The sequence below is a fragment of the Mycobacterium sp. EPa45 genome (genome assembly GCF_001021385.1).
In the GTDB taxonomy this organism is placed as follows: domain Bacteria; phylum Actinomycetota; class Actinomycetes; order Mycobacteriales; family Mycobacteriaceae; genus Mycobacterium.
In genome coordinates, this window is sequence record NZ_CP011773.1 from 228,223 (window position 1) to 341,643 (window position 113,421).

116 protein-coding genes (2 of these 116 cut by a window edge) are annotated in these 113,421 nt (G+C 67.1%); 67 read left to right on the forward strand and 49 right to left on the reverse strand.

The features are described from left to right. The 7 genes from AB431_RS01110 to AB431_RS01140 form a co-directional block, all read right to left on the reverse strand. Positions 1-168: the beginning of a glycosyltransferase family 39 protein gene (locus AB431_RS01110; protein ID WP_047328390.1), read on the reverse strand. The gene continues 1,746 nt to the left of window position 1, outside the view; 168 of the gene's 1,914 nt are visible here — the first part of the coding sequence; its start codon is at positions 166-168; its stop codon lies off the left edge, out of view. A gap of 50 nt (positions 169-218) precedes the next feature. Beyond that, complete coding sequence (gene upp, locus AB431_RS01115) at positions 219-848, reverse strand: uracil phosphoribosyltransferase (RefSeq protein WP_047328391.1); 630 nt, start codon at positions 846-848, stop codon at positions 219-221. Further along, complete coding sequence (locus AB431_RS01120) at positions 848-2,065, reverse strand: URC4/urg3 family protein (protein WP_047328392.1); 1,218 nt, start codon at positions 2,063-2,065, stop codon at positions 848-850. Before AB431_RS01120 ends, upp begins: the two co-directional genes overlap by 1 nt. Next, positions 2,065-3,318, reverse strand: a complete 1,254-nt coding sequence (locus AB431_RS01125) for a GTP cyclohydrolase II (RefSeq protein ID WP_047328393.1) — start codon at positions 3,316-3,318, stop codon at positions 2,065-2,067. The genes AB431_RS01120 and AB431_RS01125 overlap by 1 nt, the downstream gene beginning before the upstream one ends. A 62-nt stretch (positions 3,319-3,380) precedes the next feature. After that, positions 3,381-4,034, reverse strand: coding sequence for a TIGR03085 family metal-binding protein (locus AB431_RS01130; protein ID WP_047328394.1), 654 nt, complete (start codon positions 4,032-4,034; stop codon positions 3,381-3,383). After that, positions 4,021-4,884, reverse strand: coding sequence for an SAM-dependent methyltransferase (locus AB431_RS01135; protein ID WP_082135506.1), 864 nt, complete (start codon positions 4,882-4,884; stop codon positions 4,021-4,023). The genes AB431_RS01130 and AB431_RS01135 overlap by 14 nt, the downstream gene beginning before the upstream one ends. Beyond that, a complete protein-coding gene (locus tag AB431_RS01140; RefSeq protein WP_047328396.1) occupies positions 4,881-5,912 on the reverse strand; it encodes a zinc-binding dehydrogenase in 1,032 nt (343 codons plus the stop codon). The genes AB431_RS01135 and AB431_RS01140 overlap by 4 nt, the downstream gene beginning before the upstream one ends. A 76-nt stretch (positions 5,913-5,988) precedes the next feature. On the opposite strand from AB431_RS01140, the gene AB431_RS01145 reads away from it, so the two are divergent. Beyond that, positions 5,989-6,444 (forward strand): PPOX class F420-dependent oxidoreductase, encoded by a 456-nt coding sequence (locus AB431_RS01145; protein WP_047328397.1) that lies wholly within the window; start codon positions 5,989-5,991, stop codon positions 6,442-6,444. Here AB431_RS01145 and AB431_RS01150 read toward each other — a convergent pair. Genes AB431_RS01150 through AB431_RS01160 form a run of 3 tightly spaced genes read right to left on the reverse strand, consistent with a single transcriptional unit; the run spans position 6,392 to position 8,710 of the window. Continuing rightward, the gene (locus AB431_RS01150; RefSeq protein ID WP_047328398.1) at positions 6,392-7,315 is read right to left on the reverse strand and encodes a sucrase ferredoxin; all 924 of its coding nucleotides are present in this window, start codon (positions 7,313-7,315) and stop codon (positions 6,392-6,394) included. The two genes, AB431_RS01145 and AB431_RS01150, sit on opposite strands and share 53 nt — an antisense overlap. After that, a complete protein-coding gene (locus AB431_RS01155) occupies positions 7,312-8,517 on the reverse strand; it encodes a cupin domain-containing protein (RefSeq protein ID WP_047328399.1) in 1,206 nt (401 codons plus the stop codon). Before AB431_RS01155 ends, AB431_RS01150 begins: the two co-directional genes overlap by 4 nt. A gap of 7 nt (positions 8,518-8,524) precedes the next feature. Continuing rightward, on the reverse strand, positions 8,525-8,710 hold the full coding sequence (locus AB431_RS01160) for a hypothetical protein (protein ID WP_047328400.1): 186 nt from the start codon (positions 8,708-8,710) through the stop codon (positions 8,525-8,527). A 99-nt stretch (positions 8,711-8,809) separates the two neighbouring features. Between AB431_RS01160 and AB431_RS01165 the strand changes: the two genes are divergently transcribed. Together AB431_RS01165 and AB431_RS01170 are read left to right on the forward strand one after the other, a co-directional pair. Further along, positions 8,810-9,328: a hypothetical protein gene (locus AB431_RS01165; protein ID WP_047328401.1), complete on the forward strand. Its 519-nt coding sequence runs from the start codon at positions 8,810-8,812 to the stop codon at positions 9,326-9,328. Between the two features lie 52 nt (positions 9,329-9,380). Then, positions 9,381-10,559 carry a zinc-dependent alcohol dehydrogenase gene (locus AB431_RS01170; RefSeq protein WP_047328402.1) on the forward strand — a complete coding sequence of 393 codons (1,179 nt, stop codon included), beginning with the start codon at positions 9,381-9,383 and terminating at the stop codon, positions 10,557-10,559. A 22-nt stretch (positions 10,560-10,581) separates the two neighbouring features. Here AB431_RS01170 and AB431_RS01175 read toward each other — a convergent pair whose 3' ends face one another. The 6 genes from AB431_RS01175 to AB431_RS01200 all read right to left on the reverse strand — a co-directional run bounded on the left by AB431_RS01175 (position 10,582) and on the right by AB431_RS01200 (position 16,549). Further along, positions 10,582-11,475 (reverse strand): MerR family transcriptional regulator, encoded by an 894-nt coding sequence (locus AB431_RS01175; RefSeq protein WP_047328403.1) that lies wholly within the window; start codon positions 11,473-11,475, stop codon positions 10,582-10,584. A gap of 5 nt (positions 11,476-11,480) precedes the next feature. Next, entirely contained in the window at positions 11,481-13,004 is a 1,524-nt protein-coding gene (locus AB431_RS01180) for an NAD(P)/FAD-dependent oxidoreductase (protein WP_047328404.1), read from the reverse strand. A 1-nt stretch (position 13,005) separates the two neighbouring features. Next, complete coding sequence (locus AB431_RS01185; RefSeq protein WP_047328405.1) at positions 13,006-13,935, reverse strand: hypothetical protein; 930 nt, start codon at positions 13,933-13,935, stop codon at positions 13,006-13,008. Between the two features lie 12 nt (positions 13,936-13,947). Then, on the reverse strand, positions 13,948-14,784 hold the full coding sequence (locus AB431_RS01190; RefSeq protein WP_047328406.1) for an SDR family NAD(P)-dependent oxidoreductase: 837 nt from the start codon (positions 14,782-14,784) through the stop codon (positions 13,948-13,950). Then, entirely contained in the window at positions 14,784-15,782 is a 999-nt protein-coding gene (locus tag AB431_RS01195; protein ID WP_082135507.1) for an alpha/beta hydrolase, read from the reverse strand. The genes AB431_RS01190 and AB431_RS01195 overlap by 1 nt, the downstream gene beginning before the upstream one ends. A 149-nt stretch (positions 15,783-15,931) precedes the next feature. Then, positions 15,932-16,549 carry a TetR/AcrR family transcriptional regulator gene (locus tag AB431_RS01200; protein WP_082135508.1) on the reverse strand — a complete coding sequence of 206 codons (618 nt, stop codon included), beginning with the start codon at positions 16,547-16,549 and terminating at the stop codon, positions 15,932-15,934. Between the two features lie 110 nt (positions 16,550-16,659). Between AB431_RS01200 and AB431_RS01205 the strand changes: the two genes are divergently transcribed. Beyond that, positions 16,660-17,988 carry a cytochrome P450 gene (locus AB431_RS01205; protein ID WP_047328407.1) on the forward strand — a complete coding sequence of 443 codons (1,329 nt, stop codon included), beginning with the start codon at positions 16,660-16,662 and terminating at the stop codon, positions 17,986-17,988. Positions 17,989-18,066: 78 nt separating this feature from the next. On the opposite strand, the gene msrA is transcribed toward AB431_RS01205, so the two are convergent. Together msrA and msrB are read right to left on the reverse strand one after the other, a co-directional pair. Further along, positions 18,067-18,576 (reverse strand): peptide-methionine (S)-S-oxide reductase MsrA, encoded by a 510-nt coding sequence (gene msrA / locus AB431_RS01210; RefSeq protein WP_047328408.1) that lies wholly within the window; start codon positions 18,574-18,576, stop codon positions 18,067-18,069. Further along, positions 18,573-19,034, reverse strand: coding sequence for a peptide-methionine (R)-S-oxide reductase MsrB (gene msrB / locus AB431_RS01215; protein ID WP_047328409.1), 462 nt, complete (start codon positions 19,032-19,034; stop codon positions 18,573-18,575). Before msrB ends, msrA begins: the two co-directional genes overlap by 4 nt. Before the next feature lie 203 nt (positions 19,035-19,237). Between msrB and AB431_RS01220 the strand changes: the two genes are divergently transcribed. From AB431_RS01220 to AB431_RS01270, 11 genes are all read left to right on the forward strand, one after another. Further along, positions 19,238-20,212, forward strand: coding sequence for a GGDEF domain-containing protein (locus AB431_RS01220; RefSeq protein WP_047332952.1), 975 nt, complete (start codon positions 19,238-19,240; stop codon positions 20,210-20,212). A gap of 56 nt (positions 20,213-20,268) precedes the next feature. Beyond that, on the forward strand, positions 20,269-20,769 hold the full coding sequence (locus tag AB431_RS01225) for a nuclear transport factor 2 family protein (RefSeq protein WP_047328410.1): 501 nt from the start codon (positions 20,269-20,271) through the stop codon (positions 20,767-20,769). After that, entirely contained in the window at positions 20,766-21,782 is a 1,017-nt protein-coding gene (locus AB431_RS01230; protein ID WP_047328411.1) for an NAD-dependent epimerase/dehydratase family protein, read from the forward strand. The genes AB431_RS01225 and AB431_RS01230 overlap by 4 nt, the downstream gene beginning before the upstream one ends. Before the next feature lie 42 nt (positions 21,783-21,824). After that, positions 21,825-22,181: a cupredoxin domain-containing protein gene (locus AB431_RS29740; protein WP_047328412.1), complete on the forward strand. Its 357-nt coding sequence runs from the start codon at positions 21,825-21,827 to the stop codon at positions 22,179-22,181. Between the two features lie 61 nt (positions 22,182-22,242). Continuing rightward, complete coding sequence (locus AB431_RS01240; protein ID WP_047332953.1) at positions 22,243-23,016, forward strand: class I SAM-dependent methyltransferase; 774 nt, start codon at positions 22,243-22,245, stop codon at positions 23,014-23,016. 9 nt (positions 23,017-23,025) lie between these two features. After that, positions 23,026-24,396, forward strand: a complete 1,371-nt coding sequence (locus tag AB431_RS01245) for an FAD-binding oxidoreductase (RefSeq protein ID WP_047328413.1) — start codon at positions 23,026-23,028, stop codon at positions 24,394-24,396. A 402-nt stretch (positions 24,397-24,798) separates the two neighbouring features. Next, positions 24,799-25,455, forward strand: coding sequence for a methyltransferase domain-containing protein (locus AB431_RS01250; protein WP_200902683.1), 657 nt, complete (start codon positions 24,799-24,801; stop codon positions 25,453-25,455). A 290-nt stretch (positions 25,456-25,745) separates the two neighbouring features. Continuing rightward, the gene (locus AB431_RS01255) at positions 25,746-26,561 is read left to right on the forward strand and encodes a glycosyltransferase (RefSeq protein WP_082135509.1); all 816 of its coding nucleotides are present in this window, start codon (positions 25,746-25,748) and stop codon (positions 26,559-26,561) included. 93 nt (positions 26,562-26,654) lie between these two features. Further along, the gene (locus tag AB431_RS01260) at positions 26,655-27,032 is read left to right on the forward strand and encodes a DUF427 domain-containing protein (protein WP_047328415.1); all 378 of its coding nucleotides are present in this window, start codon (positions 26,655-26,657) and stop codon (positions 27,030-27,032) included. 4 nt (positions 27,033-27,036) lie between these two features. Continuing rightward, positions 27,037-27,960, forward strand: coding sequence for a DNA-3-methyladenine glycosylase (locus AB431_RS01265; protein WP_047328416.1), 924 nt, complete (start codon positions 27,037-27,039; stop codon positions 27,958-27,960). An 80-nt stretch (positions 27,961-28,040) separates the two neighbouring features. Beyond that, a complete protein-coding gene (locus AB431_RS01270) occupies positions 28,041-28,601 on the forward strand; it encodes a Dps family protein (protein WP_047328417.1) in 561 nt (186 codons plus the stop codon). Here AB431_RS01270 and aqpZ read toward each other — a convergent pair. Both aqpZ and AB431_RS01280 read right to left on the reverse strand, forming a co-directional pair. Further along, positions 28,598-29,362, reverse strand: coding sequence for an aquaporin Z (gene aqpZ, locus AB431_RS01275; protein WP_047332955.1), 765 nt, complete (start codon positions 29,360-29,362; stop codon positions 28,598-28,600). The genes AB431_RS01270 and aqpZ overlap by 4 nt on opposite strands. A 113-nt stretch (positions 29,363-29,475) precedes the next feature. Further along, positions 29,476-30,924: a chloride channel protein gene (locus AB431_RS01280; protein ID WP_047328418.1), complete on the reverse strand. Its 1,449-nt coding sequence runs from the start codon at positions 30,922-30,924 to the stop codon at positions 29,476-29,478. A 183-nt stretch (positions 30,925-31,107) separates the two neighbouring features. On the opposite strand from AB431_RS01280, the gene AB431_RS01285 reads away from it, so the two are divergent. The 3 genes from AB431_RS01285 to AB431_RS01295 are packed head-to-tail and all read left to right on the forward strand — an operon-like array spanning position 31,108 to position 34,610. Beyond that, complete coding sequence (locus tag AB431_RS01285) at positions 31,108-31,986, forward strand: sulfite exporter TauE/SafE family protein (protein ID WP_047328419.1); 879 nt, start codon at positions 31,108-31,110, stop codon at positions 31,984-31,986. 24 nt (positions 31,987-32,010) lie between these two features. Next, on the forward strand, positions 32,011-33,390 hold the full coding sequence (locus AB431_RS01290; protein WP_047328420.1) for a rhodanese-like domain-containing protein: 1,380 nt from the start codon (positions 32,011-32,013) through the stop codon (positions 33,388-33,390). Between the two features lie 17 nt (positions 33,391-33,407). After that, complete coding sequence (locus AB431_RS01295) at positions 33,408-34,610, forward strand: FAD/NAD(P)-binding oxidoreductase (RefSeq protein ID WP_047328421.1); 1,203 nt, start codon at positions 33,408-33,410, stop codon at positions 34,608-34,610. A gap of 10 nt (positions 34,611-34,620) precedes the next feature. Here AB431_RS01295 and AB431_RS01300 read toward each other — a convergent pair whose 3' ends face one another. From AB431_RS01300 to AB431_RS01315, 4 genes are all read right to left on the reverse strand, one after another. Further along, positions 34,621-34,878 (reverse strand): HPr family phosphocarrier protein, encoded by a 258-nt coding sequence (locus tag AB431_RS01300; RefSeq protein WP_047328422.1) that lies wholly within the window; start codon positions 34,876-34,878, stop codon positions 34,621-34,623. 61 nt (positions 34,879-34,939) lie between these two features. Then, a complete protein-coding gene (locus AB431_RS01305) occupies positions 34,940-36,958 on the reverse strand; it encodes a fructose-specific PTS transporter subunit EIIC (RefSeq protein WP_047328423.1) in 2,019 nt (672 codons plus the stop codon). A 17-nt stretch (positions 36,959-36,975) separates the two neighbouring features. Then, positions 36,976-37,953 carry a 1-phosphofructokinase gene (pfkB, locus tag AB431_RS01310; protein ID WP_047328424.1) on the reverse strand — a complete coding sequence of 326 codons (978 nt, stop codon included), beginning with the start codon at positions 37,951-37,953 and terminating at the stop codon, positions 36,976-36,978. Next, positions 37,950-38,729: a DeoR/GlpR family DNA-binding transcription regulator gene (locus AB431_RS01315; protein WP_047328425.1), complete on the reverse strand. Its 780-nt coding sequence runs from the start codon at positions 38,727-38,729 to the stop codon at positions 37,950-37,952. The genes pfkB and AB431_RS01315 overlap by 4 nt, the downstream gene beginning before the upstream one ends. A 102-nt stretch (positions 38,730-38,831) precedes the next feature. Between AB431_RS01315 and ptsP the strand changes: the two genes are divergently transcribed. Next, the gene (gene ptsP / locus AB431_RS01320; protein WP_144418153.1) at positions 38,832-40,529 is read left to right on the forward strand and encodes a phosphoenolpyruvate--protein phosphotransferase; all 1,698 of its coding nucleotides are present in this window, start codon (positions 38,832-38,834) and stop codon (positions 40,527-40,529) included. Between the two features lie 35 nt (positions 40,530-40,564). After that, positions 40,565-41,536, forward strand: a complete 972-nt coding sequence (locus tag AB431_RS01325) for a pirin family protein (RefSeq protein WP_047328427.1) — start codon at positions 40,565-40,567, stop codon at positions 41,534-41,536. 83 nt (positions 41,537-41,619) lie between these two features. Here the strand turns inward: AB431_RS01325 and AB431_RS01330 are convergent, their stop codons facing one another. Together AB431_RS01330 and AB431_RS01335 are read right to left on the reverse strand one after the other, a co-directional pair. Further along, a complete protein-coding gene (locus tag AB431_RS01330; protein ID WP_047328428.1) occupies positions 41,620-43,776 on the reverse strand; it encodes an FUSC family protein in 2,157 nt (718 codons plus the stop codon). Beyond that, the gene (locus AB431_RS01335) at positions 43,773-44,333 is read right to left on the reverse strand and encodes a TetR/AcrR family transcriptional regulator (RefSeq protein WP_047328429.1); all 561 of its coding nucleotides are present in this window, start codon (positions 44,331-44,333) and stop codon (positions 43,773-43,775) included. The genes AB431_RS01330 and AB431_RS01335 overlap by 4 nt, the downstream gene beginning before the upstream one ends. 136 nt (positions 44,334-44,469) lie before the next feature. Between AB431_RS01335 and AB431_RS01340 the strand changes: the two genes are divergently transcribed. The 5 genes from AB431_RS01340 (at position 44,470) to AB431_RS01360 (ending at position 49,571) form a co-directional block, all read left to right on the forward strand. Continuing rightward, complete coding sequence (locus AB431_RS01340) at positions 44,470-45,870, forward strand: aldehyde dehydrogenase family protein (protein ID WP_047328430.1); 1,401 nt, start codon at positions 44,470-44,472, stop codon at positions 45,868-45,870. Positions 45,871-46,178: 308 nt separating this feature from the next. Further along, a complete protein-coding gene (locus AB431_RS01345) occupies positions 46,179-46,814 on the forward strand; it encodes a TetR/AcrR family transcriptional regulator (RefSeq protein ID WP_047328431.1) in 636 nt (211 codons plus the stop codon). Positions 46,815-46,966: 152 nt separating this feature from the next. Beyond that, entirely contained in the window at positions 46,967-47,902 is a 936-nt protein-coding gene (locus AB431_RS01350; RefSeq protein ID WP_047328432.1) for a class I SAM-dependent methyltransferase, read from the forward strand. A gap of 80 nt (positions 47,903-47,982) precedes the next feature. Further along, entirely contained in the window at positions 47,983-48,846 is an 864-nt protein-coding gene (locus tag AB431_RS01355) for an SDR family oxidoreductase (RefSeq protein ID WP_047328433.1), read from the forward strand. A gap of 2 nt (positions 48,847-48,848) precedes the next feature. Beyond that, complete coding sequence (locus tag AB431_RS01360) at positions 48,849-49,571, forward strand: haloacid dehalogenase type II (RefSeq protein WP_047328434.1); 723 nt, start codon at positions 48,849-48,851, stop codon at positions 49,569-49,571. A 1-nt stretch (position 49,572) separates the two neighbouring features. Here AB431_RS01360 and pntB read toward each other — a convergent pair whose 3' ends face one another. Both pntB and AB431_RS01370 read right to left on the reverse strand, forming a co-directional pair. Next, complete coding sequence (gene pntB / locus AB431_RS01365) at positions 49,573-50,994, reverse strand: Re/Si-specific NAD(P)(+) transhydrogenase subunit beta (RefSeq protein WP_047328435.1); 1,422 nt, start codon at positions 50,992-50,994, stop codon at positions 49,573-49,575. A gap of 1 nt (position 50,995) precedes the next feature. After that, on the reverse strand, positions 50,996-52,528 hold the full coding sequence (locus AB431_RS01370; protein WP_047328436.1) for a Re/Si-specific NAD(P)(+) transhydrogenase subunit alpha: 1,533 nt from the start codon (positions 52,526-52,528) through the stop codon (positions 50,996-50,998). Between the two features lie 356 nt (positions 52,529-52,884). Here AB431_RS01370 and AB431_RS01375 point away from each other — a divergent pair, with 356 nt between their 5' ends. Beyond that, the gene (locus AB431_RS01375; RefSeq protein WP_047328437.1) at positions 52,885-53,370 is read left to right on the forward strand and encodes a DUF456 domain-containing protein; all 486 of its coding nucleotides are present in this window, start codon (positions 52,885-52,887) and stop codon (positions 53,368-53,370) included. Here AB431_RS01375 and AB431_RS01380 read toward each other — a convergent pair. The 3 genes from AB431_RS01380 to AB431_RS30700 form a co-directional block, all read right to left on the reverse strand. Continuing rightward, the gene (locus AB431_RS01380) at positions 53,359-54,153 is read right to left on the reverse strand and encodes a tyrosine-protein phosphatase (RefSeq protein WP_047328438.1); all 795 of its coding nucleotides are present in this window, start codon (positions 54,151-54,153) and stop codon (positions 53,359-53,361) included. The two genes, AB431_RS01375 and AB431_RS01380, sit on opposite strands and share 12 nt — an antisense overlap. Continuing rightward, complete coding sequence (locus AB431_RS01385; RefSeq protein WP_144418410.1) at positions 54,150-55,367, reverse strand: acyl-CoA dehydrogenase family protein; 1,218 nt, start codon at positions 55,365-55,367, stop codon at positions 54,150-54,152. The genes AB431_RS01380 and AB431_RS01385 overlap by 4 nt, the downstream gene beginning before the upstream one ends. Before the next feature lie 182 nt (positions 55,368-55,549). Further along, entirely contained in the window at positions 55,550-55,714 is a 165-nt protein-coding gene (locus AB431_RS30700) for a hypothetical protein (RefSeq protein WP_158423496.1), read from the reverse strand. Between the two features lie 148 nt (positions 55,715-55,862). On the opposite strand from AB431_RS30700, the gene AB431_RS01390 reads away from it, so the two are divergent. Next, the gene (locus AB431_RS01390) at positions 55,863-56,507 is read left to right on the forward strand and encodes a response regulator transcription factor (protein WP_047328439.1); all 645 of its coding nucleotides are present in this window, start codon (positions 55,863-55,865) and stop codon (positions 56,505-56,507) included. Continuing rightward, the gene (locus AB431_RS01395) at positions 56,500-57,702 is read left to right on the forward strand and encodes a sensor histidine kinase (protein WP_082135510.1); all 1,203 of its coding nucleotides are present in this window, start codon (positions 56,500-56,502) and stop codon (positions 57,700-57,702) included. The genes AB431_RS01390 and AB431_RS01395 overlap by 8 nt, the downstream gene beginning before the upstream one ends. A gap of 44 nt (positions 57,703-57,746) precedes the next feature. On the opposite strand, the gene AB431_RS01400 is transcribed toward AB431_RS01395, so the two are convergent. From AB431_RS01400 to AB431_RS30270, 3 genes are read right to left on the reverse strand one after another with little or no spacing between them, the layout of a single operon-like run. Then, on the reverse strand, positions 57,747-58,214 hold the full coding sequence (locus AB431_RS01400) for a thioesterase family protein (protein WP_235435798.1): 468 nt from the start codon (positions 58,212-58,214) through the stop codon (positions 57,747-57,749). Next, entirely contained in the window at positions 58,211-59,359 is a 1,149-nt protein-coding gene (locus AB431_RS01405) for a low temperature requirement protein A (RefSeq protein ID WP_162489406.1), read from the reverse strand. The genes AB431_RS01400 and AB431_RS01405 overlap by 4 nt, the downstream gene beginning before the upstream one ends. A gap of 19 nt (positions 59,360-59,378) precedes the next feature. Continuing rightward, on the reverse strand, positions 59,379-59,489 hold the full coding sequence (locus tag AB431_RS30270) for a hypothetical protein (protein ID WP_005142555.1): 111 nt from the start codon (positions 59,487-59,489) through the stop codon (positions 59,379-59,381). Positions 59,490-59,622: 133 nt separating this feature from the next. On the opposite strand from AB431_RS30270, the gene AB431_RS01410 reads away from it, so the two are divergent. Together AB431_RS01410 and AB431_RS01415 are read left to right on the forward strand one after the other, a co-directional pair. Next, entirely contained in the window at positions 59,623-60,273 is a 651-nt protein-coding gene (locus tag AB431_RS01410) for a TetR/AcrR family transcriptional regulator (protein ID WP_047328441.1), read from the forward strand. A 19-nt stretch (positions 60,274-60,292) separates the two neighbouring features. Then, positions 60,293-60,736 carry an SRPBCC family protein gene (locus AB431_RS01415; RefSeq protein ID WP_047328442.1) on the forward strand — a complete coding sequence of 148 codons (444 nt, stop codon included), beginning with the start codon at positions 60,293-60,295 and terminating at the stop codon, positions 60,734-60,736. 75 nt (positions 60,737-60,811) lie between these two features. On the opposite strand, the gene AB431_RS01420 is transcribed toward AB431_RS01415, so the two are convergent. Further along, positions 60,812-61,513, reverse strand: coding sequence for a GntR family transcriptional regulator (locus AB431_RS01420; protein WP_047328443.1), 702 nt, complete (start codon positions 61,511-61,513; stop codon positions 60,812-60,814). A gap of 169 nt (positions 61,514-61,682) precedes the next feature. On the opposite strand from AB431_RS01420, the gene fadD5 reads away from it, so the two are divergent. From fadD5 to AB431_RS01500, 16 genes are all read left to right on the forward strand, one after another. Beyond that, positions 61,683-63,308, forward strand: a complete 1,626-nt coding sequence (gene fadD5, locus AB431_RS01425; RefSeq protein WP_047328444.1) for a fatty-acid--CoA ligase FadD5 — start codon at positions 61,683-61,685, stop codon at positions 63,306-63,308. Between the two features lie 230 nt (positions 63,309-63,538). Continuing rightward, positions 63,539-64,339: an ABC transporter permease gene (locus AB431_RS01430; protein ID WP_047332959.1), complete on the forward strand. Its 801-nt coding sequence runs from the start codon at positions 63,539-63,541 to the stop codon at positions 64,337-64,339. A 1-nt stretch (position 64,340) separates the two neighbouring features. Next, the gene (locus AB431_RS01435) at positions 64,341-65,210 is read left to right on the forward strand and encodes an ABC transporter permease (protein ID WP_047328445.1); all 870 of its coding nucleotides are present in this window, start codon (positions 64,341-64,343) and stop codon (positions 65,208-65,210) included. A 3-nt stretch (positions 65,211-65,213) separates the two neighbouring features. Next, positions 65,214-66,425, forward strand: coding sequence for an MCE family protein (locus AB431_RS01440; RefSeq protein WP_047328446.1), 1,212 nt, complete (start codon positions 65,214-65,216; stop codon positions 66,423-66,425). Beyond that, positions 66,422-67,462: a virulence factor Mce family protein gene (locus tag AB431_RS01445; RefSeq protein WP_047328447.1), complete on the forward strand. Its 1,041-nt coding sequence runs from the start codon at positions 66,422-66,424 to the stop codon at positions 67,460-67,462. Before AB431_RS01440 ends, AB431_RS01445 begins: the two co-directional genes overlap by 4 nt. Further along, on the forward strand, positions 67,459-69,012 hold the full coding sequence (locus tag AB431_RS01450; protein WP_047328448.1) for a virulence factor Mce family protein: 1,554 nt from the start codon (positions 67,459-67,461) through the stop codon (positions 69,010-69,012). Before AB431_RS01445 ends, AB431_RS01450 begins: the two co-directional genes overlap by 4 nt. Positions 69,013-69,015: 3 nt before the next feature. After that, positions 69,016-70,656 carry a virulence factor Mce family protein gene (locus AB431_RS01455; RefSeq protein ID WP_047328449.1) on the forward strand — a complete coding sequence of 547 codons (1,641 nt, stop codon included), beginning with the start codon at positions 69,016-69,018 and terminating at the stop codon, positions 70,654-70,656. Between the two features lie 8 nt (positions 70,657-70,664). Further along, positions 70,665-71,807 carry a virulence factor Mce family protein gene (locus AB431_RS01460; protein WP_255353557.1) on the forward strand — a complete coding sequence of 381 codons (1,143 nt, stop codon included), beginning with the start codon at positions 70,665-70,667 and terminating at the stop codon, positions 71,805-71,807. 14 nt (positions 71,808-71,821) lie between these two features. After that, on the forward strand, positions 71,822-73,372 hold the full coding sequence (locus AB431_RS01465) for a virulence factor Mce family protein (protein WP_047328450.1): 1,551 nt from the start codon (positions 71,822-71,824) through the stop codon (positions 73,370-73,372). Further along, on the forward strand, positions 73,342-74,028 hold the full coding sequence (locus AB431_RS01470) for a hypothetical protein (protein WP_047328451.1): 687 nt from the start codon (positions 73,342-73,344) through the stop codon (positions 74,026-74,028). The genes AB431_RS01465 and AB431_RS01470 overlap by 31 nt, the downstream gene beginning before the upstream one ends. Then, positions 74,025-75,020: an RDD family protein gene (locus AB431_RS01475; protein ID WP_052960146.1), complete on the forward strand. Its 996-nt coding sequence runs from the start codon at positions 74,025-74,027 to the stop codon at positions 75,018-75,020. Before AB431_RS01470 ends, AB431_RS01475 begins: the two co-directional genes overlap by 4 nt. Further along, positions 75,017-75,574: a mammalian cell entry protein gene (locus AB431_RS01480; RefSeq protein WP_047332962.1), complete on the forward strand. Its 558-nt coding sequence runs from the start codon at positions 75,017-75,019 to the stop codon at positions 75,572-75,574. Before AB431_RS01475 ends, AB431_RS01480 begins: the two co-directional genes overlap by 4 nt. Beyond that, a complete protein-coding gene (locus AB431_RS01485) occupies positions 75,541-76,197 on the forward strand; it encodes a hypothetical protein (RefSeq protein ID WP_047328452.1) in 657 nt (218 codons plus the stop codon). The genes AB431_RS01480 and AB431_RS01485 overlap by 34 nt, the downstream gene beginning before the upstream one ends. Before the next feature lie 21 nt (positions 76,198-76,218). Continuing rightward, a complete protein-coding gene (locus AB431_RS01490) occupies positions 76,219-76,923 on the forward strand; it encodes a YoaK family protein (RefSeq protein ID WP_047328453.1) in 705 nt (234 codons plus the stop codon). Positions 76,924-76,933: 10 nt separating this feature from the next. Next, on the forward strand, positions 76,934-77,758 hold the full coding sequence (locus AB431_RS01495; RefSeq protein WP_047328454.1) for an SDR family oxidoreductase: 825 nt from the start codon (positions 76,934-76,936) through the stop codon (positions 77,756-77,758). A gap of 9 nt (positions 77,759-77,767) precedes the next feature. Then, a complete protein-coding gene (locus AB431_RS01500) occupies positions 77,768-78,535 on the forward strand; it encodes a fructosamine kinase family protein (RefSeq protein ID WP_047328455.1) in 768 nt (255 codons plus the stop codon). On the opposite strand, the gene AB431_RS01505 is transcribed toward AB431_RS01500, so the two are convergent. After that, the gene (locus AB431_RS01505; RefSeq protein ID WP_235435980.1) at positions 78,528-79,562 is read right to left on the reverse strand and encodes a phosphodiester glycosidase family protein; all 1,035 of its coding nucleotides are present in this window, start codon (positions 79,560-79,562) and stop codon (positions 78,528-78,530) included. The genes AB431_RS01500 and AB431_RS01505 overlap by 8 nt on opposite strands. 278 nt (positions 79,563-79,840) lie before the next feature. On the opposite strand from AB431_RS01505, the gene AB431_RS01510 reads away from it, so the two are divergent. Next, positions 79,841-80,119 (forward strand): GlsB/YeaQ/YmgE family stress response membrane protein, encoded by a 279-nt coding sequence (locus AB431_RS01510; RefSeq protein ID WP_047328457.1) that lies wholly within the window; start codon positions 79,841-79,843, stop codon positions 80,117-80,119. 5 nt (positions 80,120-80,124) lie between these two features. Here AB431_RS01510 and AB431_RS01515 read toward each other — a convergent pair whose 3' ends face one another. Together AB431_RS01515 and AB431_RS01520 are read right to left on the reverse strand one after the other, a co-directional pair. Further along, a complete protein-coding gene (locus AB431_RS01515; protein ID WP_082135512.1) occupies positions 80,125-81,408 on the reverse strand; it encodes a sorbosone dehydrogenase family protein in 1,284 nt (427 codons plus the stop codon). Next, positions 81,389-82,144, reverse strand: coding sequence for a pirin-like bicupin family protein (locus AB431_RS01520; RefSeq protein WP_047328458.1), 756 nt, complete (start codon positions 82,142-82,144; stop codon positions 81,389-81,391). The genes AB431_RS01515 and AB431_RS01520 overlap by 20 nt, the downstream gene beginning before the upstream one ends. 59 nt (positions 82,145-82,203) lie before the next feature. On the opposite strand from AB431_RS01520, the gene AB431_RS01525 reads away from it, so the two are divergent. After that, positions 82,204-82,683, forward strand: a complete 480-nt coding sequence (locus AB431_RS01525) for a MarR family winged helix-turn-helix transcriptional regulator (RefSeq protein WP_047328459.1) — start codon at positions 82,204-82,206, stop codon at positions 82,681-82,683. Positions 82,684-82,809: 126 nt separating this feature from the next. Here the strand turns inward: AB431_RS01525 and AB431_RS01530 are convergent, their stop codons facing one another. Then, entirely contained in the window at positions 82,810-83,208 is a 399-nt protein-coding gene (locus AB431_RS01530) for a heme-binding protein (RefSeq protein ID WP_047332964.1), read from the reverse strand. 485 nt (positions 83,209-83,693) lie between these two features. On the opposite strand from AB431_RS01530, the gene AB431_RS01535 reads away from it, so the two are divergent. The 3 genes from AB431_RS01535 to AB431_RS01545 are packed head-to-tail and all read left to right on the forward strand — an operon-like array spanning position 83,694 to position 86,086. Beyond that, the gene (locus tag AB431_RS01535; RefSeq protein ID WP_047328460.1) at positions 83,694-84,656 is read left to right on the forward strand and encodes a hypothetical protein; all 963 of its coding nucleotides are present in this window, start codon (positions 83,694-83,696) and stop codon (positions 84,654-84,656) included. Between the two features lie 37 nt (positions 84,657-84,693). Further along, positions 84,694-85,647, forward strand: coding sequence for an L-lactate dehydrogenase (locus AB431_RS01540; RefSeq protein WP_144418155.1), 954 nt, complete (start codon positions 84,694-84,696; stop codon positions 85,645-85,647). A 16-nt stretch (positions 85,648-85,663) separates the two neighbouring features. Next, positions 85,664-86,086: a nitroreductase family deazaflavin-dependent oxidoreductase gene (locus AB431_RS01545; protein ID WP_047328462.1), complete on the forward strand. Its 423-nt coding sequence runs from the start codon at positions 85,664-85,666 to the stop codon at positions 86,084-86,086. Here AB431_RS01545 and AB431_RS01550 read toward each other — a convergent pair. Then, positions 86,083-87,084, reverse strand: a complete 1,002-nt coding sequence (locus tag AB431_RS01550; RefSeq protein WP_235435981.1) for a sigma-70 family RNA polymerase sigma factor — start codon at positions 87,082-87,084, stop codon at positions 86,083-86,085. The two genes, AB431_RS01545 and AB431_RS01550, sit on opposite strands and share 4 nt — an antisense overlap. 83 nt (positions 87,085-87,167) lie before the next feature. Between AB431_RS01550 and AB431_RS01555 the strand changes: the two genes are divergently transcribed. Genes AB431_RS01555 through AB431_RS01575 form a run of 5 tightly spaced genes read left to right on the forward strand, consistent with a single transcriptional unit; the run spans position 87,168 to position 90,996 of the window. Continuing rightward, a complete protein-coding gene (locus AB431_RS01555) occupies positions 87,168-88,007 on the forward strand; it encodes an alpha/beta hydrolase (RefSeq protein WP_047328464.1) in 840 nt (279 codons plus the stop codon). A gap of 1 nt (position 88,008) precedes the next feature. Further along, the gene (locus tag AB431_RS01560; RefSeq protein WP_047328465.1) at positions 88,009-89,049 is read left to right on the forward strand and encodes a hypothetical protein; all 1,041 of its coding nucleotides are present in this window, start codon (positions 88,009-88,011) and stop codon (positions 89,047-89,049) included. A gap of 48 nt (positions 89,050-89,097) precedes the next feature. After that, on the forward strand, positions 89,098-89,847 hold the full coding sequence (locus AB431_RS01565) for a DUF2786 domain-containing protein (protein ID WP_047328466.1): 750 nt from the start codon (positions 89,098-89,100) through the stop codon (positions 89,845-89,847). Beyond that, positions 89,844-90,341: a TIGR04338 family metallohydrolase gene (locus tag AB431_RS01570; protein WP_047328467.1), complete on the forward strand. Its 498-nt coding sequence runs from the start codon at positions 89,844-89,846 to the stop codon at positions 90,339-90,341. The genes AB431_RS01565 and AB431_RS01570 overlap by 4 nt, the downstream gene beginning before the upstream one ends. Positions 90,342-90,381: 40 nt before the next feature. Beyond that, positions 90,382-90,996 (forward strand): pyridoxamine 5'-phosphate oxidase family protein, encoded by a 615-nt coding sequence (locus AB431_RS01575; RefSeq protein WP_047328468.1) that lies wholly within the window; start codon positions 90,382-90,384, stop codon positions 90,994-90,996. On the opposite strand, the gene AB431_RS01580 is transcribed toward AB431_RS01575, so the two are convergent. Further along, positions 90,993-93,212 carry a molybdopterin oxidoreductase family protein gene (locus AB431_RS01580; protein WP_047328469.1) on the reverse strand — a complete coding sequence of 740 codons (2,220 nt, stop codon included), beginning with the start codon at positions 93,210-93,212 and terminating at the stop codon, positions 90,993-90,995. The two genes, AB431_RS01575 and AB431_RS01580, sit on opposite strands and share 4 nt — an antisense overlap. Before the next feature lie 66 nt (positions 93,213-93,278). Further along, on the reverse strand, positions 93,279-94,025 hold the full coding sequence (locus tag AB431_RS01585; protein ID WP_047332965.1) for an IclR family transcriptional regulator: 747 nt from the start codon (positions 94,023-94,025) through the stop codon (positions 93,279-93,281). A 104-nt stretch (positions 94,026-94,129) separates the two neighbouring features. Between AB431_RS01585 and AB431_RS01590 the strand changes: the two genes are divergently transcribed. From AB431_RS01590 to AB431_RS01600, 3 genes are all read left to right on the forward strand, one after another. After that, positions 94,130-95,470, forward strand: coding sequence for an FAD-binding oxidoreductase (locus tag AB431_RS01590; protein WP_047328470.1), 1,341 nt, complete (start codon positions 94,130-94,132; stop codon positions 95,468-95,470). Further along, positions 95,471-96,253, forward strand: coding sequence for a DAPG hydrolase family protein (locus AB431_RS01595; RefSeq protein WP_047328471.1), 783 nt, complete (start codon positions 95,471-95,473; stop codon positions 96,251-96,253). A gap of 113 nt (positions 96,254-96,366) precedes the next feature. Then, complete coding sequence (locus AB431_RS01600; protein ID WP_158423497.1) at positions 96,367-97,815, forward strand: PE-PPE domain-containing protein; 1,449 nt, start codon at positions 96,367-96,369, stop codon at positions 97,813-97,815. 18 nt (positions 97,816-97,833) lie between these two features. Here the strand turns inward: AB431_RS01600 and ilvD are convergent, their stop codons facing one another. Then, on the reverse strand, positions 97,834-99,531 hold the full coding sequence (gene ilvD, locus AB431_RS01605; protein WP_047328473.1) for a dihydroxy-acid dehydratase: 1,698 nt from the start codon (positions 99,529-99,531) through the stop codon (positions 97,834-97,836). Between the two features lie 80 nt (positions 99,532-99,611). Between ilvD and AB431_RS01610 the strand changes: the two genes are divergently transcribed. The 5 genes from AB431_RS01610 (at position 99,612) to AB431_RS01630 (ending at position 104,471) form a co-directional block, all read left to right on the forward strand. Further along, complete coding sequence (locus AB431_RS01610) at positions 99,612-100,205, forward strand: DUF305 domain-containing protein (RefSeq protein ID WP_047328474.1); 594 nt, start codon at positions 99,612-99,614, stop codon at positions 100,203-100,205. Continuing rightward, entirely contained in the window at positions 100,206-100,496 is a 291-nt protein-coding gene (locus AB431_RS01615) for a metal-sensitive transcriptional regulator (protein ID WP_047328475.1), read from the forward strand. It abuts the gene before it with no gap. Between the two features lie 73 nt (positions 100,497-100,569). Next, complete coding sequence (locus tag AB431_RS01620) at positions 100,570-101,778, forward strand: MFS transporter (RefSeq protein WP_052960147.1); 1,209 nt, start codon at positions 100,570-100,572, stop codon at positions 101,776-101,778. 145 nt (positions 101,779-101,923) lie between these two features. Next, positions 101,924-102,955, forward strand: coding sequence for an Ig-like domain-containing protein (locus AB431_RS01625; protein WP_047332966.1), 1,032 nt, complete (start codon positions 101,924-101,926; stop codon positions 102,953-102,955). A 61-nt stretch (positions 102,956-103,016) separates the two neighbouring features. Next, positions 103,017-104,471 (forward strand): alpha/beta hydrolase family protein, encoded by a 1,455-nt coding sequence (locus AB431_RS01630; protein ID WP_200902685.1) that lies wholly within the window; start codon positions 103,017-103,019, stop codon positions 104,469-104,471. A gap of 53 nt (positions 104,472-104,524) precedes the next feature. Here AB431_RS01630 and AB431_RS01635 read toward each other — a convergent pair whose 3' ends face one another. After that, positions 104,525-105,763, reverse strand: coding sequence for an MFS transporter (locus AB431_RS01635; protein ID WP_047332968.1), 1,239 nt, complete (start codon positions 105,761-105,763; stop codon positions 104,525-104,527). Positions 105,764-105,876: 113 nt separating this feature from the next. Here AB431_RS01635 and AB431_RS01640 point away from each other — a divergent pair, with 113 nt between their 5' ends. After that, positions 105,877-106,209, forward strand: coding sequence for a helix-turn-helix transcriptional regulator (locus AB431_RS01640; RefSeq protein ID WP_255353558.1), 333 nt, complete (start codon positions 105,877-105,879; stop codon positions 106,207-106,209). Between the two features lies 1 nt (position 106,210). On the opposite strand, the gene AB431_RS01645 is transcribed toward AB431_RS01640, so the two are convergent. Together AB431_RS01645 and AB431_RS01650 are read right to left on the reverse strand one after the other, a co-directional pair. Further along, on the reverse strand, positions 106,211-106,726 hold the full coding sequence (locus tag AB431_RS01645) for a nitroreductase family protein (protein WP_047328477.1): 516 nt from the start codon (positions 106,724-106,726) through the stop codon (positions 106,211-106,213). Positions 106,727-106,732: 6 nt separating this feature from the next. Beyond that, a complete protein-coding gene (locus tag AB431_RS01650) occupies positions 106,733-108,709 on the reverse strand; it encodes a M13 family metallopeptidase (RefSeq protein WP_047328478.1) in 1,977 nt (658 codons plus the stop codon). Positions 108,710-108,775: 66 nt separating this feature from the next. Here AB431_RS01650 and AB431_RS01655 point away from each other — a divergent pair, with 66 nt between their 5' ends. Both AB431_RS01655 and AB431_RS01660 read left to right on the forward strand, forming a co-directional pair. Further along, the gene (locus AB431_RS01655) at positions 108,776-109,366 is read left to right on the forward strand and encodes a hypothetical protein (RefSeq protein WP_047328479.1); all 591 of its coding nucleotides are present in this window, start codon (positions 108,776-108,778) and stop codon (positions 109,364-109,366) included. Then, positions 109,363-110,052, forward strand: coding sequence for a hypothetical protein (locus AB431_RS01660; RefSeq protein WP_047328480.1), 690 nt, complete (start codon positions 109,363-109,365; stop codon positions 110,050-110,052). The genes AB431_RS01655 and AB431_RS01660 overlap by 4 nt, the downstream gene beginning before the upstream one ends. Here AB431_RS01660 and AB431_RS01665 read toward each other — a convergent pair. The 3 genes in view from AB431_RS01665 to AB431_RS01675 are tightly spaced (at most 4 nt apart) and all read right to left on the reverse strand, a layout consistent with a single transcriptional unit that may run on beyond the window. Then, entirely contained in the window at positions 110,039-110,461 is a 423-nt protein-coding gene (locus tag AB431_RS01665; RefSeq protein WP_047328481.1) for a CoA-binding protein, read from the reverse strand. The genes AB431_RS01660 and AB431_RS01665 overlap by 14 nt on opposite strands. A 4-nt stretch (positions 110,462-110,465) precedes the next feature. Then, a complete protein-coding gene (locus AB431_RS01670) occupies positions 110,466-110,960 on the reverse strand; it encodes a hypothetical protein (protein ID WP_047328482.1) in 495 nt (164 codons plus the stop codon). Then, on the reverse strand, positions 110,957-113,421 hold the 3' portion of the coding sequence (locus tag AB431_RS01675) for an efflux RND transporter permease subunit (protein ID WP_047328483.1). Its footprint extends 472 nt past the window's final position; the window shows 2,465 of its 2,937 coding nt (coding positions 473-2,937); the start codon falls outside the window, past its right edge; its stop codon occupies positions 110,957-110,959. Before AB431_RS01675 ends, AB431_RS01670 begins: the two co-directional genes overlap by 4 nt.

Genomic DNA, 113,421 nt, shown 5'->3' on the forward strand with positions numbered 1-113,421 from the left:
GTTGCCCATCCCGTTGACGGTGATGTTCCACAGGTACATGACCGCCGTCGCGGCAAGCAGCACCATCAGGCCGAGCCGCTCCCATCGCGAGGGCCGCACCGGTGACCGGGCGACCTCGGCGGAATCCTCCGGCGCCGCGGCCGGAAACGTCGTCGTCACACCAGCCATTGACCCATTCGGGCCTGACCGTTGGCTGAAAGCGCGCTGTGCGGTGAGAACTACTTGGTGCCGAACAACCGATCACCGGCGTCGCCGAGACCGGGCACGATGTATCCCTGCTCGTCGAGCCCGCGGTCAACCGCAGCGGTGAAGATCGGCACCTCCGGATGGGCGTCGTGCAGGACCGAGATCCCTTCCGGGCACGTGAGCAGGCAGACGAATTTGATGGACCGGGGCCGGAATTCCTTGAGCCGGTCCACTGCAGCCACCGCCGAGTTGCCGGTGGCGAGCATCGGGTCGACGACGACCACCTCGCGCTCGTGGAGGTCACCCGGCACCTTGAAGTAATACTCCACGGCGACAAGCGTTTTGGGGTCTCGATATAGCCCGACGTGTCCGATGCGGGCGCCCGGCACGACGGTCAGCATCCCGTCGAGGATGCCGGTGCCGGCACGCAGGATCGAGACGAACACCAGCTTCTTGCCGTCGATGACGGCGCCGGTCGTCGTCTCCATCGGCGTTTCCACCGCGACTTCGTGGGTCGGGGTGTCCCGCAGCACCTCGTAGGCCAGCAGGGTGGCGATCTCATTGGCCAGCCGGCGAAACGTGTTGGTGGAGGTTTCCTTGCGTCGCATCAGCGTCAATTTGTGCTGCACCAGAGGGTGGTCGATGACGTGGACGTCGCGCATCAGAACACCGTGCCATCACTGGTTATGGACAGCGGCGGCAACCCGCCGCGCAGCTGCTGGGCAAGTGCCCTGCCAGCCGCCCAGGTGCCGCCCTCCAGCACGCGTGCCAGCGGCAGCTGATCTGCGTCGACGCCAAGCCGCTCGCGGACCCCGGTAGCCAGCTCATCCAGGAGGGCCACGGTCAACGCGCGCCACTCGACTACCAATTCGTCGGCGACGGTGAAACTTCGGTCTGCGTGTGTGTTGTCGCGCAGGCGCAGCACCCCGGTGTCGAGCAGCAGTCCGCCGTTGCGGTACTCCGGTAATCCGGTCAGCTCGTCGAGGTCGGTTACCGTGACGCCGGCCCAACCGAACGGCTCGAGCAACGAATAGGTGAGCCACTGGGACAGCTTGTGAAACGGCATCCAGCCTGCGGTCAGGCCGGGGCCGTCCAGCGCGGAATGCCGCCAGCAATCACCGAGCGGCTGATTGTCGATCACATTGCTGCCCAGCCAGATTGGTGCGAACGAGGCCAGCACCGCGGACAGGATGTCGTGTGCGCGCACCGACTGTCCAGGCGTCGCGTCGAGCAACCCGCCAGGACGGCCGCCAGCTCCGAACAGTTCGGGAGACGCGGCGGTGACCGCGCCCAACCGGTGCAGCAGCGCGACGCGGCCGTCGAGCCCGACGAGGGGGTTGGCGTCGTCGACCTGAAATGCCTCGGCCAGCTGGTATGCCGTCAGAGCGGTGAGCCCGGTGGCGTCGGCGCGCAGCGGGTCGTCGGGATCGGAGGAGAACAGCCCGGCGGTAAACGCGTGAAAGCTGGCCACTCCCAGACCTTCTGAACGACCCAGCCGAAGGCCGGTCTGCGGCTCGACGTAGGACCACGCGGACCCGGCACCGGCGTCGAGCAGCACGCTCACCACGGTGAGATCGACCATCGCCCGGGGGTCGGCGTCGCGCAGCAGTTCGGCCTTCCGGTTGACTCCGCCGGCCTCGAAGTGGCGCCAGCGGCTGTGAAACGGGATCTGCAGATCCGGATAATTGTGACGGGTGACGTCGGCCACGACCGTGGCAGCCGCGTCCAGTGCGTCGTCGTGCACGGTGAACCACCGGGAGCCGCCGTCGCGGGCGCGTGTGGTCAACATCCCGGCCCGATCCCGGATGGCGCGCGTGCTGCGTAACGCCGCGGCAGCACCTGCCGGGTTGTCCACGTCGACTTCGGTGGCCGATCCCATCAGCGGTCCAGCTCGCGGCCCTTGGCCTTCTTCAGTTCCTCGGCGTCGGGCACCGGACCCGGGGTGAAGTAACCGGCGGCCATCTTGGCGTCGATCTCCACCCTGGCGTCGGGCGGGATCAACTCGTCGGGAATGTTGACCCGTTCGCCCACCTCGATTCCGGAGCCGACGATGGCGTCGTATTTCATGTTGCTCATCGACACCAACCGGTGGATCTTCCGAATGCCCAGCCAGTGCAGCACGTCGGGCATCAACTCTTGGAACCGCATATCTTGAACGCCCGCAACACATTCGGTGCGGGCGAAGTATGCCTCTGCGGTGTCGCCGCCCTGCTGGCGCTTGCGGGCGTTGTAGACCAGGAACTTGGTGACCTCGCCCAGCGCGCGGCCTTCCTTGCGGGAGTACGCGACCAGCCCGACCCCGCCGCGCTGGGCACCGAGGATGCACTCCTCGATCGCGTGCGTGAGATAGGGCCGGCAGGTGCAGATGTCCGAACCGAACACATCGGATCCATTGCACTCGTCGTGCACGCGGGCGGTGAGCTGGACCGCCTGGTCGGCGAGATCACGCGGGCTGCCGAAGATGTAGAGGGTCTGCCCACCGATGGGCGGGAGGAACACCTCAAGATCGCCGCGGGTGACCAGTTCGGGATACATGCCGCCGGTCTCTTCGAACAGCACCCGGCGCAGGTGTGCCTCACTGCAGCCGAAGCGTTCTGCGACGCCCGGCAGAAACCAGACCGGCTCGATCGCGACCTTGGTCACCAACGCCGCCCCGCCGGGCAGCAGGACCCGGCCGTCGGGAACCAGCCGGCCCTTGTCGATCGCGTCGGCGATCTCCGGCAGGATCACGTGCGCCTTCGTCACTGCGATGGTCGGGCGGATGTCCTGGCCGGCGGCCAGTTCGGCGGCGAACGCGTCGGCGACCATCGCGCCCCACGGGTCCAAGCTGACGATCGCCTCGGGTCGACTCCACTGCGGATACGGACCGATGCTGTCGGTGGGGGCGGTGTTGGTCAGGTCGGCCCGGTGTTCGCGGGACAGCGCGCCGGCGGCCACCGCGAGCGCGCGATACACGCTGTAGGAACCGCTGTGGGTTCCAACCACATTGCGGTGGCTGCGGGTGCTGGTGGTGCCGATCAGCGGACCGCGTTCACCGGCGGTGGGGGCGCCCCATCTGATCGGCAGCGCGTCATCGGCCCCGCGGTGGGATGTCAGCCGGATGTGGCCGGGACCTCTTGGTGCGGAGGACATGTGTGCTCCTTATCGGAAGCTCGCCAGCTTAGTCACTTCGCGCCGTGTGCGCCGCCTGGCGGTTACATCCCGAACCGGGTGCTCTGCACGGTCCTGACGGCGTGTGGTGAGCCGAGGATGCCGACCCGCGCCGCGGCTTGGCGCCCGAACAGGTACAGCAGCAGTTCACCTGGGGAACCACTGAGCTCGGCAGCCACCTCCCCGGCGCGGACCGTGATCCGCTGAGGGCTCCCGGCCCAGCCAATGTCCAGCCCCGTCCCGCGCAGCCGGCGGGACAAGAAGCGGCTGCCGCGCGCGACGTTGCGCCACAGCGCGTGCTCCATGTCCGCGGGCAGGTCCGCACGCGGCGCCAAACCGTTGGCGCGCCGGACGTCCTCGTGGTGGACGAAGAACTCGTTGAGGCTGGGGAAGTCACGCACCCAACGCAGCCGGAAGAAGCCGAAGGGTGGACCGGCTCGCAGACGGGCGAGCAGCGCCGGGAATTCGTGGCGGCCCATCAGCGCGATCGTGCGCCGTTCGGCGAATCGTGCGGGCGGCCCCGGAAGCACCAGACACGGCGCGGCAAGGGCATCCCGCTCGCGCAGCAGCAGGTGGGCGGCGAGTTTTCTGGTGGTCCATCCGTCCAGAAGAGTCGGCGCGTCCGGCCCGACGCGTTCGAAGAGATCGCACAACGCCGCGCGTTCCCGGGCGTCGAAGGGTGGATCAGCGTTCGGCATAGACGGCTCTTTCGATTTCCGATACCGCATCGTCGCGCCCCGCCGGGCGCAGGTAGCGCTCCGCATACTCCGACGGTCCGGCCTGATCGGCCTCGCGCCAGCCGTACTCGGCAAGAAACGGTGCGACTTCGGCCGGGTCGAGCCCAAAGCGCCACAGCGCGTACTCGACCACGAATTGCTGACGAGCCCGCTCGGCCCCGTACATCCGCCGGCCCGTCAGGAAGTCCTCTCGGAGGAACGTGAACGCCAGGCCGCTGCCCGGCGCCGCTTGCGCGAGGTAGTCGAACATGCGGCGCGCAGCCGCCTCCGTCAGGTACTGGGTGACCGCCTCCCAGATGTAGAACGTTCGCTGGTCGGCACCGAACCCGTTGCGCCGCAGACTCTCTGCGAGGTCATCGGTCTCGAAGTCGACCGGCAGGAGCGTGACCCCGGCCGGCACGCCACCCAACGTTCGGTTCAACGCGGCGAGCTTGCCCGCGGTATTGCGGGGTAAGTCGACCTCACACACCGGAACTGCGGCCAGCTCCGGCAGTCGATACGCCCGGGTGTCGTAACCGGCGCCGAGAATGACCACGGTATCAACACCTTTGGCGATCGCGGCGCGCAGCTGGTCGTCGATGTAGCGCTTGCGGCACAGGAAGCTTGCCCAACCGCCGGCGATCCGCCGATCGGTCGCCGCCCTCAACGCACGGCGCACCGGCGACCAGCGCGTGGCCGCCGCGATGAATCGCGTCGGAGCCGGCAACACCTTGGCCGCCAGCGGGTCGTGAACCAGGGGCGTCGCCTCGTACTGATCGGCCGCCACGACGACCATCGGGCCAAGCGCGGTCGCAGCCGCAGAGGCGCTCAAGGCTGTACGAGCACCCGGATCGGATCGCCCTCGGCGTGGTCGAGAATGCGGATGCCGTCGGCGATGTACTCGAGCGGGATGATCTGGCTGATCGAGCGCGACAGATCCAGCCGGCCCCGGGAGACCAGCTGCGCCAGCGTCTCGATGTCCTTGTTGTGATAGCCGAGGTGGCCGAGCACCTGCCGTCGCGTCAGACCGAACATCGACGTGGGTCCGACCGTTGGCGACTCGGCGCTCATGCCGACCCCGACCAGCCGGCCACCGCTGGTCAGTGAGTTCAGGGCCTGCTCGAAGGTGACCTTGAGCCCGACGGCGTCGAAGGCGACGTCGAGTCCGCGCCCGCCGGTGATCTCGGCCAGCTTGTCGGCGAAATCCGGGTCGCGCGAATCGAATGCGTAGTCGGCGCCGAGCTCGAGTGCCCGGTCGCGGACCGCTGCGTTGATGTCGACCGCGATGATCGGTACGGCCCCGACCAGCCGGGCGAGTTGGACGATGTGGGTTCCGACGCCGCCGACGCCCCATACCCCGACCGATTCGCCGATCACCACCTTGCCGGTGTTCACCACCGCGCCGAACGGGGTGGACACCGCGTCGGCAAGGATCGCGGCCTGCTCCAGCGGCACATTGTCCGGAACGCGGGTCAGGCCCGCGGCCTGCGCGACGGTGTACTCCGCCCACGCGCCGTCGTAGGCGAACGCCATGAGCTGCATCCGCAGGCAGGTGGCCATGTCACCGCGGCGGCAGTTCGCGCACTGCCCGCACGGCCGCCCCGCGGCGACCACCACCCGGTCACCCTCGGACCATCCGGTCACTCCGGGGCCCAGCTTGGCGATCGTGCCGGAGGCTTCGTGGCCCTGGATCACCACGGGACGCTGCGCGGGGAAGGTGCCGTTGATCAGGCTGAGGTCGGAATGGCAGATGCCGCAGAACGCCACCTTGACCAGGACTTCGCCCTCGCCCGGCTCGGGGATCGGGACATCTTCGAGCACAACGGTTTTGGTGTCGGCGTAGAAGCGTTCCGCGCGCATGGTGCCCAATTTCTCCTCCTCAGGTCAGTCACAAACGTACGCCGCGGGTCCGCGGCGCAGGCCTAGAGTGGGCAATATGTCTCCCAAGTTCGCCACCGCCGACTCCGTCGACCTCGACCGGCTGTTGGAGTTCGTCCGTCCCCGGCACCGCATGGTGCTGACCACCTTCCGCGCCGATGGCTCCCTGCAGAGTTCTCCCGTAACCGGCGGAGTCGATGAGCAGGGCCGGCTGGTGATCGCCAGCTATCCGCAGCGGGCCAAGGCGGTGAACGTCCGCCGGACCGGGCGCGCCAGCGTGGTGGTGCTCTCCGACGAGTTCAATGACGCCTACGTCCAGGTCGACGGGCCAGCCGAAGTGATCGACCTGCCCGAGGCCGTCGAGCCGCTGGTTGACTACTTCCGCGCGGTGGCCGGCGAGCACTCCGACTGGGCCGAGTATCGGGAGGCGATGGTGAAGCAGGGCAAGTGCCTGATCCGGGTCACTCCGCAGCGCTGGGGTCCGGTGGCGACGGGCGGCTTCCCGCCGTCGTGAGCGACGCCAGCGTGTAAACCCGCACCCGGCCCGGCACTTTGGCGTGGCATTGCGACAGCAGCGGCTCGGAGAGCTCCTCGTTCAGTACGACCTCGACGGGCTCTGGATCGGCGCCCAGCACCACGCGGGTGATGCCATCGCCCGACTCGACGCTCAGCGGCGGGAACGCATCGATGCGGTCGTCGCCGGTGGCTTCGCGGGCGAAATGCTGCGCGGCCTGGACGGCGTGGGGCAGTGACGTGCGGCCGCGCAGGAATCGGTCGTCCAGCCGGCCATCCAGGGCGCGCGCCACGAGCGCGGCCGCATCGGTGCCGTCCACCCGTCCGTAGCACAAGCCGACAGGCAGTACGAGCATCGTCGCCGCGAACCGGTCACCGCCCAGATGTGAACACTCCCAGGCGAATTCGGGGTAGGCGGCCGATATCTCGGCCGCGGCCGAGCGACCCCGCACCGCGCAACACATGTCGTGACGGCCGTGTGCGCAGACCGCTACCAGCGGATCCGACAAGGCGGCACCGTCGGAGCCGTCCAGCGCGAGGTCGAGGTACCCGCGCGGGCCGTCGACCTCGCCGGCGTACAACGCCTCACTGCCGACGGCGCACTGCGCGACGAACCAGCGCCACCGCGGGGTGGCCGCACGGCGGCCGTGCTTGCGGATCGCCGCAATCCGCATCCCCGCCGCCTCGGCACGCCGCACGACGGCCAGCCCGAGCTTCGGATCGATGGATGCCGGCGACTCCAGAAACGCCGAAGACCCCCAACCGCCGGACAATTCGAGCAGCAGCCACGATGTGCCTGCCGACGCCGTGCCGTACATCGGGTCGTTGCGGGCCAGCGACTGGTCGCTGCAGCCGTCGCCGGATCTGCTCATCGCAGCTGCACGGGGACGACGACCGCTTCCCTGAGCAGCCGCCGGATCAGCACTGCGCCGTCGGCAGCGTCGAGGCCGGGCAGGGCGGCCGACCGCAGCACGTCACCGCGGTGCAGTGCGTGCACGGCCTCGGCGCAGGATGCGGGGAAGGTGATGGTCCGGTCGGGTAGCCGCAGCACCACCCGGTCTGCAGTCCGTTCCAGGGTGCTCACGAGCCCGTGCCGCCAGCGCACCTCGATCTCAGCCTCCTCGGCGGCGAGGGTGGCCAGCGGGCGGACCGCGACAGGCCGGGTCTGCGAGGCATAGCGTTTGGACAATCGCGTAGCCGCCCCGGAGCCCAGTGTTGCGGCGTTGTCGCGCAAGGCCGCCACGACCTCGGCCATCACCTTGTTCACCGTCGCCACGGCCTCGTCCTGGTCTGTCGGCGTGCGGCCCATCGGGAGGGATTGGCGAAAGGCCTCGATGCTCGACAACTCGTCGAGCACCGCGCGGGCGACGTCCAGACCGGTGGTCGCCGAGACTCCGACAGTCAGATGAATCGACGTCGTATCGAGAGCCTCGGCGGCGTGCAGCCAGCCCCGCGGCAGATAAAGCGCGTCACCTGCAGTCAGCACGGTGTCGATCACCGGCGCGCCGCGCACCCGGTCGGCGATCGCCGCCCGGTGCTCGGTCCACGGCTGAGACGGCAGGGGATGGTGATGCACCGGCTCGTGCACCACCCAGCGCTTCTGCCCGGACACCTGCAGAACGAAGACGTCGTGCACGTCGTAGTGCGGCTCGAAACCGCGGTTGCCCGGTGGCGTGATGTAGGCATTGGCCTGCACCGGGTGTCCGATGTCGTCGACGGCATGGCGGACGAACTCGATCAGTGGGGGCCACAGGCGGTGTAGCCCCTGCAGAACAACCGTTGCGCCCGAGCTCAATTCGGCGAGCACCTTCGCCGAGTCGACCTGATCGGTGATCTCGGCGCCGAATCCGGCCGGCCCCAGATAGCAGTCCTTGGCCAGGATCTCGCCGTCGCGGGCCAGCCTGACGAAGGGTGCGCGAACGCCGCGCTCGGCGATCAGCTCGTCGACTGCCCCGGGAGACAGCAGGTCGCTGAAGTCCCGGGGCAGGTCGACGGACTTGCTGAGTAGCGGCTTACGGCCCCAGTACTCGTCGGCGAACGTCTGTGCGTCGACCGCACTGCAGCGGCTCAGCATGAAGAGGTCAGGCGGTTCCGTCGGCTCCGCCGTCGTGGCCTTCGGGGTTGGCGCCGCCGTCAGCGGTGCCTTCGCCGGCACCATCCGCGGTTCCGTCGGCACCGCCGTCGTGGCCTTCGGGGTTGGAGCCGCCGTCAGCGGTGCCTTCACCGCCGGGGGTGGAGGTGGTCATGTCGTCATCGTCGAGCGCCATGTCGATCCTTTCTCACACGCGCACAAGCGCGGCACACTGTGCAGGGATTGGTTGATTGGGAGTTACCGCACCGACCGAGAACGAAACAGGGCAGAGCAGATGGATGTGTCCGGCTGGCCGCGCCAGCGCGACGGCGTGAGCTGCGGGCCGAGTGTCGCGGTGATGGCGGGCGCACTGCTCGATGCCGACTACGGCGCCGCTTTGCGGGCCGAGCAGCCGCAATCGTGGTTCGACGCTGAACAGGCTCGGGTGCACCGCGCGGTCAACGTGGTGTGGCCGCATGCCCTGGGCACCACCCCCGCCGGAGTGGCACGGGCGATGACCGCGCACAGCGCCGCCCGGGGGGTGCGCTACCGGTGGCGGCCGGCGCGGTGCGGGGACCGATTGGCCGACGTCTGCGACGCGGTGGGCGCGGGGTGGCCGGTAGCGATGCTGATCGGTGCGGGGCTGCCGCGGCATTGGGTGCTGCTGGTCGACATCGACGGCGCCACCCTGCGCTGCTACGAGCCGTCATCCGGGGCGCTGCTGGACGTCGCGATCGGCGACGTCCGGCACGGCCGGTTGACGCGCCTGGGATTTCCGCGCGCGTTCGCGTTCGTGACGCCGCACTGTGTTTGAAGAGGTGGCGAGCGGGCATGCGGGCGTTGACCCCAATTGCGAGGAGAATCCCATGCGCGCAGTGACCTGGCAGGGCCGCCGAAACGTCGCGGTCGACACCGTTCCCGACCCTCAGATCAAGGAGCCGACCGACGCGATCATCCGCGTCACGAGCACCAACATCTGCGGATCCGATCTGCACCTGTATGAAGTTCTCGGTGCTTTCATGTCGCCGGGTGACATCCTCGGCCACGAAGCGATGGGCGTCGTCGAAGAGGTTGGCGATCAGGTCGGTGAGCTCAAAGTCGGTGACCGCGTGGTGATTCCGTTCAACATCTCCTGCGGGCACTGCTTCATGTGTGGTCAGGGTCTGCAAAGTCAGTGCGAGACAACGCAGAACCGCGATCAGGGCACCGGCGCCGCCCTGTTCGGCTATTCCAAGCTTTACGGCGAGGTGGCGGGCGGGCAGGCTGAATACCTGCGCGTGCCGCAGGCCAACTACACCCATATCAAGGTGCCTGTCGGCGGCCCGGACGATCGGTATGTGTACCTGTCCGACGTGTTGCCGACCGCCTGGCAGGGTCTGGAGTACGCCGACGTGCCCGACGGCGGCACGCTGGTGGTGCTCGGCCTCGGCCCCATCGGGTCGATGGCCTGCCGGATCGCGGCGCACCGAAATCGGCACCGGGTCATCGGCGTCGATCTGGTGGCCGATCGGTTGGAGCGGGCACGGCCCTACTGCGACCAGGTGATCGACCTTCGCGACGGAGATGTGGTGGAGCGGGTGCAAGACCTCACCGAGGGGCGCGGCGCCGACTCCGTGATCGACGCGGTGGGGATGGAGGCGCACGGTTCGCCTGTCGCCGAATTCGCCCAGACCGCAGCGGGATACCTGCCGTCACCGGTGGGCCGGGCGGTCATGCGCAACGCCGGTGTCGACCGGTTGGCCGCACTGCATACCGCGATCGCCGTGGTGCGCCGCGGCGGGACCATCTCGTTGTCGGGTGTCTACGGCGGCGCGGCGGATCCGATGAACCTGATGGTGATGTTCGACAAGCAGATTCAGCTGCGCATGGGGCAGGCCAACGTGAAGCGGTGGATTCCGGACATCATGCCGCTGCTCACCGATGACGACCCACTCGGAGTGGACACGTTCGCCACTCATCGGCTGCCGTTGTCGGACGCGCCGAAGGCCTACGAGTCTTTCCAGAAGAAAGCAGACGGCATGGTGAAAGTGGTTCTAAAACCGTAGGTTTGGGGGCCCGGCTGGACGGCTATTCGCCGGCGGCTTCGGCACCGCGCGCGATGAGATCGCCGAGCAGTTGCGCCACAGCCGATTCCACCGCCGCCTCAACCGACGCCGCCAGCGTCGAGCTGACTGCGGTCAGCGCCTGGGTGCGGAAGCGCACCAGGGTGGTGATCAGGGCGGTCACCTCGACGTCATCGGGTACCGCCGCACCGGGGTTCACCTTCTCCAGAACCTCCTCGACACCGGCCTGAACCAGGATGGTGCTGATTTGGTCGAGCAGCGGTGACACCTGCTCGTGGATGTCGATGAGCTTGTCCAGCCGTACCCCGAAATCCCGGATGTCGGTGAGCACGTCGACGAGGGTGGGCCGCACCACCGTGGCTGTCTCCGCGTCGTCGATGCGGATGATGCCCAGCGCGACCAGCCGCTCGAACGCGGCGTCGTCGTCGATCAGCTTCCGCGCCTGCGCCAGCCCCATCCGCCGAGGCTTCTCGGTGGCCCAGCTGCCCGCGATCGCCGATTCGAGCCCGAGCATGTCGCCCAGGTCCTTGCCCTGTTCCCAGGCCGACAGCATTTCGTTGACATGCGAGATGTTGTAGCCCCGGTCAAGCATCGAGGTGATCAGCCGCAGCCGGGTCAGGTGGGTGTCGTTGAACAGCGCGATGCGCCCGACACGCAGCGGCGGGTGCAGCAGACCGCGGTCGCGGTACACGCGGATGTTGCGGGTGGTCGTGCCGGCCAACTGGGCCAGTTCGTCGATCCGGTACTCGCCGGAGGCCGCGGAACCGTGCGGCTTGACCGCGGCGTCGAACAACTGCGACACCGCCGCCTCGACGACGTCCCGGGAACCACGGCGGATCCTGCGCAGAATCCCCGGAATCGGCCCGGTCGGCTGGCGAGGCGGCTTGGTGTCGGACATCCGGGTCAGCCCGTGGGGACCCGGCGCAGTTCGCGCTCGGATGCGGCTCCGAGCGCGCACCTGTCGTAGTCCTCGATCCGGAACCGGCGCATCTGTCGAAGATACTGCGTGGCGAAGCCCGGGAACATCGAGGCGTTGAAACCGTCGGGGGTCAGGTACCAGCTCTGGCAGCCCGTCATCCATGTCGTCTTCGTCAGCCGCTGCTGGAGCCGCTCGTTGTAGCGCCGCTGGACCTCCGGGCGCACGTCGAGAATCCGCAGGTCTTGATTCAGGATGGTCGTGATGCCCGCGACGGCGTAGTCGATCTGGCCCTCGGCATAGACCAGCAGGGAATTGTGGCCGGGGCCGGAGTTGGGCCCGGTCATGAAGAACATGTTCGGGAAGCCATGTGCGCTGGCGCTCTTGTACGCCTGCGCGTGCCCGGACCATTCGTGCTGCAGTGTGCGACCGCCCAGGCCCGTCACCGGAAACGGCGGCCCGGTCAGGTGGACGTCGTACCCGGTGGCGAAGACGATGGCGTCGAGGTGGTGTTCGATACCGTCGCTGGTGCGGATCCCGGCGGGGCTGATCGTCGCGATCGGCCAGTCGATCAGCTTGCAGTTGTCCCGCTGCAATGCGGGGTAGTAGTCGCTGGAGATGAGTAGCCTCTTGCAGCCGGGGGTGAAGCGCGGGGTCAGCTGTCGGCGCAGCCACGGGTCGGATACCGAGGCGCGCAGGTGCAGCCGACCCAGTTTGGCCACCAGACCGGATAGCGGGGTGTCCCACACCAGTGCGGTGGCGCTGGCCTCGTGACCCCAGAACAGCGCCTGGCGCAGGAGTTCCTGTGTGGCAGGCACTTTCGAGAACACAGTGCGGGCCAACGGGTGCAGCTCAACGTCGTAGCGGGGCAGTACCCACCCCGGCGTGCGCTGGAACACCTTGACGAAGGCCGCGGTCTTGACCAGTTCGGGGACGATCTGCACGGCGCTCGCACCGGTGCCGATGACGGCGACTCGTTTACCGGCGAAGTCGTAGTCGTGATCCCAGGCTGCGCTGTGGATCTTGGGGCCGTGGAAGGTGTCGATGCCCCGGATCTGCGGCCAGGTGTGGTCAGCCAGCGGCCCGGCGGCCAGCACCACGGTGCGGGCCTGGAACCGCTCACGGTTGTCGGTATCCGCGGTCCACACGCCGGTGCCTTCGTCGAAGCTGAGCCCGGTGACCTCGGTGCCGAACCGGATGGACGGCCGAAGGCCGTGCCGGTCGGTGAACTCCTCGATGTGGGCGCAGATCTCCGCGCCGGACGGGTAGGCGCGCGACCAGTCCGGATTCTTGACGAAGGAGAAGGAGTACAGCAGCGACGGGATGTCGCAGGCGACTCCCGGGTAGGTGTTGTCGCGCCAGGTACCACCGACCCGGTCGCTGCGTTCGACGATGACGACGTCGTCGACGCCGGCCTCGCGCAGTTTGATCGCCGCACCCAAGCCGCTGAAACCGGCACCGACGATGAGGGTGTCGTGCACGCGGGTGCGCGTGAGCGTCTGCGTGGCCATCTCAGGCCGCCGGCTCGTGGGTCAGTTCCTTGAACCAGGAGGGGATGGGCCGCAGCAGCGCCCTGGGGTAGTAGTCGGACGCCTTGACCAGTGGATTGGCTATCCAGTGGTAGGGATGTCGGGGGTTGACGACCGCCCGTCCGTGGAACTTGAGCAGCTGGTAGGTGGGCACGCGCCAGGTCTTCGAGCCCCGCTCGCCCAGGGTCTGGAACCGCTTCATGGCGTTGTAGAGCTTCTCGGGTTGCAGCCCCATTCCGACGATGTTGTTGCGCATGCGGTTGAGCAGCGGCACGTACATGATCATGCCGATGATGAGGGCGGGGGAAGCCACGTTGCCGGCGAACTGGACGAGCAGGTGGCGCAGATCGCTGTGGCCGATCATGTCGAGCACCGCGAAATCGACTGCGATGTGCCGGGACTCGTCGTTGTTGATCTTTTCGAACACCTGATGGCAGACCGGGTCGTGAACCTCCTCGAGGAGGAACTTGAGCAGCGCGCCGTCGAGGGCCACCTCGAGCATCGGGATCACGGTGCCGAGGATGGACAGCGACATGTCGTCGGCGTAGGTGTCGAGCCAGTCGATGGAGAGGCGGATGTTGACGTTGGGCTCGGGCATCTCGCCGTCGTCGAGCATGCCCCAGCGCTTCATCAGGGCCAGTTCGGCATTGGCGTGACGCTGCTCCTCGGCGTGGAAGTAGCGGTAGATCTCGGCGATCGTCGGGGTGGGCGCCTTCGTGGCCAGGGCGGCGAAACCGCGGGCGCCGATGTTTTCGATCCAGCACAGGTCGGCCATGAAGGCCTTGAGCTTGGGCCGCATCTCGTCGGTGATCGTCTCGGCACCCGGGGCGTCCCAGTCGATATCGGCCAGTGCCCACTGCCGGTCCTTGATTTTGGCGAGCATGGCGTCCATGTCCATGGTGCTGTTGGCCATCAGTCTCTCCTTCTAGGTGGTGACGCGGGTGACGAGGCCGGCGGCGCGGGTGTACACCGTCGGGGTGAATCGTTTGATGCCCCAGCCGATTCGGGCTTCGGGCTGCGGCATGCAATACAGGCCACCCCGGTCCATGGTGTCCAGGCACATGCGGGCCACGCGGTCGGCAGAGAAACCGGTCCACCGCATGAGGCGTTCGGCGAGCTGGGTGGACTGCGCGGAGATGGCGCCGGATTCGGCGCCGGCGCTGACGATGTTGGTCTTGACGAAGGTGGGGCACAGCGCGGTGACGGTGATGCCGGTGCCGGCGAGTTCGGCGGCGAGGGTCTCCGACAGGGACAGCGTCCCGGCCTTGCTGACGTTGTAGGCGGCCATGCCGGGCGCGGCACCGAAGGCGGCCGCGGAGGCGACGTTGATGATCCCGGCGGGCCGTGCGGCGGCCCGCAGGATCGGGGTGAAGACGTGGCAGCCGTGGATGGGTCCCCATAGGTTGATGCCGAGTACCCGCTGCCAGTCGGCGAGGTCGGTGTCGCCGATGCCGGCGCCGCCCGCGCCGACCCCGGCGTTGTTGATCACCAGTGTCGGTGCGCCGCCAAAGAATTCCCGGCTGTGCTCGGCGAGACGGTGGACGTCGTCGATGTCGGTGACGTCGCACCGCACGGCGGCGGCGCCGATGTCGTCGGCGGTGACCCGGGCGGCGGCGAGGTCGATGTCGCTGCACATCACGCGGCCACCGCGGCGGACCAGTTCGCGCGCGAAGGCGGCGCCGATGCCGCTGCCCGCGCCGGTGATCACGGCGTCCGCCGACCGGCTGCGACGGTGGCCGAGGACGGGGAGGGAAAGGGTCATCAGCCGACCTGTCCGACGCGGGAATCATTGTCGCGCAGAGCCTTGGCGATGAACGCGGTGATCTGCGCCATGGCGGGCGCGGCCTCCGGGGTGAGCCGCGGCAGTGCCTGGAAGACGTGCACCTGGTCGGGCCAGATCTGCAGGTGGGAACTGCCGCCGGCAGCGCGCAGGTCCTCGTCGAGGGCCAAGGCGTCGGCGGCGAGCATCTCAGCGCCGCCCGCCTGGATCAGGGTGTGGGGCAGCGGCCGCCCGCCGGCGACGTCAAGCCGCAGCCGGGGATGACCCGGTTCGATTCCGGCGCAGTACAACTGAATCAGCCGTGCCGCGTCGCGGCTGCGGATGGCCGGGTCGGCGCGGACGGCCTCCTGGGATCGGGCCAGGCTGAACGTCAGGTCGAGCAGGGGGGACAGCAGGACGACGCCGGCGGGATGGTCGACCTCGGGTTGCAGGAGCATGTCCACCGTCAGGTGCCCGCCCGCGGAATCCCCGGCGACCACCACGTTCTCGGGCGCGAAGCCGCCGCTGGTGGTGAGCCAGTCCCAGCCGCGGTGGACGTCCTCGGCGGCGGCGGGGAACCGGTGGCGGGGGGCGAGCCGATAGTCGACCGTGAAGACCGGCAGCCCGGTCGAGGCCGACAGCCAGGCGGCGAGCCGACGGTGCGTGCGGGGGGAGCACAGCGCATATCCGCTGCCGTGCACGTAGTAGACGGCCTGCGAGGCGCTGCGCCGGGAGACGCCGCGGCCCCATACCCACTCACCGACGACACGGCCGCCGCCGTGCGCGGTGTCGACCCCGATGGTGGTGGAGCCGGCGAGCGACGGGCCGAAGGTGTCCATGACCCGGGCAATGATCTGGCGGGCGGTCCACAGCCCCCAGGTCTGCTCGGGCGGGAGCACGCTGCCGATCTGGCGCAGGGTCAGGCTGGACAGGGTGGCGGCCCCGCGGGACCGCCACGATCCGCGGTCGGGGAGGCCACCGGCCGTCTCATCGATGAGCACCCTTCGGATGCAATCGCAAATGATGACATTTGTCAATGTCACTATTCTGCGATGTCACAGTAGATGCCTGCATCCACCGGCAGCCGCTGTCGGAGCGCCGAAGGCCTAGGAGACCGCCGAAAAGTAGGACGGCGCGATCAAAGTGGTTGTCAAACCACGGGTTTGGGGCCCAGAAGGGCCAGTGACACCGCGAGCGCGGGCTCGATGATGTCGGTGGCGGGCTCGCCGTCCTCCATGGTCTGTGCGGTCAGCTCACGCAGGCCACCGACCAGGATGACGGCTGCCGCATGCGAGATCGGCGGCAGGCCGGCGGCGCGGAACCCGTCGTTGCCGGACAGGTCGACGATCATGGTGGCGAGCCGGGCGAATCCGCGGCGCAGGGTGGGCCGGGCGTACTCGCCCAGCGCCGGCAGTTCCCGGATCCAGCTCAACGTGATCGCCCGCCGCTCGTCGATGTGGTGGACATAGGTGACGACGGCTTGGCGAATCTGCTCATGCCAGGGCGCCTGCGGGTCGACGGCAGCGCTGATCGTCTCGACGAGTTCGTCGTTGTTGGCGGTGAGCAGTTCGGCGAAGCAGTCTTCTTTGGTGGAGAACTGGCTGTAAAAGGTGCGCTTGGAGGTCCGGGCATGCCGGACGATGTCGGCAACGGTGGAGTCGCGGTAGCCGCGTTCCTCGATCGACGCTGCCAGCCCGTCGAGCAGCCGGCGCCGGAAGTCGTCGCTGCGACCGACGTCGGGCACTTGGGGAACGGCCGCGGTGGTCACCTGACCTCCTTTCGCGCACTGCTCTTGTCAGGTCTGGTACCGAAGGGTACCGTACCCCATAAGCCGGTGGTACAACGCGGTACCACGACAGTTTTGGGAGGGTCTCGCCAATGAGTCAAGCGCCTACCGTCCAACCGTCGGTCCGTGCCGATCCGAAACTGCCGCCGTCGCCTGCACTACCGAACGCGTTGGTCAGCCTGGCATTCATGGTGGCCCGCCGGCCCACGACCGACTGGCTGACCCGGCGCTACGGACGGTGCCTGACGGTGCGGGTACCGGTGTTCGGCAACACCGTCGTCGTGTCGGATCCCGCCCTGACCAAGCAGATCTTCACCACCAGCCCCGACATCCTCTACAACATCCAGCCCAACCTGAGCAGGCTACTGGGACCTGGATCGGTGTTCGCGCTCGACGGCGTCGAGCATCGGGTGCGGCGCAAGCTGCTGACCCCGCCGTTCCACGGCAAGAGCATCCGCGCCTACGAGCAGATCGTGGTTGAGGAGACGTTGCGGGAGATCGAATCCTGGCCGCAGGGAACCGAATTCGAAACCCTCGAACCGATGATGCACATCACCCTCAACATCATCCTGCGGGCGATTTTCGGCGCCGGCGGCTTCGAGCTGCAGCGCCTGCGCGAGCTCATCCCCAAGTGGGTGACACTCGGCTCGCGGCTGGCCGTGCTGCCGTCGCCGAAGCGGGCACTGCCCTGGACACCGTGGGGACGGCTCGTCGAATACCGCAGGCAGTACGAGAGCCTGGTCGATACGTTGATCAGCCGCGCGCAGAACGATCCTCACTTCGAGGACCGCACCGATGTTCTGTCGCTGTTCCTGCGCAGCACCTACGAAGACGGCTCGAGGATGACGCGCGGCGAGATCGGCGATGAGTTGCTGACCCTGCTTGCCGCCGGACACGAGACCACCGCCTCCACGCTCGCCTGGGCGTTCGAGCGGATCTCCCGGCACCCCGAGGTGCTGAGCCGGCTGGTGGCCGAGGCCGAAACCGACGACAACGCCTACCGGCAGGCCACCATCCTGGAGGTCCAGCGCAACCGGACGGTGATCGACTTCTCTGGCCGCCACGTCGCGGTGCCGACCTATGAACTCGGTGATTGGCGTGTGCCGCAAGGCTATTCGGTGATGGTCAGCCTCTGTCAGCTGCACGAGAACCCGGAGATGTTCCCCGCCCCCGAGCGCTTCGACCCGCAGCGGTTTCTCGACACCAAGCTCAACACGTTCGCCTGGGTCCCGTTCGGCGGCGGCACCCGGCGCTGCATCGGCGCGGCGTTCGCGAATATGGAGATGGACCTGGTTCTGCGGACAGTGTTGCGGCACTTCACGATTGCGACCACCAGTGCGCCCGGAGAGAAGTGGCACTCCCGCGGTGTGGCGTTCACCCCGAAGAAGGGTGGGCGGGTCGTGGTGCACCGGCGGTCGTGACGCCGGCGCGCTGAGTGTGCGGCCTCATACGCCGATCACGGCGTGTTGGGTACGAAACCGCACACTCGAGCGCGGGGGTTAGACCTCCGCCCGCTTGGGCAGCTTCCAGCCCGGGCGCGGGAAGTGGCAGGTGTAGCCGTTCGGGTAATGCAGCAGGTAGTCCTGATGCTCGGGCTCGGCATCCCAGAAGTCGCCGGCCGGCGTCACTTCGGTGACGACCTTACCCGGCCACAGCCCGGAGGCGTCGACGTCGGCGATGGTGTCCAGGGCGACCTGCTTCTGCTCGTCGTCGAGATAGAAGATCGCCGAGCGGTAGCTGGTCCCGACGTCGTTGCCCTGCCGGTTCTTCGTGCTCGGATCGTGGATCTGGAAGAAGAACTCCAGCAACGCGCGGTAGTCGGTCTGCGCGGGGTCGTACTCGATCTCGATCGCCTCGGCATGGCCGGGATGATTGCGGTAGGTGGGGTGATCGTTCTGGCCGCCGGTGTAGCCGACCCGGGTGGATACCACGCCGGGCTGCTTGCGGATCAGATCCTGCATGCCCCAGAAACACCCGCCGGCCAGGATCGCCCTCTTGGTGTCGGTCACGCGTCCTCCTTGGAAGTCTCGAACAACTTGGTGTACTCGCCGTAGCCCTGCGCCTCGAGGTCGTCGAGTCCGATGAACCTCAGCGAAGCGGAGTTGATGCAGTAGCGCAACCCTCCCTCGGCACGGGGACCGTCTTTGAAGACGTGCCCCAGATGGCTGTCGCCACCCGCCGAGCGGACCTCGGTGCGGACCATCAGATGACTGAAGTCCCGTTTGGTCACCACGTTGGACTTCTCGATCGGCTTGGTGAAGCTGGGCCACCCGGAGCCGCTGTCGAACTTGTCGACCGAGGCGAACAACGGCTCGCCCGAGACGACGTCGACGTAGATACCCGGCTCGTGGTTGTCCCAGTACTCGCCGGTGAAAGGCCGCTCGGTTCCGTTCTCCTGGGTTACCCGGTATTGCTCCGGGGACAGTGCGGAAACCGCGGCGGGATTGCGGTGATAGTCGTGCGACATATCTGGATCAACCCCACCTGTCGTTCAGATAGTTCCCGTGTCACAGTTCGGTCAGAACCGACGCGCGCTGCAGCCGGCGAGGCTCGGTGTCACAATTGGCCAGCCGGGCAACGATGCCGGGCTTAACCAGGAAAGTTCGACGTCATGCGTCTTCGCCAGATCTGCAGTCCGGTGCACATCAGAGGCGGGATCGCGTGTATCGGGTGAAGCTGCTCGCCTACACCGGCAGCGACTTCCATGGCATGCAACAGATCCGGTTGCTGCGTATCTTTCTGGGCCTCACCACGTTCCTCTACACCTACGGCGTGGTGTTCACCGTCTGGCCGCTGCGCACGGACCTGACCTATGCGAATCCGGCGGGCGGCATCCTGGCGATCGTTCTCGGTGTCGCAGCGCTGATCTGGCTGGTCGTGAAGCCGGACAAGCCAGGGCCCGCGACGCTGGCGGCCATGTTCGCGACGCCGCTGGTGATGGGCTTCCATATCGCTATCAGCGCCGAGTTCGCCTGCCTGATCGCGCCGATGTTCCTGGCGATGTACCTGCGGGCGTTCTATCCACCCCGACGTGCTCTGGTGCTTGTCGGCCTGGTCACGGCGGCCGTGGTGATCGCACTGGCCGTCGCCCCTTTGCGCCCGCTGTTCATCGACTACTTGATCGCCGTCGTCGCGATTCTCGGGGCGAGCGAGTCCTTCGGCCTCGTGATGCGAGCACTGGTCACCAGTGCATGCACCGACCCGCTGACAGGTCTCCTGAACCGAGCCGGTTGGGAGATCGCCACGCGAGATCTGCTGGCGCGCTGGCGATCACCGAAGTCGACGATCTCAGTGGTCGTCATGGACCTGGATGGCTTCAAACAGCTCAACGACACCAAGGGTCATCTGGCCGGCGACCAACACCTGACCAGTCACGCCCGCCGCTGGCGGGATCTGGTGCCGGCCGATGCAGTACTGGCCCGGCTCGGCGGCGACGAGTTCGCCGCGTGTATCCCCGACCGCGCATCGGGCCACACGCCGACCGTCGACCGGTTTGTCGCCGACGTCGCGCAGCACACCTCCGACACGAGCGTCGGGGTGGCGTCGCAGCCCGGTGACACCGCCGATATCGCCGCGCTCTATGCACACGCCGACGCCGGGCTGTACGCCGCCAAGAGCAGGAACCGACGCAAGACCGACCTCTGAGGCGCAATCGGGACCGATCCCGACATCCGTACTAGAACTTGTTCTAGTTTGGTGCGGTGGCGCGATTCTCCCGTGAAGAACTCATCGAAGCATTCGCTGTCTTCGAGAACACCGTCGCCGAGGCGGCCCGCACCCAGGATTGGGACGCCTGGGTGAGTCACTACACCCCCGACGTCGACTACATCGAGCACGCGATGGGCACGATGAAGGGCCGCGACGAAGTGCGGGCCTGGATCACCAAAACCATGAGCACCTTCCCCGGCAGCTACATGACCGAATTCCCCTCGCTGTGGACGGTGTACGACGAAGACACCGGCCGGGTCATCTGCGAGCTGGACAACCCGATGCGCGATCCGGGAGACGGCACGATCATCAGCGCCACCAACATCTCGATCGTCACCTATGCCGGCGACGGATTGTGGTCGCGCCAGGAGGACATCTACAACCCGCTGAAGTTCCTCCAGGCGAGCATGAGGTGGTGCAAGAAAGCCGAGAAGCTGGGCACCCTGGACGAGGAAGCGGCCGCGTGGATGCGTGCCAACGGGGGCATGAAGTGAGCCCCAAACTCGTGATCGGGGCCAACGGGTTTCTCGGTTCGCACGTCACCCGCCAGCTGGTCGCCGACGGGCATCAGGTTCGGGTCATGGTGCGCCCGAACGCCTCGACCATCTCCATCGACGACCTCGACGTGCAGCGCTTCATCGGCGACATCTGGGACAACGATGTGCTGCGCGAGGCGATGACCGGCGTCGACGACGTCTACTACTGCGTCGTCGACACCCGCGGCTGGCTGAGCGATCCCGCCCCGCTGTTCCACACCAACGTCGAGGGCACCCGCAACGTCCTCGATGTGGCCAGAACCGCTGGCCTGCACCGCTTCATCTTCACCAGCAGCTATGTCACCGTCGGGCGCCGCCGCGGCCGGACGGTCAGCGAAGCCGACATCATCAACGACCGCGGGCTCACCCCGTATGTCCGCTCCCGGGTACAGGCCGAGGAACTGGTGCTGCGCTACGCCCGCGAGCACGGCCTGCCCGCAATCGCGATGTGCGTGTCGACCACCTACGGCAGCGGCGACTGGGGCCGGACCCCGCACGGCGCCATCATCGCGGGAGCGGCGTTCGGCAAGCTGCCGTTCGTCATGGGCGGTATCGAATTGGAAGCCGTCGGGGTCGACGACGCCGCACGGGCGATGATCCTGGCCGGCGAGCGCGGCCGGGTCGGCGAGCGCTACCTGATCTCGGAAAAAATGATCAGCAACGCCGAAGTGGCCCGTATCGCCGCCCTGGAGGCCAACATGCCACCACCGGCGAAGACGATCCCGCTGCCGGTCGCGTACGCGCTGGCCGCGCTGGGCACCGCCAAGGCCCGGTTGCAGAAGACCGACGAGAAGTTGTCGCTGGGCTCGCTGCGGCTGATGCGCGCCGAGGGACCGCTGGATTGCACGAAGGCCGTTCAAGAACTGGGCTGGCAGCCGCGCCCGGTGGAAGAGTCCATCCGCGAGGCCGCACGTTTCTGGGTGGGACTACGGGAGGCCAAGCGGCAAGCGAAGGCCGGCCGACCGGATTGAACGGTCGCTGAACCGGTTTGACGGTCAATACGTGTCCCGCGTATGACGCCACGTATCTTCGCCCTGTCCGCCGCTGTCGTGATCGCTGCCGTCTTGCTGGTGGCGGCGTGCTCGGCGGGAACCAAAGCCGCACCGTCGTCCCCGCCTGCGACCGGTTCGACGATCAGCATCACCGACATGAAGTTCACCTCGCCGGCGGCGGTGACGCCCGGAGCCAAGGTCACCGTCACCAATTCCGACGGGGTCGAGCACACCGTCACCGCCGATTCAGGCAACGCGTTCAACGTCGAGGTCGACGAGAAGGGCACGGCCACCTTCACCGCGCCGAGTCAGCCGGGAACCTATGCCTACCACTGCAACTACCACCCGACGATGCACGGACAACTCATTGTTCAGTGAATCGGTCTAGCCTCATCTGGTGCCGAAAATCGACGTCGATCTGCATGGCCCGCCGCAGACGATGCTGGCAACGCTGTATGCCAAAGCCCTTGACGCGCAGCGGGAAAGGCCGATCCTCGGGGATGCCTGGGCCAGGGACGCCGTCGCTCGCCTCGACTACGACTGGGCCAAGACGACCATCACCGACCGGAAGTCACCGTCGGTCACCACCCGTTCGCTGCACTTCGACAACTGGGCCCGTCAGTTCCTGGCTCGCCACGATCGCGCCGTCGTCGTGCATCTCGGCGCCGGTCTGGACAGCCGGGTGTACCGGCTCCACCCGGGTCCGGGGATCGAGTGGTACGACGTCGACCATCCCTCGATCATGGCGTTGCGCGAACAGCTCTACCCACCGCGGCAGCACTACCACCGCGTCGCTGCCTCCGTCACCGAACCCGGTTGGCTCGACCGGATTCCGGCTGACCGTCCGGTGCTCGCCCTGGGCGAGGGGCTGACGATGTACCTGACCGAGGCCGACGGCACCGCTCTGCTGCGCCGTATCGTCGGCCATTTCCCATCTGGCGAGCTGCAATTCGATGCTTTCAGCCGGTTCGGAATCCGCAGTCAGTGGATCAACAGCGTGGTCCGGCGCTCGGGCTCGACACTGCATTGGGGTATCGACGGTCCCGGCGACATCATCGCGGCGGCGCCCGGGGTTCGCCTGCTGGCCTGGCTGTCGCCGTTCGAGGCGGACAGCTTCCGCGAGGTGCCGCGCGAGTACCGGATCATGGCCACGGTCATGGGTGCGGTGCCTGCGCTGAAAATGATGGCGCAGTACCACCGGTACGCGTTCTAGATTCTTGGCATGGCCACGATCAGCGGCGCTGTGTCGCACTGGTACACCGAGCTCCCCCAGCCGCGTCCCGCGCTGCCCGGTGACCGCGACGCCGACGTCTGCATCGTCGGCGCGGGCTACACCGGCTTGTGGACCGCTTACTACCTGAAGCAGGCCGACCCGTCGCTGCGGATCGTGATGCTGGAGGCACGGTTCGCCGGGTTCGGTGCGTCCGGACGCAACGGCGGCTGGCTGTCCGGGCTGGCTCCCGGCCACCGCGGGTTGCTGGCCAGGAAGTACGGCCGCGCGCCCGTGGTCGCCTGGCAGCAGACCCTCAACGCCGCCGTCGACGAGGTGATCGCGGTGGCCTCGCGCGAGGATATCGATGCCGACATCGTCAAGGGTGGCAACCTCGAGGTCGCCCGCAACGCGGCACAGGCCCGTCGACTGCGCGCCGAGACCGACGAAGACCGGGAGTGGGGCACCGACGGCATCGAGACGCTGACGGCCGCCGAGGTCGCTGACCGGATCCGGGTGGACGGCGCGATACTCGGTTCGTTCAACCCGCATTGCGCGCGGATCCAGCCGGCGAAGCTGGCCCGCGGCCTGGCCGATGTCGTGGAACGCCTTGGCGTCACCATCTACGAACAGACCCCCGTGACGACCATCAGTCCCGGCCGGGCCCAGACCCGGCGCGGTGTGGTGCGCGCGCCGATCGTTCTGCGCGCCACCGAGGGCTTCACCGCACGGATGCGCGGGCTGCGGCGACGTTGGCTGCCGATGAACAGTGCGATGATCGCCACCGCGCCGATGTCCGACGACATCTGGGCTCAGATCGGCTGGGCCGGCCGGGAAACACTGGGCGATCTGGCGCACGGGTTCTTCTACGCTCAGCGCACCGCCGACAATCGCGTCGCGATCGGCGGTCGGGCGGTCCCGTACCGTTACGCCTCCCGCATCGACCACGACGGTTCGGTCGGAGCCGACACCATCGCCTACCTGACCCGGGTGCTGAACGCCGCGCTGCCGCAGACCCGCGGGGTGCCGATCGCCCACGGCTGGTGCGGAGTGCTGGGCGTTCCCCGCGACTGGTCGGCCGGTGTCAGCCTGGATCCCGTCACCGGGCTCGGCGAGGCGGGCGGCTACGTCGGACACGGTGTGACAGCGACGAACCTGGCCGGCCGTACGCTGACCGACCTGGTGCTCAAGCGGTCGACCCCGTTGACCGACCTGCCGTGGGTCGGCCACCGCTCGGCCACCTGGGAGCCCGAGCCACTGCGCTGGCTGGGTGTTCGTGGCATGTACACGGCCTACAAGCTGGCCGACCGGCACGAGGCCGGCGGACGGTCTTCGACGTCGCCGATCGCTGTGATTGCGGATGCGATCGCTCGGCGGCCGTAGCGAGGGAATCAACCGACTCGGTCAGGTGTCAGGCGTGCTTAGGCAGGCCTGCCGCTGCTGCCCAGTGGGCTGGCGATCGAAATCTGTGCTCGACATCTAGGCAACCACAGTCCGAGCGCGTGGACTGTGGTTGATCGAAATTGATTCGCGCGCCGCCGTCCGGATCGATGCGAATCCCATGCTGAAGAAAGCGTGTCCGTTGCGCGGCGTGTACCTGCGCCTGCTCTGGGACGCACTGAATTGATCCTGGGGTAGACACTGCCGAGATCGCATGTCAAGGTGTATTGACATCTATCTGTTTAGTACGCAACACACAGGGGAAATAGAGTGCACCGCTCAGCTATGAGAAATTGTCAGCGGTTTTTTGAAACTTACGGAGAACCCCTCGCAACTAATGGTGACGTGACTGTTATAGACATCGGATCACAAGATGTCAACGGGTCACTCCGTGAAGTGACGCCTGCAAATTTCAAATATATTGGTGTTGACATGGTCGCGGGTAAGGGGGTCGATATTGTTCTTGACGATCCATACACGCTGTCGTTGGAATCCGAGAGCGCCGATGCAATAATCTGCAGTTCATGCTTCGAACACTCTGAGATGTTCTGGTTGCTTTTCCTCGAGATAATGAGGGTCCTCAAGCCCACCGGGCTCTTTTATTTGAACGCGCCGTCAAACGGTGCTTTCCATAGGTATCCCGTTGACTGCTGGCGGTTCTACCCTGATAGCGGTAATGCGCTAGTAGCCTGGGGTCGCCGGAACGGCATCAACCCGGTCCTGCTTGAATCGTATATAAGTGGACGGGATAGGGACGGCTTCAACGACTTCGTCGCAGTCTTCCTAAAAGATGAGGGACATGCTGATCTCTATCCAAGCAGAGTGACCTCGACATTCGCCGATTTTGACAACGGCATTTCACACGGTAGCCCATACATATCTAATTTCGGGGAACATCCCAAGAATACTATGGGGCGGCTTATTAGTTTGGCCAACGCCGAGCTGGCGCGAAGAGGTTTGAGGGTCGGTCGGCGGGGGTCGGCCAATGATATTCGGGTATAGCACCTCCCGGAAACGAGCAAATTTACAGTTTGACATCCATCTCAAGCTTCGCGAAACCAATCAAGTTCCACGGTACGGCAATTCGCACGTCACGCCCTCTGCGCAGCAACTCACGACCGACAACAGCCGACGGCGAGATATCGTCACGGCCAACATACTTGCTAGTGCAAATTTCATCGCGGATTGCTCGTCTCTCTGACTGAATCGCCGAGGACGGTACGCAACAACCGGATCGGCTGTAAAATGTTTCGTCAAGGGGAGCAGTCGAGACGATCTGGGGGATCGAGTCGATGGTCAAGAAAAAGTGCTTGGTGACGATTCCTGCGTACGGACGCAACGAGCTCACGCACGCAGTACTGGGCGACGTCATGGCCGAGTCCGATCTCGTGGATCTGTTGATCATCGATAACGGCGGCCACTACGAGGCGGTAGCTGGCGAGTGGGTGAAGCGTCCGGGCCGAAACCTCGGTTGGGCCGGCGCGTCGAACCTGGGATTTCGTACCGCGTTCCATCGCAACTACGAATATGCGCTCACGTTGAACAACGACACGCGCCTGTCGCCGGGCTTCTTCGCTGGTTTGCTCGACACCAGGTTGCCCAAAGACCTAGGACTTGTCGCACCCGTATATAACGACTGGTGGGCGACTCAAGCCTCGACCTACGCAGGCGCGGTCAGCGACTACGAACCACTGGACTACTACCGACGGGTTCCGATGGTCGACGGCACGGCCATGATGATATCGGCGAATGCCTGGGAGACCGTCGGCGGTCTCGACGAGCGCACGTTTGGCCGCTTCGCCTGGGGGTCGGACATCGACTTGTCGATGCGTGTCGCCGCCGCGGGTTTCGGGATCTATGCGACGGAGCGCTCATTTCTCCACCATGAAGGCATGGTCAGCGCAGCCGAGTCAGTTGGCAGGAGGCGTTACTTTTTCAGGGCCCATCGCGACTGTGAGAGGGCTTTACGTCGTCTCTACGGCCGAGCGGCGATGCGCGCACTCAGGAAGTCGCTGCCGGAGCGGACACCGCTCGCGACTCCCGAACCATCAGTCAAGCCCGGCTTTTCGCCGACCCATTCGGATAGTCCGGGTTTGCGCGCCCGATAGGGCTCGGCACCGCTTCGACCGCCCGGCGGCCGTCGCGGGGGAATCATGGGTGCCGGACGGCGTTGCACCGACTACCCCATGAGGAGGACACCGATGAGTACACGTGAGATCAGAGAGCCCACCGCCGCCCACCCGATCACGATCACGCCGACTGGTGGCCGGGTGCAGGTGCGGGTCAACGGCGAACTTGTCGCCGACACCCAATCTGCCCTCGGCCTTGCCGAATCCACCTACCCGATAGTCCAGTACATCCCGCTCGGCGACGTCGATCCAGCTGTGCTGACCTGCACCGACACCCGGACGTACTGCCCATACAAGGGGGAGGCGAGCTACTACAGCGTCACCGCCGGAGGTGCCACGGTCGAGGACGCGATCTGGACTTACGAGCAGCCGTATCCGGCGGTCGCCGCGATCGCCGGGCATGTGGCGTTCTATCCGAACAAAGCCGACATCAGCGTCGTGCCAGACTGATCGGGTGGCCCCGGAAGCGGCGCGGGAACGCACCCTGACCTTCCCCGGTCCTGCCAGCCCGGGGCTGACACTGGCGCCGCAGCGTCGTGGGCCCGGTGACCCGTGCTACCAACTCGATGCCGACCGCGCGATCTGGCGCACGAGTTTGCAACGCACCGGGCCCGTGACCGCCCGGATCTTCTCCGCCGCCCCCGACGCGGTCAGGTGTCAGGCGTGGGGTGACGGCGCCGAAGAGTTCGTCGAGGCGCTGCCCGCGTTGCTGGGCGTTGATGACGAGCCCGGCAGCTACCGTCCGCAGCACCCGGTCATCGAGGCGGCCGCCACACGCGTCCCGCACCTGCGCCTGGGCCGCACCGCGCGGGTGCTCGAGGCATTGATTCCCGCAGTGATCGAACAGCGGGTTCCCGGCGCCGATGCATTTCGCGCGTGGCGGCTGTTGGTCACCAAGTTCGGCACGCCGGCGCCCGGCCCGGCTCCCGCGCGGATGCGGGTGCCGCCGCCGGCCGACGTCTGGCGGCGCATCCCGTCGTGGGAGTTCCACCGCGCCAACGTCGACCCAGGTCGCGCCCGCACGATCGTCGGGTGTGCGCAGCGCGCGGATGCACTCGAACGGCTGTCCGGCCGGCCCGCGGCCGCGGCGCGGGACGCGCTCACCACACTTCCCGGCGTGGGGGTTTGGACCGCCGCCGAAACCGCCCAGCGGGCGTTCGGCGACACCGATGCGTTGTCGATCGGGGACTACCACATCTCCAAGATGATCGGCTGGACCCTGATCGGCCGTCCCATCGACGACGCCGGCATGGTCGAGCTGCTGGAGCCGGAGCGCCCGTATCGCTACCGCGCGGTGCGGCTGTTGGAGGCCAGCCGGCTGGCGTACAAACCGCGCTTCGGCGCCCGACTGCCGGTGCAGCAGATCAGCAATTTGTGACGCCGCTCTTACATGCGGTTACCACCGGGGCACCCCGGGTATGTGGCGAACGAAACCGAGAAGCGGAAAGGAAGCGCGCCATGAGTTCCAAGGGATCCACGTTCACTATCCCCGGATTGACCGAAGCCAAGGCTCGCAAGGTGACCGATCTCCTGCAGAAGCAGTTGAGCACCTACAACGACCTGCACTTGACCCTGAAGCATGTGCACTGGAATGTTGTGGGGCCCAACTTCATCGGCGTGCACGAGATGATCGACCCGCAGGTCGAGCTCGTTCGCGGGTACGCCGACGAGGTCGCCGAGCGGATCGCCACTCTCGGTGCGTCGCCGCAGGGCACCCCGGGTGCGATCCTCAAGGACCGTACCTGGGATGACTACTCCGTCGGCCGCGACACCGTCCAGGCCCACCTCGCCGCAGTCGATTTGGTGTACGACGGCGTCATCGAAGATCTGCGCAACACCATCGAAGCCACCGAGGAACTGGACCCAGTGACCCAGGACATCCTCATCGGCCACGCCGCCGAGCTGGAGAAGTTCCAGTGGTTCGTGCGTGCCCACCTCGAAAATGCCGGCGGCACTTTGTCACACGAGGGCAAGTCGACGGAAAAGGGTGCCGCCAAGGCGGCCAAGGAGAAGAGCTAAGCCTTCGACTCCAGCGCATCGTCGCGGACCGGACGGTCCGCCAGCTCTTCGGCGCCGCCGAACAGCCGTGGGTAGAGAGCACCCGCCACGGCCGCGCCGGCAAGCGGCGCCAGCCAGAACACCCACAGCTGGACAGGTGCGCCGTCGCCGTTGAAGAATGCGACACCCATCGAACGGGCCGGGTTCACCGACGTATTCGAGATCGGGATCGAGATCAGGTGGATCAGCGTCAGCATCAAACCGATTGCCAAGCCCGCGAAGCCCTTTGGTGCGCGGTCGTCGGTGGCGCCCAAGATCACCAGCAAGAACAGGAAGGTCAGAAGCGCCTCGGCGATGACCACCGCCGCCAGTGAGTAATGGAACGGTGAATGCTCACCGAAACCGTTGGCGGCCATGTGACCGGTCGGGGTGAACCCGTCTCTGCCTTTGGCTATCCAGTAGATCGCCGCACCGGCAGCCAGCCCGCCGACGACCTGCACCACCCAGTACGCCGGTAGTGCCTTCCATTCGACGCGCCGCGCGATGGCCGCACCGAAGGTGACCGCCGGGTTGAAGTGGCCACCCGAGATCGTGCCGAACGCATAGACGCCGGCGAGCACCGTGAGGCCGAAAGCCAATGCAACGCCGAGGAATCCGATACCGACGGAACTGTCCTCAGCAGGGTTGGCAGCGAATACCGCCGCGCCGCAACCGCCAAACACCAGCAGGAATGTGCCGATGAACTCTGCGGCCAGTCGGTGCGCCATCGTTGGAGCTCTCACTGGGTAACCCTTCTCGTCGGTCGGGTCGATCTCCGCTGATGATCGCAGCACGGTACCCACGAAAGCACCGAACTTTGCTGAATCGTGTTGAGACGGTGACCTGGAGGCGGGTGCTACTTCCCGGGTTCGTCCGCATCGTCGTCGACCGCCAGGATTTCCGGGGCCGAGACGGTAACCCGTTCAGCGGCAGCCGTTTCCCGGTTGAGCCGCTGGGCCTGATAGATCGACACCGGCGTGCGGATGATGATCAGGTATGCGAGGCCGACCGCGACCATCGCACCGGGTATCACCGCGAACGACCCGGTCATCTCGGCGACCATGAGCATCACCGCCAACGGGGCGTGTGCGACGCTGCCGAAGCAGGCCATCATCCCGGCGATCACGAAAACGGCCGGGCCATCGGGCAATGCCGGTGCGCCGACCAGATCAGCCAGCCGCCATAGTGCGGCGCCGGTGAATCCGCCGATCACGATGCCGGGCCCGAAAATGCCGCCGGATCCACCACTTCCGATCGACAGCGAGGTCGCGACGATCTTCGCGACCGGCAGCACGAGGATGATCCACAACGGGATCGTCAGCAGCCCGTCACGCGTGGTTGCGAGCTGCACCCAGCCATAACCGCTGGCGAGGATCTGGGGGATCACCAGCGCCAGCAGACCGACCAGGAGGCCGCCGATTGCGGGTTTGATGATCGTGTTGCCCGGCAGTCTATGGGTCAGCGCAACCGCTCCGTAGAAGACCCGCGCGTAGAGGTATCCGACTGCGGCCGAGACGATTCCGATCAGTGCGAACCAGCCCAGCTCGGCTGGGTCGAATTGGTAGTCGCGGGCGACGAAGCCGAACATCGGCTCGAAGCCGAGGATGGAGCCGTAGATCGCGTAGGCGGTGCCCGAGGTGACGAAACCGGGGATCAAGGCCTTGTAGTCGAAGTCTTCGCGGTAGACGATCGAGGCGGCCAGCACCGCGCCACCGAGCGGCGCGCCGAAGATCGCGCCGATGCCCGATCCGATCCCGAGCGAGACGGCGACGCGGCCGTCGTCATCGGACAGGTCGAACATCCGGGTGAGCAGCGATCCGAACCCCGCCGAGATCTGGGCCGTCGGTCCCTCGCGTCCGGCCGAGCCGCCGGAGCCGATGGTCAGCGCACTCGACACCAGCTTCACCAGCACCGCGCGAATACGAATCGACCGGGGATCGGTGTGCACGGCCTCGATCGCGCTGTCGGTGCCGTGACCCTCGGCTTCCGGGGCCAGCTTGGCAACCAGGATCGCCGAGACGAGGGCGCCGCCGAACACGATGAGGGGAATGGCCCAGGGGCGGATGAACCCCGGAGACCCGGTGCCGCCACCGTCGGCGAACGCCTCGGGCGGGTGATAGCCGCCGAGGTACCCGAGCAGCACTCGACCCGTGTAGTCCAGAGCCAGATAGAAGACGACCGCGCCGAGGCCGGCGATGATGCCGATGGCCACGCCGAGGATCAGCCACTTACGCAGATAACCGGAGTCGCGTAGGAACTCACCCAGCCGTCCGCCCGCCTTGCTGCCACCTGGCGCCTCGGCCATGCCCGGGATGCTAGCAGCGCCGACGGGTCGGCCGACACCCCCCAGCCGTGCCACGAATCCCCGCCCGTGAGGACCAATGGCCTCTTCTTTGTGACGTCCGGAACACATCATTGCGGATACCCCACTGGGTATCTATCGTAGTGAGTGGGTATACCCCATGGGGTATTAAGCACAGGAGGAGCCATGGCTGCGTTGGCGATCGCGCTGGCCGTCATCGTCGGTATCGCCCTGGGCCTGCTCGGGGGCGGCGGATCGATCCTCACGGTCCCGTTGCTGGCCTATGTGGCCGGGCTCGACCCGAAGCATGCCATCGCCACCTCACTGCTCGTGGTGGGCGTGACCAGCGCCGTCGGCGCCGTCTCCCACGCCCGGGCGGGACGGGTGCAATGGCGGACCGCCGCGCTATTCGGCGGCACGTCCATGGTCGGGGCCTACACCGGCGGTCAGATGACCCGGTTCATTCCGGGCCAGCTGCTCCTCGTCGTCTTCGCGGTCATCATGGTGGCCACCGCGATCGCGATGTTGCGGGGACGCAGGTCGGCCTCCGCCGAGTGCGCGTCACGTGGAGTCGCGATACTGACCAAGACGGCCGCTGTCGGGCTGGTGCTGGGCCTGGTGACGGGCACTGTCGGCGCCGGTGGCGGATTCCTGGTGGTGCCTGCCCTGGTGTTGATGGCCGGATTGCCGATGTCGGCAGCGGTGGGCACCTCGCTCGCGGTCATCGCGATGAACTCGTTCGCGGGGCTGGCCGGCTACCTGTCGGTGGTCGACATCGACTGGGTCTTCGCCGGCTTGGTCACGGGTGCGGCCGTCGTCGGTGCGCTGATCGGGTCGCGGTTCGCTGCGAAGGTCGACCCGGAAGTCCTCCGCAAGGCGTTCGGGTGGTTCGTCCTGATCATGGCGTCGGTGGTGCTCGGCGAGGAGGTGCATCCCGTGGCCGGATACCTGGGCGCCGCTCTGACCGCTCTGGCCGCGCTCATGACATTCGCATGCAGCCACGTTCCGGCATGTCCGTTACGCGGGCTGAGGAGTCGGCCGCCGGTGGCGGCGGGCGCCGTCTGAGCTCAACGAGAAAGGAAACCGACAATGAAATTCACCCAGTACTACTTGGACTGCCTGTCACATGCGTCGTACCTGATCGGCGACGAGACCACGGGTCGCGCGGTTGTCGTCGACCCACAGCGCGACGTCTCCGAATACCTGGCGGACGCAGCATCATTGGGCATGACGATCGAATTGGTCATCGAAACCCACTTCCACGCCGACTTCCTCTCCGGGCACCTGGAGTTGGCACACGCCACCGGCGCCAGAATCGTGTACTCGTCAGTGGCCCAGCCGGAATTCGATTTCATGGCGGTCGACGACGGCGAGCGGTTCTCGCTCGGTGACGTCCAGCTGGAATTTCGGCACACCCCGGGTCACACCCCGGAATCGATGAGCATCGTCATCTACGAACACGCCGCAGACACCGTGCCCTACGCCGTCCTCACCGGTGACACCCTGTTCATCGGCGATGTCGGTCGTCCCGACCTGCTCGCCTCGATCGGCTTCACCCGCGAGGAACTCGCCGACAAGCTGTACGACTCGCTGCACGACAAGTTGATGCCACTGCCCGATGCGACCCGCATCTATCCGGCGCACGGAGCGGGATCGGCTTGCGGCAAGAACCTTTCGACCGATCTCTGGTCGACCATGGGCGAGCAGCGGATGACCAACTACGCGTTGCGAGCCCCGGACAAGGCGACATTCATGGAGCTCGTCACCGCGGGCCAGCCGCCCGCACCCGGCTACTTCGTCTACGACGCAATCCTCAATCGCAAGGACCGCGAATTGCTGGACGAGACGAAGATGCCGCCTGCGATGACGTATGCGCAGGTGCGCGAGGCGATGGCACACGGCGCAATGTTGGTCGACGGCCGCACGCCGGAGGAGTTCGCCCAGGGTCACCTGCGCGGCTCCGTCAACATCGGCCTGGCGGGGCGGTACGCCGAATTCGCCGGGTCGGTGGTCAAGCCAGACGCCGAGATCGTCCTGATGACCGAGCCGGGTCTAGAGCTGGAAGGCAAGAACCGTTTGGCCCGAATCGGTTTCGATCGCGTACTCGGATACCTGGCCGAGCCGTATGAGGCGATGTTCACGCATCCGGACGATGTCGGCGTTGCGTCTCGTCTGACTGCCAACGCACTGGGCCAGCGGATGGCCGATGTTCCCGAGCTGCAACTGGTCGACGTGCGCAACCCGGGTGAAGTCGCGGCCGGAACGATTCCCGGTGCCGTCAACATTCCGGTCGGTCAGTTGCCCGACCGCGTCGCAGAGCTCGACCCACGCAAGCCGACCGTCGTGTACTGCGCGGGAGGCTACCGCTCGTCGGTGGCCGCCAGCCTGTTGCGTCAGCACGGCTTTGCCGACGTCAGCGATGTCCTTGGCGGTTACCGCGCCTGGGACGAAGCCGTCCAGAACGCCTGAACCGATACGGAGAGATCATGACCATCACAGCCAAGCACCAGATCCTGATCGTGGGCGGTGGGACCGCGGGCATCACGGTTGCCGCCCGATTGCTTCGCAAGGGTTACACCGACGTGGCCGTCATCGAGCCGTCGGATCGGCACTATTACCAGCCGCTGTGGACCCTCGTCGGCGGTGGGCAGGCCAAGGCGCCGGCCACCGCGCGGTCCGAGGCCTCGGTGATGCCGAGCATGGCGACCTGGATTCGCAACGCCGCCAGTGTATTCGATCCCGATGCCAATACGGTGACGTGTAGCGACGGTGCGACTTACGAATACGACGTGTTGGTGGTGTGCCCGGGCATCCAGTTGGATTGGAACCGCACGGACGGACTCGCCGAAGCGGTCGGCCACAACGGTGTCTCATCGAACTACCGGTTCGACTTGGCTCCGCGCACCTGGGACTTCATCCGCAACACCCGCTCGGGATCGGCGGTCTTCATGATGCCCGCCGGCCCGATCAAATGTGCTGGGGCACCGCAGAAGATCGCCTACCTCGCCAGCGACTACTGGCGCAAACAGGGTGTGCTGGACAAGATCGATGTGCATCTCGTGATTCCGACACCGCGTGCCTTCGGCATCCCGGCCATCGCCGACAATCTCGACAAGGTGATCGCCGACTACGGCATTACGCTCCATACGATGTCGGAGATCACTGCGGTGGACGGCGATTCGAAGAAGGTCACGGTCACCGCCCTCGGCGACGGGGGGACCGACGGCACCCTGGCTTACGATGTGCTGCACGCGGTACCACGACAGTCGGCGCCCGACTGGATCAAGGTCAGCCCACTGTCGACCGGGGACGACAACGGCTACGTGGACCTGGACAAGTTCACCATGCAGCACGTGCGCTACCCGAACGTCTTCGGCCTGGGCGACGCCGGGTCGACGCCGAATTCCAAGACCGGCGCGGCGATTCGCAAACAGGCCCCGGTGGTCGTCGACAACATCGACGCCTATCTGGCAGGCAGGCCACTGGCGGCCAGGTACGGCGGTTACTCGTCGTGCCCGATCGTCACCTCGTCGCACGACATGTTGCTCGCCGAGTTCGATTACGACTTGAAGCTGGATCCGTCGTTTCCGATCCTGGATCCCACCAAGCCGCACCGGCCGTACTGGTACATGAAGAAGTACGGGCTGCCGTGGCTGTACTGGAACCTGATGCTGAAGGGTCTCGTCTAGCGACGAGACCTCAGGCGTCGAGGTCTTGCTGGACCAGCTCGGCGATCGCCTTGCACGCGGCCTCGTCCTCGGAGGCGACGGTGACCTGCGCGCCGTTGCCCGCGCCCAGCGTCATGATCATCAGTGCGGAACCGGCGTCCACCGGCTCGCCGCCGTCCACTGCCAACGTCACCGGAACACCGGCGTTGACAACGGCTTCGGAGATGATCGCGGCGGGGCGGGCGTGCAGTCCGATCGCCGAACCGACGATGACGGTCTTGGTATGCATGGGACTCCTTCTAGTAGTGCCGAACTCGACGTTCTGCAGATCTTTACTCGACGTTTTGCGGTCAGACGTTGGTTTGGGCGGCGGGCACCTCGGAAGCCGGTGCGTCGGCCGTCTTGCGGATGAACTGCTTGGCGGCGACCACCGCGAACCCGCCGACCGCGGTCCCCGCGGCCAGGGCCACCAGGAACCACACCAGGTTGCCGATCGCGAAGAACACGAAGATGCCGCCGTGTGGCGCCTTGAGGGTGACGTCGAAGGCCATGATCAACGCACCGGTGACCGCACCGCCGGCCATCATCGACGGGATGACCCGCAGCGGGTCGGCGGCCGCGAACGGGATGGCTCCCTCGGAGATGAACGAGGCCCCCAACAGCCATGCGGCCCTGCCGTTCTCGCGCTCGGGCTCGCTGAACAACCCCGGCCGGATGGTGGTGGCCAGGGCCATCGCCAACGGCGGCACCATACCGGCGGCCATCACCGCGGCCATGATGCGCAGCGAGGCGGGGTCAGCGACATTGAGTCCGGCGGTGGCGAAGGCGTAAGCCGCCTTGTTGACCGGGCCGCCGAGGTCGAAGCACATCATCAATCCGAGGATCACTCCGAGCAGGATGACCGACGCACCGGTGAGCCCGTTGAGCCAGTTGGTCAGCCCCGAGGTGATGGCCGCGAGCGGCCGGCCCAGCAGGAGGAACATCAACAGGCCGACGACCAGCGACGCGAACAACGGAATGATCACCACCGGCATCAGGCCACGGGCCCATTGAGGGACGTTCACCTTGCTGATCCACAGTGCGGCGAAGCCCGCGATCAGGCCGCCGACGATACCGCCGATGAACCCGCCGCCGACAAACACCGCGACGGCGCCTGCGGTGAATCCCGGTGCGATACCGGGCCGGTCGGCGATCGCGAACGAGATGTAACCGGCCAGGGCCGGGACCAGGAAGCTGAATGCCAGGCCGCCGAGGGTGAACAGGACTGCGCCGAGATACTGGGTGAAGCCTCCGCTCGGCAGGTTGGTCAGCGAGTTGGTGGTCGCGATCAGGTTGCCCAAGGACTTCGTCGCGCCGTCCGGGGTGTTTGCGATGTCGTAGCCCGCGAACAAGAAGCCAAGGGCGATCAGCAGACCACCGGCAGCCACGAACGGGATCATGTAGCTGACGCCGGTCAGCAGGATCTGCCGAATGCGGGTACCCCAGCCGACGCCGCCGGCCGGTGCACCGCCGTCGGCGGCCGCCGCGACGCCCTCGACGCGCGCGGACCTCGGATTGTCGGCGGCGGCAACGGCTTCGGCGATCATGGTGTCCGGTTCGTTGATGGCCCGCTTGACGCCGGAGGCGATCACGGGCTTGCCGGCGAACCGCTGCCGGTCCTTGACGCCGACGTCGGTGGCGAAGATGACGGCGTCGGCGCCGGTGATCGTCTCGGCGCTCACGGGAGTGCTGCCCGAGGAGCCCTGGGTCTCCACCGTCAGGTTCACCCCGGCGCGCTCGGCGGCCAGTTTCAGCGCGTCGGCGGCCATGTAGGTGTGGGCGATGCCGGTGGGGCATGCGGTGATCGCAACGATCGACTTCGCCTGCGCAGGAGCCGGTTCAGCAGCCGCCGCGGCCGCGGGCTTGGCGCCCTCGGGGTTGACCACGCCGTCGACCAGGGCAACCACGTCATCGGCAGAGGCGGCCTCACGCAGCGACTGCACGAAGTCCGGGCGCACCAGCGCACGCGCCAGGCCGGACAGCAGCTTCATATGCTCGGCACCGGCACCGTCCGGGGCGGCGATCAGGAACACCAGATCCGCCGGACCGTCGGGCGCACCGAAGTCGACCTTCGGTGAGAGCCGGGCGAATCCGATGGACGGTGCGGACACCGCGGCCGAACGGCAGTGCGGGATCGCAATACCGCCGGGAAGCCCAGTGGCCGATTGGGCTTCGCGCGCCATGGCCGCGGTTTGTAGCCCCGCAGCGTCGCTGACCCGACCGCTGTCGGCCAGCCGGGACGCGAGGCGACCGATCACCGACTCCTTGTCGTTGCCGGCATCGACGTCGAGCAGTACCAGATCGGTGCTGATGATCGTGGAGTTCGTCATGGTGGCCTTCCGGGTGTCTAGGGGCGCGCGGGGTGGGGCGATATCGAGGTGACCGCCACGTCGTCGAGGTCGATCTGGGCCGGCGAGGGAAGCGCCGAACCGGGCAGTGCGGCAGCGGCGCTGCCGTAGGCGACGGCCATCTGCAGTCGTTGTGGCGCCTCGGCGCCACCGACGTCGGCGCGTACGTAGCCCGCGAGGGAGGAGTCACCGGCACCGACGGTGCTCCTGGGCTTGATCGGGGGCGGGGTGGCCAGCCAGCTGCCGGTGTCGTTGACTAGCAGTGCGCCCGCGGCACCCAGCGTGGCAAGTACGGTCTTGGCGCCGCGGTCGATGAGATGTTGCGCGGCGGCCACAACCGGGTCCGGATCACCTTGAGTCAGAGCATCTTCCAGCGCCTGGGCATCGACACCGGCCAGACTGGCCAGCTCTTCGGCGTTCGGTTTGATCACGTCGGGCGCGGCGGTCGCGAAGCCGGCGGCCAGTGCCGCCAGGGGAGCGTCGGAGGTGTCCACGGCGACTTTGCAATCGTACGACTGCAACTGGGCGACCACGTGGGCGTACCAGTTGTCCGGAATGCCGGGCGGCAGCGATCCGGACATCACCACCCAGCGCGCTGTGCCGGCCCGATCCAGGATGGCCTGGGTGAGCGCCGCCAGTGTGACCTCATCGATCACCGCGCCGGGCTCGTTGATTTTCGTTGTGGTGCCGTCGTTTTCAGTGATCGCAAGGTTGGTGCGCACCGCCCCCTCGCTGGGTACTGCATAGAACGGCACACCGCAGGACTGCAGCGCGGTGACGATCGGATCGTGCGGGGCGGCGGGCAGCACCGCGACGGTGTCCAACCCGGCCAGGCTCAGAGCTCGCGCGACGTTCACTCCCTTACCGCCGGGTTCGGTCGTCACCGACTGCACGCGGTGCACGGCGCCGCGGACCAATGCGGTCGGCAATGTCACGGTTCGGTCGATGCTCGGGTTGGGCGTGACGGTGACGATCATGTATCCCCTCCTGCCAGAACGACTTCGACACCCTGGTCGGTCAGCGCGGCTTGGTCGGCGGCACTGATCTCGGGATCGGTGATCAGCGCGTCGACACTGTCGATCGGGGCGAAGCTGACGAACTCCTCACGTCCGACCTTCGACGAATCGGCCAGCACGACGACGTAGTTGGCGCAACGGACCATCGCGCGTTTGACGGCGGCCTCGTCACCATCCGGGGTGGACAGCCCGTGGCGCACGGTGATGCCATTCGTGCCGATGAACGCGATGTCGACGCGCAGCGTGTCCAGGGCGCGCAGTACCGGTTCGCCGACGGCGGCCTGGGTCAGGCCGCGGACCCGTCCACCCAGCAGCTGCAGGGTCACCGACGGCATTGCGGCCAGTCGCGCGGCGATCGGCACGGCGTTGGTGACCACCACGAGCTCGCGATCGGTCGGCAGCATGGCCGCGACCCGGGCGGTGGTGGTGCCGGCGTCGAACAGCACGGTGGCGCCGGACAACGGGACGAAGTCCGTCGCGGCCCGGGCGATCGCCTCTTTGTGGTCGGCGCGGGTGGTCTCCCGCTCGTCGACGCCGGGCTCGACCACGTGCAGTGCCCGAACCGGGACGGCCCCGCCGTGCACCCGTCGCACCACACCGGCCCGGTCCAGCGCCGCCAGATCCCGCCGCACAGTTTCCGTCGTCACGTCATAGGCCGCAGCGAGCTCGGCGACCGAGGCCCGCCCCTGAGACAGCACGCGGTTGGCAATCGCCTGCTGACGTTCTTCCGGGTACACGGTTCTCCGTTTGTGTGGGTTCTGGCTGCAATCACTGTTGATATGTGTTGTTTTACTCCCGAACGTGTTGACTTGTCAATGGATTGTTGTAACGTAGTTCACATGCCCGCCTCTTCCACACCTACCTCACTCGGTGCCGGACAGGTCCTCACCGGGGTTCCGGTTGTCCCCGGAGTCCGCTACGCGCCGGTCATCCGTCCCGGTCGCCTACCAGCGATCGAGGATCTCGACCCCGGGGGTCAGCTCGGCGAAGCGCAGCGCGATTCCGAGGCTTCCCGGTTCGCCGCAGCCGCGGCGGCCGTCGCGAACCGGTTGCGCGATCGCGCTGCCAGCGCGACCGGAGCTGCCTCCGAGGTGCTGGCGGCGACCGCAATGCTGGCGCAGGACCGCGCCTGGCTGGGGGCCGCGGAGAAACGCATCAAGGAAGGCACCCCGGCGGTGCGTGCCACCGCCGAGGCCGTGGCCCAGTTCGTCGACCTGTTCACCAAGATGGGCGGGTTGATGGCCGAACGCGTCACCGACCTGCGCGACATCCGCGACCGGGTGGTCGCCGAGCTGAGCGGCCTGGCCGAACCCGGGGTGCCGGTGCCGGACCAGCCCGCCATCCTCTGCGCCGAAGACCTCGCGCCCGCCGACACCGCGGGCCTGGACCCCACACTCGTTGTCGGACTTGCCACTACGCTGGGCGGGCCCACCAGCCACACCGCGATCATCGCCCGGCAGCTCGGCATCCCCTGCGTGGTCGCCGTGCACGGGCTCGACGAGCTGTCGGCGGGCACGAAGGTGTTGATCGACGGGACCCGCGGCACGGTCGTGGTCTCGCCCGATCCGGCCGAGGCCACCGCCGCCGTCGAGGCCGCCGAGGCGGCCGCCGCCGCGATGGCCGGCTGGGTCGGTCCCGGCGCCACCGCCGACGGCCACCTGGTGTCGATCCTGGCCAACGTTCAGGACGGTTCGGCCGCGCGCGCCGCACGCGAAACCCCGGCCGAGGGCGTCGGGCTGTTCCGCACCGAACTGTGCTTCCTCAACCGCGACACCGAGCCGACCGTCGAGGAGCAGGCCGCGATCTACGGCGAGGTGCTCGATGCGTTCTCCGGACGCAAGGTCGTGATCCGCACTCTGGACGCCGGATCCGACAAACCGCTGAAGTTCGTCGGCCATCCCGATGAGGCCAACCCGGCGCTGGGCGTGCGGGGCATCCGCATCGAGGCCATCCAACCCGAGATCCTGGATCGCCAGCTCGACGCGATCGCACTCGCCGCCGAGCAGACCGGTAGCGCGCCGTGGGTGATGGCGCCGATGATCGCCACCCCCGACGAGGCCAGGCGGTTCGCCGACCGGGCCCGCGAACGCGGCCTGGTCCCCGGCGTGATGATCGAGGTACCTGCCGCCGCGCTGCTGGCCGACCACATTCTCGACCACGTCGAGTTCCTGTCCATCGGCACCAATGACCTGGCGCAGTACACGATGGCCGCCGACCGGATGTCGGCCGAGCTGGCGACGCTGACCGACCCGTGGCAGCCGGGTGTGCTGGCGCTGGTCGCCCAGACCGCGCGCGCCGGAGCCGGCCGTGGCAAGCCGGTCGGGGTCTGCGGCGAGGCCGCCGCCGATCCGCTGCTGGCCTGCGTGCTGGCCGGACTCGGTATCACGTCGCTGTCCGCGGCTGCGGCGGCGGTGACGGGTGTCGGCGCCAAACTCGCCTCGGTCACCCTGCAGCAGTGCCGCGACGCTGCGGACGCGGTACTGACCACGGCGAGTGCGGCCAACGCCCGCGCCGCGGCGTTGGAGATCCTCGGCTGAGGAATTAATCGGACTGCGGTCCGGTTGTATCGGGCATGCCAGCAGTCACCGCAGACACGTTGTCCCTGCCGCGCGTCGGCGCGGCCGCACCGTCCGACACCGAACGGCCCGTGCGGGCCATCACCACCGGGCCGCGCGGATATGATGGCGAGGGTTTTCCGGTCGTGCGCGCATTCGCCGGAGTCAGTGCCGCCGACCTCGACCCGTTCATTCACATGGACCAGATGGGCGAAGTCGAGTACTCACCCGGCGAGCCCAAAGGCACCGACTGGCACCCGCACCGCGGCTTCGAGACCGTCACCTACATGATCGACGGCCGCTTCGCCCACCAGGATTCCCACGGCGGCGGTGGCTTGATCGCCGACGGCGCAACCCAGTGGATGACGGCGGGCGCCGGCATCCTGCACATCGAGACACCCCCGGCCGAGCTCGTGGACAGCGGCGGGGTGTTCCACGGAATTCAGCTGTGGGTCAACCTGCCGCGCGCGGACAAGTTCGCCGAGCCGCGTTACCAGTCGATCGAAGGCCAGGCCGTCCGCCTGCTGTCGTCCGCGGACGGCGGGGCGCTCGTCCGCGTCATCGCCGGCGAGGTCGGCGGCTGGGCCGGACCTGGGATGACGCACACTCCGATCACATTGGCCCACACCACTATCGAGGTCGGCGCGCAACTCAACCTGCCGTGGCCCCGGGACTACAACGCACTGGTTTATGTGCTCTCCGGGCGCGGCACGGTCGGTCCGGTCGGGCACCCCATCCACCAGGGGCAGCTCGCGGTGCTGGGGCCCGGCGACCGGATCACCGTCGCAGCGGCAGCGTCCCAGGATTCGAACCGGCCGGCTATGGAGGTTCTGTTGTTGGGCGGTAAGCCGATTCGCGAGCCGGTGTTTCACTACGGACCGTTCGTGATGAACTCCAAGTCGGAGGTCATCCAGGCGCTCGAGGACTTCAATGCCGGCCGATTCGGCACTGTCCCGCCGGGCGCACTGATGCCCCACCGAGCCGGCTAGGCGGTTCGCCATCGAGTCAGACCTCAGAGCGAGGATTCGCCCACAGCGTCGCTCTGACGTCTGAATCCCCTCTGGTGCGCAGATCAGCCGCGGGCCGGCTCGGCGGCCACCGCAGGCGGATAGGTCAACTCGAGTTCGCCGAGGTTGGCGGCGGTGGTCACCAGCGGCAACGCCGCCGACACGGCGAGTTCGTCGTCGCCGGCCTCGGCCCGCAGCGCGGGCACCAGGTCGTCGCTGATCGGAACCGTCAAAGTTGTTGTGCCGCCGGCAGAGCCGTCGAAGCGGGAACAGATCGCCGCGGCGTGCGCCTCGAGCACCGCCCGCGCCCGCGGGTAGACCGCGAGCGGCGGCGGCACGATGTCCGCGATCAGGTCGGCGGCCGCACGCAGCCGAACCGCGCGGCTGGATGACCGCACCACCGGCGCGCGAGAATCCGTCGGACCACCGTTCTCCGAAAGGTATTGGCGCACGGCGTCATCCAGCGTCCGTGACACGGTCAGCGCGTCGTGACTGAGCGCGTTCACCTGGTTCTCGGCCTGTTCGAAGGCGCCGCGGGTGACCCGGAGGACGGCCGCCCACAGATAGCGGGCACCCACTTCGCGGGCGGCGTCGATCGCGTGCTGCACGGCGGTCTTGACCCCGCGCGGCCACAGCAGCAGCGACACCACGACGCCCACCGACGCGCCGACGACGACATCCTCGATCCGGATCAGGCCGACGGCCCAGCCGCTCGGGACGATCAGGTTGAACACGATCAGCACCATCATCGTGAATGCGGCCTGGGTGGCGGTGAACGAACCGATCTCGGGCACGTACGCCGAACCGAACGCGACCACCGGCAACAGCACCCACAACACGATCGGGTCGACGCCGAGCAATTCGATGACGACGGCACCGATGAGAAAACCGATCACAGTGCCGATGACGGCCCGCACCACGGTCGTGCCGGTGGTCAGCGCGCTGCTGCGCAGCACCGATAGGGCGCCGAGCACCACCCAGAACCCGTGCTGCACCGGAAAGACGAACGTGACGAGCACGGCCAACGCCAGGCCGAGGCCGGTGCGCAGGCTGTTGCGGGCGGTGACCGAGCGGGTCGCCAGGTGCCCACTGGTCAGCGCGGTGACGGCCTCGGTCTCGGAGTACACCCGGTCGGCGATGCCGGTCTCCGGCAGCCGCCGGCCCAACACCCGCGCCCAGACCGGCCGCGCATCGGCGGCCGCGGCGCTGGAGATCAGCCGACCGGTCACGCCGGTCGCAGCGCCGACGGTGCGCCGGTTGAGCAAGGTGCGGCCCAGGGCGACGGCGGCCTCGTCATCGGTCTCCGCGAGGATGTCGACGATGTCCTGGCGGTAGGTGCCGATCGCGATGGTCCGCAGGTCGGTCAGCGCGGCGGTGAGCAGCGCGCGCTCGTCGGCCCGGGCACCCGGCCGGTTGATCAGCAGGACCTGGGCGCAGTCGCGCAGCACCCGCACCACCGGCTCGCCGATCGGCCCGAGCAGCTCGCCCGTGTCGCCGCCGACCCTGTCGCACAGCCATTGCAGGTCGTCGACGACCCGTACCAGCGCACGGCTGCCCGCGGTGAGGGCGACCGGGCGATAGGCCGCGCCGAGGAAGTTCGACCGCAGCGCGTCCATCGCCGCGGTGACACCGTCGGCCGACGCGGTGCCCTCGATCCGGTCGGCCAGCACCGCGCACACCGCAGCGGCATGCCTGCGCAGTTCACCGTGGTGTCGCGGCGGGAACAGGAACAGCGCGGCCGGGACGCAGATCGCCAGCGCGATCAACCAGCCCAGGAGCCGCTCACCGAGCGGACCCACCGGTGTGCACACCGGCAACACGAACGTCAGCAAGGTCGCGCGCTGACCAGCAGCGATGATCTCGCTGAGCACCCCGGAGAACGTGACCGCCACCCCGATGACGAACGTCAGCGCGACCGCCAGCCACGGGATCGGTGCGGCCAGCGTGCCGATGGTGATCAGCACCGCGCCATTGAAGCCCAGCCCGCCGTAGGCCAGCGCCCGGGCGTTCATGTTGCCGGGGAAGTCCACGACGATCAGCAGCGCGATCGACCCGAAGATCGTGAACAGCGGAGTCTGGGATCCGCCGCCGACGGCGAAGCTGACCGCCGCTGCGATCGGGATGACGATCGCGGCCCGCGCTGCCCGTCGCGCGCCGTCGTTCTCGGGGTCCCGTGTCCGGATCCGATCGGCCGCCCGCCGCCACAGGGCAGCCGGCGTCACTGGGGCACGCTGGCGAAACTGCCCGAATCCAGTGCGTCGAGCATGTAACGGGCGATCCAGTTGAACATGCCTGGTTCGCGGGGCAGGGTGGCCTGCTCGTAGCCGACGAAGACGTACACCGCCCAGGCGGCATACACATCGGCCTGGCGTTCGTCGTTGACGATTTCCAGGGCCGAGTCGTAGAGGATCTTGTAGCGCGCGCGGTCGACCTCGGTCTGCACGGCCAGCACGTGCGGGTCGACGGAACTCCACGACCGGATGGCGGCCTCGGCGCCGTGCGGCAGCGACAACCCGACCTCGATGATCGCCTCGATGCGGCGGCGGGGATCGGAAACCTCGCGGATCGCACCGATCAACCGCACGGTCCGGTCCTGCACCCAGTAGGACACCAGGTCCCGGGTGTACGCCGGCCAGCTGGCGAAATAGTGATAGAAGGACCCGGTCGTGACGCCCAGACGGTTACACACCTCGGCCAGTTTGAGCCCGCCGTAACCGACGTCTGCGAGTACTTCGAGACCAGTCTCGAAGTACGCCTCCCGGTTGGCAACGGTTGCCATGGGTCAAACGATAGTGCGCGGGGCCCGGCTAGATGGCGATGACGTGCGGGATCGTGACCAAGTTGCTAGACCGGGCGGTGTATGCGGGCCGTTCTTGGGGCAAGCTGGAAACACGCGATCGAATCGAGGAGTTGGCATGACCGTCCAGATCACAAGTGACCACGCCACCGAGGGCGGCGCCGCCGGCGTGCTGGCTGACGTGCGCCGCGTCTTCAACAGCGGCCGTACCCGCTCGCTGGCGTGGCGGTCCGATCAGCTGCGCGCCGTGGAGCGGCTGTGCGACGAACGTGAGCCCGAAATCGCCGAGGCGCTGGCTCGCGACCTGGGCCGCTCGTCGTTCGAGGCGTGGCTTGGCGACATCGGCTCGACCAAGGCGGAGGCCACGTTCGCGCGCAAGCATCTGAAGAAGTGGGTGAAGCCGCAGAAGTTCGGGCTTCCCCTCGCCCAGCAGCCCGGCAAGGCGTGGGTGCAGTTCGACCCGCTCGGCGTGATCCTGGTGATCGGGCCGTGGAACTATCCCTTCTATCTGTGCATGGCGCCGCTGGTGGCCGCGATCGCCGCCGGTGACGGCGTGGTGATCAAGCCCTCCGAGCTGGCGCCGGCCACCTCGGCGCTGATTGCACGGCTGGTTCCGGAGTACCTCGATTCCGAGGCGATCCGAGTGGTCGAGGGAGATGCGGCGGTCACCCAGGACTTACTGGCACAAGGCTTCGACCACGCGCTGTTCACCGGTGGCACCGAGATCGGTCGCAAGATCATGGCGGCCGCCGCGCCGACCCTGACGCCGGTGACCCTGGAGTTGGGCGGCAAGAGCCCGGTGGTCGTGCTCGCCGACGCCGACCTGGATGTGGCGGCGCGCCGGATCGCCTGGATCAAGATGCTGAACTCGGGTCAGACCTGCATCGCCCCCGACTATGTCCTGGCCGACCGCACGATCGCTGCCACATTGGCCGACAAGATCGTCGCGACGATCGCCCAGTTCCGCGCCGAGGAGAAGGACCCGTCGCTGCGCATCGTCAACGAGCGGCAGTTCGACCGGCTGGCCTCGCTGATCAGCGCGACCGGGGGCACCGTCGTGACCGGCGGCAAGACCGACCGCGCGGCGCTGCGGATCGAGCCCACCGTGATCGTCGATCCGCCCGCCGACGACCCGGTGATGTCGGACGAGATCTTCGGGCCGATCCTGCCGATCATCTCGGTGGATTCACCGGAGGCGGCCGTCGCGTTCGTCAACGCCCGGCCGAAGCCGCTGGCGCTGTACGTGTTCACAGCCTCGCGCTCGGCGGCGCGGGAGCTCGTCGACCGGATGCCGTCGGGAGGTGCCGTCATCAACCACGTGGCGGTGCATTGCCTGGTTCCGCAACTGCCGTTCGGCGGAGTGGGCGCCAGCGGTATGGGTGCGTACCACGGCAAGTGGGGCTTCGAGGCCCTGAGTCACCGGCGCGCCGTGCTCGCCAAACCTACGAAATTTGACCTCAAACTCATGTACCCCCCGTATACTGATCGTGCGATCAGGCTAATGCGCAGGGTCTTCTGATGCGCTAAAAACGGCGCTAGCAAAGTCGGTGAGAATACTCAGCAATCATCGGGCCGCGAACATCCGCACAGCCGTGCAGATTTAGCGAATATCCGTGTCAATTGCTCAGCCGAGAAATTTGTCGCAACTGTCACTCTCCGATAACCGAATCGGAAACCGCATGTCAAGCGCGGATCTGAAGCCGGATCGCCGTTCTGGCAACGGATTCCGAAGGTGGAGCAAAATATGAACACATTTCCAATTTTGTAGACCTGAGCAAATGTCGTTCGCCGTCAAAAATATGGGGAAAGTTGTGGCACAATTTGACTGTGCCGCATACAGCGAGTCGGGGCCCGGGTCGCCCCCCAGCAGCTAAGGCAGCGGAAACGCGCGAGCGCATCATGCGCGCTGCCCGTGAGGTGTTCAGCGAATTGGGGTATGACGCTGCCACCTTCCAGGCAATCGCCATCCGTGCCGACTTGACCCGACCTGCGATCAATCACTACTTCGCCAGCAAACGGCTGCTCTATCAAGAGGTCGTCGACCAGACGAACGCCTCGGTGATCGAGTCCGCCGTGCATCAGTCGCAGCGTGAGAGCACGTTGGCCGGGCGGATCCGCGTCTTCATCGAAGCGGCCGTCCATGCTCAGGGCCAGGACCGCTCGGTTGCGGCCTTCCTGGTTACCTCGGTGCTGGAGTCCGAGCGACATCCGGAACTCGCCGAGTCGAACCACGACTCGCGGGAGTTCACTCGCGGTTACGTGAAGGCAGCCATCAAGGATGCCGTCGAATCGGGCGAGGTCCGGCCGGACGTCGACATCGAGGCGGCTGCCGAGATGCTGATGGCCGTCATGTGGGGGCTCGGCTTCTACGCGGGATTCGTCGGCGATCAGGATCGTTTGCAGGCCATCACCGACCAGTTCCTGCAGCTGCTCGACGGTCAGGCCTGGCGCGCCGTCCACTGAACCGGTGACGTATGCCACAGTCGCATAGCTTGGCTAAGTTTCTCGGTAGCATCGTTGCATAAGCCTGGCTGAACCGGGTTGATATCCGGCCCCGTCGGGGGCTGTGCCCAGGGATCAGCCGTGACGCGACGCCGAATGGGAATACCGCAGCCATGAGCACTGTGCGCACTGATGACGACACCTGGGACATCGCGACAAGCGTGGGATCGACCGCCGTACTGGTGGCCGCCGCGCGAGCCAGCGAGACCGACCGCCCCGAGCCCCTGATTCGCGATCCGTACGCGCGGATCTTGGTCGAGGGTGCCGGAACCGGGATGTGGGAGCACTTCCTCGACGACTCGATGGCCGACAAGCTGGCCGCGGCCGAGTCCGAGGCCGCCGCGATGTTCAGCCACATGCTGAACTACCAGGCGGTCCGCACGCACTTCTTTGACGCCTACTTCGCCGACGTGGTCGCCGCCGGAATCCGCCAGGTCGTGATCCTGGCGTCGGGTCTGGATTCGCGCGCCTACCGCCTGGACTGGCCGGCCGGTACCCGGGTTTTCGAGATCGACCAGCCGCTGGTGCTCGAGTACAAGGCCAACAAGCTGGCCGAGCACGATGTCCGGCCGGTGGCCGAGCGCCACGAGGTTCCCGTCGACCTGCGCCAGGACTGGCCTGCGGCGCTCAAGGAGCATGGCTTCGACCCGTCGCAGCCGACCGCGTGGCTGGCCGAGGGACTACTGATGTACCTGCCCGGCGACGCTCAGGACCGACTGTTCGAAATGGTCACCGAATTGAGCGCACCCGGCAGCCGGGTCTCGGCCGAAACCATGGGACACCACTCCGAGGAACGCCGCGAAGAGATGCGGGAACGTTTCGACAAGTTCGCCGACCAACTGGGCATCGAGCGGACCATCGACATGCAGAACCTGACGTACAACGACCCCGGTCGCGCCGACGTCGCCGACTGGCTGAACGCGCACGGTTGGCTGGCGACCGGACAGCACGCTGTCGACGAGATGCGCCGACTCGGCCGCTGGATCGATATCCCGATGGCCGACGATCCGGATGCGTTCGCGACCTTCGTCGTCGCACAGAAGGCCTGACGCCAACCCGGCTGCCCGCAGCTCCGAGGGCCCACGTATACAAGAGTTACGTTCCGTCCGTCGGTTGAAAGGGAAGGCTCATGCCCGGAGTTGTTGATCGAGTCGTCGTCGTCACCGGAGCCGGTGGCGGTCTGGGTCGCGAATACGCGCTGACGCTGGCCCGCGAAGGCGCCAGCGTCGTGGTGAACGACCTCGGTGGTGCCCGCGACGGCACCGGCGCCGGACACAACATGGCCGACCAGGTGGTCCAGGAGATCAAGGACGCCGGCGGCCGTGCGGTGGCCAACTACGATTCCGTCGCCGAGCCCGAGGGCGCCGAGAACATCATCAAGACCGCGCTCGACGAGTTCGGCAAGATCGACGGCGTGGTCAGCAACGCGGGCATCCTGCGGGACGGCACCTTCCACAAGATGACGTTCGAGAACTGGGATTCCGTGCTCAAGGTCCACCTGTACGGCGGCTACAACGTCATCCGCGCCGCGTGGCCGCACTTTCGCGAGCAGAGCTTCGGGCGCGTCGTGGTCGCCACCTCCACCAGCGGGCTGTTCGGCAACTTCGGCCAGGCCAACTACGGTGCCGCCAAGCTAGGCCTCGTCGGCCTGATCAACACGCTGGCCCAGGAAGGCGCCAAGTACAACATCAAGACCAACGCCGTCGCGCCGATCGCCGCCACTCGGATGACGGAGGACATCCTGCCGCCGGAGGTGTTCAAGAAGCTCACCCCTGAGTATGTCGCTCCGGTGGTCACCTACCTGTGCACCGAAGAGGTGCCGGACTCGGCGTCGGTGTTCATCGTCGGCGGCGGCAAGGTGCAGCGCGCCGCGCTGTTCCAGAACGAGGGCGTCACCTTCGACCACGTGCCCAGCGTCGACGACGTCGCCGCGCAGTGGTCGACGATCGATGACCTCTCGGCCGCCGAGCACGCCAGCTTCAAGCTCGGCTGAACATGACCGCGTCGTGGGCCAGCACGCAAGGGATCCGCGTGCTGGCCTTCGACGTGTTCGGCACCGTCGTGGACTGGCGGACGAGCATCATCGGCGAACTCGAGCACTTCGGGAAACAGCAAGGTGTGCAACGGGATTGGTCCACGTTTGCCGACAACTGGCGGGCCGGCTATGTGCCTGCGATGGATCTGGTCCGCCGGGGCGATCTGCCGTGGACCCGGCTGGACGATCTGCACCGCAGGATCCTCGACGAATTGCTCAGCGACGCCGGCGTCGAGGCGCCTGACGACGACGTCGATCACCTCAACCGCGCGTGGCATCGGCTGGATCCCTGGCCGGACGCGGTGGCCGGGCTGCACCGGCTCAAGGAGCGCTTCGTCATCACCACGCTGTCCAACGGCAACCTCTCACTACTGACCAACATGGCCAAACGGGCGGGGCTGCCGTGGGATTGCGTACTGTCGGCCGAGCTCTTCGGCCACTACAAGCCCGATCGCGAGGCCTACCTCGGCTGCGCACAGATCCTGGACACCGCGCCTGAGGAGGTCATGTTGGTCGCGGCACACCCCAGCGATCTGCGGGCCGCCCGCGATGCCGGGCTGCGGACCGGCTATGTCGACCGGCCGCTGGAATGGGGACAACCGGGACGCTATCGGGTGCCGTTCACGCCCGACGAATTCGACGTCGCCGCAACGGACTTCCTGGAGCTGGCCGAGAAGCTCTAGGTCACAGCGCGGCGTTGATGTCGTCGACCCGGTCGCGCGCATCGCCGAACAGCATCTGGGTGTTCTCGCGGAAGAACAGTGGATTCTGCACGCCGGCGTAACCGGAGGCCATGGACCGCTTGAACACGATGACGTGCTCGGCATTCCATACCGTCAGCACCGGCATGCCGGCGATCGGGCTGCTCGGATCTTCCGACGCCGCCGGGTTCACCGTGTCGTTGGCGCCGATCACCAGCACCACCGAGGTGCTCTCGAAATCGTCGTTGATCTCGTCCATTTCGAGCACGATGTCGTAGGGCACCTTGGCCTCTGCCAGCAGCACGTTCATGTGGCCGGGCAGGCGGCCCGCGACGGGGTGGATACCGAAGCGCACAGTGACACCACGCTCGCGCAGCTTGCGGGTCAGCTCGGCCACGCCGTACTGGGCCTGGGCCACGGCCATCCCGTAACCGGGAGTGATGATCACCGAACTGGCCGACGACAAGAGTTCGGCGGCTCCCTCGGCGTTGATCTCGCGGTGTTCGCCGTAGTCCTTGTCCTCGGCCGGTCCTGCTTCGATGCCGAAGCCCCCAGCTATGACCGAGATGAACGAGCGGTTCATGGCTTTGCACATGATGTAGGACAGGTAGGCACCCGAAGATCCGACCAGGGCGCCGGTGACGATCAACAGATCGTTGGACAGTAGGAAGCCCGAAGCTGCTGCAGCCCAACCGGAATAGCTGTTGAGCATCGACACCACGACGGGCATGTCGCCACCGCCGATCGAGGCGACCAGGTGCCAGCCCAGCAGCAGCGCCAACACCGTGACGACGATGAGCAGCCACAATTGGGGTTCGATGACGAACCAGACGGTGAACACAACGAACAACACCAAAGCACCGACATTGAGCAAGTTCTTGCCGGGCAACATCAGTGGTGCGGATTTGATGCGCGCCGACAGTTTCAGGTTGGCGACGATCGATCCGGTGAAGGTCACGGCGCCGATGAACACGCCGATGAAGACTTCGGCGGAGTGGATGCCGAGCATGCCCTCGTTGTTGAGCACTGCGGCCTCGGCGCCGGCCAGATCGTGTTCGACGTGCAGGTAGCCGTTCCAGCCGACCAACACCGCAGCCAGGCCGACGAAGCTGTGCAGCAGGGCAATCAGCTCGGGCATACCGGTCATCTCGACGACGCGGGCACGCCACAACCCGATCGCGGCACCGATGGCCATGGCCCCGACCAGCAGGCCCAGACCGATCGGCTCGATATGGCGGGCCAGGGCCAGCGCGATGGTGGCGACCAGGGCTACGACCATGCCGGCCATACCGAATGTGTTTCCGGCCCGCGATGTTTCGTGCTTGGACAGCCCGGCCAGCGCCAGGATGAACAGCAGGGCCGCGACGACGTAGGCCGCGGTGGCGGCCGTTTCCAATGTGAACAACTCAGCTCCTCGAGAACATCGCGAGCATGCGACGCGTCACCGCGAAGCCACCGAAGATGTTGATACTGGCAAGCAGGATGGCGACGGCGGCCAATGTCGTGACGATGACGTCACCGTGGCCGATTTGGAGCAGCGCACCGACGACGATGATGCCCGAGATGGCGTTGGTCACCGACATCAACGGGGTGTGCAGGGCGTGGTGGACGTGGCCGATGACGTAGTAGCCGATCACGATCGCGAGCGCGAAGACCGTCAGGTGCACCTGCAGTGCGGCCGGGGACAACGCGATGAGTCCGAACAGCACGGCGGCGGCGCCGAAGGTGATGCCGAGTCGGCGGCCCATCGTCATCGGTTGTTTGGTCTGCTGCACTGCCGGGGCGGCCGTCGCAGACGGCGTCGGTACCGCCGAGACCTGTACCGGTGGTGGTGGCCACGTCGTCTCGCCGTCGCGGACCACGGTGACCGACCGCTGCACGACGTCGTCGAAATCGAGTACGAGCGTGCCGTCTTTTTCCGGGGTCAGCAGTTTGAGGAGGTTGACCAGGTTGGTGCCGTAGAGCTGCGATGCCTGGGTGGGCAGCCGGCCGGCCAGATCGGTGTAGCCGATGATGGTCACACCGTTGTCGGTGAGGACGGCCTGGTCTTTGACGGTGCCCTCGACGTTGCCACCGTTGGCCGCGGCCATATCGACGATGACACTGCCCGATTTCATCGAGGCGACCATATCGGCGGTGATGATGCGCGGCGCGGGCCGTCCGGGAATCAGTGCCGTCGTGATGATGATGTCGACGTCTTCGGACTGCTCGGCGTACAGCTGCGCCTCGCGGGCCTTGTAATCGTCACCCATCTCCTTGGCGTAACCGGTAGCCGATACCTCCGCCTCCGGCGATTCGATCGAAAGGTACTCACCACCAAGGGATTTGACCTGATCGGCGACCTCGGGGCGCGGGTCGGTGGCGCGCACGATGGCGCCGAGGCTGCCCGCGGCGCCGATCGCCGCCAGCCCGGCCACACCCGCGCCGACCACCAACACCTTGGCCGGTGGGACCTTGCCCGCCGCCGTCACCTGGCCGGTGAAGAACCGGCCGAACTTATGTGCTGCCTCGACGACCGCGCGGTATCCGGCGATGTTGGCCATTGACGACAGGACGTCCAGAGACTGGGCTCGCGAGATCCGCGGGACCGCGTCCATGGCCAGCACCGTGATGGGCCGCGTGGACAGTTCCTCGACGAGTTCGGGTTTGAGGGCCGGGGAGATCAGGCTGATCAGGGTTGCCCCGTCGCGCAGTGCGGCTATCTCGGCACTGGTGGGTGCATTGACCTTGAGGACGATATCGGTGGCCAGCGCCTCCGCTGTGGTTCCGATACCCGCACCGGCCTCGACGAATGCCTCGTCGGAGAAGCTCGCCGCGACACCCGCACCAGATTCGACGAGTACGTCATAGCCGAGTTTGATGAGCTGTCCGACGGTCTGGGGAGTGGCGGCGACACGCGTCTCCCCCGGTAGAGACTCGCGTGGAATCCCGATGAGCATCGATGCGATCCGATCTGGTTGGTCCGGCGCAGGCCGGGTCGAAGATGCCAGTGTATGGAATGGCAGGATTCACCTGCGAACGCCGTACCCGAGCGCGGTTGGCGGTGGCCAGAGATCCCGAATCGGGAATGCGCAGGATCGAACATCGGATAAAGGACACCTGTCCAATTTGGCCCACGCCTGGTATTCCGACATGGGTACTCGCGGAAATAGTGGATGACCTGCATGTATCTGCCATGGCCGCGAGCGGATCGGGCAGCGTTTCCTCGCGTCGTGAGGGGCAATCGGCGATTACCCGTTCCAGCGCAGGACAGGTGTCCAGTTAAATCACGGGCGGTGGCCCTAGGCTCGGGCTGGTGAGCATCGGCGGCATCGTCCTCGTCGGGTTGGTCATCGCGATTGGGCTGGTCGGCGTGATCGTGCCGTTGTTACCGGGCACCCTGCTGGTCTTCGCCGCCATCGCGGTGTGGGCCGTCGTCGAACACAGCCTGGTGTCCTGGGTCGTGCTCGGGGTGGTCACCGCGGTGCTCGGGGCGAGCTTGCTGATCAAGTACCTGTGGCCGGCCCGGCGGATGCGCGCGGGTGAGGTCGGCACATGGACGCTGGCCGCGGGTGGGGTGCTCGGTGTCATCGGCTTCTTCGTAGTGCCGGTGATCGGGCTGCTGCTCGGCTTCGTGCTCGGTGTGTACCTCGCCGAGCTGGCGGCCCGGCACGACCAGCGGCGCGCCTGGGCGGCGACGGTTCTCGCACTGAAGGCCGCCGCGCTGTCAGTCGGCGTGGAGTTGGCCGGCGGCCTGACCGCCACCGTGGTGTGGGTGGCGGGCCTGCTGCTAACCCAGTAGCTCTTTGCGCGTGCGGGCGACGTCCTCCTCGGACACCCCGGCGGTGCGCAGGAATCCGTCGAGGTCACCGTAGTTCTCGGCGATCACACGGTGCGCGGTGGCCAAGTAGCCCTCCCGCACGCCGAGCACGCCGTTGGTCAGGCGCGCCTCGGCGAACGTGGCGATCTCCGGTGTCTCGCCGGCCCGGCTGACGATCGACTCCATGATCCGCTCCCGCAGCGACTCGACTGCGTCGTTGCTGCGCAGAAAGTCGGTGAGCACCTCGTCGCGCGGCACCCCGATGGACTCCAACACGACCGCGACGGTGAAGCCGGTGCGGTCCTTGCCCGCGAAGCAGTGGGTGATGACCGGGCGGCCTGCACTCAGCAACGAAAAAACCTGCCGCACAGCGCGTTGCGCACCGGCCAGCACGGGGAACTTCTCGTACTCGCCGGTCATGAAACGCTCGGCGGCGTCTTCGACGTCCTCGTCGTCGACCTTCTCGGTCATCATCTTCTGCCAGCTGGTCTCGTGCGGTGCGTCGGCCGTCGTGTTCGACAGGTCCGGGAACGGGAGCAGGTGGATGGCGACGCCGTCGGGCACCGCTCCCTGGCCGCGACGCTCGAGCTCCTGCGGCGACCGTAGGTCGGCGACGTCGGTGATGCCCAGGCGGCGGAAGGCATCCCGGCCGTCGTCGTCGAGCCGGCTGAGCTCACTGGACCGGAAGAACTTCCCCGGGCGGATCCCTGTGGTGTCGGCGACGTCGCGGAAGTTCCATGCCCCCGACAGGTGAGTGTGGCTCACGCGCCGGTCACCGCCGTCGCGAAAGCGCTCTGCTCCGCACCGATTTCGGCCCGGGCGATGCTGCGCATGTGAACCTCATCGGGTCCGTCGAAGATTCGCATGGCCCGCTGCCAGCCGTACATGCGCGCCAGCGGGAAGTCGTCGCTGACCCCGCCACCGCCGTGCACCTGGATGGCGCGGTCGATGACGTTGCACGCCATCTGCGGCGCGACGGCCTTGATCTGGGCGACCAGGTTGCGGGCCTCTTTGTTACCGTGCTGGTCGATCGTCCACGCGGCCTTCTGACAGAGCAGGCGAGCCTGATCGATCTCGTTGCGGGACAACGCAATCTGCTGCTGCACCACACCCTGCTCGGCCAGCGGCTTGCCGAACGCGATGCGGGTGCGGGCACGGTGGGTCATCAGCGCCAACGCCCGCTCGGCCACCCCGATCGCGCGCATGCAGTGATGGATACGGCCCGGCCCCAGCCGGGCCTGGGCGATCGCGAACCCCATGCCCTCCTCGGCCAGCAGGTTCGACGCAGGCACCCGCACGTTGTCGTAGATCACCTCGGCATGGCCGTGCTGGTCCTGCCAGCCGAACACCGACGTCGACCGCAGGATCTTCACTCCCGGAGTGTCGGTGGGCACCAGGATCATCGACTGCTGCTGATGCGAGGCGGCGTCGGGGTTGGTGCGCCCCATCACGATCAGGATCTTGCAGCGCGGGTCGTTGGCGCCCGACGTCCACCACTTGCGCCCGTTGATGATGTAGTCGTTGCCGTCGCGGACGATCGCGGTCTGGATGTTGCGGGCGTCGCTGGATGCGACCGCGGGCTCCGTCATCGAGAAGGCGCTGCGGATCTCGCCCGCCAGCAGCGGTTCCAGCCACTGCTTGCGCTGTTCCTCGGTGGCGAACAGGTGCAAGGTCTCCATGTTGCCGGTGTCGGGTGCCGCGCAGTTGATCGCCTCGGGAGCGATCTCGGTGCTCCAGCCGGTCAGCTCGGCCAGCGGCGCGTATTCCAGGTTGGTCAGCCCCGACTCGGCCGGCAGGAACAGGTTCCACAGCCCCTGCTTGCGGGCCAGCACCTTCAGGTCCTCGACCACCGGCGGCACGGTGAAGTCGCCGGGGCCGGCGGCCTCGCGGTACTCGTCGTAGGACTTCTCGGCCGGGAAGACATGTTCGACCATGAACTCGGTGAGGCGTTTGTGGTAGTCAGCACCCTTGGCAGACATGGCGAAATCCATGACCGCCACGATATGACACCCGTCTAAACACCGACGAGGCCCTCCCTTATGACCATAGGGAGGGCCTCGTAGGCATGTGGAGTAAGAGGGTCAGCGGTCAATAAGCCTCCGGGGGTAGATGGACGGTTGAGGGTGAGCGGTCATGTGATCTCCTCGGGTCGGGTGGTCGGCTAGAGGCTGATCGGAATCAGGCTGGCGGGGGAGGCCGACAGGCTCAGGGCCATCGTGTCGGTCGCGGCGGGGGTGTCGACGATCAAGGTGCCGGCCAGGACGCCGACCGCGAGCGTGGGGCCCGCCAGGGCGGTGGTGAAGCGGCGAGTGAATGTGCGGTCCATGTCCGTCTCCTTGCTTCTGCGGCCGATTTCTTTCGGCGATGAATCGACTATCGCGCGCACACCGTGACCTGTCTGTCCGCTGATAGGACCCCGCAGGGGATGAAGTGTTTGTCCCCCGATCGGCGGACCCCTGTGGAAAGCTCCTGGCATGCCCGATAACCGAAAGGTGCGCGTCGTCGTCGGCGACGACCACCCGCTGTTCCGCGACGGTCTGGTTCGGGCCCTGTCCGGCAGCGGTGAGGTCGAGGTGGTCGCCGAAGCCGAGGACGGTTCGTCGGCGCTGGCGGCGATCAAGGAGCACGCCCCCGACGTCGCGTTGCTGGACTACCGGATGCCCGGGATGGACGGCGCCGAGGTGGCCGCCGCCGTGCGTCGCGACGAGTTGTCGACCCGGGTGCTGCTGGTCTCCGCGCATGACGACGCCGAGATCGTCTATCACGCACTGCAGCAGGGCGCGGCCGGCTATCTGCCGAAGGACTCCAGCCGGTCCGAGATCGTCAACGCGGTGCTGGACTGCGCTAAAGGCCGTGACGTGTTGGCGCCCCGATTGGCATCCGGGCTGGCCGTCGAAATCCGCCGTCGCGCAGAACCTTCCGGCCCGGCGCTGAGTTCACGGGAACGCGAGGTGCTCGGCATGATCGCGGGCGGACGCAGCATCCCGGCGATCGCCGAGGCGCTCTTCCTGGCGCCGTCGACGGTCAAGACCCACGTGCAGCGGCTGTACGAGAAGCTGGGTGTCGGCGACCGGGCCGCAGCGGTCGCCGAGGCGATGCGGCGGGGACTGCTTGAGTAACCTGCCGGCCCCGCTGAGCCGCGCGGCCGATTTCCTGGGCACCGAGCCGGTCCGCGTCGCGGCCGTCCTGCGGCTGCCGCTGATCGTTCTGATCGGGCTACTGGTGTGGATCGAGGGCGTCGACCATTGGCTGCCGGAGGTCTACTGGTCGGTGCTGATCGTCTATACGGCCACCGCCGCGATCTGGCTGACGGTCGTGCTACGCAGGCCGCTGCGGTGGTGGTTCGGCTGGGCGTCGACCGCCATCGACGTGGTGGCTGTGCTGGCCATGTGTGTGGCTTCCGGCGGCGCGACGAGCTGGCTGCTGCCGATCTTCTTCCTGATCCCGATCACCGTCGCCTTCCTGGACCGCCCGGAGATCACCGCGCTGATCGGCGCCAGCACGGCGGTCGGCTACCTGATCGCCTGGATCGTCTACTCCAAGCGTGACGACACCATGGGCCTGCCCAACGTCGTCTACGTCCAGGTGGGCTGCCTGGCCTGGCTGGCACTGGCCACCACCGCGCTGTGCCTGGTGCTGGCCCGCCGGCGTGCCCGGGTGCGGGCACTGCTCGAGGTGCGGCGCCGGCTGGTCTCGGAGTCGATGCAGGCCGACGAGCGCCACAATCGGCAGCTGTCCGAACAACTGCACGACGGACCGCTGCAGAACCTGCTGGCCGCCCGTCTGGATCTGGAGGACCTGCGCGACCAACCCTCCGCGGAGGGATTCGAGCGGGTCGACGCCGCCCTGCAGGACGCCGTCACCATGTTGCGCAGTGCCGTCTCGACGCTGCATCCCCAGGTGCTGGCTCAGGTCGGCCTCGGCGCGGCACTGCGAGAGCTGGTCGGCCAGTACGAGCGGCGCTGGAACGTCACCATCGACTGTGCGGTCGCCGAAGTCGGCAAGCCGGCCTCACAAGCCCTGCTCTACCGCGCCGCGCGCGAGCTGTTGGCCAACGCGCACAAGCACTCTCGGGCCACCCGGCTTCGCGTCGAGCTCGACGATCCGGATGGTGTGTTGGTCCTGCGAGTGATCGACAACGGGGTGGGCTTTGATCCCGCTGTGCTCAACGAGAAGGTGGCCGAGGGCCACATCGGGCTGTCCTCACTGGTGGTCGGTGTGGAAGCGATGGGCGGGTCGGTGCGGCTGATCGGCACGGACGGCGGCGGCACCACCGCTGTCGTGACGGTTCCAGAAAGCGCTGATTCCACGTAGTGGAGGGGCGTCGAGGGGCTCAAAGCGCTTCAGCGCCAGGCTCTTTAATCCGGCGACTTCAGCCGCACGGTCTCCAGCGCCGCCAGCGCGTCGTCGGGAATCGGTACCGGACCGTCGTCGCCGAGGAGCACCAGCACGGTGTCGCAGACGCCGACACAGGTGTTCTCGACGAACAGCCCGGTCGATGCCACGAACGAGGTGCGCCCGATCCGGCCGACCCCGGCGCCGGTCGCGATGGTCCCCGGCCAGTGCACCTCGGCGAGGAAGTGCACGGCGTTCTGCGAGGTGACCAGGCGCAGCCGGCGGGTGGTCACGTCGTAGATGTCGGGAAACAGGCTGCGGTTCATGGTTGCCCGCGCGTTCTCGTGCAGCGCTTCGAGTGCCAGGTTGTTGAGGTGGGCGTTGGAGTCCATATCGCCGTAGCGCGCTCCGATGGCGTCGATGACGGGGTAGGTGTCCAGCTTCAGCCGCATCTCGTGCGGACGCGCCGCCGTCGTTGTCCAGTCGCTCACAAGGCGGGAAGCTTATCGGCCGCGTGCCGCCAGCTGACGAGCGCCGCCGCGGCGACCATGATCACGGCCGCGCCGAGCGTCGGCTCGGGCAGCAGTGCAGCACCCACCATCGCCACGGTGAGGACCACCACGCCGACGCTCTGGGTGACGTCGCGGCGCCCCGCGTCGAGCACCAGCCAGGTCGCCAGGAGGAATACCGCCAGCGGAACGGTCAGCGTCAGGCCGGCCGCCGTGTGCGGCAGGTGGCCTTCGCCGAGATGCTCGGCGACGACGACCTCGAGGCCGGCCGAGAACGCGGCGGCCGAGGCGAAGATGAAGTAGTGCAGGTAGCCCCAGAAGAATGAGCGTCGCACCGTCGTCGTCTGATGGTGCTGCGGGCGATCGAAATAGATCCACCACATCGACGCCACAATCGCCAATGAGCAGGCGGCTACCGCTATCAGGCCCAGTCGGGCGTCGTCGTTCGACAACCCGCCGATGATCGAATTGGCCGCTGCCAGAATCGATTCCCCGAGAACGATCAGGGTGAACAAGCCGTACCGCTCGGCGATGTGATGGTGGTGGTAGGCCGTCGCCCGGTGTCGCTCGGCGATCGGCGAGACGGACAGGTCCACGACCGCCAGTGCCGGGAACAACCACACCGGGCCGTCGAGGAAGTACCAGGACACCCACAGCACCTGCACGACGACGATGCCGACCGCGTATCGCACGCTCGTGCCGCGATACTCGTGATCGCTGACCGCCGCGCGGATCCACTGGGCGGCGGTGGCCACCCGCATGATCACGTAACCCGCGACGATGGCCCCGAAGTCGTTAGCCAGCATCGCGCTCTGCGCCCCGGCGGCGATCACCAGGGCCCCGGCCATCTGGACGAACGCGGTCAGCCGGTAGAGCCAGTCGTCGGTGTCGTATGCGCTGGCGAACCAGGTGAAGTTGATCCAGGCGTTGAAGATCGCGAAGAACACCATCGCGTAGGACGCCAACCCGGCGGCGAAATGCTGCTCCTCCCAGAGGTGGTGCAGCGCACCGGAAGTCTGGGAGACGGCGACCACGAAAACAAGGTCGAAGAGAAGCTCCAGGGAGCTTGCCGCGCGGTGCGGTTCATCGGGGTCGCGGGCGAGCATCGCCCGCAGGCCGGCCGGCAAAGGGGTGGTTCAGGCGGGGTTAAACCGGCGGGTAGGCGGGCGGTGGGTACACGCCGCGCAGCGCCCAGGGCAGCCAGCTGAAGAAGTACTCGACCTCGTCGCTCGCGTCGTAGTCCGGATTCGGATCCATCCCTCGCACCTCCCAGCGTCACCCCGACAAACCCGGAGTCTAGTCCGCGGGCCCCTGCCGCGACACCGGTCATTAAACTATCCAACTAGTTGATTGAGAGCCGACGCTGTCGGCGTACACAAGCGAGGACATCATGCCAGCCGAGAACGGGATGACCCGGCGCGAAGAGCTGCTGGCCGTCGCCACGAAGCTCTTCGCCGCGCGGGGCTATCACGGCACCAGGATGGATGACGTCGCTGATGTCGTCGGTCTGAACAAGGCCACGGTCTATCACTACTACGCCAGCAAGTCGCTGATCCTGTTCGACATCTATCGCCGGGCGGCGGAGAACACCCTGGAGGCCGTGCACGACGACCCGTCCTGGACCGCCCGCGAGGCGCTCTACCAGTACACCGTCCGGCTGCTGACGAACATCGCCGAGAACCCCGAGGGCGCGGCGGTGTACTTCCAGGAGGCGCCCTACATCACCGAGTGGTTCACCGACGAGCAGGTCGCCGAGGTCCGGGAGAAGGAAACCCAGGTCTACGAGCACGTGCACGGACTGATCGGCCGGGGCATCGCCAGCGGCGAGTTCTTCGAGTGCGACACCCACGTGGTGGCCCTGGGCTACATCGGTATGACGCTGGGCGCCTACCGCTGGCTGCGCCCGGACGGTCGGCGCACCGCCAAGGAGATCGCCGCCGAGTTCAGTACCGCGTTGCTACGTGGCCTGATTCGCGAAGACAGCGTGCGGGTGGAGTCCCCGCTGGGACCGGAGACGAGCACCGAGAAGGCCAACGTCTGACCATCGTTAGACTCGGCCGATGCCGCTCGTCAGTAAGACCGTCGAGGTCAACGCCGATGCCGACACGATCCTGCGGATAGTCGCCGACTTCGAGGCCTATCCGGATTGGAATCCCGAGGCCAAGGCCGTCTATGTGCTGGCGCGCTATGACGACGGCCGGCCCAGTCAGCTGCGGCTCGACATGGAGATCCAGGGACAGTCGGGCACCTTCATCCAGGCGGTGTACTACCCCGGCGAGGGCCAGATCCAGACCGTGCTGCAGCAGGGCGAGGTGTTCACCAAACAGGACCAGCTGTTCTCGGTGGTCGCGATGGGGCCCTCGAGCCTGCTGACGGTGGACCTGGACGTCGAGGTGTCACTGCCGGTGCCGGCCGTGATGGTCAAGAAGCTGATCAATGACGTGCTCGAGCACCTGGCCAACAATCTGAAGGCCCGCGCCGAGCAGCTCAGCGCCACCAGCTGACGGGATTTCCTCCGCGAGCAGACACAAACTCGCACGAATTTGGTGGAAATTGCGGGAGTTTGTGTCTGCTCGCGGTCAACGCGCGTGGCGCCACATACCGTTGCGCTCCAGCTGGTCCATCAGCCGGTCCACGCCGTCGCTGAACTCCGCGGCGGACAGCTCGATGAGAGTGGGCTTGTCGCGCCGTCGCAGCGCCTCGATCAGCCGGCGATGGGTGTCGACCGCTGCTTCGCCCCAGGACGGGTCGGTGACGTAGATCTGCGGCGGCATGTATCGCGCGGCGTGAAGTAGGAACCACGCCAGCTTGATCCGGCCCGCGCCGCGATTGAGCAGCCGGTGAAAGGCGAACTCGGCAGCACCGACGGTGGCCGGATCGCCCTCGGACACCGCCGCCGCCAACGCGTCGTTGGCGCGTTCGAGCTCATCGATCTGCTCGTCGGTCAGGCGATCGGCTGCGCTGCTCACGAGCTCCCTGGCGATGGTGGCCTGCAGCCAGTAGATGTCGGCGACGTCCTGACGGCTCAGGGGCTGCACCACGTAGCCGCGCCGCGGCTCGAGAGCCACCATGCCCTCGCCGCGCAGGGTCAGCAGAGCCTCCCGCACCGGGGTTATGCTGACCCCGAGCCGGGCGGCCGTCTCATCGAGCCGGATGAACGTCCCGGGCCTCAATACCCCGGTCATGATCGCTTCGCGAAGGTGCCCCGCGACCTCGTCAGACAGCTGGGCGCGACGGCTTCCCCGGCGGTTGCCAACCCGTGCGGAAGCCGGTGCGTTCACGTGACCTCCGAGGACTTGTGTGGCGAGCGCTGACGCAATAGTGTGACCCAAGCAACAACAGATTTGATCAAATATAACGATTTCTGCGTTCTCCAGCCACCGGGTTCACGCATCCTTTACGACATAGGAACTGTCGACTATCGGAACTGTTGAGAGGCAACGAAGACCAGTGACCAGTCAGCTGACCGCGACGACCGAGCAGCCATATCTGGCGCGCCGCCAGAACTGGACGAATCAGTTGGCGCGGCATGCGCTCATGCAGCCCGACGCCACCGCGTTGCGGTTCATGGGCCGGACGACGACGTGGGCACAGTTCGACCACCGGGTGACCAAGCTCGCCGATGCGTTGAGCCGCCGGGGCGTGAAGTTCGGCGACCGGGTGATGATCCTGATGCTGAACCGGCCCGAGTTCATCGAGGCGACGCTGGCCGCCAATAAACTCGGGGCGATCGCGGTGCCGGTGAACTTCCGGCTGACGCCGCCGGAGCTGGCATTCCTGGTCCAGGATTGCGAGGCTGCGGTGCTGGTCACCGAGACGGTGCTGGCCGACGTCGCCAAGGCCGTGCGCGATCTCGCGTCCGCGCTGTCCACGGTGATCGTCGCCGGCGGTGCAACCGACGACGGGGTGCTCGGCTACGAGGACCTGATCGTCGAGGAGGGTGAATCGCACCAGCCGGTGGACATCCCCAACGACAGCCCGGCGCTGATCATGTACACCTCGGGCACGACCGGTCGGCCCAAGGGCGCGGTGTTGACCCATACCAACCTGGCCGGTCAGGCGATGACCGGGATGTACACCACCGGCCCCGACATCAACTCCGACGTCGGGTTCATCGGGGTTCCGCTGTTCCACATCGCCGGCATCGGCAACACCCTTGGTGGCCTGATGCTCGGCACCCCGACGGTCATCCACCCGCTCGGCGGATTCGACCCGGGCCAGTTGCTCGACGTGCTCGAGGCGGAGAAGGTCACCGGCATCTTCCTGGTGCCCGCGCAGTGGCAGGCCGTCTGCGCGGCGCAGAAGGCCAAGCCGCGCGACATCCGGCTGCGGGCGCTGTCGTGGGGTGCCGCCCCGGCGTCGGACACGCTGCTGCGCGAGATGTCGGAGACGTTCCCGGACAGCAAGATCCTCGCGGCGTTCGGCCAGACCGAGATGTCTCCGGTGACGTGCATGCTCCTCGGCGACGACGCGATCCGTAAGCGCGGGTCGGTCGGCAAGGTCATCCCGACCGTCGCGGCTCGCGTTGTTGATGAGGACATGAACGACGTCCCGGTCGGTGAGGTTGGCGAAATCGTCTATCGCGCACCAACTCTCATGGCCGGCTACTGGAACAACCCGCAAGCCACCGCCGAGGCCTTCGCCGGCGGCTGGTTCCATTCCGGCGATCTGGTGCGGGCGGATTCCGACGGCTACATCTGGGTGGTCGACCGGAAGAAGGACATGATCATCTCCGGTGGGGAGAACATCTACTGCGCCGAGGTCGAGAACGTGCTGGCCGCGCACCCGACGATCGTCGAGGTGGCGGTCATCGGTCGCGCCCACCCGAAGTGGGGCGAGGTGCCGGTGGCGGTCGCCGCGATTTCCGCGGCCGAGCTCCGGCTGGAAGAGCTCGACGACTTCCTGACCGAACGTTTGGCCCGCTACAAGCACCCCAAGGGGCTCGAGATCGTCGACGCGCTGCCGCGCAACCCCGCCGGGAAGGTGCTCAAGACCGAATTGCGGATTCGTTTCGGCGGCAGCGCCGGAACCGACTCCGTGGATGAAACCGGTTCTGATGCAGCGGATCCCGGCTGACGGCCGAAAGTCTTACGGATGCGACAAAATTCGAGTAGTGGGGATGGAGGGTCAATAGTGCAGATGCGGTGCACGGCCCGTCAGGCATCGGGTACATTCCTGTGGTCCGTCTTACTACTCACTAGTAGGGAGACGACACTCACTCACTGCGGGTCGGGGCAAGGAGGGTATGTGCCAGTCGGACTGCCGTTGAGCGACGACCGACGTGGTCCCGTCACGTGGGTGACCCGGTGACGACCGCGACCACCGGCGTCGGCGCTTACCTCCAGGACAAGGCCCGCCCGGCTCTCACCGCCATCGGCGGCTTCTTCCGCATGTGCGTGCTCACCGCCAAGGCGACGACCAAATGGCCTTTCGAGTGGCGCGAGTTCATCCTTCAGGGCTGGTTCCAGTTCCGGGTGACCTTCCTGCCCACGATCGCGGTGGCGGTCCCCAACACCATCTTGATCATCTTCACGATCAACATCCTGCTGGTGGAGTTCGGCGCGGCTGACGTCTCCGGGGCCGGTGCCGCACTGGCGGCGGTGACCCAGCTCGGTCCGATCGTGACGGTGCTCGTCGTCGCCGGCGCCGGGTCGACGGCCATCTGTGCCGACCTCGGCGCGCGCACCATCCGCGAGGAGATCGACGCTCTCGAGGTTCTCGGTATCGATCCGATCCACCGACTGGTCCTGCCCCGCGTGGTCGCGGCGACGTTCGTCGCCGTCCTGCTCAACGGCGCGGTGATCACGGTCGGCCTGGTCGGCGGCTTCATCTTCGGTGTCTACATGCAGAACATCTCCGCAGGCGCCTACGTCTCCACCCTCACGTTGATCACCGGCCTGCCGGAGGTCGTCATCTCGATCGTCAAAGCGCTGACCTTCGGACTCATCGCCGGCCTGGTCGGCTGCTACCGCGGCCTGACGGTGTCCGGCGGCGCCAAGGGCCTCGGCACGGCGGTGAACGAAACGCTGGTGCTGTCCGTGGTCGCATTGTTCGCCGTCAACGTCGTCCTGACGACGATCGGCGTCAAGTTCGGAACGGGGCACTGACATGAGTACTGCAGCAGTCCTTCGCTCCCGGTATCCCCGCGCGTATTCCAGCGCCACGAAGTGGGCCGGGGCCCCCAGCCGGTTCGTCGACCGGGTCGGCGACGTGGCCTGGTTCACCGTCACCGCCGTCGGCCAGATCCCGCACGCGCTGCGGTACTACCGCCGCGCCACCCTGCGGTTGATCGCTGAGATCGGGATGGGCACCGGCGCAATGGCGGTCATCGGCGGCACCATCGCGATCGTCGGTTTCGTGACGCTGTCCGGCGGCTCGCTGATCGCGATTCAGGGCTACGCCTCGCTGGGCAACATCGGTGTCGAGGCTTTCACCGGCTTCGTCGCGGCGCTGGTGAACGTCCGCGTCGTCGCGCCCCTGGTCTCCGGGCACGCATTGGCCGCGACGGTCGGTGCCGGTGCCACCGCCGAGCTGGGCGCCATGCGCATCGCCGAGGAGATCGACGCACTCGAGGTGATGGGCATCAAGTCCATCAGCTACCTGGTGTCGACGCGGATCCTCGCCGGCATGGTCGTGATCATTCCGCTGTACGCGATGGCGCTGCTGCTGTCGTTCCTGGCGGCGCAGCTGACCACGACGGTGTTCTACGGCCAGTCAACGGGTACCTACGACCACTACTTCCGGACGTTCCTGCGACCCGACGACGTGTTCTGGTCGTTCGTCGTGGCGATCATCATCGCGATGTTCGTGATGATCAACCACTGCTACTTCGGCTACAACGCCAGCGGCGGTCCGGTCGGTGTGGGCGAGGCTGTCGGCATCTCGATGCGCGCATCGCTGGTCGCCGTCGCGACCGTGGTTCTCCTTGCCTCGTTGGCGCTTTACGGCACCAACCCGAACTTCAACCTCACGGTGTAGCGGATGACGACGCCGCTCAACTCATCCCGGCGCCCGCCTCTCAAGTTGGCGGGTGTGGTGTTTCTGTTGCTGGCCATCGTGCTGGCCACACTGGTCTACCTCCAGTTCCGCGGCGACCTCACGCGCAAGACCACACTCACGATGGTCTCCGATCGCGCCGGCCTGGTGATGGACCCGGGCTCGAAGGTCACCTACAACGGGGTCGAGATCGGCCGTGTCACCAAGGTTTCCGCGGTGGACCGCGGCGGTAAGACGGCGGCCGAGCTGACGCTTGAGGTTGTGCCGCACTACATCTCGCTGATTCCGGCCAACGTCGACGCCCAGATCAAGGCCAGCACCGTCTTCGGCAACAAGTACGTGTCGTTCACCAGTCCGAAGGATCCGGTCAAGACTCGGATTTCCAGCAATGACGTCATCAAGACAACCGGGGTCACCACCGAGTTCAACACTCTGTTCGAGACCGTGATCTCGATCTCGGAGAAGGTCGATCCGGTCAAACTGAACATGACACTGAGCGCGGCCGCGGAAGCGCTGAGCGGCCTGGGCACCAAGTTCGGTCAGTCGATCGTGAAAGGTAACGCGGTCCTCGACGACGTCAATCCGCAGATGCCGCAGATCCGCTCGGACATCCGGCAGCTGTCGATTCTGGCCGACGTCTACGTCAAGGCCAGCCCGGAGTTCTGGGACTTCCTCGATCACGCGGTCACCACCGCGCGCACGCTGAACGAGCAGCAGAAGGACTTGGACGCCGCGCTGCTGGCCTCCACCGGGTTCGCCAACACCGGCGCGGACATCTTCGAGCGCGGCGGTCCGTACTTCGTGCGTGGCCAGGCTGACCTGGTGCCGACCGCGCAACTGCTCGACACCTACAGCCCCCAGCTCTACTGCCAGATCAAGGGTGAAGCAGAAGCCCTCCCATCCGCGCTCGACGCGTTCGGCGGCAACGGATACTCGCTGAACACCGTCACCGAGTTCCTCGGCGCGCCGAACCCGTACGTCTATCCGGACAACCTGCCCAGAGTCAACGGGCACGGCGGACCCGGCGGTGCGCCGGGTTGCTGGCAGAAGGTCGATCGCAACTTCTGGCCGGCACCGCACATGGTGGTCGACGACGGTGCCTCCATCGCCCCGTACAACCACTTCGAGCTCGGCCAGCCCCTCCTCACCGAGTACGTGTGGGGTCGCCAAGTCGGGGAGAACACGATCAACCCATGAGAATCACTGGCACAGCAGTCAAACTCGCGGCATTCTCGTTCGTGCTGCTGCTCTTCACGGCGATCATCATCATCGTGTTCGGGCAGTTCCGCTTCGACCGAACCACCGCGTACACAGCCGAATTCAGCAATGCGAGCGGTTTGCGTGACGGCCAGTTCGTCCGCGCCGGCGGTGTCGAGGTCGGCAAGGTGTCCGACATCAAGCTCATCGGCAACGGCGACCGGGTGCAGGTGACGCTCAACGTCGACCGCACGTTGCCGCTGTATCAGTCGACCACCGCCCAGATCCGCTACCAGGATCTGATCGGCAACCGCTATGTCAATCTCGACCGCGGCACCGGTGAGGGCGCCGACCGGATCCTGCCCGCGGGCGGCTTCATTCCGATGTCGCGCACCCAGCCCGCGCTGGATCTCGACGCACTCATCGGCGGATTCAAGCCGCTGTTCAAGGCGCTGGATCCGCAGAAGGTCAACACCATCGCCTCCTCGTTGATCACCGTCTTCCAGGGGCAGGGCGGCACCATCAATGACATCCTGGATCAGACCGCTTCGCTGACCTCCGCGCTGGCCGATCGCGACCAGGCCATCGGTGAGGTGATCACCAACCTGAACACCGTGCTGGACACCACGGTCAAGCACGAGAAGGACTTCGACCAGACGGTCAACAACTTCGAGGTGCTCATCACCGGTCTGAAGAACCGCGCCGACCCGCTGGCCCAGTCCACCGCCGATATCAGCAATGCGACAGGGACGTTGGGAGATCTGCTGGCCGACGACCGCCCGCAGTTGCAGAACACCATCGCCAAGCTGGAGACCATTCAGCAGCCGCTGGCCGACCAGCAGGACCGCTTGGATGACCTGCTGACGAAGTTGCCTGCGGCCGTGAAGATGATCGGTCGCGCCGGTGGCATCTACGGCGACTTCTTCAACTTCTACCTGTGCGATATCAACCTGAAGCTCAACGGCCTGCAGCCGGGTGGCCCGGTACGCACCGTGAAGATCACTCAGCAGCCCACGGGTAGGTGCACGCCGCAATGAGGACGCTAGAGGGTTCCAACCGCATCAGGAACGGCCTGGCAGGCATCCTGATCGTCATCTTGGTGATCGGGGTGGGGCAGAGCTTCTCCGGCATTCCGCAGTTGTTCGCCCAGCCCGCCTACTACGGCCAGTTCACCGACAGCGCCGGCCTCAATCCCGGTGACAAGGTCCGCATCGCAGGTATGGATGTCGGAGAAGTGAAGTCGCTGAAGATCGACGGCGACAAGGTGCTGATCGGATTCAACTTGGGCGCCAGGCAGATTGGCACCGAGAGTCGGCTGGCCATCCGTACCGAGACGATCCTGGGCAAGCGTGTGCTGGAGATCGAGCCTCGCGGCGGCAAGATGCTGCAGGCGAGCGGTGTGCTGCCGGTAGGACAGACCACCACGCCGTATCAGATCTACGACGCGGTGTTCGACGTGACGAAGGCCGCCGCCGGGTGGGATATCGACACCGTCAAGCGATCGCTGAATGTGTTGTCCGAGACCGTCGACCAGACCTACCCGCACCTGAGCGCGGCGCTGGACGGGGTGGCCCGGTTCTCCGACACCATCGGCAAGCGCGACGAACAGTTCAAGCAACTGCTGGCCAACGCCAACAAGGTCGCCGCTGTGCTGGGCAATCGCAGTGAGCAGATCAACCGCCTGGCGGTGAATGCCCAGACGCTGCTGTCCGCGGTCAACGAGCGCCGGTCCGAGGTCGATGCGCTGCTGTCCAACATCTCGTTGATCTCCGAGCAGTTCACCGGCTTCGTCAATGACAACCCGAACCTCAATCACGTTCTGGATCAGCTGAAGACGATCAGCGACGTGCTCGTCAAGCACAAGACCGATCTGTCCGACGTGTTGATCACGGCCTCGAAGTTCATGGGTGCGCTGGCCGAGGCGATCGGCTCCGGTCCCTACTTCAAGGTGCTGGTGGTCAACCTGCTGCCGTACCAGATCCTGCAGCCATGGGTGGACGCCGCGTTCAAGAAGCGTGGCATCGACCCCGAGGAGTTCTGGCGTAACGCCGGTCTGCCGGCATTCCGGTTCCCGGATCCCAACGGCCAGCGTCAGCCCAACGGTGCACCGCCGCCGGCACCCATCCCGCTGGAAGGTACGCCGGACCATCCCGGTCCTGCGGTCGGCCCGGGCTCGCCCTGCTCGTACACCCCGCCCCCGGACGGCATCCCGACCACCGGCAACCCGCTGCCGTGCGCCGGGCTGACCAACCTGCCCTTCGGGCCGGTACCGGGTGGCTACCCGCCGGCGGACGTGCCGATCTCGGCGCCCAACCCGGACGCGGGCTACCGCCCGGGCGTCCCCAGCGCCGCCTACCCCGGTGAACTCTCGCCGGCGATCCAAGGTGCGCCCGCCGCGCCGCTGGCTCCCGGCCCGCCCGGGGCACGCACGGTGCCGGTCGCCCCGACACCGGGACCGGCCACCGACATCCCCGGATACGCCCCGCCGCCGAACGCACTGATCGGACCGATCCCGCCGCCGGGACCGGGACCGCAAGTGCCGCCGGTCGGTGACCTGGCACCCGTCGATCAGGGAGGGGGAGCGTAAGCGATGTCAACGGTCTTCAACATTCGTAACCTGGGTCTGCCCAAGATGTCTCGGACGTCGGTCGTCGTCGGCACCCTCGTGGTGGTGATCGCACTTGTCGTCGCGGTGGTCGGCTACAAGCTGTACGAGAAGCTGACCACCAACACGGCGGTGGCCTACTTCCCCGAAGCACTGGCGCTGTATCCCGGCGACCGCGTGCAGATCATGGGCGTGCGGGTCGGCGGTATCGACAAGATCGAACCTGCCGGCGACAAGATGAAGGTCACCTTCCACTACGACAACAAATACAAGGTGCCCGCCAACGCGACGGCGACGATCCTCAACCCGAGCCTGGTCGCCTCCCGCGTGATCCAGCTCGCGCCGGCCTACACCGGCGGTCCGGTGATGGCCGACAACGCCGTCATCCCGATCGATCGCACCCAGGTGCCGGTGGAATGGGACGATCTGCGCAACCAGATCTCCGACATCGTCACCAAGCTCGGCCCCACGCCCGAACAACCCAAGGGCCCGTTCGGTGATGTGCTGGAATCCTTCGCCAACGGGCTGGAGGGCAAGGGTCAGCAGATCAACACCACGTTCAAGGCGCTGTCCGACGCGGTGACCGCACTCAATGAGGGCCGCGGTGATTTCTTCGCCGTCCTCAAGAGCCTGGCGCTGTTCGTCAACGCGCTGCACAAGAGCGACCAACAACTCGTGGCGCTCAACAGCGACCTGGCCACGTTTACGAACTCGTTCAGCAACTCCGATCAGGAAGTGGCCAAGGCGGTCAAGGACATCGACAGCCTGCTGACCACCGCGCGCAAGTTCGTGAACGACAACGGCTCGCTGCTTAGCAAGGACATCAACAACCTCGCCGACGTCACCACCGCGATCCTGCAGCCGGAGTCGCGCAACGGCCTGGAGACGGTGTTGCACGTATACCCGACCCTGGCCGCCAACCTGCAGAACATCTACCACCCCACTCACGGTGCGCTGGTGGCCATTCCGACGATCGCGAGCTTCGCGAACCCGATGCAGTTCATCTGCAGCGCGATCCAGTCCGGCAGCCGGCTGGGCTACCAGGATTCGGCCGAGATGTGCGCGCAGTACCTGGCGCCGATCATGGATGCGATCAAGTTCAACTTCCCGCCGTTCGGCGTCAACCAGTTCTCGACCGCCGAGACGCTGCCGAAGTACGTGGCCTACTCCGAGGAACGGCTGCGGCCGCCGCCCGGATACAAGGACACGACGGTGCCGGGCATCTGGTCGCGGGACACGTTGTTCTCCCACGGCAACCACGAGCAGGGCTGGATCGTGGCCCCGGGCATGCAGGGGGTCGACGTCCAGGCATTCACCGCCAACATGCTGACGCCGGACTCGCTGGCGGCGTTGATGGGCGGGCCCGACCCGGTCGACTACCCGCCGGGTGGTCCGAGGGGTGGCGCGCCGTCGAACTCCTATGACCAACTGAATCCGCTGCCGCCGCCGTGGTATCCGGGAGCGATCCCGCCACCGCCGCCGGGGCCGAACGTGGTCCCGGGACCGTTGCCGGTCTCGCAGCAGATCTACGGCGGAGGTACCGCCCCGGGACCGGCCCCCGCCGGGCCGGCACCGGCCGCACCCGCGGGTCCGCCGCTGCCCGCTGAGATGGGGAGTGGACAGTGAGCACGTTCCTGAGCACCACCCGTCGGTTCGGCTGGCGTGGTTTCGTGTTGGTCCTGACCGCGATGATCCTGACGTCGTGCGGATGGCGCGGTATCGCCAATGTCCCCATGCCGGGCGGTCCCGGCACCGGCAAGGACACCATGACGATCTACGTCCAGATGCCGGATACGTTGGCGCTCAACGTCAACAGCCGGGTCCGCGTCGCCGACGTCTTCGTAGGTTCGGTACGTGCCATCGAGCTGAAGAACTGGATCCCGACGCTGACGCTCGCGCTGCAGCCCGGAGTCAAGCTGCCCGCCAACGCAATTGCGCGCATCGGGCAGACCAGCCTGCTGGGCACCCAGCACGTCGAGTTGGATCCGCCGCCGAATCCGTCGTCGGAGCCGCTGCGCAACGGCGCGACGATTCCGCTGAAGAACTCGCAGTCGTTCCCGACCACCGAGCGCACCCTGGCCAGCATCGCCACCGTGCTGCGCGGCGGCGGCATCTCGAATCTGGAGGTCATCCAGACCGAAGTCGCCAACATTCTGGACGGCAACGGCGAACAGATCCGCGACTTCCTCACCAAGCTGGACACGTTCACCGACCAGCTCAATCAGCAGCGTGAAGACTTGACCCGGGCGATCGACAAGACCAACGAACTGCTGTCGATCGTGGCCGCGCGCAACAACACCCTGGACCGGGTGCTGACCGAATTCCCGCCGCTGATCAAGTATTTCGCGGACGCCAGGGACCGGTTCACCGGTGCGGTCGAGGCGCTCGGCCGGTTCAGCAAGGTCACCGCCGACACCTTCTCGGAGGCGCGGGCCAACTTCGATACGAACCTCGAGCTGTTGCAGCGGCCGCTCAAGCAGCTCGGCCGGGCGGCGCCTTACCTGATCGACTCGCTGAAGCTGGTCATCACGGCTCCGTACCCGATCGACAACATCCCGAAGGTAATTCGTGGTGACTACATCAACACGTCGGCCACCTTCGACCTGACGCTGAGCTCGATCGACAACGCGTTCCTCACCGGTACCGGTGTGTCCGGAATGCTGCGTGCCCTCGAGCAGGCATGGGGTCGCGATCCGCAGACGATGATCCCGGATGTTCGGTTCACGCCTCACCCGAACATGACCGACGGGGGACCGTATGTCGAGCGCGGCGAGTGAGGGGTGACGGCTAGATGTTGACCCGTTTCATCAAGACGCAGCTCGTCATGTTCGGCGTGCTGACCGTGATCGCCCTGCTGGTGCTGGGCTGGTACTTCCTGCGGCTGCCGACGCTGGCCGGCATCGGGCAGTACGAGCTGAAGGCGAACCTGCCGTCCTCGGGCGGCCTGTACGCGACCGCCAACGTCACCTACCGGGGCATCACGATCGGGCGCGTCACGGATGTGGAGCCCACCGAGAACGGTGTCCGGGCGACGATGAGCATCAGTGACAAGTACAAAATCCCCGCTGATGCCACCGCCAATGTGCACTCGGTGTCCGCGGTGGGCGAGCAGTACCTGGATTTGGTGTCCGACGGCAACCCCGGGCAGTACTTCTCCCCTGGGCAGACGATCACCAAGTCGACGGTGCCGGAGGAGATCGGCCCGGCGCTCGATGCGGCCAACAAGGGTCTGGCGGCGCTGCCGGCCGACAAGATTCCGGTGCTGCTGAACGAAACCGCCCAGGCGGTCGGTGGTTTGGGGCCGGCGCTGCAGCGGCTGGTCGACGGCACGCAGGCGATCGTGACTGATTTCAAGACCAACATTGCCGACGTCAACGACATCATCCAGAATTCGGCGCCCATCATCGACAGCCAGGTCAACTCCTCGGATGCGATTCAGCGCTGGGCGGCCAACCTGGACACGATCACGACGCAGACCGCCGCGCAGGATCAGGCGCTACGCAATGGTCTGAGCCAGGCCGCTCCGACCGCCGATGCGGTCAACGCGGTGTTCAGCGATGTGCGGGAGGCGCTGCCGCAGACGCTGGCCAACCTGGAGATCGTGCTGGACATGCTCAAGCGCTATCACAAGGGTGTCGAGCAGTCGCTGGTGCTTCTCCCGCAGGGTGCGTCGGTGGCCCAGTCGGTGGCATCGCCCTATCCGGGTCAGGCCGCCCTGGACTTCGGCCTGACGATCAACCAGCCGCCGCCGTGTCTGACCGGCTTCCTGCCGGCCAGCCAGTGGCGTGCTCCGGCGGACTTGCGGCCGATGCCGGTGGAGAACAACCTCTACTGCAAGATTCCGAAGGACACCCCGGCCAACGTGGTCCGTGGTGCGCGTAACTTCCCCTGCGTCGACGTGCCCGGCAAGCGGGCCGCGACGCCGATGGAGTGCCGCAGCAACGAGCCCTACACCCCGCTGGGCAACAACCCCTGGTACGGCGACCCCAACCAGGTGCTGAACTGCCCGGCGCCGGGCGCTCGATGCGACCAGCCGGTCAACCCCGGTACCGTGATACCGGCACCGTCGATCAACAACGGGATGAACCCGTTACCGGCCGATCTGTTGCCAGGTCCGACGCCACCGACGAGTGACCCGCTCAGTCCACCCGGGACTGGCACCGTGCAGTGCAACGGCCAACAACCGAACCCCTGCACGTACACTCCGGCGGCACGTAATACGGCCGTCTATAGCCCGCAAAGCGGGGAATTGACTGGTCCTGACGGAGTGAAATACGACGTCAAGAACTCGAGCAGTACAGGAGACGACGGATGGAAGGAGATGCTGGCCCCGGCCGGCTGACCCCACCGCCTGCCGACGACGCCGAACGCAGTGAGGCGCAAAAGACGGCGAATCACACCCCGTCGGTCGACGACGCCGAACCTGGCGAGTCGAAGGAATCGGCGAATCTGGATGCGGTCGACGAGACCGAACCGGGCGACGGCGTTCCGGTGCGCGGGTCGCGGCTGAGCGCTCGCCGCCTTGGCGTGGTCGCGGCCGCTCTGCTGATCGCGAGCCTGCTCGTTGCCACCGGCGGGTTCTTCGCGCTGCGCTCACATGAGAAGAGCGTCGCCGTGGCCCGCAACGAGACCGTCGCGCTGGCGGCGGCCAAGGACTGCGTGACCGCCACCCAGGCGCCGGACGCCAACGCGATGGCCGCCAGCCAGCAGAAGATCGTCGAGTGCGCGACCGGCGACTTCGCCGCTCAGGCCGGCCTGTACAGCGGGCTGCTGGTCGACGCCTACCAGGCGGCCAAGGTGCAGGTCCAGGTCTCCAACATGCGCGCGGCCGTCGAACGCCACAACGACGACGGTTCGATGGACGTCCTGGTGGCGGTGCGGGTGAAGGTGTCCAACACCCAGGCCCAGGACCAGGAACAGGGCTACCGATTGCGGGTCAAGATGATGCCCGAGGGAGGCACGTACAAGATCGCCAACCTCGACCAGGTGAGCAAGTGACGGTGACGGTCCCCGAAGCGGACACCGGCGCCGAGGCCGAAGTCGAAGCCACCGAGGTCGCCCATCAGGCTGCCGCCGGGGTGCCGGCCAGCTGGGCGGCACGGGCCGGTGCATTCACCGTCGACGTGTTCTTCGGCGTCGGCGTGGTGATCACCTGCCTGCTGGTGGCGTGGACCGCGCCGCTGCGCGGATGGTTGTGGTGGGTCGCGGTCGCACTGGCGGGAGCGGTTTTCCTGGCGGTGGCCGTCAACCGGTTGCTGCTGCCGGTGATCACCGGGTGGACCCTGGGCCGCTCGCTGGCGGGGATCGCCGTTGTCGGCCGCGATGGCGCAGCGGTGGGTCCGTGGCGGCTGCTGGTCCGCGATCTGGCTCATCTGCTCGACACCCTCGCGGTGTTCCTCGGCTGGCTGTGGCCGTTGTGGGATTCACGCGGGCGGACCTTTGCCGACCTGCTCACCCGCACCGAAGTCCACCGCGTCGAAGGTGAGCTGCCCAACCGGCGCCGGCTGGCCGGCGCGCTGCTGGTGGGGCTCGCCGTGCTGGCCGCAGGCGCCACCGCCCTGGCCTACTTCGGGGTGTACCGGCCCGAACGTGCCGTCGAGCAGGCCCGCCAGCAGCTGGCGGTGGAGGGGCCAAAGATCGTCACCCAGATGCTGAGCTACGACGTCGCCTCGATCGACAGCGACTTCGCCCGCGCCCGTAATCTGGCCACCGACAGCTATCGGAAAAAGCTTGTGGCAGAGCAGGATTCGGTTCGCAAGAGCGGGCCCGTCGACAACGACTACTGGGTCACCAACAGCGCTGTGCTGACCAACACCCGGGATCGGGCGGAGATGCTGCTGCTCATGCAGGGGCAGCGTGGCGAGGCACCCAAGCAGCGGCTGATCACCGCCACCCTGCAGGTGAGCTTCGAGCGGTCCGCCAGCGGCCAGTGGCAGGTGTCCAACCTCTCGGTGCTGGCCAAGCCCAACCCTGCGGGGGAGCCGAAGTGAGTCCCCGCCGCAAGGTCGAAGCCGACGACAAGGACCTGTTCCGGTTGCCCGAGCAGCAGCCGCGCCGCTGGGTGCTGCCGTTGACCGCCGCACTCGCGGCCGTGTTGATCATCGCCGCGATCACGGCCAGCGCGCTGCTTCTGGTCAAACGCGAAACCCAGCGACACGACGCCGTCCGGGATGTGGCGGTGCTGAGCTTCGTTCGCGGATTCGTCACCCACTACACGTCCATCGACCCGTTCCACGCCAACGACTACGCCGACAAGGTGCTGGCCCAGGGCACCGGGCAGTTCGCAAAGCTGTACCAGGACAAGATGAATGAGGTCGTCATCCAGGTGGCGCGCGCCGAGCCGACGACGGGGACCGTGCAGGCCGTCGGCATCGAGCGCTGGAACCGCGACGGCAGCGCCGACGTGGTCGTGGCCGCCACGACGAAGACCAGAATGCCCGACGGCAAGACCATCGAAAGCGGTAGCCGCTGGGTGGTCACCGCGACCCAAGAAGGAGGTGCAGGAGGTCCGTGGAAGATCAGCAACCTGCTGCAGGTGATCTGACCGACGCCGCACCCGAGGAGGCCGCGGCGCCAACCGAAACCGCCTCCGAAGCCGGGTCCCCGTCCGAAGAGGTGGCCGCCGCCGGTGCACCGAAGCGACGGAACTGGTTGCGCCGCAACAAGACTGCGCTCGCAGTCGGGACGACGGCGGCCCTGTTCGTCGCGGCAGGCGGTTTTGCCGGTGCCACCGTGCAGCCGTACCTGGTGGACCAGGCAACCGTGGACACCAAACTCGTGATCGCCCGCACCGCCGCCGAGGCGATCACGACGCTGTGGACCTACACCCCCGAGGACATGGACAAGCTGCCGGACCGGTCGGCGAAGTACCTGTCCGGGGACTTCGAAGACCAGTACCGCAAGTACGTCGACGCGATCGTGCCGACCAACAAGCAGGCCAAGGTCACCAACAGCACCGAGGTCGTCGGCGCGGCGGTCGAGTCGCTGAGCGGTTCGGACGCCACCGCGATCGTCTACACCAACACCACGTCCAAGAGCCCCCTGACCAAGGACATTCCCGCGACGAAGTACCTGTCGTACCGCGTGCAGCTGACCCGCGACGGGTCGCACTGGCTGGTCACCAAGATGACGACGGTGACGTCGCTGGACCTCACGCCCAAGCTGTAATTCATTGGCGATACTTGGCCCATGGCCGTCGCCTCGCCCGTATCGGAACGCTCGACCGTCGTCGCGCTGCTGCTGCTGACGTTCGCCACCGGTCTGGTCGACGCGATCAGCGTGTTAATGCTCGGGCACGTCTTCGTCGCGAACATGACCGGCAATGTGATCTTCCTGGGCTTCTGGTTCGTGCCGCATTCCGGGGTGGACATGACCGCCGCAGTGGTCGCCTTCGGCTTCTTCCTCAGCGGGACGGTCATCGGCGGGCGGTTCGCCCGCCACCTCGACCACGAGGTGGCGGTCCGGGTGTGGCTCACCGCCGCGCTGGGCGCCGAGGTGGTGCTGCTGGTGGTGCTGGCCGTGCTCGCCGGCACCGGTGTCCTTCAGTACCACGACGACGGCAAGCTGATCCTGATCGCCGGGCTGGCGGTGGCGTTCGGTTTTCAGAACGCCGCGGCCCGTCAGTTCGGCATCCAGGAACTCAGCACCACGGTGTTGACCACGACGCTGGTGGGGATCGGGTTCGACAGCCGGCTCGCGGGCGGGACCGGACAGCGGGAAAAGCTGCGCTACAGCGTGGTTTTGACGATGCTCGCCGGCGCGACGGTCGGGGCGACGATGTCGCGCTTCATGGTGGCCCCGGTGATCGCACTGGCTGCGGCTGTGGTGGCCGCCAGCCTGGCGGTCTTCCGGTACGGCCCGCAACCCGTGACGGCGCCGGATTCGGATCACTAGAGTCGCGCGTATGCCTACTGTCCTGGTCACCGGCGCAGCCCGGGGAATCGGCAGATCGATCGTGAATCACCTGGCCGCTGCCGGCTGGGATGTCGTCGGCGGGGTTCGCTCGGCCGCTGACGCCGACGCGTTGTCGGAACTGCCGAGAGTCAGCGCCGTCATGCTGGACGTCACCGACGAGGCGCAGGTTGCCGCCCTTCCCGACGCGTTGCCCGACCGACTCGACGCGGTGGTCAACAATGCCGGGATCGCCGTCAGCGGCCCGCTGGAAGGCCTCACACCGGCTGAGATTCGGCAGCAGCTGGAAGTCAATGTCGTCGGCCAACTCGCCGTCACCCAGGCGGTGCTTCCGCTGCTGCGCGAGTCGCGCGGTCGGGTCGTGTTCATTTCCAGTGTGAACGGCCAGCTTTCGGCACCGATGATGGGTGCCTACAGTGCGTCGAAGTTCGCGCTCGAGGCGGCGGCCGACGCGTTGCGAGTCGAATTGCGGCCCTGGCACATCGCGGTGAGCGTGGTCCAGCCGGCTCAGACCGACACCGACCTGTGGCGCAATGCCGACCAGAGCGTCGTCGAGATGGAAGCCGCGCTGTCACCGCGGCACCGCGCGCTCTACACCAGACACATTGCGGGTATGCGGAAAGCGATTCCGATGTCACAGCGCCTCGCGGTGGATCCGGAGAAGGTGGCCAAGGTGGTGCTCGAGGCGCTCACCGCTCGCAGGCCGCGGGCGCGATACCCCGTGGGGCTGGCCACCACAGTGCAGATGTCTCTGATGACGAAGCTGCCCACCCGCGCGCGGGATGCGCTCCTGCGCAGGGTGTTCGGCCAGCCCTGATCGGTTCGCATGGCTGAGTTCGTCAAACGGAACACTGCTGCGCCGCCCGGCTTCTTCGCCTGTGAGGCAGCAGGTTTGAGATGGCTGGCGAGTGCGCCGGGCGGGGTGCCGTGTGCGAGGGTGCTCCGGTACGACGACACCAGCCTGACATTGGAGCGGCTGCGCTCCGCGCCGCCGAGCGAGGAGGCCGCCGAAACCTTCGGGCGGCGGCTGGCGATCACGCACGACGCCGGGGCAGCGGGCTTCGGCGCCGCGCCACCGGGCTGGCACGGCGCGGGATTCTTCGGCCCCCTCGATCATCCGCTGGCGATGAGCCTGACCGTTCATCCCCGCTGGGGCGGCTTTTACGCCGACGAACGGCTGACGCCGATGCTGAAACTGGCCACCGGTATCGGCCCGGCCGGGCGCAGGTTGATCGACGGCGTCGTAGAGCGTTGTCGGCGAGGCGATTTCGACGACGACGATGCCCCCGCCCGCCTACACGGTGACCTGTGGAGCGGAAACGTGATGTGGACCGATTCCGGTGCGGTGCTCATCGACCCCGCCGCGCACGGCGGGCATCGCGAAACCGACCTCGCGATGCTGGCGTTGTTCGGCTGCCCGCACCTGGAGTCCGTCTATGCCGGATATCAGAGCATGCACCCGCTTGGCGAGGGATGGCGCGACCGCATCCCGCTGCACCAGCTCTATCCGTTGCTGGCGCACGTCGCCCTGTTCGGCGCGGGCTATGCCGCCCAGACGGTGCGTGCTGCGCGAACGGCCATGGAAATCAGTTGAATCCGAGCCAGGCGGGAAGCGCACGCTCACGGGAGTCGCACAGCACAGCCATCGTGTCGCAGGAACCCCTCGGCACACCGGCGCCCGCCCACATCCCGCCGGTGTCGCGCCGAAGCACGATCGCCGACGAGCCGCCGCCGTCGAGCAGGATCGCCGTGTCGCTGCCCAGGCCGCGGAACAGATCCTGGATCTGATCCGGGGTGTAGCTGCCACCTTGGAAGACATACATCTCGTCCTTGTCCCTGGCATAGGCCAGGGCGGTGCGTGCTGCGCTCGGTCCGCCGTCGTTCATCTGCCCGGTGTCGCCCGGCGCCAGTAGCCCCAGCCCGCTGACCGCCACGAACCGGGTGCCCTTGTCGAGCAGCCCCTGGATCACCGGGGTCGCGGCGTCGTAGTCGTCCGGCGACTTCGGTGCCACGACGAACGGCGCGCCGGCGACGGGCAGGATCATCGTGCTCAACGCGGTCCACACCTCGTCGCCGCCGGACAGTGCCTGCTTGCCGGCGTAGGCGATGGTCCCGGTCACCGCCGCGTTGGCCCTGCCCTGTCCCTGCGTGCTGTCGACGTAGGCGCCCAGCGGCGAACTGCAGCCCGTCGATTTCCACGAACCGGCTTGCTGCCCACGGACATCGAAGAAGTTGGCGTTGACCGCGATTGTCGGCTGCCCGAGTGCCTGCCACGCCTGCAGCGGGGTGTAGGTCTCCGACGCCTGCACCAGACCCTCACGGGTGCGCGTGCCGGGCGTCCGTTCGCACCGGGCCTGATAGCCGCTGTGGCTGTCGACCAGGAGTCGGGGGGTCAACCGGCTGGATGCGGCCTTGATGATCATCAGGTGGCCGCCGTTGGTCAGCTCGTACCAGTTGCCACCGGCGCTGAGCATCGGTGCGGGAAAGCCGCTTCCGAAGTTGTAAACCAGGTAGCTGCCGCGCGTGGTGGCGATCGCCTGGGCCAGTTGCGCGCGGCCGTCGGCGGACGCGACGGGCATGCCGGTGGTGGCCGCCAGTGTCAGGCAGCTCACCGCGGCCATGCTGGCCGCGGCCAGGCGGCGCAACGCTGCGGCGATGGTTGGCACTGTTGCCCTCTCATGATGTCGATGCACTACGGCACGGTCATCTCTATTCTCAGCAGCCACACAGTCAACTTTGGTAACGGTCGCACGACGGTTGCGCACCGGCGCCGTCACGACCAGCCACGATGATTTTCCGGAGAGCAGATTTTGTCAGCGAATGGTTATCCGCGCTGTGAGTGGGGAATCACTGCTTGGCGCGGTGCCCGCCTGGGCCCGCCGGAACATGAGGAGCAGCAATGATCGGAACGATTATCGGAGCCATCGTCGTCGGCCTGATTGTCGGCGCGCTGGCGCGACTGGTTATGCCCGGTAAGCAGAACATCGGCGTCATCATGACGATCCTGCTCGGTGCCGTCGGGTCCTTCCTGGGATCGTGGATCGCCTACCAGGTTGGCTATTCCAACTCCAACGGTGGCTTCGCGATCATCCCGTTCTTGGTCGGTATCGTCGTCGCCGCAGTGCTGATCGCCATCTACGTTGCGATCACCGGACGCAGCAACCGAGTCCACCACTAGAACCGTCAGCGGCCCGGCGGCGCAAGGCGATACACCGCACCGGCATAGTCGTCGGTGATGTACACCGCGCCGTCCGGGCCCGCTACGGCCGCGACGGGACGCCCCCAGCGCGAACCATCCTGGTCCTGGAATCCTCCGACCAAGGTCCGCTGCGGGCCCAGAGTTGAAGCCAACGACCCTGCGTCCCAAGCGAAGAACGAAACCTCCGGCGCTCTTGCCGGGGTGCGGTTCCATGAGCCGTGTACCCCGGCCAGGGCGCCGGAGTCGTATGGTGGGGGCAGCGCGCCGGTGGTGAAGCTCAACCCCAGCGGCGCCGAATGCGCCCCGAGCGTCTGCTCGACCGGCGGCAGCGCCGCGCAGTCGAGCTTGCTGCCGTCGGCATTGGTCTGGACATCGCGCACGAACGCCGGTCCGTCGCCGACGTCGGGATTGCAGTAGGGCCAACCGAGTTCGCGCCCCGGTGTCAACCGGGCGACCGACTCGGGTGGGTTGTCGTTGACGTAGTCGGTGATCCTCCCGTACGACGGCCCGGGCCGCGGGTCGGGGACTTGGTCGCGGTTGTTGACCGCCGTCCACACTGCGCCGTCGGGAGCGACGGCCAGTCCGGTGCCGTTGCGGACACCGGTGGCGAAGGGGCGCGCCGGACCACCCTCGGGCGGAATCCGCATGATGGTGGCGCGGGGCGGTTCGGCCGTCCTGTCGTCGGCGGTGATGTTGCCGGTGGAGCCGATCGAGAAGTAGACGGCGCCGTCCCGGCCGACGGCGACGCTCTTGAGGGCATGCGCGTACGCGCCCCCGAGTTCAGGACTGCGATCGTCGGGCAGCCCCCCGGCGACGACCCGGCGGCCATCGGCCACCGACCCGCGATAGTCGAATGCATCGACCTCATCGCTTTCGGCGACATAGAGCGTGCCGCCGTCGAAGGCGAGGCCATGTGGCTGATCCAGCCCGTCGAGCAACACCGATTGTTGCGGTCGAGGTCGGGCGGGGACCAGTCGCAGCACCCGGCCCGCGGCCGGCACCGAGACCAGCAACGCCCCATCCGGCGCCCACGCCGCCAGCCTCGCCTTAGGGACGCGGGCCCAGACCGCCATGGTCCAGCCCGGTGGTACGAGGGCCCGGCGGGGCATGTCGAACGGCGTGCCGCCGAGTTCGGCCGGCACCGCGACGGGGACCGGCGCCAGGCCGGCCGGCGCCGATGCCGGGGGAGCCGGCGGCGCGGGATGCCCACACGCCGCCGTCAGCACCGTGACAGCGGCGCAGGCGGCCTTAGCCCGCCAGCCCGGCATGCATCTCCCATACGAGGATCTCCGAGGGCGAGGTGGCGGTCACCTTCTGACCGCCGGCGGCGGTGAACCGCACTGCGTCGCCCGCGGAGAGCGTGCCCGCGCCCTCGAGCGTCACCTCGCCGCGCGGAACGAACAGGTGCAGATAGGGCGCCTCGGGCAGCTCGACGGCCTCACCGGCCTGCAGCCGGGCGCCATGCAGTGCCGCAAACCGGTTGCGGATCGCGATCGCGGTCTGGTCTTTGTGCTCGGGCATGCCGGAGGCGATCGTCACCAGTCCGCCGCGCAGCAGCTCGTCGTCGATCTCCAGCTGCTGGTAGCCCGGGTCGATACCGGATTCGTCAGGGACCACCCACATCTGGACGAAATGCACTGGCTCACTGTGTGTTTCGTTGCCGGTCAGGGTCCACGAGTCGTTCTTCTCGGAGTGCAGGATGCCGCGGCCTGCCGACATCCGCTGGGCCAGTCCGGGGTAGATCACGCCGGAGTTGCCGGTGGAGTCCTGGTGGACCAGCGATCCCTGCAGCACCCAGGTGACGATCTCCATATCGCGGTGCGGGTGGGTGTCGAACCCCGTGCCGGGTTTGACGATGTCGTCGTTGTTCACCAGCAGCAGGCCGTGGTGGGTGTTGTCGGGCTCGTAGTGGTGGCCGAACGAAAACGAGTGCTTGGAATCAAGCCAGTCGATCTTCGTCGCGGCCCGGTCGGCGGCACGTCTGATGTCGACGGTTGCGGCCATGTCATCACCCCTTGGGATCCTTGCCAGCCTAGGTGGCCGACTTGCCAGCGACAACATGTATGACGTGTCATATATTCCGCTATGGTGGAGCGGTGGCCCAGCGCTGGTTGACCGACGACCAACAGCGAATCTGGCGCAACTACCTGGCGTTGAGCGGTCGGCTGCAGGCCGCGATGAACCGCCGGCTGCAGGCGCGGTGCGGGCTGTCTCTTGCCGATTACGAGGTGCTGGTAGCGCTTTCAGAACGGGGTCCCACTCGAGTGCTCGAACTGGCCGCCGCACTGGGGTGGGAGCAGAGCAGGCTTTCTCATCAGCTGACCCGGATGCGCGGTCGCGGCCTGCTGCTGCGCCACGGCAGCGAGAACGACCGGCGGGGCGCCACCGTCGAGATCACCGCCGCCGGGAGCGACGCGCTGCGCACGGCGGCACCCGACCACGTCGCGCTGGTGCGTTCGGTGTTGTTCGACGGGGTGACGGCGACGCAGTTGCGCGACTTCGACGCGGTGATCACCATGGCGTTGAACCGGCTGGCTGAATAACGCAATCCGCCGCCACAGCACGGGCCGTGGCGGCGGATTGTTGGTGTATTGCGTCGATTCAGAACTGAGAGCGAACTTTTCGAAAGATCTTCACTCTGAGTTCTATCTCGACATCAACCAGCTGGATCAGCCGGCCATGAACGCCTCATAGGCCGACGCCAGATTCGGCGGGAGCACGGTGACGCTGCATGCGCGCTGGGTGTCACCGATCGGTGCCAGGATTCCACGCAGTTCGTAGTACTCACCGGGGTTGGCGGTGAAGTAGCCCCGCACATTGGATTCGGCCTGCGGACGCGGCTGGCCGTAGGCCGCCGTCAAGACCTGCTTGGCGCCGGGATGGCCGTCCAGGTACTGGTTGGCCGAACCGGTCACCGAGCTGACGGTGTTGGCAACTCCGGCGCTGCTGCAATCCGGGGCTGCCGAGGCCATCGGCGCGGCCAGTGTGGCCACCGCCATGCCTCCCATGAGCACGCCGGCACCCACGGCCGCGACCCCCTTACTCGACGCGATACCGCTGAACTTCATGATCACTTCTCTTTCCGAGTCTTGGTGATGATTCCCCCGTCCTGAAACCCAAAGTACCCATGAGGTTTGCCGGCAAACCCGGATGCCGCACGCAAGGTTGGACGAAAAACGAAGTGTTACAGCACAATCCGGTGAGATGGCTCTCAATCGGGCCGCTATGACCCCGTCGGCGCCAAGGGCGTCCTGAGAACCCTTAAACACCACGGCGGTCTCTTAACTGATCGTGATAATCGGTGTTATGGAACTGTGACGCCCGCAAATCAGTGCTGTGCCCTGGCGAATCATGAAGGCAATTGACGGGTTTGGAAATTGTCGGCGGTTTTCAGCATTTACCTGGTCGAGGCGTCGCGCACTGTGAGATGGATTGCAGAACGACTCTCGGCACGAAAGAAAACGCATACCGATCGCCGGGATCGGGTAGATGGCACTACGAGGTGCTAACCCCGCGCCGACCCGAAATCCGTCAACGCACGAGGGGAAAACCCATGACTACACCCGACACCACTACTCTGCTCGCGCAGCTGCGAGCGCTTCTCGACCTGACCAATACCGAGGTCCAGATCGCCGAGACCCGCGTGGCGCAGGCTCGCACCGACGCGGTGCGTACCGAGCTCACCCAGAACGCCGCCAACGGTCGCCAGCGCGCCGTGGCCATCGAGAATGCAATCCGCGACCTCGGGGGTTTCCCGGACGTCATCGGCCCGTTCTTCGGCCGTGCCGCCGCTGCCGTCAAGGCTCTCACCGAGCAGGCGCAGCCGTTCGACGAGGCACTGCTGGGGGACCTGGCTCTCGAGGGCCAGCTGCTCGACCGTGCCCGTTACGTCAAGGCGCTGGCCGTTTCCGCGCGTCAGCCGGAGATCGAGAGCTTGGCCAACCGCCTGATCACGGCGCACTCGGCGACCGTCGACTGGCTGACCACTGTGCTGGCCGAGGACGCGCTCGGCGGCCCGGCCGCTCTGCGGCGCACGCCGCTGCAGATCCTCACCGGTCTGACCGTTCGCGTGGCCAATTGGCCGGTGATCTCCTCGGTCCGCGGCATCGACCGCGCGCTGGAGGCCCTGCGTAACACCCGGCCTGCGGTGGATCAGCTGGTCAACCGCGGTGCCCATGCCGGTGAGGTGGCCGTCAAGGCCGCTGCCGGCGCGCGGGACGCGGCCCTGGAGACCGCTGAGAAGGTGGCCCGTCGCGAGGGCGCGGACGGCGCCGCCGACGCGATCCACTCGCTGCGTAGCTCCACCGGCATCCTGACGTCGGAGGAACTGCCCATCGCCGGTTATGACGAGCTGAATCTCAACGAGGCCGTTGCCGCGGTGAAGGAACTCGACGATCCGGCCGACATCCGGTCGATCATCGCCTACGAAGAGGCCAACAAGAATCGCCAGCGGCTGGTGTCCGCCGCCCAGACCCGGGTGGCCGCCATCGCGCAGGAGATCGTCGGTATCGACTGATGTGACGGAGCCGCGCGCCGTACCCGATGATGGTGAGGTGTCCGAACACCGGAACCGCAAAGTGGCCATCATCGGGGCCGGTAGCGTCGGCACCGCTATCGCCTACGCCTGCCTGATCCGCGGATCGGCAGGCGTTTTGGCGCTCTACGACAGCAACCTGAAGAAGGTGCGGGCCGAGGTGCTCGACCTCAACCACGGCAGTCAGTTCGTGCCGCACTGCACAGTGATCGGTTCCGACCAGATCGATGTCACCGCCGGTTCGGCGGTCGTCGTGGTCACCGCCGGCGCCAAACAACATCCCGGGCAGAGCCGGCTGGAGTTGGCCGCTACGAATGTGGCCATGGCGCAGGAACTCACGCCGCAACTCCTGGAACTGTCCCCGCACGCGGTGATCGTGTTCGTCACCAACCCCGTCGACGTCGTCACCTACGCCGCCGCCCAGTCCGTCGACGCACCGTCCGGGCACATCTTCGGATCGGGAACGGTATTGGACAGCAGCCGGTTTCGTTATCTGATCGCCCAGCGCGCGGAGCTTGCCGTCGGCAATGTGCACGGCTTGATCGTCGGAGAGCACGGCGACTCCGAAATGTCGCTGTGGTCGAGTGTCTCGGTCGGCGGTGTGCCGGCCGGGCACTTCCGCCGTGACGGTTCGGCCGTCTTCGACGAGGCCACTCAGGCGGCCATCTCGGCCGCGGTGGTCAACGCCGCCTACGAAATCATCGAGGGCAAGGGTGCAACGAATCTCGCGATCGGCCTGTCCACGGCGCGGATCGTCGAAGCGGTGCTCGGTGACCAGCATCGGGTGCTGCCGATCTCGACAGTCCAACAGGGCGCATACGAAATCACCGATGTGGCACTGTCATTGCCGACCGTCGTGTCTGCCGCCGGCGCAGGCGAGGTGCTGCAGGTTCCGCTCGCGGTGCCCGAACTCCTCGGCTTGCAGGCGTCGGCATCAACGCTGCGCCAAGCCCAGCGGTCACTCGGGCTGTAGCGGCTACGGTGAAGTCATGACAGCCAACTTCAACGAGATGAACCAGAAGGTCATCGACGAGTTCCGGGCCAACGGAGGCAAGGCCGGCGGCATGTTCGAAGGCAAGCCGCTGGTACTGGTGCACCACTTCGGAGCAAAGTCGGGAACCGAACGGATCACGCCGCTGGTGCCGTACCTGGAGGACGGCCGGATCTTCATCTTCGCCAGCAAGGCCGGCGCGGATACCAACCCGGATTGGTTCCACAACCTTCTCGCCCACCCCGAGACGACCGTCGAGTTGGGAACCGAGACCATGCCCGTCACCGCGCGGGTGCTGGACGGAGCCGAACGCGACGAGATCTACGCCAAGCAGGTCGCCGCGCAACCCCAGTTCGGGGACTACCAGAAGAGCACGTCGCGGATCATCCCGGTGGTCGAGCTGCAGCGGTCTTCGGGCTAAAGCACCTCGGGCAGGCCGAATTTCGCGAACACGCTGGTGTCCAGGAATGCCACCACGTGCGAGATTCCGTCGGCGCGCAGGTCCAGGACGTGCAGCTGGAACGGCACATGCCGGCCGCCGGTTTCAGGCAGGCGCATGTACATCGCCGCGGCCGGCTGGCCGTTGGCGGTCAGCGGCAGTAGCCGCATATCGCCGGCGTGATTGGCCGGGCAGTTCTGGTGGATCAGTGCACCTATGTTCGGGCCGCCCTGATACCAGCCGTCGAACGGCGGCATCTCCCAAATCGCCTCGGCGGTGAACATTTCCACCAGCCGATCGATGTCGTAGTCCTCGAACGCCGAGATGTAGCGGGCAAGCAGTTCGCGCGCCTCATCCGAATCCGGCGGCGTGAGTTCGTCGTCCTGGCTTGGGCCGACGGCCTCGAGCTGGGCGCGGGCCCGCTGCAACAGGCTGTTGACGGCGGCGACGGAGGTGTCGATGGCCTCGGCCACCTCGGCAGCCCGCCATTGCAGCACATCCCGCAGAAGTAGTACCGCGCGCTGCCGGGGCGATAGATGTTGAAGTGCGGCAACGAAAGCCAGCCGGACCGACTCCCGTGACCCGACGATCACCGACGGATCGGATGCGTCGTCGGGCAACGGCTCCAGCCAGGGCACCTCGCCGCGTTCGACGAGTTCGTCGTTCGGGTGCGAGCTCGGTGCACCCAGTCCCGTCGGCAGTGGCCGGCGCTGCCTACCCTCCAGCGCGGTCAGCGAGGTATTGGTGGCGATGCGGTGCAGCCAGGTGCGCACGGACGACTTGCCCTCGAAGCGGTCATAGGACTTCCACGCCCGCAGGAAGGTTTCCTGAACCAGGTCTTCGGCGTCGTGTAGCGAGCCGGTCATCCGGTAGCAGTGTGCCAACAATTCGCGCCGGTACGGCTCGGCCTGCGCCAGGAAATCGCCCCGGCTGGGGTCGAGCCCGTCGTCAAGCCGCCTCGGGCTCCGCCCGTCATCCAACGTATGTGCGAGCACGCTCACAGTGCCGAGCTTACGCACGAGCACCGACAACCTGCGATGCCTAGCCCGGTTAGGCTCCCCTGATGGTCACAACACGTAACGAGCGGACCTTCGACGGAGTCGGCGGCGTCCGCATCGTCTATGACGTGTGGACACCGGACACCGAGCCGCGCGGCATCGTCGTGCTCTCCCACGGCCTCGGCGAGCACGCCCGCCGCTACGACCACGTCGTGGAACGGTTCGGCGAGGCCGGGCTGATCACCTATGCGCTCGACCACCGCGGTCACGGGCGCTCCGGCGGCAAGCGCGTCCGGGTGAAGTCGATCGACGAGTACACCGGCGACTTCGGCACTCTGGTCAAGATTGCCACGTCCGAACACCCGGGGTGCACGCGAATCGTGCTCGGCCACAGCATGGGTGGCGGCATCGTCTTCGCTTACGGCGTCGACCATCAAGACGACTTCGACCTGATGGTGCTGTCCGGGCCGGCCGTCGCCGCCCAGACGGGGGTGTCGCGGGGGAAGCTGCTGCTCGGCAAGGCCGTCGGCTCCCTGCTGCCGGACCTGCCGGTCGAGGACCTCGACTCCAACGCCGTCTCCCGCGATCCCGCGGTGGTGGCCGCCTACAACGCCGACCCGCTGGTGTGGCACGGCAAGGTTCCGGCCGGTATCGCCAAGGCGCTGGTGACGGTCGGCGAGAGCATGCCGCAGAAGGCGCGCCAGCTCACCAAGCCGCTGCTGGTGGTGCACGGCGAGGAGGACTCGCTGGTGCCCGCTTCCGGAAGCCGGCTGCTGGTGGACTGCGTGGGATCGTCCGACGTGCACCTCAAGATCTATCCCGGGCTCTACCACGAGGTGTTCAACGAGCCGGAGCGCGAGCGGGTGCTCGACGACGTGACCGCCTGGATCGAGGCCAGGCTGTGAGATGGCAGTGAGATGGCAACGTCGCCTCGCCGTGGCGGCGCTGGCGCTGGCGCTCGTCGCGGGCTGCTCGCCCCATGAATCGCCGAACACCTGGGTCGAAGACGAGGTGACATTCGACGCCGACGGGCTGACCGTGCACGGCACCTACCGTCACCAGCACGGTGACCAGCAGGGGCCAGCGGCACTGCTGATCTCGGAGAGCGGGCGCACCGACCGCAACGGCGACAACAACGTCGCCGGGCCGATCGGCAACATGCGTCAGCTCGCCGAGTACCTGTCCGACCATGGGGTGGCCTCGCTGCGCTACGACAAGGTCGGCACGGGGAAGACCGGGCTCGGTCCCTACGCCCGCCACCCGGCCGACGTGGGCAGCGCCGTCTACACCGCCGGGGCGAAGGCCGCCGTGCGTTTCCTGGCCGGCGAAGCAGGCACCGACAAGAACCGCATTTCGGTGTACGCGCTCGGCGAGGGCACCGTCCACGCGATGTCGCTGGCCGACGACACCTCCGCCGGCGCGCCCAAGATCCATTCCCTCGGTCTGCTGCAGCCGCTGGCGGGCCGTTACCTCGACCTCATCACAAACCGGGTGAGGAACGACGTGGCAGCCGCGGTCAAGGGCGGCCAGAAAACGCAGGCGCAGGCCGACCAGACGATCGCGGAGTGGAACGCCGCCGTCGCACAGGCGCGCACCACCACGACGGTGCCCGCCAAGCTGCCCGACGGGCTGAGTGCGATCCTCAACCCTGGCAACGTCAAGGCCGTCGTCGAGTCCGACGCCATCGACCCGCTGAAACTGGCGGCCGCCATTCCCGCCGGAACACCGGTGCTGGTGACGTGTTCGGACTCCGACGGCCAGGCCAACTGCGCTGACATCAAGCCACTGGTGGACGCGTTGGACCGCACGTCGTTATCGCTGGTCACGCTCAAGGGTGTCAATCACGTGCTGCGCGACGACCCGACCGACAACGTCGGCAACTACTCGAAGCCGGCGCCGCTGTCCCCGCAGCTGACCGCGGCGCTGAACGGGTTCGTCAACAGCTGACACCGTGCCGGCACACCGATGTCGTGCGGCTCGGCTAGGTTGCCAGACGTGACCGACGACAAGATGCTGGCGCGGATCGCCGCGCTGCTGCGCCAAGCCGAGGGCACCGACAACGCTCACGAGGCCGAGGCATTCATGGCCGCCGCCCAGCGGCTGGCCACGGCCACCTCGATCGATCTGGCCGTCGCACGGGCGCATTCGGCCACCCGCACCGCCGCGCAGGCGCCGACCCAGCGCACGATCACCATCGGTGAGGCCGGCGCTCGCGGGCTGCGCACCTACGTGCAGCTGTTCGCCGGCATCGCCGCGGCCAACGACGTGCAGTGCGACGTGGCCTCGAACTCGGCTTTCGTCTACGCCTACGGGTTCGCCGAAGACATCGATGCCAGCCACGCCCTCTACGCGAGCCTGGTGGTGCAGATGGTGCGCTCGTGTGACGCCTACCTCGCCACCGGTGCGCACAAGCCGACGCCGACGATCACCGCGCGGCTGAATTTCCAGCTGGCCTTCGGTGCCCGCGTCGCCCAACGTCTGGCGCAGGCGCGGGAAGAGGCCCGCCACGAGGCCACCAGGGATCGCAAGACTGCGCCCGGAACGGCAATCGCCCTGCGTAACAAGGAACTCGAACTGCGCGAACACTACCGGCAGACGTCGAAGGCGCGCGGCACCTGGCAGGCCAGTCGCGCTTCCGCGGGCTATTCGTCGGCCGCCCGGCGGGCCGGGGACCGAGCCGGCAAGCAAGCCCGGCTGGGTTCCAGCCCGGAGTTGCCGGGGGCGCGGACCCGGCTGCCGCGGTGACGGCGCGCGACGGCCAACGTTCCCGCGTCTACGCGGCCGAGGAGTTCGTCCGGATGCTCTTCGACCGTGCTGCCCAACACAGTTCACGCACCATCGAATTCTTCGGTACACAGCTCACGTTGCCGCCGGAGGGCCGGTTCGCGTCGATACCGTCGGTGCAGCGCTACGTAGACGACGTGCTCGCATTGCCCGCGGTGACCGCCCGATGGCCTGCGCCGGGACCGCTGAGCGTGCGAGCCCGCCGGGCCGCGACCGCCGCGCATTACGAAAATGTCCGCGGCACTGGGGTTATCGCTGTCCCCGACCGGCCGTCCGCGGACTGGGCCATGCGTGAGCTGGTCCTGCTCCACGAGATCGCCCACCACCTGACGCCCGAGGGACCCGCCCATGGCCCCGACTTCGTCGCGACGTTGTGCGAGCTGGCCGTCGTGGTGATGGGCCCGGAGGTCGGCCATGTGCTGCGGGTGGTCTACACCAAGGAAGGCGTGCGATAACTCACTCGAAGTTCGCACCGCGGCGGAGGATACTCGAGCGATGGAACGTGCAGTGACGACCGTCGCCGAGCTCCGGGAGGTGGTGGGCGAACCCGACCACTACGTCGCCAACAAGGTCAAGGACCGGCTCACCGCCGTGCAGCGTGACTGGCTGGCGCACTCCCCGCTGGCGTTCGTCGCCACCACCGATGCCCAAGGCCGCATTGATGTTTCACCGAAAGGTGATCCGGCCGGATTCGTCCACATCCTCGACGACCGAACGTTCGCGATTCCCGATCGCCCGGGCAACAAGCGGGTCGACGGTTACCTCAACGTGCTGCAGCGCCCGCAGGTCGGCACCCTGTTCGTGATCCCGGGTCGCGGCGACACGCTGCGGGTCAACGGACGGGCCCGCATCCTCGCCGACGCCGACTACTTCGATGCCATGGCCGTGAAGGGCAAACGGCCGCTGCTGGCGCTCGAGGTGGCCGTCGAGGAGGTGTTCTTCCACTGCTCCAAGGCGTTCTTGCGCTCGGACACCTGGAAACCCGAGACGTGGAATCCGACCGCGCTGCCCAGCGTGGCGCAGCTGGCCAAGGCGCTGCGCTACGACTGGACCGACGCCGAGCTCGAGGAGCGCTACTGCGAGGACAACATCCGCAAGGTGCTCTACTAGCCGGCCGGGGCCACCTCGACCGGTAGTGCGTTCAGTACCGCGGTGCCCGACAACGGATCCAGCAGCGTGCCGTCGTTGAGGTTGTTGACGTTGACACCCGGGTGCTGCGCGGCCACCCGCATGCGAGTGCCCGGCTCGGTGTGACCCCACCCGTGTGGTAATGACACCACGCCGGGCCGGATCGCGTCGGTGATCTCCACGGGCACTTCAAGTTTGCCGCCCGGGCCGGTGACGACGGCCATCTCCTCGAGACCCAGCCGTGCGGCGTCGTCCGGGTGGATCTGCAGTGTGCAGCGGTTGCTGCCGCCGGACAGCGCAGGCAGGTTGTGCATCCAGCTGTTGTTGGACCGGAGGTGCCGGCGGCCGATCAGCAGGAACCCCGGCTCCGAGGTCAGCGCCGCGTGCAAGCGCGGGATGTCGGCGAGGATCGGCTCCGGGTCCAATTCGATTGTGCCCGAAGGAGTTCGGAGCACTTCGGGAATTCGCGGTGTCAGCGGCCCGAGGTCCACGCCGTGCGGCTGGTCTTTCAGCTTCTGCAGGGTCAGGCCGTCCGGGTCGGTGCCGAAGCCGTCGCCGAACGGGCCGAGCCGCAGCATCATGTCCAGGCGCCGCTCGTAGCCGCGACCGTCGGGCAGCATCTCGGTCAGTTCCTCGACGGACCGGCCCGCGACGGGGGAGTGCTCGTCGGCGACTTCCTTGCCCAGCGTTGTCGCGATGACCTGGTCGTCGACCAGCTTCGGGTCGGCTTCGGGACCCATCCCGAGCACGATCAGCGCCAGCCGGGCGAGGATCTCGCACTCGTCGGGCCGGCCGTCGGCCAATGGCAGCACCGGCGGGGAGTACCTGGCGTTATTGCGCACCGCGGCCCCGCTGAGCGCGAGGTCGTAATGCGCTGCGCGAGAAGGCGGAGGCGGCGGCAGGATGACGTCGGCATGCCGCGTCGTCTCGTTGAGGTACGGGTCCACCGACACCATGAATCCGACGCCGTCCAGGGCATCGGAGAGTCGGGCGCCGTCGGGCGCGGACAGCACCGGGTTGCCTGCGATCGTGATCAACGCCCGGATCTGTCCCTCGCCGGGTGTCTCGATTTCTTCGGCCAGCGCGACCGCGGGCAGTTCGGACAGCGCCTCGCCGTGACCGGACACCCGGCTGCGCCAGCGACCGGTAGCGAAACCCCGGCCGGGACGCGGTGGCCGCGGGGCCCCGGCGATCGGCGAACTGGCGAACATCACCCCGCCCGGCCGGTCCAGATTTCCGGTCAGAATGTTCACCACGTCGACGAGCCAGCTCGTCAGCGTGCCGAACCCGACGGTCGAGGTGCCGATGCGGCCATAGACCGCCGCACTCGGTGCGGCGGCGAGTTCCCTTGCCAGCGTTCTTATTTCGTCGGCGTCGACCCCGCAGTGCTCGGCCACCGCCTCTGGCGGGAAGTCTCGTGCCGCGGCCCGCACGCGCTCCAGCCCGCTGACATGGTCGGCCAGCCGGCCCAGGTCCACCAGATCCTCGTCGAACAGTACGTGCGCGACCGCGAACAGCAACGCGGCGTCGGTGCCGGGCCGGGGCGCGATGTGGCGGTCGGCCAGCTCCGCGGTGCGGGTCCGGTTGGGGTCGATCACCACCAGCGTGCCGCCGCGGCGGCGCAGCGCCTTCAGCTTGCCGGGGAAATCGGCGGCGGTGGCCAGAGATCCGTTGGACACGAGGGGATTTGCGCCGATCACGACGAGGTAGTCGGTGCGGTCGAGGTCGGGAAGCGTGAACGCTACGGGGTTGCCGAACAGGTAGCCGCAGGAAACGTGCTTGGGCATCTGGTCCAGCGTGCTGGCCGAGTACACCTGCCGGGTGCCGAGGGACTTGATGACGACTGGACCGTACAGCGAGCCGGCGATGGTGTGCGCGTTCGGGTTGCCCAGATACACCCCGACCGACGAGCCGCCGGCGTCGCCGATGACGCGTTGCAGTCCGTCGGCTGCCGCGGCGAACGCCTCTGCCCAGGTGGTCTCGAGCAGCTCGCCGTTACGGCGCACCATCGGGTTCTGCAGCCGGTCGGGATCGTTGTCCAGTTCCGGAAAGCTGGCACCCTTGGGGCAGATGAAGCCGTGACTGAAGACGTCCTCGCGATCGCCGCGTGCGGCACTGACCCGGTCCTCGTCGATGGTGAGGACCATCCCGCAGGTGGCCTCGCACAGCGGGCAGATACGCAAAGCGGTGCGACTCATGGATGTCACTGTGCTCTGCGGCCGACTCGGAGGCAAGCCCAACCAACCGGATGGTCAGATTTGGTCTCAGCTGTTCCAGACCGGTGATTCCAGGGCCGCGTGCAGTGCGGCGACGATGCGCTCGGAATGGGCGTTGAACCGGTCGGTGGGGGCGGGCACCGAGATCGCGACGATGTTGCCGCCCGGCGTGCGGCCCGCTATCCCGGCGGCGGAGATGCCGGCCGTGTGCTCGTCGCGGTCGAACGCGACCCGCTGCGTGCGAATGGCACGGATCTCGGCCCGCACCCGCATCGCCTCGGCCGGTTCCAGGACGGCGAGCGCCTGGTCGACGTCGTCATCGCCGAACAGAGCCAGCGCAGCCTTGCCGTTGGCGGTGTCGGGCAACGTGAATCGAGCACCGATGGCTGACACAGCGCGCAACCGGTGCGGTGACTCGATCTGGTCGATGAAGAGCATCTGGCCGCCGCGACAGACCGAGAGGTCGACGGTTTCCCCGGTGGCCTCGGCCACCCGTTCCAGGGTGGACCGGAATGCGGATGCGATGTGGGCGGCGTCGGCATTGGCGAGGCCGAGCAGTCGGTCGCCGAGGACGATGCGCCCGTCGTCGTCCACCGCCGCGAATCCCACCTCGACCAGACCGACGAGCAGGCGCCGCGCGGTCGACTTGGCCAAACCCAGGCGGCTGTGCAGGTCGACCAGGCGCAGCCGCCCCGGGGCGGTCGCGATTTCGTCCAGGGCGGCCGCGGCACGACGCAAGACCTGAATGCCGTCGTCGCGCACATTGGCGGGGCGATCGCCGTCGACCGCCGAAATTTTCGCGTCAGTCACCTGACATCCCTTCCGTCGGCGTGGTCACAGCGGTACTGTGCCGCAATACGGATCATAGCGATTCGCTATGTGAACCAGAGGAGGCTTCGGTGGGGTCACTTCCTGACGGTCGGCATTTTTTCCGTGGCGACGCTGGTTACGAGAACGCACGCCGCGCCACGGTGTGGAATCAGCGCGTGCCGGACCGCTATCCGGACGTCATCGTCCAGGCGGTGGACGACGACGACGTGGTCGCTGCCCTGCGTTATGCCAAAGCCAACAACAAGCAGGTCAGCATCAAATCCGGCGGCCACAGCTGGGCGGCCAGCCACCTGCGCGACGGCGCGGTGCTGTTGGACATGAGCCGGGTGGACCGGACCAGCATCGACACCGACACGATGACCGCGGTCGCGGGACCGGGCAAGGGCGGCAGTGCGCTGGCCGCCGAGCTCGACGCCGCGGGACTGTTCTTCCCGGCGGGCCACTGCAAGGGCGTCTGCATCGGCGGCTACCTGTTGCAGGGCGGCTACGGCTGGAACAGCAGAGTGGTCGGACCGGCCTGCGAAAGCGTGATCGGCCTGGACGTGGTGACCGCCGACGGCGACAAGATCTACATCGACGCTGACCATCATCCCGATCTGTACTGGGCCGCCCGCGGCGCCGGGCCGGGCTTCTTCGCCGTCGTCACCGCGTTCCACCTCAAGCTCTACAAAAAGCCGGCGGTGCTGGGCAGCAGCTTCTACGCCTACCCGATCGAACTCGCCGACGAGATCTTCACCTGGGCGCGGGGCATCTCCGCCGACGTCGACCGCCGGGTCGAGTTGCAGATCGTCGCCACCAGCAGCGTGCCGAACGCGGGCATCGACCGGCCGGCGATCGTGATGGCATCGCCGGCGTTCGCCGACACCGAGGCGCAGGCCAAGGAGGCGTTCGGCCTGCTCGACCAATGCCCCGTGGTCGATAAGGCGCTCGTCGCCTTCCCGTATGCGCCGATGGCCCTTGCGGATTGGTACACCGCGGTGATGAGCAACTACCTCGAGGACCACCGGTACACCGCCGACAACATGTGGACCAACGCCTCGGCCGCCGAACTGCTGCCGGGCATTCACCGCATCCTGGAAACGCTGCCGCCGCACCCGTCGCACTTCCTGTGGCTGAACTGGGGCCCGTCCCCCCAGCGTCAAGACATGGCCTACAGCCTGGAGAGCGAGATATACCTGGCGCTGTACGCCGGCTGGATGGACCCGGCTGACGACGAAAAGTACGGCGACTGGCCACGATCCAACATGGCAGCGATGGCACCGTTGGCGACGGGCATCCAGTTGGCCGACGAGAATCTGGGCCGCCGGCCCGCCAAGTTCGTCACCGACGAGAACATGGTGCGGCTCGACAAGGTTCGCGCCCAGTACGACCCTGACGGCCGGTTCCACAGCTGGATGGGACGGCTTTAGATGGCCGAGGCGTACCTGGGTTACCGGCCCGGGGACAAGGACACCGCGTGGGGCAAGTACTTCAACCCGCAGATGGCCGAGCTGCCCCGGCACGCTGTCGTCGCACTCGAGCACGGTCCCCAGGCCGATCAGGTGATGCTCGGGTTCGACTCGGTCGCAACGATTCTCGACGCGGGATATCAGCAGACGGAGAACGGCTACGGCGCGCTTCGCGGCGGCGGATTCCACGTCGCGATCCGCACCGACATGCCCGGCGTGACGCCGGCCATGTGGGACTGGTGGTTCGGCTGGCACGGCAGTGAATCCAGCCGCTACAAGTTGTGGCATCCGCGTGCCCACGCCTCGGCGCACTGGGGCGACAGCGGCCCCGACGGCAGCTACGTCGGGCGGACGTCGATCATCGAGGAATACCTGGGCTCGGCGTACGCGAAGGCGGCCATCCAATTCGTCGAACCCACGGCGTTCGGACTCGACGCGTCGCGGCTCGGCTCCGACGTCGCGGTGTGCGCGCGGCTGGGCTCCAGTGAAGTACCGGTGGACATCGGCTGGTTCGTCCACCACGTCCGTGCCGTTGCGGGCGGAGCGGAAATGCGGTCGCGGTTCTGGATGGGCGGGCCGTACATCGGTGTCCGCCGGGGCAACCGGTTGGCCGACTCGGTGATCCGCCCGATCGCCGCCCATCAGCTGCCGGATCCGCGCGACCTGCTGGTGCACTGCTCGCAGGAGATGAATCATCTCGCGGGCTTCCTGCCGAAGATCTACGCGGAGTTCGCTGAATCCTGATTGTGGGTGCCGCTCCCGACGGAGATCGCCAAATCGCCACCGCCGCCGACCTCAGGGGTTATGTTCGCAGCACAGCCCTCATGGGCGGCGATCGGGGGTTTCAGATGGTAGCTGTGGCGTTTTCAAACAACTTCCGGCGGGGATGGCGGGCCGGGGGTCGCAAGGCTGCGCTGTTCAGTGCAGCGGCCGCCACGGCCGTCGCGATGACCATGGGCACGGTTACTGAGCCGGTGGCGCCCGCGGCAAATGCGGCCCTGACCCTGGACGCGACCACCACCGGGCCGCTGCTGTGGCTGATCAACGAGCTCGGGGTGGACAGCATCTCGATCCCGAACATTCCGGTCTACGGGTCGATCGACATCAATCTCGATTGGACCAAGGCCGACCCGGTGGCGCTGAACAACGTACTCAACTCCGCGCTGTTTGGCGGGTACCTGCTCTACACGGCGACCAGACCGAACCTGGGGGCCACCGGTGGCACCGGACCGCTGCTCGTCGCGATCGGTACCGGCGTGCCTGCTGCAATCCAGGCGTACCAGGCGATGCTGTCCAGCGCCAACGGCAACACGCTGCCCGGGTACGACCCGCTGGTCGCGGCCGGCAAGGTCAATGCTTTTGGCCAGGCCTGCACCGGGGGGTTCGGCTGCTCACAAGCCACCAACGTCACCAATCTGCCAATTGCATTGATTCGCAACCCCGAAACGCCCAACGGCGGCTTGTACGCCCGCTTCGCGCCGATCTTCAATCTGTTCGGAATGAACCCGGTCAGCCCCACGGCCGGTTCCGGCTCGAGCACCGGCATCAGGCTCAACGGTGCGATCATCAACCTCGCCCTCGGCTATGACGCGCTGTCGGACTTCCCGGAGACGCTGAACCCGTTCGCGTTGGCGAACTCCGTGATGGCCAGCGTGCTGCCCACCTACCTGCTCGGCGGTGGAACTATCAAGGGGATTGACACCGACACGATCATCCAAAATCTGGTCGGTCTGCTTCTGTCCGGGACAACCAGCACGACCTACAGCACGTTCGTCCCCAACGACCTGCCGCTGCTGGAGCCGCTGCGGCTGCCGTCGCGCATCCTCAATCAGGTCTTCAAGGCGACGGGTGTGCCGATCACGCTGGGCACACCGCTGGCCGACGCCCTGCAGCCGGCACTGTCGATTCTGGTCAATATCGGCTACACCGACGTGCAGACGCCGAGCGAGGGTGGCACCTACAACCGCACGTATGACCAGTCCTCGCAGTATGTTCCGTTCCTGTCGCGGGCCACGCTGACGCCCCAGGAGTGGGCCGCCGTTCCCGGAGATGTGGTCAAGGCACTGGTCGATGGGTTCCGGGATGTGTTGAGCGGCAAGCCGACCAGTGCACCCACTGTGCCGGACCCGCACGCGCCGGTGCTGGACCCGCCGGTGACGGTGACCGCCGCTTCGGCGGCGCCGACCGGTAGCGCCAAGTCGGGCAAGCCCTCGCAGAAGTCGAGTTCGACGACGAGCAAGAAGAGCTCAGCGCCGAAGGCATCCGCCCACAAGGGTGTAGGCGGGTCGAAGCGGGCGGCGAGCTAGTCGCGAGTGTGGACCTATCTAGCCGCACACCGCGCCGCTGGCGGCCGAGCCGACCAGCTTGCGGTACTTGGCCAGTACGCCGGTGGTGTACTTGGGCGCGGGCGGAGTGAATCCTGCTTTGCGTGAATCGAATTCGGCGTCGTCGACCAGCACGTCCAGCGTGCCGTTGCCGACGTCGAGGCGAATCCGGTCACCGTCGCGAACGAAGGCGATGGGCCCGGCGTCGACAGCCTCGGGCGCGATGTGCCCGACGCACAGGCCGGTGGTGCCGCCCGAGAACCGGCCGTCGGTCATCAGCAGGACGTCCTTGCCGAGGCCGGCGCCCTTGATCGCACCGGTGATCGCCAGCATCTCGCGCATCCCGGGTCCACCCTTGGGGCCCTCGTAGCGGATGACGACGACGTCGCCGGCCACGATCGTGCCGTCCTCGAGTGCGTCCATCGCCGCCCGCTCGCCGTCGAAAACCCTTGCGGTGCCTTCGAACACGTCGGAGTCGAAGCCGGCGGACTTGACCACCGCCCCCTCCGGGGCCAGCGAGCCGTGCAGGATCGTGATGCCGCCGGTGGGATGGATCGGGTTGCTCAGCGCGCGCAGCACCTTGCCGTCCGGGTCCGGCGGAGCGATGTGAGCGAGGTTGGCCGCCATGGTCTCGCCGGTGACCGTCATGACGTCACCGTGTAAGAGGCCAGCGTCCAACAGTGCTTTCATGACCACCGGCACACCGCCGATCCGGTCGACGTCGAACATCACGTGCTTGCCGAACGGTTTGACGTCGGCCAGGTGCGGCACCTTGGCGCCGATGCGGGTGAAGTCCGCCAGGTCGAGCTTCACGTCGGCCTCGTGGGCGATCGCCATCAGATGCAGCACCGCGTTGGTGGACCCGCCGAACGCCATCACGACCGCGATCGCGTTCTCGAACGCTTCCTTGGTCAGGATGTCGCGGGCGGTGATCCCGCGGCGCAACAGCTCCACGACCGCTTCACCACTGCGCCGCGCATAGCCGTCGCGGCGCCGGTCGGTGGCCGGCGGGGCCGCGCTCCCCGGCAGCGACATCCCCAGCGCCTCAGCCGCAGACGCCATCGTGTTGGCGGTGAACATGCCACCGCACGCGCCTTCGCCCGGACAGATCGCCCGCTCGATGGTGTCGACGTCCTCGCGTGACATCAGCCCGCGCGCGCACGCACCGACGGCCTCGAAGGCGTCGATGATCGTCACGTCCATCTCGGTGCCGTCGGACAACTTCGCCCGGCCCGGCAGGATCGACCCGGCGTAGAGGAACACCGCCGCCAGATCGAGTCGGGCAGCAGCCATCAGCATGCCGGGCAGCGACTTGTCACAGCCGGCCAGCAGCACCGAACCGTCCAGGCGCTCGGCCATCATGACCGTCTCGACGCTGTCGGCGATCACCTCGCGGGAGACCAGCGAGAAGTGCATGCCCTCGTGGCCCATCGAGATGCCGTCCGAGACCGAGATCGTGCCGAACTCCATCGGGTAGCCACCCGCGGCGTGCACTCCGTCCTTGGCTGCCTGCGCGAGCCGCTGCAGCGACAGGTTGCACGGGGTGATCTCGTTCCAGGACGACGCCACCCCGATCTGCGGTTTGGCGAAGTCCTCGTCACCCATGCCTACCGCGCGGAGCATCCCGCGGGCAGCGGCCTTCTCCAGACCGTCGGTGACGTCGCGACTGCGGGGCTTGAGATCGGGGCTTTGGCTCACCGGTCAAGTATGCCGTGGTCGGAGGTGCCCACCAAATTTCTTTTCATACCCCCAAGGGGTATGGAAGGTAGGGTGGAAAGATGACATCCACGCCCGCCCGCATCGTCGCGGTCGCCGCAGCCCTGGCCACCACCGTCGTCGTCTCCTCCTGTAGCAAAACCGAGGAGCACAGCCAGCACACCACGTCGAGCCCGGCCAGCAGTGCGACGGTGGCCGCGCACAACGCCGACGATGTCATGTTCGCCCAGATGATGATCCCGCACCATCAGCAGGCGGTGGAGCTGGCCAACCTGGCGCCGCAGCACACCGACAACCAGGCGCTGCTCAAGCTGGCCTCGACCATCGCGGGTGAACAGCAGCCGGAGATCAATGCGATGAAAGCGCTACTGCTGCAGTGGGACGTCGACCCCGCGATGGGTGACCACAGCGGGCACGGCGCCGCGATGCAGGGCATGGTCGACGACGCGACGATGACCAAGCTCGAGTCGCTCAAAGGCCCCGAGTTCGACACACTGTGGCTGCAGGCGATGATCGGCCATCACCAGGGCGCCATCGAGATGGCCAAGGCCGAGATCGCCAACGGACAAAGCGCCGACATGACCACCATGGCCAAGTCCATGGTTACCGCGCAGCAGGCCGAGATCGACCAGATGAAGCAGATGCTTGGAGGCTAAATGACTGGTGCACACGGATATTCGGCGCGCAAGGACAACTACACCAAGCGATTGCGCCGCATCGAGGGCCAGGTCCGCGGCATCGCCAAGATGATCGACGAGGACAAGTACTGCATCGACGTGCTGACTCAGATCAGCGCCGTCAACAGTGCGCTGCAGTCGGTCGCCCTGGGCCTACTCGAGGAGCACCTCGGCCACTGCGTCAGCCATGCGGTCGCCGAGGGTGGCGACGAGGCGGAGAAGAAGCTGGCCGAGGCCTCGGCCGCGATCGCGCGCCTGGTCCGCTCCTGACGCCCCAGATCCGCGCCGTGCAACGCCGGACAACGTAAGCCCCGATCGGCACGCGAGCCGATACCGTGAACCGGTGCCCACAGTGCAGCGCACGTGGACACCGCGAGTCGCCACAGCGCTGGCCGTGCTGGCCGCCGCGGCGTTCATCTACGTCACCGCCGAGATCATGCCCGTTGGTGCGCTGCCCGCGATCGCGCGCGACCTGGATGTCAGCGAGGCAGTGGTGGGCACCCTGCTCGCCAGCTACGCCCTGGTTGCGGCGGTGGCCACGATGCCGTTGGTGCGATGGACGGCAACCTGGCCGCGACGGCGCACCCTGCTGTGGACGCTGGCCTGTCTGTCGGTCTCACAACTGATCTCCGCGCTGGCACCGACCTTCGCGGTGCTGGCCGTCGGCCGGGTCCTGTGCGCGCTGACCCATGGGCTGATGTGGTCGGTGATCGCCCCGATCGGTGCGCGCCTGGTGCCACCGAGTCACGCAGGCCGCGCCACCATGGCCGTCTACGTCGGCACAGGTCTGGCGTTGGTGGTCGGCAGCCCGCTGACCGCGGCGATGAGCGAGCTGTGGGGCTGGCGGCTGGCGGTCGGAGCCATCACCGCCGCGTCGGTAGTGGTGCTGGTCGCAGCGCGTTTTGCGTTGCCGGCGATGACGCTCACCGGCGCGGACGCCGGTGCCCCCGCAGGCCCGATTCGACACCACCGCAACCGGGCACTGGTGGTGCTGAGCGTGTTGACACTGGTGGGGGTCACCGCGCACTTCATCTCCTACACGTTCATCGTGGTGATCATCCGCGACGTGGTCGGCGTGCACGGCGCGCATCTGGCGTGGCTGCTCGCCGCGTACGGGGTGGCCGGACTGACCGGTATGGCGTTGTTGGCCCGCCCGGGGGACCGGCGGCCGAAGACGGCAGTGATGGGGTGCCTGGCCGGGTCGTCGCTGGCCTTCGCGGTGCTGGCCGCTCTCGGGTACCTCAATTGGCACTCGGTGGCCGCGGCGGTGGCGATCGTGCTGTGGGGAGCGACTGCCAACGCGATGCCGCCGATGCTGCAGGCCGCCGCGATGCGGCACTCGCCGGAGGATCCCGACGGTGCCTCGGGGTTGTACGTGGCGTGTTTCCAGGTCGGCATCATGGCCGGATCGCTGAGCGGAGGACTGCTCTACCAACATGCCGGTGTACCGGCGATGCTCACCGCATCGGCGGGCCTGATGCTCGCCGCACTGGTGTGCGTGACGGTCAGCCGGGGCCTGTTCGCGGTCCGCCCGGCTACCAGCGGAAAGTAACGCTTATCACCCCGGGCCCGACGATCTGCACAGTTCAGGGCAGTGACGGGGTTCAGGGCCAGGTTCGCTGGCGAATGAACTCCACGGGCGCACCCAGCGTGTTATGCGAGACTGGGTCAAAGTCGGCATCGAGGGAGCATTGGTTATGACGCTGCGGGTGAAGGGGGCGATCGCCGCCACGCTGTGCGTGGTCGGAGTGGCCGCCGGAATCAGTCTCGGCAGCGGTTCGGCGCTCGCCGATCCAGACCAGGCGCCCGGCGATCCCGGGATCGTCGACGTGCCGCCGGCGCAGGTGCCCGCACCCGATCCCTTTGCACCGCCACCGGCCGACCCGGCTGCTTTCCCGCCGCCCGCTCCGGCACCGGATCCCCTCGCGCCGCCGGTCAACCCGGTGGCCGCCCAGCAGGCCGCCGCGGCAGCCGGCGGACCCGTCAAGGGGCAGAATCCGACTCCTTACACCGGTGAACCGGTGTTCGCGCCGCCGACCTTCAACCCGGTCAACGGCTCGATGGTCGGGGTGGCCAAGCCGATCATCATCAACTTCGTCCGGCCGATCGCCAACCGGCCGATGGCCGAGCAGGCCATCCACATCTCCTCGGTGCCGCCTGTTCCCGGTGCGTTCTACTGGCTGACCGACACCCAGGTGCGCTGGCGGCCCTACAACTTCTGGCCCGCGGGCACCGTGGTCAACATCGACGCCAGCGGCGCCAAGTCCAGCTTCCGCGTCGGCGACGCTCTGGTGGCCACCGCGGACAACGCCACCCATCAGATGACCGTCACCCGCAACGGCAAGCTCGAGCAGACTTTCCCGATGTCGATGGGTAAGCCCGGTCACGACACCCCGAACGGCACCTATTACGTGCTGGAGAAGTTCCCGGACATCGTGATGGACTCGGCCACCTATGGCGTGCCGAGCACCTCACCGGACGGCTACAAGGTTCACGTCAAGCTTGCGGTCCGGATCGACAACCAGGGCAACTTCGTGCACAGCGCGCCGTGGTCGGTCGGCGACCAGGGCAAGCGCAACGTCAGCCACGGCTGCATCAACCTCAGCCAGGCGAATGCGCAATGGTTCTACGACAACTTCGGCAGCGGTGACCCGATCATCGTGAAGAACTCCGTCGGCACGTACAACAAGCCCGACGGCGCTGACGACTGGCAGTGGCAGCTGTCTTAGCCATATCGAGCCGGTCGCGGCTCAAAGGTTAAGCACAGCAACGGCCCTCACAATGGGGTCCGTGCCGCCAACCACGTCGCCGACGCCGTCGCCTGCGCCAGCAGCACCCCTGCCGCAGCTGCCGGCGCCGGACATGCACCAGTACGCCCACGGAGTCTCCCTGCTGGGCGGCTGGTTGCCACTGACCATCGAAATCGTCGCCGCCATCACGCTGCTCGTCGCCATGGGATGGCGGCGGACCCGGCGCTGGTGGATGGTGTGGTTGCCGGTCTGCGTCGTGATCGGCGTGGTCGGCGCGCTGGCCGCGCGCACCTACGTCAACTCCGAAGGCCTGGCCTCGGACCCGGCGCCCTTCTATTTGTGGGTCTGGATAGGGGTTTTCGCCGCCGGAGTCGCGGTGGCGGTGCTGGGCTGGCGGGGGAATTCCTGGTGGCGACGCGGTGTCGCGCTCCTTGCGATTCCGTTGACTCTGGCGACGGCGCTGCTCGCGCTCAACAAGTGGGTCGGCTACTACCCGAGCGTGCAGGCGGCATGGGGGGCGCTGACGGCCGGGCCGCTACCGAACCAGATCGATGCCGCCGACCTGGCCGGCCTGCGGAACACCATGCAGACCACCGGAAAGCTGGTCGAGGTGGACATCGGTTCCGAGGCAAGCGGATTCAAGCACCGCAGTGAATACGTCTACCTGCCGCCTGCCTGGTTCGCCGGACCCACTCCGCCGCGGCTGCCGGTGGTGATGATGGTCGCCGGTGAGTTCAACACCCCGGCGGACTGGATGCGCAGCGGCAATGTGATGCCCATCATCGACGGCTACGGGCAGAGCCACGGCGGCCAGGCGCCCATCTTCGTCTTCGTCGACTCCGGTGGCAGTTTCAACAACGACACCGAATGCGTCAACGGTCCCCGCGGGGACTCCGCCGACCATCTCACCAAGGACGTCCGGCCTTATGTCGTCGACCATTTCGGCGCTTCCGACCAGGCCGTCAACTGGGCGGTGGTCGGGTGGTCGATGGGCGGCACCTGCGCAGTCGACCTGACCGTGATGCATCCGGAGCTGTTCAGCACGTTCGAGGACATCGCCGGCGACCACGGGCCGACGGCCGGCACCAAGGACCAGACGATCGGCCGGCTCTACGGCGGCAACGCCGCGGCCTGGGGCCAGTTCGACCCGCGCACCGTCATGCTCAAACACGGTCCTTATCAAGGTGTCTCGGGCTGGTTCGAGGACACCGTCAAACCTGCGAACACCGCGTCGCCCTATGGCAATGGCGGTGGGCACCGGCCGCAATCCGATGCGCCAGCCGGGTTCGGCGGCCACGACGAGTTCCGTGACTCCGACGAGGCCGGCGCGGCTGACGATCTGTGCGCGACGGCGCAGACCGTCGGTATCTCCTGCTCGGTGCATCGCATCATCAGCTTCCACACCTGGCAGTTCGCCGAGCGGGCGTTCTCCGATGCACTGCCGTGGCTGGCTACCCAGATCAAGACACCCGGTGCGACGGACTCGCCGGCCTGATGCCCTTCGCAGGGTCGCTACGCTCCTGCCCTCCGCCTAACATTCCCGGGTCGCTACGCTCCTGCCCTACGCCTAACATTCCCGGGTCGCTTCGCTCCTGCCCTCCGGCTGGCGCCGACGGCTGCCGCGCCCAGGCAGGCCAGCGCAACGATCGTGGCGAACCACGGGAACACCTGCGCCAGTGGCCATTTGGTGGCAGCCCAGCCCGCCGCGATCGTCGGCAGCGCCATCGCGGTGTAGGCCAGCAGGTAGAACGCCGACATCGTCTCGCCGCGGCGATCGGACGGCACCACATCGGACAGGTGGCGCAGCGAACCGCCGAAGCCGAGTCCGAACGTCGCACCCAGCAGTGCGGCCGCGGCGAACACCAACGGCCAGCGGTGGGTGAGCAGCACCGGGATTGTGAGCAGCAGCGCGACGGCCATGCCGATATCGCCGATCACTGCGGATCGCCGGGCCGGGACCCGGGTGGCAACCAGCTGCGCCATGGCCGCGGCGAACGCCGTCACCCCGACCACCCCGCCACCGAACACCAGATTGTGGATGTGGGTCTGCTGTGCGGCCAGCGACGGGTACAGCGACAGCAGCACACCGAGGACCGACCAGGACGCCATCGCGCCCAGGGCGGCGAACCAGAAGTCGTCGCGGATCTGCGGCGGCACAGCGGGTTTGCTGATCCGGATGCGGCCACCGGTGCGGCCGGTGTGGGTCTCCCGCAGTGCGACCACACCGATGCCGACGATCGCGCACACCACCGCGACGACGGCGTAAGGGGTGCGCAGCGGATGCGCGACGTACTGCGCCAGCAGCGACGAGCCGACGATGGCCACCGTCATGCCGATGTTGAAGCTGACGCCGCTGAGCTGGCCGGAGCGCACGCCGTGCTGCGGTCGCAGATCGAGCAGCGCCGCGGCGGCGGCGACCACGATCGAGCCGACTGCCGCGCCGTGGATGGTGCGGGCCAGCAAGAGCATCTCGATGCTGTCGGCGATCAGAAAGATGCCCAGTCCGGCGATCAACGCGATCAGCGCGCCCAGCAGCACGGGCTTTCGGCCCACGACATCGGAGATCCGGCCGGACACCAGGACCGCGGCCAGCGCGGCGAACGCGTAGACCGCGAACACGATGGTGGTGGCCAGCGGCGAGAGGTGCCAGTTCGATTCGTAGATACCGTACAGCGGCGCGGGCAGGCCCGAGACGCCGAGCGCAACGCCGCTGAGCACGAGCAGCAGGGGGTACGCCCAGCGCTGGCCGGTGACGTGGCCGGCGGGTGCCTCGTGCACACAAGTCATGAGGACTCCCGGTAGTTTGATGGTCATCGAACCCATTCGAGCGTACGCTAGGTTTGATGTCGATCAAACTTCGCAGGCCGTGACGGCGGACACAGGAGACAACCGTGGTTGAGGTGGAGGCATTCCACGCCGATAGCTACCCCGTGCATCCGGTCGGCTCCGTGCACCAGGTGCTCGCCGCCCTACAAGACCCGGCGCGGCTGGAGATGATCCGGCGGCTGCGTAACGCGGGCGGCCCGCTGCAATGCAGTGCGCTCTACGACGGCATCAACAAGTCCACCGCAACCCACCACTTCAAGATCTTGCGCGAGGCCGGCCTGCTCGAGCGACTGGTCCTCGGCGGACTGACCCATCAGCGGCTGCGCACCGAAGAGGTCGACGAGGCGCTGCCGGGTCTGCTGGCTTCGGTGGTCGGTGGTGCCAACCGCGAAGCGGCTGTGCGCTGAGCTACCAGCTGCCTCGGTGAACCACCTCGTCGAATGGGCGGCGATTGGGCTTGCGGATGGGAACGAGCGGGCGATCGGCGGGATATCCCAGGCCGAGTAGATAGGCGACCAGGTAGCCCTCGGGCACACCCAGGATCGCCCGGGCTTTGTCCTGATCGCCGATCGCCGAGTGCCCGGTGCCGACGCCGAGATTGGTGGCGGCGATGGCCATCGCCATGGTGGCCTGCCCCAGGTCGTACTGGTCGACCAGCCTGGTCCGCTCATCCGGTGGCTCGGGTATGACCAGGCCGATCGCGGCCTGAGCCTTCGCGATATGGGTGGCGCCCACCCAAACCGTCGAAAGATCCTGCAGTACCGCTGGATCGGTGACGATGACGAAATCCCAGTGCTGATTGTTACGAGCCGACGGGGAACGCCACCCGGCTTCGAGGATCTGGTGGACGTCGTCGTCCGGGATCGGAGTCGAGGTGTAGCTGCGGACATTTCGTCGCGCGCGGATGGCGTCCCAGGCGTCCACGCGTGTCTAGCTCCAGATCCGCACGCGCCGGTCGGGTTCCAGGTACAGCTCGTCGTCCTCGCTGACCTCGAACGCCTCGTAGAAGGCGTCCATATTGCGGATGACACCATTGCAGCGGAACTCCGGTGGTGAGTGTGGGTCGGTAGCGAGGCGCCGAATCGCTTCGGCTTCACGGGATTTCGTGCGCCATACCTGCGCCCACCCGAAGAACACCCGCTGCTGGCCGGTCAGCCCGTCGATCACCGGTGCGGGCTTGCCCTCCAGCGAGAGTTCGTAGGCGAGCAGCGCGATCGACAGCCCACCGAGGTCGCCGATGTTCTCACCGACGGTGAACGCGCCGTTGACATGATGCGAGGGCTCAAGGCCGCGCGGCACGAACGCCTCGTACTGCTCGATGAGTTGCTTGGTCCGCGTGCCGAATTCGGCGCGGTCCGCGTCGGTCCACCAGTCGACGAGGTTGCCGTCGCCGTCGTACTTGGCGCCCTGATCGTCGAAGCCGTGGCCGATCTCGTGGCCGATCACCGCCCCGATCCCGCCGTAGTTCGCGGCATCGTCGGCGTCGGCGTCGAAGAACGGCGGCTGCAGGATCGCCGCGGGGAAGACGATCTCGTTCATGCCCGGGTTGTAGTAGGCGTTGACCGTCTGCGGGGTCATGAACCACTCGTCGCGATCGACCGGGCCGCCCAGTTTGGCCAGCTCGCGGGCGTGTTCCACCTCAGCACCGCGAATCACGTTGCCATACAGGTCGTTACGATCGATCACCAGCGTCGAGTAGTCTCGCCACTTCTTGGGATAGCCGATCTTCGCGGTGAACTTGTCCAGCTTGGCCAGCGCCCGCTGGCGGGTCTCCGGTGTCATCCACTCCAGGTCGTTGATGCTGACCCGGTAGGCCTCCCGCAGGTTGTCGACGAGCACGTCCATGCGGGCCTTGGCATCCGGCGGGAAGTGCTGCTCGACGTACACGCGCCCGACCGCATCGCCCATCAGGGCTTCCACCAGTGACACCGCGCGCTTCCAGCGTTCGCGGATCTGCTCGGTGCCCGACAGCGTCCGGCCGTAGAAGTCGAAGTTCGCCTCGACCACCGCGTTCGTGAGGTAGGCGGCGCGGGCGTTGATCAGCCGCCAGCGCGCCCAGTCCTGCCAGTCGGCGAAGTCGTGGCTCGACCACAGCTCTGCGAAGGCCGTCAGGTAATCCGGCTGGCGCACAACGAGTTCGGCCACGGCATCCGGCGAGGTGCCCAGGGCGCCGACCCAGCCTGCCCAGTCGAAGCCGGGTGCCTCGGTAGACAGGTCGGTGAACGCGCGCAGGTTGTAGGTCAGGTCGGCGTCGCGGCGCTTGACGACATCCCAGTGCGCGGCAGCGAGTTTGGTCTCCAGTGTGACGATCCGCGCGGCACGCTCGGTGTGGTCATCGGGCGTGCCGCCCAACACGAGGGCGAACATCGTGGCGATGTGGGCCGGGTAGGCGCCCAGGATCGCGGCGTGCTGATCGTCGCGGTAATACGACTCGTCGGGCAGCCCGAGCCCGGATTGCGTGACGTGCACCAGGTAGCGCGAGGAGTTCTTCGAATCGGTGTCGATGTAGAGCCCGACACCACCTCCGACGCCGGTGCGCTGCAGCGCGCCGATCACGGCGGCCAGTGCGGCCGGGTCGGCCGCGGCGTCGATGTGGGCGAGCTCGTCGAGCAGCGGCTGCACGCCGCGGCGCTCGACAGCCTCGGCGTCCAGGAAGCTGGCGTACAGATCGCCGATGCGCTGCTCGTCCGTACCATCTGGACCGCTCGCCTGAGTGATCAGCTCACGGACCTGCTCCTCGGCCCGGTCGTACAACGTCCGGAACGCGCCGTCGGTCGCCCGGTCACCGGGGATGGTGTACTCGGCGAGCCAACGCCCGTTGACGTGGCCGAACAGATCGTCTTGAGGGCGAATCTGGGCCTCGACGTGGGACAAGTCGATACCCGAGCGCAGCGTTTGAACCGTCACCCAACCATCCTTACCAGAGGTCCGGCCGCAGCGTCCGGCCCGGAGGCGGCCCGGTAACCTCGCTTCATGCCCGAGGCCGAGAACGCGGAGGACGAGGCACCCGACCGGGTGTTCACCGGTTACGGCGTCGCCTCCGTCGTCCTCGGTGTGATGGCGGTCGCAGCCATCGTGCTCGGCGTGCTGATCTGGTCGGGACACCGCGACGCGACCGACGAGCGGGCATACCAATCCCGGGTGATGACGGCGGCCGCGGAGTGGACCGGCATCTTGATCAACATGAACGTCGACAACGTCGACACCAGTCTGGCGAAACTGCATGATGGCACCGCGGGCCAGCTCAACTCCGACTTCGAAGCTGCGATCAAGCCCTATCGCGAGGTGGTCCGCACCCTGCAGGCCCGCACCACCGGCCAGATCGAGTCGGTGTCCTTCGAAGCGGTGCACCACGATCTCAACGTCCAGCCGGGGCAGGGCGCGCCGGCTGCGGCCGGCCTGCCGCCCGAATTGGCCAAGCGCACCGACTCCGTGCTGGTAATCGCCACCTCGGTCAGCGAGAACGCCGGCAACAAGCCGACGACGGTGCGCTGGAACCTGCGGCTCGGCGTCTCCGACGTGGACGGCAAGCCGATGATCTCGCGGCTCGAGTCGCTGCGATGAGGAACCTGGCCCGGGTCCTCGCCTTCGACGTTGCCGCGCCGCTGGCCGCCATCGCCGCGCTGCTGGCGATCGGCGTGGTGCTCGGCTGGCCGCTGTGGTGGGTGGCGGTGTGCTCGATGCTGTGCCTGCTGATCGTCGAGGGTGTGATGGTCAACTTCGTGTTGTTCCGCCGGGATTCGGTGACAGTGGGCACCGACGACGAAGGCCCGGGTCTGCGCCTGGCCGTCGTCGCCCTGGCGACCACGGCATTGGTGGCCACCGTCATCGTCGGCTACACCCAGTGGACACGCTCGGACCACGACTTCACCCGGGACTCCGCCGAAGTGGTGCGCATTGCCACCGCCGCCTCCGAGGCCACCGCGACGTTCACCCCGGCCGACCCGACATCATCGATCAACCGGGCCGCGACGTTCATGGCGCCCGACCGGGCCGAGGCGTTCAAGAACCAATTCGGCCAAGCGACTTCAGATCTGGCCAAGAAGAACATCTCCGCGACGGCGCAGACCATGTCGGCCGGTCTGGAGGCGCTGGGGCCGACGGCGGCCAGCGTCGCGGTGGTGATGCGGGGAACCCAGAGTCAGCCGGGTCAGCAGCCGAACACCGCGGTGTTGGCGCTGCGAGTCAGCCTGATCAAACAGGACGGCCGGTGGCTGGTCGGCGACATCTCGCCGATCAACGCCCGATGAGCTGCGCGTAGTCGACCTTCAGGCATCGGTCCATCACAACCCGCAACCCGGCGGCCTCGGCTTGCTCGCCGACCTCGTCATGCCACAAACCCTGTTGCAGCCAAAGGTATTTCGGATGCGGGCTCAGCGCGAGCGTATCGGCCAGAACCGAGGACAGGTCGTCATAGCGGCGGAAGACGTCGACCATGTCCGGCACCACGGGCAGGTCGGCCAACGACGGATAGACCGGCGTACCGTCGATATCACTGATCGTGGGGTTCACCGGATAGAGCTCGTAATGGCTGAACCGGGCCAGGTATTGGTACACCCCGTAGCTGGGCCGGGCGGGATTGTTCGAGGCGCCCACCACCGCGACCGTGCGGGTGTCGCGCAGAATCTTTTGCAGCTCAGCCGAATTCGGTGGAGCCACCGACCTACTCCCCGTTGGACGCGCGCTGCGCGCGCATCTTGGCGAACCGGTCGGACAGCCTGCGCATCCGGATCATCAGCGACGCCGGCGGACTGACCGAGCCCTCGAGGTAGGCGGCGAGATCCGACTGGGCAACCCCGATTCGCGAGGCGAATTCCTGCTCGCCCAGGCCGGATCGGTCGAGGAGCAGTCGCACATGGCGGGCGGCCTCGGCACGCTCATTGGCCTCCAGGTGGCTGCGGGCCCGGACCAGCACCTCGGCCAGCGCCTTGGAGATGCCGTAGGGCTGGGAGTGCTCGAGCACTTCCTCGACCTGCCGTGCGGTGCGGCCATACGGATCGCGTTTGACAGCCATCACGATCCGCTGCCAAACGGTGATGTCGCCGGTCTCCAGAGCCTCGCGAATCGAGGCGGTCGGCCAGAACTCGACGGGGCGGCTATCACTGAAAGATTGCGCGGCCGGTGCGGGTACGGCATCGCGTTCCGCTGCCACCGTCACCTCGCCTCCTCCAGGATCGCCACCGCCACCGCAAGGCAACGCTGCCTGACCCGCTCCCACTCGGCGGCGCCCTCCGGCCCTGCCCACCTGTCGGCATCGTCGACGTCGGACGGGTCGGGGTCGGCGAGCCGGCGCACCAACTGAGTCGCCACCCATTGTCGCTCAGCTTGTCCAGAACAGTAATACCGGTCCATCCCGGCGAGTACCACCGCGGCGGTCTCGGTATCCATCCCACCGACGAGGTCGGCGAACTCGGCGAAGTCCGACCGGCTGTTGCGGCACAACACCAGGTAGGCCTGCATCCGCAGCGTCTCGGCACACGTCGGGATCTGCAACCGGTCACCGGTCGGCAATTGGACGTGGGTGGTCTCCACCGGGCTGAGCCGCTCGACCGCCGGATGCCGGGTATCGGCGCCGGTCTCCAGGGCGTCGAGGGCGATCGCGAGCCGACCACGCCACATCGTGACCGGATGGACCGGCCGCGCCGTCGCCGTCCTGGCGCTGCGATAACCACGAATCAGCTTCACGGTCGAGGTGCCGCCGGGGCCGATGCGCACGGGCCGCGCGCGGGCGTCATCGCTGCCCTTGACCTTGCCGGCGAGCGCGTTGCACCCGGTGAAGGCCAACGGGTCGGCCACACTGACCGCATCCGGCGCCAGGGTCTTGAGCTTGGCCGCCCCCTTGACCACCATCTTCAGATCCGCACTCGGCGGCACCAGCGCCGAGATGTCGTCGGGGATCACGACGAGGTCGCCGAGATCGACCTTGGGCAGCGGCTTCTCGAAGTCGACCGACGGCAGGATCCGCGCCAGCCACGACGGTAGCCACCAGTTCCACTGGTCGAACATCGCCATCAGTGCGGGCACCAGGACCAGCCGGACGATCGTGGCGTCGACGGCGATCGCCACCGCGCACGCCACACCGAGCTCGGCGACCAAGGGCATACCGGCGAACGCGAACCCGATGAACACCGCGATCATGATCAGCGCAGCGCTGGTGATCGTTCGGGCGCTGGTGGACACCCCGTACGCGACGGCATCGCGGGTGTCACCGGCTTGCAGATAACGCTCCCGGATCCGGGTGAGCAGGAAGATCTCGTAGTCCATCGACAGGCCGAACGTCATCGCCAGCACCAGCGGCGGGATCGTGCTGTCGATCGAGGTGATCCGATGGAAGCCCAGCCCCTCCAGCCAACCCCATTGGAAGACCATCACCAGGCTGCCGTAGGCCGCGGCGACGGACAGCACCGTCATCAACACGCCCTTGAACGCCAGGAACACCGACCGCACCGAGATCAGCAGCATCACGAACGCGATCGCGGCCACGAACACGAACACCAGCGGTTGGGTCTGCCCGACTCGGTCGTCGAAGTCCTTGATCAGTGCCGTCGGTCCGCCGACATCGATCTGGGCTCCGTTGGTCGCGGGAAGCGCGCGCAGGTGACTGCGCATCCAGTCGATCGAGTTACGGGCGGCGAGGTCCTCGGGGTCCACCGACAGGATCGCGGAGATCAGTGCGCTGCCGTTGTTGTCGGCGAACACCGGGGTGGATACCGACACGACGTCGGGCGCCTTCGAGATCTCGGTGTTGATCGCCTCGAGTGCGGCGGCGTTCTTCGGATCAGACGCCGCTCCGCCCGGGAAGGTGACCAGCACACGCACCGGCCCCAGTGCGCCGGGGCCGAGCGCTTGTGCCGCCGCGGCCACTCCGCCGCGTACTTCGTGAGTGGCCGGGAACTGGCGCTGCATGCTGTTGCCGAGCACCATCGAGAAGGCGGGCGCGGCCATCAGCAGCAGCACCACCGTCGCACCGAGCGCGGACAACCACGGACGTCGCATCACTGCGCCGACCCAGCGGGTCCAGAACCGCGACTGCGTCGCCTCCCCGCGCCGCGACCATTGCAGCAGCGGCGAACGCCGGGCCACCGGGCGACCGAACGTCGCCAGCACCGCGGGTGTCAGTGTGGTCGAGGTCAGCACCGCGATCGCCACCGCCAGGATCGCGCCGGTGGCCATCGAGCGCAGCACGGGTGTGTTGATCAGATAGATGCCCGTCAGCGACGCGATCACGGTCAGACCCGACAGCAGCACCGCCAGGCCCGAGGTGGCCATCGCCGCGTCGGCCGCCTGCTGGGGGTCGCGGCCGGCGCGCAATTCCTCGCGGAACCGCATGAGGATGAACAGCGAATAATCCACGGCCAGCGCGATACCGAACATCGACACCGTCGAGGTCACGAACACCGACATGCTCATGACGGTCGACAGCAGATAGACCACGCCCATCGTCACCACGACGGTGCACACGGCGAGGAGCAGTGGGACCGCCGCGGCCGCCAGCGAACCGAACACCGCGAGCAAGACGATCAGGACGATCGGGAGGTTCCACTGTTCGGCTTCGGCGATGTCGTGTTTGGTGCTGGTCTGGGCGGCCGCGCCGAGCGCGCCCTGACCGATCACGTACA

Coding starts and splice junctions, on each gene's coding strand:
- upp (WP_047328391.1), bottom strand. CDS start 848: ATGCGCGACGTCCACGTCATCGACCACCCTCTGGTGCAGCACAAATTG.
- AB431_RS01120 (WP_047328392.1), bottom strand. CDS start 2,065: ATGGGATCGGCCACCGAAGTCGACGTGGACAACCCGGCAGGTGCTGCC.
- AB431_RS01125 (WP_047328393.1), bottom strand. CDS start 3,318: ATGTCCTCCGCACCAAGAGGTCCCGGCCACATCCGGCTGACATCCCAC.
- AB431_RS01130 (WP_047328394.1), bottom strand. CDS start 4,034: ATGCCGAACGCTGATCCACCCTTCGACGCCCGGGAACGCGCGGCGTTG.
- AB431_RS01140 (WP_047328396.1), bottom strand. CDS start 5,912: ATGCGCGCGGAACGCTTCTACGCCGACACCAAAACCGTTGTGCTCGAA.
- AB431_RS01145 (WP_047328397.1), top strand. CDS start 5,989: ATGTCTCCCAAGTTCGCCACCGCCGACTCCGTCGACCTCGACCGGCTG.
- AB431_RS01150 (WP_047328398.1), bottom strand. CDS start 7,315: ATGAGCAGATCCGGCGACGGCTGCAGCGACCAGTCGCTGGCCCGCAAC.
- AB431_RS01155 (WP_047328399.1), bottom strand. CDS start 8,517: ATGCTGAGCCGCTGCAGTGCGGTCGACGCACAGACGTTCGCCGACGAG.
- AB431_RS01160 (WP_047328400.1), bottom strand. CDS start 8,710: ATGGCGCTCGACGATGACGACATGACCACCTCCACCCCCGGCGGTGAA.
- AB431_RS01165 (WP_047328401.1), top strand. CDS start 8,810: ATGGATGTGTCCGGCTGGCCGCGCCAGCGCGACGGCGTGAGCTGCGGG.
- AB431_RS01170 (WP_047328402.1), top strand. CDS start 9,381: ATGCGCGCAGTGACCTGGCAGGGCCGCCGAAACGTCGCGGTCGACACC.
- AB431_RS01175 (WP_047328403.1), bottom strand. CDS start 11,475: ATGTCCGACACCAAGCCGCCTCGCCAGCCGACCGGGCCGATTCCGGGG.
- AB431_RS01180 (WP_047328404.1), bottom strand. CDS start 13,004: ATGGCCACGCAGACGCTCACGCGCACCCGCGTGCACGACACCCTCATC.
- AB431_RS01185 (WP_047328405.1), bottom strand. CDS start 13,935: ATGGCCAACAGCACCATGGACATGGACGCCATGCTCGCCAAAATCAAG.
- AB431_RS01190 (WP_047328406.1), bottom strand. CDS start 14,784: ATGACCCTTTCCCTCCCCGTCCTCGGCCACCGTCGCAGCCGGTCGGCG.
- AB431_RS01205 (WP_047328407.1), top strand. CDS start 16,660: ATGAGTCAAGCGCCTACCGTCCAACCGTCGGTCCGTGCCGATCCGAAA.
- msrB (WP_047328409.1), bottom strand. CDS start 19,034: ATGTCGCACGACTATCACCGCAATCCCGCCGCGGTTTCCGCACTGTCC.
- AB431_RS29740 (WP_047328412.1), top strand. CDS start 21,825: ATGACGCCACGTATCTTCGCCCTGTCCGCCGCTGTCGTGATCGCTGCC.
- AB431_RS01240 (WP_047332953.1), top strand. CDS start 22,243: ATGCTGGCAACGCTGTATGCCAAAGCCCTTGACGCGCAGCGGGAAAGG.
- AB431_RS01245 (WP_047328413.1), top strand. CDS start 23,026: ATGGCCACGATCAGCGGCGCTGTGTCGCACTGGTACACCGAGCTCCCC.
- AB431_RS01255 (WP_082135509.1), top strand. CDS start 25,746: ATGGTCAAGAAAAAGTGCTTGGTGACGATTCCTGCGTACGGACGCAAC.
- AB431_RS01260 (WP_047328415.1), top strand. CDS start 26,655: ATGAGTACACGTGAGATCAGAGAGCCCACCGCCGCCCACCCGATCACG.
- AB431_RS01270 (WP_047328417.1), top strand. CDS start 28,041: ATGAGTTCCAAGGGATCCACGTTCACTATCCCCGGATTGACCGAAGCC.
- AB431_RS01280 (WP_047328418.1), bottom strand. CDS start 30,924: ATGGCCGAGGCGCCAGGTGGCAGCAAGGCGGGCGGACGGCTGGGTGAG.
- AB431_RS01285 (WP_047328419.1), top strand. CDS start 31,108: ATGGCTGCGTTGGCGATCGCGCTGGCCGTCATCGTCGGTATCGCCCTG.
- AB431_RS01290 (WP_047328420.1), top strand. CDS start 32,011: ATGAAATTCACCCAGTACTACTTGGACTGCCTGTCACATGCGTCGTAC.
- AB431_RS01295 (WP_047328421.1), top strand. CDS start 33,408: ATGACCATCACAGCCAAGCACCAGATCCTGATCGTGGGCGGTGGGACC.
- AB431_RS01300 (WP_047328422.1), bottom strand. CDS start 34,878: ATGCATACCAAGACCGTCATCGTCGGTTCGGCGATCGGACTGCACGCC.
- AB431_RS01305 (WP_047328423.1), bottom strand. CDS start 36,958: ATGACGAACTCCACGATCATCAGCACCGATCTGGTACTGCTCGACGTC.
- pfkB (WP_047328424.1), bottom strand. CDS start 37,953: ATGATCGTCACCGTCACGCCCAACCCGAGCATCGACCGAACCGTGACA.
- ptsP (WP_144418153.1), top strand. CDS start 38,832: ATGCCCGCCTCTTCCACACCTACCTCACTCGGTGCCGGACAGGTCCTC.
- AB431_RS01325 (WP_047328427.1), top strand. CDS start 40,565: ATGCCAGCAGTCACCGCAGACACGTTGTCCCTGCCGCGCGTCGGCGCG.
- AB431_RS01335 (WP_047328429.1), bottom strand. CDS start 44,333: ATGGCAACCGTTGCCAACCGGGAGGCGTACTTCGAGACTGGTCTCGAA.
- AB431_RS01340 (WP_047328430.1), top strand. CDS start 44,470: ATGACCGTCCAGATCACAAGTGACCACGCCACCGAGGGCGGCGCCGCC.
- AB431_RS01350 (WP_047328432.1), top strand. CDS start 46,967: ATGAGCACTGTGCGCACTGATGACGACACCTGGGACATCGCGACAAGC.
- AB431_RS01355 (WP_047328433.1), top strand. CDS start 47,983: ATGCCCGGAGTTGTTGATCGAGTCGTCGTCGTCACCGGAGCCGGTGGC.
- AB431_RS01360 (WP_047328434.1), top strand. CDS start 48,849: ATGACCGCGTCGTGGGCCAGCACGCAAGGGATCCGCGTGCTGGCCTTC.
- AB431_RS01370 (WP_047328436.1), bottom strand. CDS start 52,528: ATGCTCATCGGGATTCCACGCGAGTCTCTACCGGGGGAGACGCGTGTC.
- AB431_RS01385 (WP_144418410.1), bottom strand. CDS start 55,367: ATGTCTGCCAAGGGTGCTGACTACCACAAACGCCTCACCGAGTTCATG.
- AB431_RS30700 (WP_158423496.1), bottom strand. CDS start 55,714: ATGGACCGCACATTCACTCGCCGCTTCACCACCGCCCTGGCGGGCCCC.
- AB431_RS01390 (WP_047328439.1), top strand. CDS start 55,863: ATGCCCGATAACCGAAAGGTGCGCGTCGTCGTCGGCGACGACCACCCG.
- AB431_RS30270 (WP_005142555.1), bottom strand. CDS start 59,489: ATGGATCCGAATCCGGACTACGACGCGAGCGACGAGGTCGAGTACTTC.
- AB431_RS01410 (WP_047328441.1), top strand. CDS start 59,623: ATGCCAGCCGAGAACGGGATGACCCGGCGCGAAGAGCTGCTGGCCGTC.
- AB431_RS01415 (WP_047328442.1), top strand. CDS start 60,293: ATGCCGCTCGTCAGTAAGACCGTCGAGGTCAACGCCGATGCCGACACG.
- AB431_RS01435 (WP_047328445.1), top strand. CDS start 64,341: ATGAGTACTGCAGCAGTCCTTCGCTCCCGGTATCCCCGCGCGTATTCC.
- AB431_RS01440 (WP_047328446.1), top strand. CDS start 65,214: ATGACGACGCCGCTCAACTCATCCCGGCGCCCGCCTCTCAAGTTGGCG.
- AB431_RS01445 (WP_047328447.1), top strand. CDS start 66,422: ATGAGAATCACTGGCACAGCAGTCAAACTCGCGGCATTCTCGTTCGTG.
- AB431_RS01450 (WP_047328448.1), top strand. CDS start 67,459: ATGAGGACGCTAGAGGGTTCCAACCGCATCAGGAACGGCCTGGCAGGC.
- AB431_RS01455 (WP_047328449.1), top strand. CDS start 69,016: ATGTCAACGGTCTTCAACATTCGTAACCTGGGTCTGCCCAAGATGTCT.
- AB431_RS01465 (WP_047328450.1), top strand. CDS start 71,822: ATGTTGACCCGTTTCATCAAGACGCAGCTCGTCATGTTCGGCGTGCTG.
- AB431_RS01470 (WP_047328451.1), top strand. CDS start 73,342: ATGGAAGGAGATGCTGGCCCCGGCCGGCTGACCCCACCGCCTGCCGAC.
- AB431_RS01490 (WP_047328453.1), top strand. CDS start 76,219: ATGGCCGTCGCCTCGCCCGTATCGGAACGCTCGACCGTCGTCGCGCTG.
- AB431_RS01495 (WP_047328454.1), top strand. CDS start 76,934: ATGCCTACTGTCCTGGTCACCGGCGCAGCCCGGGGAATCGGCAGATCG.
- AB431_RS01500 (WP_047328455.1), top strand. CDS start 77,768: ATGGCTGAGTTCGTCAAACGGAACACTGCTGCGCCGCCCGGCTTCTTC.
- AB431_RS01505 (WP_235435980.1), bottom strand. CDS start 79,562: ATGGCCGCGGTGAGCTGCCTGACACTGGCGGCCACCACCGGCATGCCC.
- AB431_RS01510 (WP_047328457.1), top strand. CDS start 79,841: ATGATCGGAACGATTATCGGAGCCATCGTCGTCGGCCTGATTGTCGGC.
- AB431_RS01515 (WP_082135512.1), bottom strand. CDS start 81,408: ATGCCGGGCTGGCGGGCTAAGGCCGCCTGCGCCGCTGTCACGGTGCTG.
- AB431_RS01520 (WP_047328458.1), bottom strand. CDS start 82,144: ATGGCCGCAACCGTCGACATCAGACGTGCCGCCGACCGGGCCGCGACG.
- AB431_RS01525 (WP_047328459.1), top strand. CDS start 82,204: ATGACGTGTCATATATTCCGCTATGGTGGAGCGGTGGCCCAGCGCTGG.
- AB431_RS01530 (WP_047332964.1), bottom strand. CDS start 83,208: ATGAAGTTCAGCGGTATCGCGTCGAGTAAGGGGGTCGCGGCCGTGGGT.
- AB431_RS01535 (WP_047328460.1), top strand. CDS start 83,694: ATGACTACACCCGACACCACTACTCTGCTCGCGCAGCTGCGAGCGCTT.
- AB431_RS01545 (WP_047328462.1), top strand. CDS start 85,664: ATGACAGCCAACTTCAACGAGATGAACCAGAAGGTCATCGACGAGTTC.
- AB431_RS01555 (WP_047328464.1), top strand. CDS start 87,168: ATGGTCACAACACGTAACGAGCGGACCTTCGACGGAGTCGGCGGCGTC.
- AB431_RS01560 (WP_047328465.1), top strand. CDS start 88,009: ATGGCAGTGAGATGGCAACGTCGCCTCGCCGTGGCGGCGCTGGCGCTG.
- AB431_RS01575 (WP_047328468.1), top strand. CDS start 90,382: ATGGAACGTGCAGTGACGACCGTCGCCGAGCTCCGGGAGGTGGTGGGC.
- AB431_RS01580 (WP_047328469.1), bottom strand. CDS start 93,212: ATGAGTCGCACCGCTTTGCGTATCTGCCCGCTGTGCGAGGCCACCTGC.
- AB431_RS01595 (WP_047328471.1), top strand. CDS start 95,471: ATGGCCGAGGCGTACCTGGGTTACCGGCCCGGGGACAAGGACACCGCG.
- AB431_RS01610 (WP_047328474.1), top strand. CDS start 99,612: ATGACATCCACGCCCGCCCGCATCGTCGCGGTCGCCGCAGCCCTGGCC.
- AB431_RS01615 (WP_047328475.1), top strand. CDS start 100,206: ATGACTGGTGCACACGGATATTCGGCGCGCAAGGACAACTACACCAAG.
- AB431_RS01625 (WP_047332966.1), top strand. CDS start 101,924: ATGACGCTGCGGGTGAAGGGGGCGATCGCCGCCACGCTGTGCGTGGTC.
- AB431_RS01635 (WP_047332968.1), bottom strand. CDS start 105,763: ATGACTTGTGTGCACGAGGCACCCGCCGGCCACGTCACCGGCCAGCGC.
- AB431_RS01655 (WP_047328479.1), top strand. CDS start 108,776: ATGCCCGAGGCCGAGAACGCGGAGGACGAGGCACCCGACCGGGTGTTC.
- AB431_RS01660 (WP_047328480.1), top strand. CDS start 109,363: ATGAGGAACCTGGCCCGGGTCCTCGCCTTCGACGTTGCCGCGCCGCTG.